Here is a 115,343-nt window from a genome sequence, read left to right on the forward strand (position 1 = left end):
TTCTACCTGAGCTATGGCAACACGGATCACCATGTGGAGACCGTCACCGTATCGGTCGGTGCATCGTCGCCCATCAACAATACCTCGTCGATCTCGGCGACCGCCGCGATGCACGACGCGTCCGGCAACGGTGCGGCGAATCCGACCGCGACCGGCTCGCTGATCGCGACGTCGGTCAATGATCCCGGTTTCGTGGTCGTCCCGTATCAGTCGCAAGTCGGTACGGGCCAGACGTCGATCCCGATGGGCGCCACGATTACCAATGCGGTCAGCTTTCTGACCGGGTTCCAGGCGCAATACCCGGACTCCGACGACCACCATGTACGCACCATCGGCGCCGGCCCGAACCAGACCCGGGTCGACCCGAGCAACCATTCGCATGCACAGACCAGCGGCGTCTGGGCCTGGATGTCCGACGGGTCGGGCAATCAGCAGGACGACGACAACAGCTACGCGAGCATCGTCGTAGTCGGTCTCGTCGGTTGACGGGCGGGGGCGCCCGCCCCCGTTTGCCCGCACGCGCCACGCCCGGCGCACTCATCTCGCTGATCTCTGTCAAGGAGAGCGCCATGCCTGCGGATGCCACCAATTCGCAGATCCCGGCCATTCGTACGTTCCAGTTCGATTCGACCAACGTCGGGGATCTGAGCAGCAGCGTCAACCTGTTTCGCGGCGACATCAACTTCACGCAGACGCTGCTGTCGATGCCGGGACGTACCGCCGGCGACAATCTCGATCTCACGCTGTCGCTGCTCTATCAGAGCAACGTGCACGAGCGCGCGATCACGTGGAACCGCGATGCGCCGACCAGCGCGCTCGGCCTCGGATGGAGCATGCCGGCGCCGACCATCGTGCTGAACGACGCGGGCTCGCTGATGCCGGCCACCCGCAGCTATTGCTACGTGAGCCAGAGCATCTCGACCGATCTCGCGCGCGAGCCGACGACGCCGTTCGTTTTCTCGATGCCGGGCGCGCTCGCCGATTCGCTTGCGAACGGCGGCACGGTGCCGGCCGCGGTCGTCGCCGCGTTCGGCGCGAACGGGCTCGTGCTGTCGCCGGCCGCACGCGTGTCGTCGACGGGGACGTCCGCGTGGCAGCTCGCCGACGACGCCAATCAGCAACTGTACGACCTGGCACTCGACGGCGCGACGCTCAACGCGTTCGACGGCGGCGAATCCTATCAGCTCGTCAACTACGAATTCTGGAAGATCCTCTACTACGCGCGCTACGAGCGCTGGGTGATCGTCAAGGACAACGGGCTCCGGCTGTCGTTCGGCGGCCTGAGCGCCAACGTGGGCCGCTATGCGACATCGGTGGGCAACAGTATCGAATGGGGCGTGCGATGGGCGTCGAGCAATGGCCCGTCTAGCGCACCGGTCGCGCTGTGGCAGGGCAGCAGCGGATCGACCGACGGCCAGTACCAGTACGCGCGCGCATGGCATCTGAGCGCCGTGTCGAACCCGTGGGGCGACGGCATCGCGTATCGCTACAACGACTGGCCGCGCACGAGCGCGGGCCTGCTGCCGAACGTCGAGCAGCCCGTCGGCGCGGGCGGGCTGCCTTACACCAAGGCCTGTTACCTGACCGGCATGACCGATGTGTTCGGCCGCGAGGTCGTGCTGCAGTACGGCAACAAGGTGTGGGCCAACACGACGCCGCAGAGCCCGCGCGAATACGCGGATCCGCACAAGGCCGTGCCCGACACGCAGCCGAATGCGTATCAGGATCGCTACGAAACGTTGTATCTGCAACGCATTGCGGTAGCGGATGCCAGCGGCACGCCGCTGTTCAGCTTCGCGTTCGAGTATCGGCCGTCGAGCCCGGCGGGTGGCGCCGGCAGTCCGGTCGCGAACGTCACGTCGCACACCGGCGAGCTGTTCGGCGACACCTGCAAACGCTTCCTGACCGGCGTCGCGCTCAGCAACGCGGCCGGCGAAAGCCTGCCCGGCCTCGCGTTCGACTATTACTTCGATGCGACGGCAGCGGGCGCGAGCCCGGGCGCGCTCAAATCGATCACGTACAGCGAAGGCGCGACGGCGACCTACGTGTACACGAAGCAGGCGCTCGACATCTGCGACCGCTCGCTTTCTGTGTCGCCGCCGTCGGGCACGTCGTTCGCGGGTGCGACGCCACGCGTGTTCTTCGGCAAAGGCTACGCGGTCGTGACCTGGTACGGGACGGCCAGCGGTGCGCTGTCGGTCGAGGTGTACAGCTGGCTCGGAAGCTGGCGGAAGTGGCAACCGACGCCCGACAGCGTACTGTTCAGGAATGCCAACGGCCTCGATCTGTCGTCGCTCGAGGTGGTCGCCTGCGAGGATTTCTTTGCGCTGTCGTTCTCGCCGGGCTCGGCGACCAACAGCACGACCGTCTATATCTTCCAGGCAGACAACGCCCGCCCGGCCCAATGGGTTCCGGCCACGATCAACGGCGTCGTGACCGGCTACAACACGCCGAGCCTCACGTATGCGAGCCCGAGCGGCAGCGTGTCGCTCACGGGCGGCGACACGTTCCTGATCGCGGCCACGACCGACGTCGTGCACGAAACCACGAGCTACGACCGCGTCACATGGCGATGGCCCGATGCCGCATGGACGGTCGAGCACTTCACGATGCAGGCGCTGGCCCTGGCGGTCGCGCGCAACGAGTATTACCTGCTGCTCGACATGCAGGGCAACGTGTCGCTGTTCGCGCTCGACGCCTGCCTGAACTGGAACGCCGCGTCCAGAGCGCAGATCGGGAATTTTTCGGCGTCCAGCCCGTCGAGCGTGACGCTCGGCCCGTCCGATTCGTTCGTCGCGGTCAGCAACCTGCTCAGTACCAGCGACACGCAGATCTCCTATACGGTGACGATCGTCCAGTGGGACGCGCTGTACCGGCCCGTCCTGCCGCTGACAACCCACACGTTCGACGACCGGGTCGACAGCGAGGATCCGGGCGTCCAGCGCATCGCCGGCTCGATCGGCAACGAACTCGTCGCGGTGGCCGGGCATGTGCTGCGCTTCAACGGCAAGACCTGGCTCGAGAACAACACACTGCAGGCGGAGAGCGCGCCGACCGGCCTCGAGCAGCGCTACGCCTATGGCCCGGACTATGCGCTGCGCATCCTCGCGTATCCGAACGGCGGCGGCGACACCACCGCGCAGGTGCTGTCGTTCGATCCGAATACCGACTGCGGCGCGTGGACACGCAAGCCGGCCACCCCCGCGCAGACGCTGCCGATCGACTTCAGCGAAACGTCCAATTGGCCGTCTGGGGGCGGCACCGACTGGTTGACGCTCGGCCAGTATCTGTACTTCCGCGGCCACGCGTGCGAATGGGACGGCGTCGTCGGCCATACGCCGTGCGCGGATCTCCAGGCGCGCGTCAATGAGGCGCTCGGCGGCGACGGCAATTACGTGCTGAATGCCGAAGCCGTGATCGACGAAGCGCCGCAGTTCCTCGCGTATTTCGTCAGCGACAGCACGTCGCCCGAGAGCGACCAGGCCGCGGCGACGCTGCTGCGCAACGGGCGGGTGTCGATTTCCGCGCAGGCCTTCGCGCAAGAGCGCATCTACACGGCCGACGAAGGCGACGTCGGCCCCGGCACGTATCCCGGCGGCGCCGGAATGTTCGTCGCGTATCCGGGCGCGGACGGCAATTTCGACAACGCGACCCGGATCATCCTGCACAGCTACGCGGGCGATGCGGTCGAAGGCCGTCTCCACCACTACGCGGTGACGGGGCTGTCGATCGACAACGGGTTCGGACAGACCAGCGCGACCTGTTTCGCGCCGGAGCCGGCAACCGCCGCGTGCGATCCGACCGGCCAGGTGTTCAAGTACTACACGTCGATCGTCTATCCGGGCACCGGCGATCCGTCCCGGCCGCTGTTCGGGCGCACCGTGAACCGCTACCTGAACGGGCTGAACGTGCGCGACGGCAGCGACTTCTACGACATGCTCGACGGGCAGTTGCATCAGGTCGACACCTACGACACGACCGGCGCGCTGCTGGCGTCCACGACGACGCAGTGGAAGGTGTACGTCGCGCGCGCGGCGTCGCCGACCGATCCGCGCGCGGGCACGCTGCACCTGAAGGGCGGCTTCCTGTGCCGGACGACCCAGACCACGATCGAAGACGGCGTGACGAGCAGCCGGACCGCGCGCTACGTGAGCGACGGCTTCGACGCGCCGTTCTCCGGCAACGTGGTCGGTACCGACACCACGACGTACGGCGGCACCGGGCAGCTCGAGACGTTCAAAAACACGACCCTCTACGCGTACCAGATGAACGACCCGGCGCCGGCCGCCGCGTTGCTCGCGCAGCACCGCTTCGGCGATATCGCGCAGAGCGTCACGTACTGGCGCCGCGACGGCGGCGAAGCCGTCGTTTCGCAGGCGTCGGCGAGCACGTACGCGCTGTTTCCGTGCGTGTACGACGGCGTCGTCGTGCCGGCCCAGGCGGGGAAATTCATCCGTAGCGCCGACGGACGGGTGCCGTTTCCGTTCACCGGACGCGACGCGGGCGCCGCGCCGCAGGGCTGGCTGCCATCGACCGCCACGCTCGCCTGCACGCCGTACGGTCAGCCGACCGAAACCCGCGATGCGATGGGCGTCGCGCAGTCGACGCTGTACGGCACCGATTCGGCGTTCGCCGTCGCGCTGTTCACGAACGCATCGGTCGAGCGCGGCGAGTGCGCGTATTACGGCTTCGAATCGTACGAGACGGGAAGCGGGTGGACCGTCAACGGCTGCCGACCGGTGGTCGGCGACGCACACACGGGCACGACGAGCCTCGCGCTCGCACCGAACGGCGAAGGCACGGTGTCGGTGCAGCTTTCGCCGGCCAATGTCGATGCCACCTATCTGCTCGGCTTCTGGTACAAGACGCCGGCCGGTTTCATGCCGGTGGCCGGCGCGGGCTTCACGGCGACGCTCAGCGTCGACGGCATCGCGGGTACGCCGCGCGTCGCGCCGTTCGCGGATTCAGGCGGCAAGTGGGTCTATTGCACGCTGGGCATTCCGGTAACGGCCGGGCAAAGCGGCGTCACGCTCGCGGTGGCGGCGGCCAACGCGAGCAGCGACGTCGTGCTGCTCGACAACGTGTTCGTCACGCCGCTCGTCAGCAAGATGACGGTGCGCGTCTACGATCCGTCGTACCGGTTGCTGACGGCGACGCTCGACACGGCCGGCACGACGCTCCAGCGCCGCTACAACGCGTTCCAGCGGCTGACCGCGACGATCGGCACCGACCAGCAGGTGAAGACGATGTCGATCGCGTTCCTGTCGCGCGAAGGCAATGCCGGCGGCCGGTTCGATGCCGCCGCGCCGAACGCCGATCTGTCGGTGAGCCCCGATCTCGGCGGCACGCTCGAGACGTTCCTGACCGGCGACGAGTGGCGGCAGCGCTGGGCGGCCAGCAACGTCGCGACGAACTGGCGCTGCTCGGGCGGCGCGCTGCAGCACACGGCGGCGGCGAACGACACGCTGACGTGGCAGGGCGGCAACTTCGGCGGTGCGTCGACCACCGCGTTCTATGTCGAGATCGCGGCACAGGGCGCGCTCGCCGGTGCGCTCGGCGTGACGTTCGGCGCCGGCTATTCGATCAGCTACGATCCCGCCGCCGGATTCTCGTTTGCCGCGCCGGACGGCAGCACCGTGCAGGCCCCGCTCGGCGCGCCGCCGAACCTGCCGGTGCAATGGCTGCTGGTGCTCGGCAACGGCCGCGTGGCGTTCTTCGGCGACGGGCAGTTGCTGTTCAGCACGTCGGTGAACGCCGGCGACCCGGCCGCGATCCGCCTGTCGACCGGCCCGAATACGCTGGCGCTGACCAACGTTGCGATGCTCGCCGGCGTGCGGCTGGCGGTGGCGTTCCGCGACGGCGCGGGGCGCAAGCGGCAGACTCAGCAATGGGTCGGCAGCGACGCGGTGGTGTCGGCCACGATCGCCGACGCACTCGGCCGAACGATCGCGATCACGCGCAGCGCGCCGGCCAGCTTCGGCGGCGGCGCGACGCGGCCGCTGTTCGGTTATCGCGCGAGCTTCGTCGATGTCGGCGCGTTCCTCGCGGCGACGCAGGATACGTGGGCGATGACCGGCGACGTCGCGGACTACTACGCCGGGCAGAACGACGGCGTCGCGAGCCGTTCGAACGACGAAGGCTATCCGTACTTCGGCTATCGGTTCGAGGCGTCGCCGCGCACCCGGCGCATCGAGCAGGGCGTACCGGGCAAGGCGTACGCGGTGCACGATCTGGCGAGCACGACGCGCGCGCAACGCCAGACGACGCAAATCGCGTTCGGCGCGAATACGGCCGGCGCGTTCGATCTGCCCGCGAACTATGTCACGCAGACGGTGACGGGACCGGTCAAGAACCAGGTGCTGCGTCTGCGCGACACGCATGGCCGCGAAGTCGGCTCGAGCATGAGCGACAGTACGGGCGTCGTGTCCGGGCAGAGTCTCGCGAGCGTCGATTTCTCGGCAACGGGCAGCACGACGTCGATCAGCGAGCCGAACAGTTTCACCGATTCGCCGCAGCAGGATTCCGCCGCGTACGTGTCGGCGCTGCAGCGCGACGGCGCGGGCCGGACGCTCGAGTCGACCGACACGGACAGCGCGGAGACCGCGTTCCTCTGCGATCGCAGCTCGCGCGTTCGCTTCGTGCAGCCGGCGCTCGATCCCGATACGCTCGGTTTCATCTACTTCAAATACGACGCGCTCGGACGCGTGACCGAACAGGGCACGGTCGCGCAGCCGTGGGACGCATCGGCGCTGAGCACGCATGCGAGCGACCCCGGATGGCCGGGCGGTGACGTGCCGTTTACCGTGGTCCGTCGCAACGACTACGACGGCAACGGCAACGACCCGACGCAGATCGGTCGGAAGACCGGCTCGGTTGCCTATAACCTCGCCCCGTCGAACATCGCCGGCGCCCGGCCGGTGCAGGTCAACGAATCGTTCACCTACGACGCGAACGGCCGCGTCACGGTGGCGACGCTCGCGGTGGACGGGCAGCCCGCGGCAAGCGGCGCGATCGGCTACGCGTACAACAATCTCGACCAGATCGTCGCGATCGCGTATCCGTCGTCGTCGCCGCTCGCGAACGTGTACTACCGGTACGATCAGGCGGCCCATGTGACGGGCATCGGCTCGTCGCATACGACGCCTACCGACATCGCGTCGTATGCGTACACCCCCGACGGCGATATCGAGCAGGAGATCCGCAACGGCGGCACGCTCGCCGCTACATACGGCTATGCGTCGCCGGGCTGGCCGGTGTCGCAGACGGTCGCCGTCGCCGGCCGGGGCAGCGCGCCGTTCGCGATCGGCTACGGCTATTACGCGAACGGGGCCCCGCAATCCCGCACGATCTCGCTGTCGTTCGACACGCCGGACACGCCGAGCACGTCGACCACCGCGTTCCGCTACGACGCCCAGGGCCGGCTGCTCGATGCGTCGGTCGACGATGGGTCGACGGGCAGCGAACAGGTCGGCCAGTACGACGCCAACGGCAATATCTGGTCGCTGACGCAGGATGGCGGGCAGGCATACGCGTTCGACCACACGGCGGGCACGAACCGGCTCGACACGCTGACGATCGACGGCGGCGCGAGCACGTCGTTCACCTACGACGCACGCGGCAACCTGACCGGCACCGGCGCGATGACGCTCGCTTACGACACGGCGACCAACATGGTGCTGGGCGTCGCATCGGCGAACGGCGGCATGACGCAGCAGTTCGCGTACAACGGCGTCGATCAGCGCGTGATGCGATGGCGCGGCGGCGCGACGCTGGCCGACGTCTATTTCAACGGCCTCGGCAGGCGCCCGTTGCTGGCGTTGCTCGGCGGCGCGTGGTCGGCGTTCGTCTACGGACCGACGGGGCTCGTCGCCGCGATCAGCGATCAGCGCTATTTCCCGCTGAAGGATGCGGCGCAGAGCGTCTGGGCCGTCGTCGACAGTCAAAACCAGCTGGTTGCCCGATTCGCGTATCGCGCGTTCGGGTCGCTCGTATCGAGCGACGGTCCGAACCAGGATGCGGTGCCGTTCCGTTTCATGGGGCGCGAATACGACGACGCAAGCGGGCTTTACAACTTCAGTGCGCGCCTGTATTCACCGGGGCTGCGGCGCTTCCTGTCGGCCGATCCGGCGCGACAGACCGCGAGCCCTTACGTGTTCGTCGGTAACAACCCGCTCGTGTTTGCCGATCCGTCCGGCAACAAGATCACCGTCGGCGAGCAGGTCGGCATCGGCATCGGGATGGCGGCCGTGATGATCGGCGGGTTCGTCCTGAGCCTCTTCACGTTCGGCGCGGCGGAAGTGCCGGTGGCGGTGGCGGAGGAGGGTTTGGCCGACGGCCTGGCGGCCGGCGATGCGCTCGCCGACGGCGCAGCGTCCTCGGCGTCCGCCGGCAGTTCGACGGCCTCCGCGTCGACGCCGTCGTGCTTCAACATCACGTTGTCGACGACGTCGAAGCTCGCCGCCTCCAGTGCGAACTTCCTGACCCAGGTCACCACGAACACGTTGTTCGGCGTCGGGTTTTCGGGCTTCGAATACGACTGCCGGCCCGGCAGCGAATTCACCCGCAAGGGCTTTGCGCAGGCGCTCGAGAGCGGCGCGGTGAGCGGTGCGATATTCGGCGCGATGTCGTTCGGATACGCGACGTTGGCCGCGGACGCGATCAAGGCGATCCCGAGCCTGGCGGCGCGAACCGGAATCCGGATGCTGGTGAACGTCTCGGAGGGCATCGCGGCCAACGACGTGACGCAGATGGCGACCAACGCGATCGAGCACAAGCCGTGGAGCCTCGGACTCGCGGAAGCGACGTGGACGGGCGCCGTGGGCGGCCTGCCGTTCGGGATCGGCGACGTGCTGCTGAACGACGGCAAGACGATGTGGGACCAGGCAAGGAGCAAGTTCTCCGATCGCGTCGGCAGTGCGCGCGTCGGTGAGCCCGCTCCGTCGGGATTGCCCGGCACGCAGGCACAGGAAGAAAAGACCCCGCTCATCCGGGCCCGCTCGGACTCGAGTGACGGCACGCATCTGCTGTCGTCGCCTTCGCTCAACTCGTCGTACGGCACGATGGATACGCAGTAGCAGCGGTTCGTCGCGGCCGGCGGTCTCGATCGGGGCGAGGCCGCCGCTCGGCAGCGAGCGTGTAGCCCGGGGTCGGCATGCCGGCCCCGGCTACCGCCTGACGGTCAACGCAACGATTCCTCGACCGGAAACTCGGCCGAACCGGGCACGCCCGTCAGACCGTCGCGTATCGCATACGCGGTCACTTCGGCCACGTTGTGCAGCGACAGTTTCGCCATCAGGTTCTGCCGATGCTTGCGCACCGTCAGCACGCTCAGATTCAGCCGGGTCGCGATGTCCTTGCTCGAGTGCCCGTGGGCGATCAGCACCAGGATTTCCTTCTCCCGCGCGGTGATCGGCTGCGCGTCGGTGTCGCACGTGCTCTCGACGACATGCGCGAGCGCGTCGCTGACATACCGAATGCCGGACAGCACCAGCGAGATCGCATGCAGCAACTCGTCGCCATCTTCGTGTTTGAGCAGGTAGCCGTCGACGCCGATGCCCATCGCGGCGCGGACCATCGCGGGGTTCTGGTTGCCGGTGATCACCAGGATCCGGGTTGGCGGCGACTGCGCCTTGATGCGTTTCGCGAGGTCGATGCCGGGGCAGCCGGGCAGGTCGAGATCGAGCAGCAGCAGGTCGGCCTGCGTGTCGCGCACCAGTTGCTCGACCATCCGGCCGTCGCCGGTGTCGCCGACGACGGCCCAGTTGGCCCGTGTCCTGAGCAACAGCTTCAGCCCGTCGCGAATGATGGCGTGGTCTTCGGCAAGCACGATTTTTTTCATTTTTCTTTCGCCTTCTCCCGGGTCACCTGGAAGCTCGTTCCTTTGCGACAATACGCTGCAATCCCCGTTGCGACACGTCACGCGGTGGACCAGATCGACTTCACGCCAGTCTAACGCCGGATTCGCCACGCGATTTTGAAATGGCAAAAAAGATAGCGCAAGAACATCGTGCCCACGTGCAGCTGGAACTGGTCAATACGCTGTATCGCCAGTCGCCGCCGATCCTGTTCGGCAACGTCGCCGTGGTCAGCCTCACGAGCTTCCTGCTCCGGGACGAGGTGCCGCGACACACGCTGCTCGGATGGGCCGCGGCGATCTGCGTGCTGACCGCGATCCGCACCGCGGTGGTCTGGCGGGACCGGCGCTCGGGCCCGCATCCGGTCGACACGGTGATGCGCCGCGCCCGCACCTACATGCTGTTCGCCGGCGTGTCCGGCTGCCTGTGGGGCGCCATGGGCGTGCTGTTCTTCTCGCCGCACAACACCATCGTGACGGCGCTGATCTGCATCGTGCTGGCCGGGATGACGGGCGGGTCGGTGGCGTCGCTGTCGTCGTGGTGGCCGACCTACGTGGCCTACGCATTGCCGACCGTGCTGCCGTTCGCGATCCGCTCGTTCATGTATGGCAGCGCGCTGTTTTCGGTGCTGGGATTCCTGTCGCTGTTCCTGCTCGCGGTCAATCTCGCGTTCAGCCGCACGCTCCAGCGCACCGTGCGCGACGCGGTATCGCTGCGCTTCGAGAACGTCGAGCTGATCCGGCAACTGACCGAGGAGAAGGAGCGCGCCGAGCTCGCGAACCGAAGCAAGTCGCAATTCCTCGCCGCCGCGAGCCACGACCTGCGTCAGCCGACGCATGCGTTGGGCCTCTACATCGCGACGCTGCGCGCGATGGCGCGGGCGCCGAGCGTCGACGGCGCGGCACTCGGCGATATCGCCGAACGGCTGCGCACCGCGTTGAAAGGGATGTCGCAGCTGCTCAACGTGTTGCTCGACATTTCCCGGCTGGATGCGGGCGTGATCGATGCGCGGCCGCGCCGTTTCCCGCTGCAGCAGGAACTCGATGCGCTGGACAACCAGTTTCGCCAGGCCGCGTCGGCCAAGGGGCTGACGCTCACGATCCGGCCGACGCCGGTCTGGCTGGAAACCGACGCGGTGCTGCTGCACACGATCCTGTCGAACGTGCTGTCGAACGCGGTTCGCTATACGCCGGCCGGCGGCATCCTCATCGCGTGCCGGCCGCGCGGCGCCGAGGTCGACATCCAGGTATTCGATACCGGCATCGGCATCGAGGCCGACCAGCTGTCGAACATCTTTCGCGAGTTTTACCAGATCGGCAATGCGGCGCGCGACCGCGAGCAGGGGCTCGGCCTCGGGCTGGCCATCGTGCAGCGCACGGCCGTGCTGATCGGCGCCAGCGTCCGGGTGCGCTCGACCGCCGGGCGCGGCTCGCGGTTCTCCGTGCAACTGCCGGCGATGCCGCGGGCCCGGCCGCACGACGCCGGCTCCGGTCGGCCGGGCGAGGCGGCGGAGTCCGGCCTGGACCGCCCGCGCAAAACCATTCTGGTCGTCGACGACGATCGCGACGTGCTGGCCGGCATGCAGACCTTGCTGCGTGCCTGGGGCCACGTCGTCGTGGCCGCGCAGTCGATGGAGCGCGCGATCGAGCTGGCGACGTCCCATCGCGCCGAGCTGGACATGATCGTGACCGATTTCCGGCTGGCGGGGCACGTGACGGGCGCGGATGTCGTGCGCGCGGTGCTGCGGGCGACCGGGCGCGAGATACCGGCGATCATCGTGACCGGCGACACGTCGCCCGCCGGCATTCATGCCGCGTCATCGAGCGGCTTCAGCGTGCTGCACAAGCCGCTCGACCCGCAGGAAATGCAACTACTGATCGACGCGATGGCCTGACGCGATCGGCCCCGCGGGCCTCGCCGCCGCGAATACTGCATATGCGGTATTTACCCGTGCGAATCGGGTGCAGTACCTTGGGAGCTGCAGGTAATCGTCACAAAAAAGCGAATCGTCACGAGAACAATCGCGCGGGGTGTCGAAGAAAGCCTGGAGAAACGGGGAGACCAACCCGTCGTTCGAGCCGGCCGGCAACCGGCCGGACCGGACGCGGCCGAGCCAGCCGGGCGCAGTACCTTCTGAAAGCAACGCGACAGGGTGCCGTGCCCGGCCCCTGACGCGTGTCCACCTTGCGCAAGAGCCGACCGGCAGGTCGCGGTCGAATCCTGGAACGGCAATGGCCGGCGTTATCGCCCGCCGGCCTGGAGCGCAACGGTCATGCACAATCTGCCCAATATCATGGTGGCCGCGTTCCCGGCCTTCGCGGTGCTGATCGCGGTCGAACTCGTGCTGGCGGCGGTGCTCGGCCGGTCGCTGTACCGCACCCGCGACACGCTGGCGAACCTCGCGCTCGCGACCGGCGCATTCGTCGTCAGCGTGCTGACCGGCGGGCTGGTGCTGGCGGTGCTGAGCTGGGTGTACGCGCACCGGATCTTCACGATCCCGACGAACGTCTGGTGGGCGTGGGTGCTGTGCTTCTTCGCGGACGACTTCAGCTATTACTGGTTCCACCGCCTGAGCCACGAGGTGCGCTGGTTCTGGGCGTCGCATTCGGTCCACCACTCGTCGGAGCGCTACAACCTGTCGGTGTCGCTGCGCCAGACGTGGACGGGCACGATCACCGGATCGTTCCTGTTCTGGGCGTGGATGCCGTGGGTCGGGTTCCATCCGAAGATGATCCTGTTCATGCAGTCGGTGAGCCTGATCTACCAGTTCTGGATCCACACGGAAGCGATCGGCAAGATGCCGCGCTGGTTCGAAGCGCTGCTGAACACGCCGTCGCAGCATCGCGTCCATCACGGCAGCGATTTCGACTACCTCGATACCAACTACGCCGGCACCACGATGATCTGGGACCGGCTGTTCCGGTCGTACACGCCCGAGCGCTTCACGCCGCACTACGGGCTGACGTCGAGCATCGGCACCGACAACCCGTTCAGGATCGCGTTTTACGAGTGGGGCAACATCGCGCGCGATCTCGCGAAGGCCGGCAGCCTGCCGGTCGCGATCAACTACCTCATCCGGCCGCCGGGCTGGAGCCCGGACGGCAGTTCCCTGACGACGCGCGACGCGCGCCGTGCCGCAGAGCAGGTTTCCTGAGAAGGCAATATGGCCCATCCCCACGATCTACCCGACCCGCGCCGCGGCGCCGCACCGGCGAGCGCCGGCCGCCGGCACTTTCTCGAATACGCCGGCGCGGGATTGCTGTCCGCGATGCTGCCCGGCTGCGGCGGAGCCGACACCATTCAGCAGTCGACCTACGGCGCGACCATCGCGGCCGGGCAGCAGGCGATTCAGGCCGCGCTCGCCGCGGATCGCCAGAACCTCGCCAGCATTTCCGTCGCGTTGCTCAAGGACGGCCAGGTGGTGTGGGCGCAGGCGTTCGGCAATGCCGTGATCAGCCCGGCAGCGCTGGCCACGCCGACGACGCGCTACAACATCGGCTCCGTCACCAAGGTCATCGCGGCGCTGGCCGGCGTCATCCTGCAGGATCGCGGGCTGATCGACCTCGATACGCCGATCGTGCGCTACCTGCCGTCGTTCTCGATGCTGTCGCCGCAGTACACGCAGATCACGTCGCGCCATCTGCTGTCGCATGCGTCGGGGCTGCCCGGCCAGAACGTCAACAACATGTTCTCGTATGCGCCGATTCCCGGCTATGCGGCCGACGCGCAGACGGTGCTCGCCAACGAACACCTGAATCATGTGCCCGGCCAGTTCGCGGTGTACTGCAACGACGGCTTCACGCTGTTCGAGCGGGTGGTCGCGGCCGTCACCGGGCTGAGCTTCACCGATTTCGTCCAGCGCAACATCCTCGCGCCGCTGAACATGACGAATTCGGGCTTTCTGACCAGCGTGCCGGTCGGCGGCCAGTTCGCGCTGGCGTACTCGAACGGCACCCAGTACGGCCAGGAATTCGCGAATCCGTACGCAACCGGCGGCCTGTCGACCACCCCGGTCGACATGATGAACCTCGCGCAGATGTTCATCGGCGGCGGCGTGTTCCGCGGCCAGCGCATCGCGTCGACGGCGGGGATCGCCGACATGCTGACGGACCAGACCAACCGCTGGCTGATCCAGTCGACCCGGCTCGGCTATTCCTATGCGTATGGCCTCGGCTGGGACGACGTCGACGATCCGATCCTGCGCGCGGCCGGCTCCGCCGGTGCGTACAAGAGCGGCGGCACGCAGTTCTTTTCCAGTCATTTCTACGTGCTGCCCGCCGCGCAAATGGCGCTGATGATCACCGGCAGCATGGGCTACGACGCGGGCACCATCGCGCCCGCGATCCTGCTGCGCGCGCTGCAGGAAGACGGCAGTATCGCCGGCGCGCCCGCGCGGGTGAATACCGCCGCGCCGCCCGCCGCGCAGGCGCCGGATGTGTCGGCGGCCGGCGGCATCTACGGCAACGAATCGGCGCCGATGCAGGTCGTCGCGAACGCCAACGGCAGCCTCGCGCTGACGAAATGGAACGGCACGGCATGGACGGCCGTCGGCCCCGGCAGCACGCCGTACGTGTACCGCAGCGACGGCTGGTGGTGGAGCGACGGCGATACCGCGTCGTACCGGTTCGATATCCTGCCCGGCACCGACGCCGCGGGCAATGCGGTGAGCAACCGGTATCTGACCAAGCGGGTCGTCGACCCGTCGGGCTACGTGTTCCGCGTCACACCGTTGGCGCAGCAGTTGCCGGCGTTGCCGGCGCTCACGCCCGCATGGCAGGCACGCGTGAATACGTCGTGGAACGTGATCAACGAATCGGCGCAGTCGGTGTTCGCCGGCGGCCTGCTGCGCGTGTCGCTCGGCACCCTTGGCGCGTTGCCTGGCTACGTCGTGTTCGCCTACAGCACCGACGGCGGCGCGCATACCAGCTACCAGCTGTTGAAACCGCTCGCCGACGATCGCTGCGGGATGACCGTCCAGATACCCGTCATGCCCGGCCGCGACCTGTTCGAGATCAGCCTGTCGAACGTGAACGACGTCGAGACGATGGCGGCGTCCGGATGGCAGTGCCAGCGCGCATGAGTGCCCGCATGAAAGGCACGATGAGCGACGACGGCCGGCCCGCGAGCGTGCCGCGCCGCCGGTTCCTCGGCTACGGCGGCGCCGGGATGCTGGCCGCCGCGCTGGGCGGGTGCGGCGACGGCCCGAGCGCGCCGCCTTACAGCCGCACCATCGCACTCGGCCGCCAGTTGATTCAGGCGCAGCTCGACGCCAACGCGGCCGTCGCGAGCCTCTCCGTGGCGCTGCTCAAGGGCGACCGGATCGTCTGGCAACAGGCGTTCGGACATGCGGCGATGAGCCCGCCGGTCGACGCGACCGGGCAGACCCGCTACAACATCGGGTCGTGCAGCAAGGTGGTGGCCGCGCTGGCGGCGCTGATCCTGCAGGATCGCGGGCAGATTAATCTCGATACCGCGATCGTCCGCTATCTGCCGACCTTCACGATGTTGTCGCCCGCGTACGTCGACATCACGACCCGCCATCTGCTGTCGCATGCATCTGGATTTCCCGGAACGAACGGACGCAACGCGTTCATGCTGGGTGCGCCGGCGGCGGGCTACGCCGCCGATACCGAAGCCGCGCTCGCGAACCAGCACCTGAAGCACCGGCCGGGCGAGCTGGCCGTGTATTGCAACGACGGCTTCACGATGATCGAGCAGATCGTAGCGGCCGTGACCGGGATGAACTACGCGGATTTCGTCCAGCAGACCATCCTGGCGCCGCTCGGGATGACCGATTCGGGGTTTCTGACGAGCGTGCCGACGGCCGGCGCGTTTGCATTGCCGTATCGGGACGGCCGGCAGTATCCGCAGGAATTCGTGAGCCCGTTTGCGTCGGGCGGCCTCAGCACCACGCCGGCCGACATGATGAAGCTCGCGCAACTGTTCGTGGCGGGCGGCACGTATCGCGGGCAGCGCATCGTATCGGCGGCCGGTATCACCGACATGGGCTCGAACCAGACGTCCACGCTGCAGATCAATCCGTCGCCCGAATGGCAGTGGGGGCTCGGCTGGGACAACGTCCGCGCGCCCAATTTCGATGCGGCCGGCGTAACGGCATGGACCAAGGGCGGCGCCACGGATTTCTTCCAGTCCGAATTCACCGTGCTGCCCGACGCGCAGATCGCGTTGATGATCACCGGCCACCAGGGCTACGAGGCGGCGCTGCTGGTGGAGGGCATTCTGTTCCAGGCGTTGCAGGACGATGGCGCGCTCGGTGCCGCGCGGCCCGCCCAGGTCGGCGTTGCCGTGCCGGCGCCCGCCGCGGCGCCCGACGTCTCCGCCGCCGCCGGCATTTACGCGAACCTCGGCAAGCCGTTGCAGGTCCAGGTCGCGGCCGACGGCCTCACGATCGACACGTGGACCGGCACTGCGTGGTCGCCGCTGACCGCAACCCCATGCCGGTATCGCAGCGACGGCTGGTGGTGGAGCGACGGCAGCGCGACCAGTTACCGCTTTACCGTCGTCGCCGACCCCGACGACCCGGGCATTCAATACCGCTACCTGATGAGCCGGAGCGCGCCGGGACTCGGTTATGCGTATGTCACGAACCCGATCGGCCAGCAATTGTCGACCGGCGTGCCGCCGCTGTCGGCGGCGTGGCAGGCGCGCATGAATACGACGTGGATCCCGACCAATGAGTCGGACGATTCGGCGCCGGCGATCTTGTCGAGCCCGTTGCGCACGACGTTGAGCGCGCCCGACTGGGCGCCCGGCTACATCCTGGTGTGCTTCAACGACTACGACATCGGCACGCTGCAATACCAGTTGCTGACGCCGCTCGCGGACGATCGCGGCGGGATGTCGGTGAAGGTTCCGGTGATCTGGGGACGCGATCTCGTGGAGATCGCGTTCACGTCGAACGGCGCGGCGGAGCAGATGACGGCAGGGAGCATGGTCTATCGCAATGGTGCGTCGGGGTAGTGTGCGGATCGACTGAAGTTCGAGCAGGCCCGGCAAAGCGGAGTCGAGGCTCGCGGCGGACATCCGCTTGATACCCGCGTCTCCGAAGGGATCAACGACACGTCAAAGTCATCGAGCGCGGAGGTTGCGGGTGCCGCGACGAGGCGTACTTTTTCCTGGAAATCGTGCCGCGCTCCCCGGTCATGGATGGTGAATCGAAAATCATCCTTCAAAATGCGGTACCTTTCGTGGAGCTTGCGCGGTCGATTCCGCCTCCGATATATTGCGTCACGCCAAGCAGTCAAATCGATTCGCCGTCATCTATGTCTACCAGCACGAACCTCCACGAATTCACGCTTCCCGTGCCAGTGCTGCTGGTCGAGGACGACCCGCTGGTTTGCCGGCGGCTCGAAAGCCTGCTGTTGCAACTGGGCTACGAGCCCGATGCCTTGCTGTTCGCCGCATCGCTTGCCGAGGCGCGCGCACGCGTTGCCGAACGGTCGATCGCCCTGGCGCTGGTCGATCTCGGTCTTCCCGACGGAAACGGCATCGAGCTGATCGCCGAGATGCACGCTGCCGATCCGGCGCTTGCGATCCTCGTCATTTCCGCGTGGAGTACGGAGGACATGATCATCGCGGCGCTGCGTGCCGGCGCGACCGGCTACCTGCTCAAGGAGCGCGACGACCTGGAAGTCTCGCTGTCCATCCGCAGCGTGCTGCGCGGCGGCGCGCCCATTGATCCGTTCGTTGCGCGGCGCATCATCGCGGAGCTGCGCCCGCAACCGTCCGCACGGATCGACGACGAGCCGGCGGAAGCGCTCAGTCCGCGCGAGAGCCAGATTCTTCGCCTGGTCGCCGAGGGCCTCGCCAATCGCGAAATCGCCGAACAACTGCACTTGTCACGCCACACCGTCGAATGTCACATCAAGCACATCTATCGGAAGCTTGCCGTGTCGTCGCGGACGCGCGCGATCCATACGGCGCGCTCGCGAGGCTTGCTCGATTGACACGGTGGCTCGCCCTTTGGCTGCTCGTGCTGGCGAGTGCCGCATGGGCGCAATCGCCCGCGACGCCGTCATGCGACGCGCGGATCGTTTCGGTCCGGGCCGCCAAAGGCGCGAGCGACGGTAGCCGCCCGACGGACGCCCGCTGGACGCCCGTTGCGTTGCCGGACGACTGGACGCGGCGCTGGCCGGACTATAGCGGCTCGGTCTGGTACCGGGTGGACTGGACACAAACGTGTCGCGGCGGGCATCCCGAATCGCTGGCGCTGGCGTTGCGGTCGATGGTGATGGCGGGTGAGGTGTTCGTCAACGAGCACCGCATCTGGCGGGATGCGCATCTGGTCGAGCCGTTGTCGCGCAGCTGGAACATGCCGCGCTACTGGCGGATTCCCGACGCCCTGGTGCACGACGGCGCCAATGTGATCTGGGTGCGCGTGGTCGGCGTGGCCGCACAGTCGCCCGGGCTCGGACCGGTCAGTCTGGGCGATCCTGCGGCCATGCAGGCGCGGTACGACGATTGGCAATGGCACATGCGCACGCTGTTCATGGCGAACCTGATCGCGTCGGCCATGATGAGCGGATTGTTCTTCTTTGCGTGGCTCGCGCATCGCCGGCAGGACGATTACGGCTGGTATGCGCTGACCAATCTGATGTGGGCGCTGTTCGCGTCGAACGTGCTGGCCACCACACCCTGGCCGTTTCCCGACACGCTGATGGCCGCGCGCGCCAACATCATGTTTCAGGTGCTGCATTGCGCGTGCTTTTGCATCTTTACGCTGCGGTTCTGCGGGCAGCGGTGGCGCAGGGCGGAACGCGCGCTGTGGACGGGCGCGGCCACGTTGCTGATCATGCTGGCGGCGACGCCCGATGACCATTTGCGGACCGCCCTGTTCGTGGGTTTCCTGGTCCCCGCGGTCGTGTTCACCCTCAACTGCCTGCGCTTTCAGTGGCATGCATTGCGTTCGCGGCGCTCCGATTACTGGCTGCTGGCCGCCTGCCTGCTGATCTTTCTGGTCGCCGGCCTGCACGATCTGCTGATCCTGTGCAACGTGATTGGCGGGTACCCGATTTCGCCCGTCACGGGCGCGATCGCGATGCTCGGCATGTCGGCCGTCCTCGGCTTGCGCATGGCGCGCGACAAGCAGCGCATCGAGCGTTTCAACCGTGAGCTGGAGGAGAGCGTCGAGCAGGCGCGTAGCGAACTCACCACGACACTCACGCGCGAGCATGCGCTGGCTGTCACGAACGCGCGGCTTCACGAGCGCCTGGAAATCGCGCACGACCTGCACGACGGCCTCGGCGGCTCGCTGGTGCGCATGATGGCCATGGTCGAACAGGCGCGCGTACCGCTCAGAAACGAACAGGTGCTTTCGTTGCTGAAGGTGATACGCAACGATTTGCGTCAGACCATCGATAGCGGTACCAGCGTCGGCATCGAGGTGCCCGCCACGCCGATGGAGTGGGTGGTGCCGCTGCGGCATCGCTTCATGCAGCTGTTCGATGAACTGGAGATCGCCGCGCACTGGGATATCCCGCGCGCCTGGGACGCGAGGCCCGGCGCGACCCAGTGCCTGGCGTTGACGCGCTTCATGGAAGAGGCATTCGCCAACGTCATCAAGCACAGCCGCGCGCGGATCGTGCGGGTCCGGATGTTCTATCCCGAAGCCGACTGCCTCGTCTTGCAGATCGAAGACAACGGTGTGGGCTTCGATGTGGCAGCCGTTCGCGTGGCGGCCATCAGCGTGGGCATGCGCAGCATGCACGCGCGAATCGCCCGCGTGGGCGGGCAGCTGGAGGTTTCGTCCACGCCCGGCCATACCGTGCTGGCCGCGAAACTGATGTTGCGCGTCGAACCGGCCGGCGCGTGAGGCCCGCAGGCGGCATGCCGGTTGCGGCCGCCAATCGCGATTGCTGCGCTGCAAAGCGCCAAAAATCACTGGTTTCAGGGATACCCGTCAACGCTGGTCTGTATTTTAATCAGACCAACAAATAGCGTGCCACTTCATTCGAAATTCAAAACGGCGCGCACATCGAATACGGGGAACCCAGCATGAACCATCGAGACGTTCGATTTCTTCGGCCTGACCGGCACGTCCGCATTCCGCGGACGTAGCGGCATCGAACCACTTCCATCGCGCAACGCATGCCGATGCGACCGGCGTCGCTTCGGTGATGCGGCACGCCCGCAAGGTCGGGCACGTCAAAAGGAGACTCGATATGGGCTGCAACAAGCGGCAGGCAATCGGCATCGCCATCTTCGCCATCTGCGCCATCGCGATGACGGGCAGGGCGGCGGCGCAGTCGCATCTGGCCAGCGATGATCTGGAGCGCATCCGCCAGTTGCACCGGAGCACGATTGGCGGTCAGGCCGGCACGGCGCTGGCACCGTCCCGGCCTGGCCCTGCACAAGCCGGCGACTTCAGCGCGCAATTCAACAAGGGGCTGGCCGAAGGGGCGCGGCAGCAACAGCGGCAGCGCGAAACATCGGCGTCCGAATGGCAGCAGACACGGGACACGATGGACGGCAAACACGCGCCGCCGGGGCCGTTCGCGGGCAAGCCGGATCAGGTCCGCGGTGCTGTCCATCTCGACGAACACGGTCCGACCTTCTGCAGGAAACATCCGTCGTCCGGTCAATACGAGTGTGCGGCGACATCCACGCGATAACCGGATGGCGAGGCTATCGGGATGCCTGCCATCCATCCTCCACTCCGAATTTTCCTGATTCGGCTAAAACAATGTCATCTTTAAACCAGCTTTGCGGATATGCAGCCGCCATGCTTTCTGCCACGGCACTCGTGGCCTGCGGTGGCGGCAATGACGATGCCTCGACACGGCCTGCGGGTGATCCGCTGGCGCAGTACCAGTGGCACCTCGAGAATACGGGGCAGTCGACCTTTTCCGCCCGGGGCGGCGTGCCTGGCATCGATCTCGATGTCGCGTCCGTTTTCGATCAGGGCGAGACAGGCGACGGCGTGCGCGTGCTCGTGCTGGACGATGGCCTGGATATCCGGCACCCGGATCTCGTGGATCGCATCGCGCCCGACATGCTGTACAACTTCGATCCGGCCGCCCCCGTCACCCATGATCCGACGCCGACCAACGACGACTCGCACGGCAGCGCGGTAGCCGGCATCATCGGCGCGACGGCGAACAACGGCGTGGGCGGGCGCGGTGTTGCGCCCGGCGTCCGGCTGGGTGGTGCGCGCTTGATCTGTTCCGAGTCGGGCAGCGCCAAGTGCGACACGCCGGTCAACATGCTCAACGCTTTCGGCGGCGCGCCGTTCTCGCAAAGCGCGGACATCATCAACGGATCGTTCGGCGACATGGGCGCTGCGGTGCGCGACTTCGATCCCGACACGAGCCTGGACGGAGTTGTCATGCAACACCTCGAAGCGCTCAGAAGCGGCAAGGGGCTGGTGTTCGTCAAGGCTGCCGGGAACCAGTTCGACAACCTGCTCCGGGAAAGCTGTGCGAGCGCGGCGCGGGCGGGCGTCGCGTGCGGCAATGCCGCGCTCGACCCGATGAACACGATGCCGCAGGCCCTCGTGGTCGGCGCCGTCAACGCCGACGGCGTCAAGTCGAGCTATTCGTCGTCGGGTTCTGCGCTGCTGGTCGCGGGACTGGGCGGGGAGTCCGGTTCCGTCACGGGGCCGGCCATCATGACGACCGACTTGTCCGGCTGCAATCGCGGGAGCGTCAAGACCGGGGAGTCTGCGTGGAATCCCTTTGACGATCCGGTCACGGAAATCGCCCGTTCGCTGAACCCCGATTGCAACTACATGGCAAGCATGAACGGGACGTCGTCGGCGGCCCCCACGGTATCCGGCGTGATCGCGCTGATGTTGCACGCGAACCCGCGGCTGACGTGGCGGGACGTGCGAACGATCCTCGCCACGACCTCGCGCCGGATCGACGCCGCCCGCGTGGCGAAGACCGTGACGCTTCCGGACGGCCAGCCGTATGTCCCGGAGCCGGCCTGGACACGCAACGGGGCGGGACGCTGGTTCGACAACTGGTACGGCTTCGGCCTGGTCGATGCGGCCGCGGCAGTGTCGGCGGCAAGAAGCTATTCGGCGTACCTCACCGGGGCGATGAAGCGAGCGATTGTGGTGGAGGCGTCGGCCTCATGCATGGCGCAGCCGGACCCGGATACGTGCGGCGACAGCATCGCAGCCGGCACGGCAAGCGGTCTTGCGGTGCCGATCCGGGTAAGCGCGCAGGGTATCGGCTCGATCGAGGCGCTGCAACTGACCGTCCGGCTGGCGAGGGTCAGCATGCGCGACATGGCCGTCGAACTGACCTCGCCAGCCGGTACGCGCAGCGTTCTGTTCAATGCATTCAACGGTGTCCGCCCGGGCGTGTCGGACGTGGAAAGCCTCACGTTGAGTTCGAATGCATTCAATGGCGAGTCGGCACAGGGTGTGTGGACACTCAAATTCATTGATGTCGCTCAACGAGATAATCCGGAATCCGGATCATTCCAGGCGGCCAAGATCAACGTGATGGGGCACTGATATGCCGAGGATCAGCAACATGATGGCACGCCGGATCGTCTGCGCCACCGCGAGCGCATTCGCGATGACGGCGACGGCCGGCGCGGCCGAGCCGCTGGTGCCGGGCAGTACCGCACCGGCGGAACTGGTTCAAAAGCTCAGGCATATGCAATCGGTCTCGATCGGCGTGGTTTCCGTTCGTCCCGTTGCGGACGGCACTCATCCTGCGGCGTCAGCCGGCAATTCGGGGGCGTCGGCCAGCATGAGGGCTCAGTCGATGCCAACGGGCAGCGAAACGACCACGGTCGTACGGTCGAGCGACAACCTGGTGGGCATTAGCACGAATGATCTCGTCGTGATCCATCCGGATACAAGCGCCGTCAGCCAGTCGTTGCGCGGCCAGCCGGTATCCGTGCGCGCGTGGCCCGACATGGGCATCGTCGTCGTGCATGCCGGCAGCTTCGATCAGCTGGCACCGTTGAAAGCGATGTTAAGCACGAAGTTCCCGACGGCGAGATTCGATTTGCCTGTCAAGTATTTCGAAACCCTGCCGCAGTAAAGCTTTGCCGGGGAGGGGGATTCCATTCGCACGGGATTCTCTTCCCCACCGATGGCCGGCGTAATGATCAATCGTCGCCGATCCGTCAATCACGATCGTCAATCAATATCCAGATGATTCGTGGCATCTGCCGCCGCTGACGGGAGAGATTGTCCGCTTTTCCGAGATCAGCGAATGTCAGTGCGTGACGATTTTTATCCAGGTCCGGGGTGGTGACCGGGTGACAATCGTTCGGAGATTTATAATAAACAGGAAGCCTCATGAAAAATAAATTATTGAAAATCTCGTTGCCCTTGGCAACGATGCTGTCCATCGCCGGATGCGGCGGTGGCGACGGTGGCTCCGAAGCATCCGCGCCGGCCGATCCTTTGGCGGCCTACAAGAGCCAGGTCGTTCAATGGGGAAGTTGCGATCAGTATTTGGGTCGTGACAAGAATGAATATCAGATTTACTCGAAACTCGGAAATCGATTGCAATGCGCCAATATCAAGGCGCCGCTGGACTATCAGAAACCGGACCGGGCGCAAATCTCCGTTGCCATGATGCGCGTGCTTGCCGAGAAATCCCCTGAAACGAAGCCGAATTTGTTCCTCAATCCGGGCGGCCCCGGCGGGGAAGGGCTCAGCCTCTCGGTTGATTTGGCCTTTCTTCTGTCCGACGGAGCCGAAAGTACGGCTTTGGGGCAGAAGTACAAGGAGATCGGCGATGCGTACAATTTCGTCGGCTTTTCTCCGCGGGGCGTCGGGGCGAGCACGAATCTGATCTGCGCGGGCAATGAACCGGACTATCCCATGGATGTTTCGAAATGGGGCACGAGTCCGGAGAATGTTCAGTTGATCAAGAACTATGCGCTTTATACGGCGGATAATTGTCAAAAAAGCCCTGTCTCGGATTATATCAATACCGATGCGACAGCGCGCGATATGGATCTGATGCGTCATTTGCTTGGTGATGAAAAATTTCATTACTACGGCATATCATATGGCACGTGGCTTGGATTCTGGTATGCGGGGCTTTTCCCTGAGAAGGTCGGCCCGATGGTGCTGGATAGCAGCATGAATTTCAGCAAATCGATTCATGATGCATCCATTGCCTCCCAGGAAGGGCAGATCCATTCTTTCAATGAATTTATCGCGCCTTATGCTGCCAAACATGACGATGTGTTTGGATTGGGAAAGACAGCGAAGGAAGTCAGCGACAACCTGAATTCCCTGGGGAGTGAAGCGACCAAGGCCCTGCTTGTTCTTGCAACCGCCTACCAATTCGACTTCGGCGCGAAGAGCAGGGATATCCATAAGTCGCTTGTCGCCATCAAGCTTGCCGTGGAAACAAACAAGCTGATCGAGCAGAAAAAGTCACTGGATGAAATTGAAAAAATACTGAATAGCAGGTCATATATTGGCAATCAAGAGCTTGAAGGCGATTTCAAGATCATGACCGGCGGGATAACAGGTATCATCGAGCGCCGACGGGATCCGACTTATTACACGAACGGAACGTCATTTTCCTTGAGCAATTCCAGGTCTGTATTCAATACCGTCGTTTGCAACGACGAGCCGCTTCCGAACAAGGATCCTGCCTACTGGGTGCAGACGGCGTTCACGCTGGCTGAACGCCTGCCGACCAACGAGACCCGTGACCTTGCCGGCCAGCCTTGTCTCTACTGGAAGCGTCAGGTGGACATCAGCAAACCCGGCATGGATCGTCTGAAGGCGGCGCGGCTGCTGATGGTGCAAAGTGAGTTCGACGTGCCGACGCCTTTGAAAGGCGCGAGGGAAACCCTTGCCCAGTTGCCGGCGACCAGCATGGTCCAGGTCAACGGTGAAGGTAGCCATGGCCTGATGGTGTACGGGACCGAGTGCGTGGACCTGACCGTGATGGATTACCTGCTGGGCAAGGCACCGGCAAAGCAACTGACCGAGTGCCCGGGCAAGTTGCTGCCGCTGGACAAGCCGAGTTCGCAGGTGGCGACCTTGCGCGCCGGCAGCAGCGCGCAGACCGCGTCGAATTTCAAGGATCCCGAGCTGGCTCAACAGTTGATTGATCGTTTACGCAACGCCGGTCGCTAGGAGGGGCTTGGCCGGGATTCGTAAAAAATCCACCACATCCCGGCCTAAGCTGCTGATTTAAAGTAGAAATTGATCTTGCGTTGCTCGTGCCGCACGTTTTCGGCGATCACACCTTCGCCGCCGAACATCGGCCACTGCGCGAAATCATTGAACTGCTCGCCCTTATTCGCTGCGTATGGATCGTGCGGCGCAGTTCCGGATCGTTCAGGTACTTGAGCAGGAACAGTGTCCGGATCACGCGCCCGAGCTCGCGAAACGCGAAATAGCGTTTGTTCTTTGTGCTCTCCGAGCCGAGGCGGCGCAGGATCGTCGACGGCGTCATCCTGCCCGCCTTGATCGATACAGTCATGCGCATCATGTCGGCGTAGTGCCACTCGATCAGATCCCAGTCGATTGTTTGCCGGCACAGGCTGTGCCTCTATTGTGAACAAGCGTTAGCGATAGGCCCTCATACTGAGGTGCAAAAATGGTCCGTAACATTCGTCATAAAAAATACACCCCCCAATCTCAGACTCCAATCTGGCACTTGCCTTGATGGCTGAAAACACAATCTTCCTTATCGGATCGACAAAACGATTTAGAGAAAATTGGCGTGCAAATAAAGTACCTCAATTAAGTTGAGTTCGCACGCCATCGCTTCTTCGGGGTGGATAAGCGGATATATCGTCAGCTGGACTTGCTGATTTTGCGTTTGCATAAACGCGATTCCATGGTGTTGTTTTGTCAAGTTAAAATCATCGCGATTGTTTAATTCAATGGCTTGATGTTTGTTGCCAATCTAAAATTAATTATTATGGACACCAAAAAACTTAAATTTATTATTTTTTCGATAAGCCTCCTAACCTTCTCCACTCGTGTGTTTTCTGATGAGGATCGTTTGATCCTGGGTGAGCAAAATATTCCGGCAACATCCCGGGGTGAAGTGTCAGATGGCAATGCCATGAGTTTTCGAGAAAATATTCACCGCCCTTCAGTCATAAGCACTCAATGTGTATTTGAGTTTAACCCTCCGATCAATCAAATTGATTTATTATTAAATTTAAAGAGATATTTGAGTGAAAATTATTTTTTGGAAGATAGATTTTATTCTGCTGCATGCATAAAAGACATGCTGGGTGCTACAGGCAGTGAAATATCCTCTGGCTTGGGTAGTGAATCAGAACCGGCTTGGGTTATTGGTGGGGAGTTCGGGGTACAAAAGGGGGCGCATGGGAGAACGGCATTCGGGGAGAAATTTTCCGCGACATTTAGATCGCGCCACGGAAATCAACCACGCCAAGGTGGAGTCGATTTGATTTTTTCGAAGCATTCGAGTGTTACGTATGAGGATGTTATTCGAATATTCGGAAATTCATGGGAGTTGGATAAAGCACCTCCGCCTGACGGCCCACTGCTCCCGGCGTTGGCAAAGCACGGGAATGAACATTTCACACAGGAAATGGTTGCACATGGTGTCGTGTATCACGCGGAGATCATTTTCAATAGAACTGGCTACTTGTTTAATATTTCAATGCAGGCAATTGATGGAAAATGACAATCACAAAAATTCAACTCAATCCATCTTCCTTATCGACATTGCAGAAGGCTTTTTGAGTATCGTCGCCAGCGTATTCGGCATTAGTTTCAGGTGCGGCGCGATCTCCCTATCTCGCGGGGCGCTTAAACGCATTTGTGGCAAATGGTGATAACTTTCCCATGGGAGAGGCTGGTTCCGGGACAAGAGCCATAAGCCAAACGGTTATTCTTGTGGACCAACATGGCTACCCGGTTCAGGCACGAGCGTGGGAGAAGTCGAGTGGGGCGCAACGGCTGGCGATGTTCCAGACGGAACCGTGGATGCAATCCATGTGCCGGGTCCTGGGCGACACCGGATTTCCCGAGAATGGCAAGCATTCGGTCCGCGAGGCACGGCAATACTCAACTGTTGGATTGCGGTGCGTTGGTCGATGGCGACGAAAGAGGCGAACCTGCCGGTGTCGTGTTGACTGAATACGCCGCGCATTCGACTTCCATCGTCAGTTGCCATCGGTTCCGCCTACCACTCACTACTTGCCGCGCTGCTCGCAGAGATCCACTCAGGCCGGCCATGTGGCTACCGCTCATTTCGGCGCTCACCGGTTCATGCTGCGAAAGAGCGCGAATGACCTGGGTCAACCGCGTCCGCGATGTCGGCAATCAAGCCGAACCTTGTTCACCAGGCACTTAATCAACCCTTAAGCTGCGTGTCGCGACAATTGGCGGGTCAGCGTTCCGGTACGCCGGGATGACGTTTTGACGACAACCCAATACGGAGAGCATGTTGTTTCGCTCATCACCGATCCCGCCGCCACGCATCGCACGTGCGATTGCCGCGTGCGCAACCTCGTCTGTTTTCGTGCTCGCCGGATGCACGACCTATCACCCGCAGCCGTTGACTTCGCATGCGACGCTGACTGGCCCCGACGCACTCGCCCGGCTGCATGTCGATCCCGCAGCCATGCCGCTGCCGGAACTGGCCGCGCACCGCTTCGATCCGTCCGACGGTTTCGACACCGAGGACGTCGCGATGCTCGCGGTCGCGAACAATCCCGACCTGAAGCTCGCACGCGACGATCTCGGGATCGCGCAGGCCCAGGCATTTTCCGCCGGCCTGCTGCCCGATCCGCAACTGTCCGTGTCGAGCGACTTTCCTGGCGCGGCCGGGCTCGAACGCGCGTTCAACTACGGGCTGAGCATGGACGTCATGGCGATCGTCACGCGCAACGCGAACAAGCGCTCCGCGGACGCGACCGTCCGCAAGACGGACCTCGGGCTGCTATGGCAGGAATGGCAGGTCGTCGCGCAAGCGAAGCAGCTCTACACGAAGGCACGTTATGAAGACGCGATGTTGCCGCTGCTCGAGCAAGCGCGCGATCTCGACGAGACGCGCTACCGGCGGCTCGCGCATGCGCGGCAGGCTGGCAACGTGACGGACGACATCGTGAGCGTAGCGTCGACAACGTACAGTGACGCGCGCAAGCAGTACGACGACATGGTCCGTGCGCGAGAGCAGACGCATCACGACCTGAACGCGCTGCTGGGTCTCGCGCCGAACGTCGACCTGAGGCTCGCCGGCACCGACCAGACGGTGCCGCTGACCGACGCAACACTGGACGCGGCGGTGGCCGCGCTGCCGAAGCGGCGTCCCGACCTGATCGCGCTGCAGGCCGGCTACGACGCGCAGGAACAGAAGTATCGCGCGGCAATCCTGAACCAGTTTCCGAGCCTGAATGTCGGCTTCAATCGAGCGCGCGACACGTCGGGCATCTATACGACCGGCTTCCAGATCGCGCTGAGCCTGCCGATCTTCAACCGCAATCGCGGCAACGTCGCGATCGAGCAGGCGACCCGCCAGCGGCTCGGCGACGAATATCAGGCCCGGTTGAACACCGCCTATGCGGACATCGCGCATCTGCGCGCGGATTCCCGTCTCGCGGCGGAACAGCTCGCGCAAGACGAGGCCGCGCTGCCGGCACTCGAGCAGGCGGCTGAGCATGCGCGGCACGCGTACGACGCACACGACGTCGCGCTCGGGCAGTACACCGACGCGCAACTTGCCGCGCTGACGAAGCGGATCGACGCGGCGACCCAGCGCGATGCGCTGGCCGAGCAGCGCATCGGTCTGCAGGCGTTGCTCGGTAGCGCCGTGCCCGATGCCTTTTCTTCCACTTCCACCGATTCCACCCAGCGTTGATCCCATGCCAGCAGTCCTGAATCGCCTCACCCGCCGCCACGTCGCAGTCGTGGCGGCCGCGCTTGCATTGCTTGCACCGTGCGCCGGTCCCGCGCGCGCTGACGAGCCCGTGACCGCGGCGGTCGAAACCGCGCGCGTGCAGCGTGCGCCGATCTCGCAGCAGGTGCGTGCATACGGCATCGTCGCCGCGTCGTCGGCGAGCGTCACGTCGGTGAACCTGCCGTACACCGCGCGCATTCGCAAGGTGCTTGTGCTGCCCGGTCAGACGGTCGCGCGTGGCGCCCCGATCGTCGTCGTGCAGGCTGATCCCGCCGCAGTGCTCGCCGCATCGCAGGCGGCGAGCGAGCTGACGCTCGCGCGCGGCGAGCTCGCACGCACTCGGTCGCTCTATAACGACGGCCTCGCGACGCAGTCGCAGCTCGCCGCCGCGCAGAAGTCGCTCGACGACGCGCAACAGGGGCAGGCCGCGCAGCGCCAGATGGGGGTGCACGGCGGCGACGTGACGATAGCGGCGCCGTTCGCGGGCGTGGTGTCGCAGCTTGCGGCGCTCCCCGGCGACCAGATACAGGCCGGTGCGACGATCGCGCAACTTGCCGCCAGCACCGGTGCGTCGAGCCATCAGGCCAATGTGACGCTCGGCGTCGATCCGTCGGCCGCCGCGTCGATCCGCGCGGGTGACGCGGTCGTGCTGCACGGCCTGTCGACCGCGCTGGCCCATGCGAACCCGGCCGGGCAGGTCGTCGTCGCGGGGGCGTCGATCGACCCGCAAAGCCAGCTCGTGAACGTCGGCGCGAGCGTGCCGCTCGGCGGCACGGCGTTCATCCCCGGCACGCGCGTGAGCGCCGATATCGCGACGCAGACCGGTACCTGGTGGGTGGTGCCGCGCTCCGCGGTGCTGCGCGATGCGAAGGGCGCGTATGTATTCCAGGTCACGCCGAAGCACGCGGCGCAGCGCGTCGACGTTACCGTGCGCGTCGAAAGCGGCGATCGCTACGGCGTCGACGGGCCGCTGAACACGGCGGAACCGCTCGTCGTGACCGGCAACTACGAATTGCAGGACGGGATGACCGTGCGTCTTGCCGGAGGCGCGCACCCATGAACTTCGGACAATGGATGCAGCGCCACCGGCGCTCGCTGCTGTTCGTCGTCGCGCTGCTCGCGGTCGCCGGCGCGCTGACGGCCTTTCGGTTGCCGATCTCGCTGTTTCCGAACGTGTCGTTCCCGCGCGCGGTCGTGTCGCTCGATGCGGGCGACCGGCCGGCCGAGCAGATGGCGACGCTGGTGACGATGCCGGTCGAGGAAGCGCTGCGGCGCGTGCCGGGCGTGCGCGACGTCGAATCGAAAACCAGCCGCGGCTCGGCCGAAATCTCGCTGAACTTCGACTGGGGCACCGACATGGCGCAAGCGACGCTGCAGGCGCAGTCGGCCATCGCCGAGATTCTGCCGTCACTGCCGTCCGGCACGTCGATGCAGGTGAAGCGGATGGATCCGACCGTATTCCCCGTGCTTGCCTACAGCCTGACGTCGTCGCGGCAGTCGCTGTCGCAGCTGCGCGATCTCGCGCAGTTCCAGCTGCGGCCGTTGCTGTCGTCGGTCGACGGCGTGGCGCGCGTCGAGGTGACGGGCGGCGCGCAGGACGAGCTGCAGGTTGCGATCGACCCGGCACGGCTTGCCGCGTACAAACTGTCGGTCGAGGACGTGTCGAAGGCGATCGGCGCGGGTAACGTGCTGATGGCGACCGGGCGCATCGAGGATCACTACAAGCTGTACCTGGTGGTCGCCGATACGACCATCACGTCGCTCGATGCGCTGCGCAATGCGGTCGTGTCGTCCGCGGGCGGCAATCAGGTACGCGTCGGCGATGTCGCGACGGTGTCGCGCGGCACGGTCCCGCAGTGGATCCGCGTGACGGCCGACGGGCAGGATGCGGTGCTCGTCAACGTATTCCAGCAACCCGGCGCGAACAGCGTCGCGATGGCCGCGGCGATCCGCGCGAAACTCGCCGATTTCCAGAAACAGATGCCGTCGGGCGTGCATCTCGCGAACTGGTACGACCAGAGCCAGCTCGTGATCGCGTCGGCATCGAGCGTGCGCGACGCGATCCTGATCGGCGTCGTGCTGGCCGCGCTCACGCTGTTCGTGTTCCTGCGCAACTGGAAGATCACCGCGATCGCGGTCGCGCTGGTGCCGGTCGTGATGAGCGCGACGATTCTGCTGCTCGACGTGTTCGGCATGGGCTTCAACATCATGACGCTCGGCGGGATGGCGGCGGCGGTCGGGCTCGTGATCGACGACGCGATCGTGATGATCGAGCACATCGCGCGGCGCATGCGCGAGGCCGGTGCGCATGCGTTCCACGGCCGCGTGATGAGCGCGGCGCTCGAGTTCACCCGACCGCTCGCCGGATCGTCGGCCGCGACGCTGATCATTTTCGTGCCGCTTGCGTTCCTGTCCGGTGTGACGGGGGCGTTCTTCAAGGCGCTATCGATCACGATGGCGAGCGCGCTGTTCATCTCGTTCGTCGTGAGCTGGCTCGCGATTCCGATTCTGTGCGATCACTGGCTGACGCCGGCCGATGCCGAAGAGCACCGCGAGTCGCGCTTCGCGCGCTGGCTGAACACGCGTTACGCCATGCTCGTCGAGCGGGTCAGCCGCAAGCCGGCGCTTGCGCTTGCGGGCGTGGTGCCGCTGCTGATCGTCGCCGCGATTGCGTTCACGCGCGTTGGCAGCGGGTTCATGCCGTCGATGGACGAAGGCGGCTTCGTGCTCGATTACCACACGGCACCTGGCACGTCGATCACCGAAACGGACAGGTTGATGCGCGAGGTCGAAACGATCATCCGGGAGAATCCGAACGTCGCGACCTATTCGCGCCGGACCGGTGCGGGTCTCGGGGGCGACCTCAACGAGCCGAACAAGGGCGACTTCTTCGTGCGACTGAAATCCGGCTCGCGCGAGCCGATCGACACCGTGATGGAGGAGATCCGTTCGAAGATCGAGACGAACGTGCCCGGCGTGAACGTCGAACTCGCCCAACTGATGGAAGACCTGATCGGCGACCTGACCGCGGTGCCGCAACCGGTGCAGATCAAGATCTATTCGGACGATCCGGCCGTGCTCGAGGCGACCGCGCACCGGGTGGCCGCGCGTATCGGGAAGATTCAGGGCATCGTCGACGTCGACGACGGCATCAACCCGGCGGGCGACGCGCTCGACCTGCACATTCGGCCGGACGCGGCCGCCGCGGAAGGCATGGATCCTCAGTCGATCGCGCAGCAGGTGTCGGACCTGCTCGAAGGGAGCGTCGCGACGCAATACCAGCAGGGACCCAAGACGGTCGGCGTACGCGTGCGGGTGGCGGGCGCGGCCGGAATGAACGGCACCGGGCTAGGCGAGTTGCAGATTCGCGCACCGGACGGCCATCTGTTCCCGCTCGATCGCGTGACCGACCGCATCACGGTCAGCGGTCAGCCGGAAATCAGCCGGGACAACCTGAAGCGGATGGTGGCCGTGACCGCGCGGATCGATGGCCGCGACCTTGGTTCGACGATCGGCGACGTGCAGCGCGCGCTCGGCGACGCGAAGCTGCTGCCGCCGGGCGTCTATTACGAACTCGGCGGCCTGTATCAGCAGCAGCAAATCGCGTTTCGTGGGCTCGTCGCGGTGTTCGGCGCGGCTGTCGCGCTGGTTTTCGGGCTGCTGCTGTTCCTCTACGAGCGGTTCCGTGTCGCACTGGCGGTGATGGCGATGCCGCTGTGCGCGACCGGCGCGGTGTTCATCGGACTGTGGGTGACAGGTATCGAGCTGAACATTTCCGCGATGATGGGGATGACGATGATCGTCGGCATCGTGACCGAGGTCGCGATCTTCTACGTGTCCGAATTCCAGGGGCTCGTGCGCGACGAAGGGATGCCGCTCGACGCGGCACTGCTCGCGGCGGGGCGCAACCGTCTGCGACCGATTGCGATGACGACGATCGCGGCGATTCTCGCGCTGCTGCCGCTCGCGTTCGCGCTCGGGCAGGGTTCTGCCATGCAGCAGCCACTCGCGGTCGCGATCATCTCGGGGCTGATCGTGCAGTTGCCGCTGGTGTTGCTGGTACTGCCGGCATTGTTGGGTACGTTGCTCGGCGTCAAGCGATCCGACAGCGCATCTGGCGTTTGAACGGAGTGCAGAGCGGTGGCTGCGGCCACCGGAGGAATGCGATCGCCCGATCGTGCACTGGCGCGGCGGGCCTGATTGCGCGGGGCGACCTCGGTTAGGCGACGAACAGGACATGTCACTGGCCAGGCTGAAAAAGGAAGAAGCGCGGCATTGACCGGGACGGGGAGTCACTGATGTTGACAGTTTTGTAATCAGTGTCAATAATGAGAATTATTATCATTTTGGGCGTGATGCTCGCTCATCCCGTAACGATGTGACAAGCCTGCCCCGCGATTCCGCCCACTCCCCGTTGATCGCCGCATTCGTCAAGCACTACGAGGAGCTCGTCAATCACGTCCGGCATCGCTTCGGCGATCGCGCATTCGCATGCGATGTCGTCCAGGATGTCGGCGTGCAGCTTCTTCAACGGCCTCCCGGCGAACCGATCCATACGCCACTCGCCTTTTTGCGTCATTTGTCGATACATCGAGCGATCGACCGCTGGAGAGGGGACGAAGTGCATGCGAGCCATACGGAGTCGGCCGGCATCGTCGTCCCCGACATGCGGTCGGACGAGATAGACGGCGAACAGGCGCTGAGTTACCAGCAGACCATAGCTGAGCTCGAACGGATCATCAATACGTTGCCCGAGCGTTGTCGCGAGGTATTCATCCTCCATAAACTGCACGATTTGTCGCAGGAAGAAGTGGCGGCTCAATTGCGGATATCGCGTAATATGGTCGCCAAACATATGGCCCGCGCGATGACGGCCCTCACCCCGATCCTGCAGAACACCCTGTCTACCAAGACGGCAAATGCCGATGCTGCCTGAGCCTTCCCGTAGCCACGATTCGACATCCCCTCAAGACGGCTCGCTCGACACCTTCAAGGATGCGCTGCGTGCGCGTTATCCGCTTGACGCCGTCGTGCGCCGAGCGGCGCGCCGGCGAACCATTCGGCGCGTCGCCGGTAGCGCGATGCTGACCGTGGTGTCGGCCGTTTCAATCTGGTGTGTCGATCCGGCTTACCGTGTCGATACGATGGAGACCGCCGTCGGCGAGCACCGCGACTGGACGCTTGCCGACGGCAGTCGGCTTGTATTGAATACCGGATCGTCGGCGCGCGTCGAGTGGCATGTTCGGTCGCGGCGTCTGTCGATCGAGCGTGGCGAGTTATCGATCGACGTCGCGCACTCTCCGTATCGGCCGCTCGTCACCTATGCGGGCAATGCGACGATCCACGACATCGGCACGACGTTCGCCGTGCGGCGAGATGCCGACGACGTGCGGATCGGCGTCGAGTCCGGCTCGGTCGCCGTCACCGTCGGAACGCACGTTCCGGTGACGCTTCAGCCCAACCAGTCCGTGGTTGTCGATGCGGGCCGAATTAGCGCGCTGCAGCGGTTTGATCCAGCCGAGGCGCTCGGCTGGCGCGACGGCCGGTTGGTTTTTGACGGCACCCCGTTGAGTGTTGCGATCGCCGAAATTCGCCGTTATCGGACGGCGCCCGTCAATCTTGACCCCCGTGCCGCAAACCTGCGGCTTTCCGGCCAATTCAATACCGACAACGTCGATGCGTTGCTCGACATGCTGCCGGGCGTGCTGCCGCTCAAGGTGAAACGGGCCGCGAACGGCACGGTAACCGTCGCACACCGTTAGCCATTCAAGAAAATATTTTCGTTCGGACGTCAACAAAGTAACCAGCCCGTCCGGCAACCCTCGTGAGCATCGTCGATTCATAACGATTTAAACGAGGAGCGGTGGTATGGGGGTTATTGGGCGCCAAGCCGGAGTGGGGCGCATGGTATGCGTCGCGGTCGCGAGCAGTTGTCTGTCGGCAACTGCGTGGGGACAGGGCGGTGAAGTGTCGTCGTTCGACCTTCCCGCGCAGCGTCTGGACCGCGCGCTGAATGCATTTGCACGTCAATCCAATGCGCAGTTGCTGTTTTCGACATCCAGCGCCGAGCAGCGAACGAGTCCGGCCGTCAAGGGCAAGATGACGGCATCCGCGGCACTGGATCGGTTATTGGCGGGTTCGGGGCTGCAAGCCCGTGCAACCGGCGCGAACACGTTCACGGTAGAGAAGGCGGCGCCGGCTGCGGCGACGCAATCCGGTTCCGGTGCCGATCGTGCCGCACAGCCGGTCGAACTCAAGGCCATCGAAATATCGGGCGACCGGACCCATAGCGACCTCGTGCGACCGACCCGCCAAATCACCGTGATCGGTCGCAACGCGTTGCGCGACCTCGAAGCCGGATCGAACAATCTGGCGACGGTGCTGAGCAAAGCCGTACCCGGGATGGCGGACTCGAGCCATACGATCACCGACTACGGCCAGACGCTTCGCGGCCGGAACATCCTCGTGCTGGTCGACGGCGTGCCGCTGAATACGAATCGCGATTCGGCGCGCAACCTCGCAAACGTCGACCCGAACAACATCGAGAAAATCGAAGTGCTGCGCGGCAGCAGCGCCGTCTACGGCGCCGGCGCAACGGGCGGCATCGTGTCGATCACGACCCGTCAGCCTGGAGGGGAACCGCGTGCCGAGACGACGTTCTCGATGACCTCGCCGCTTTCGCATCTGGGCAGCGGCGGCCTTGGCGGCACCGTTCAGCAGTTCTTCGCGGGCAGCCATGGTCCCGTCGAGTACGAATTCAATGTCGATGCGCAACATATCGGCAGCGCGTACGACGCGCGCGGCCATCGTATTGCGCCGGAGCCGAGCCAGGGTGATCTGTTCGACTCGAACGTCTACAACGTCGAAGGCAAGCTCGGCTTCCGGATCGACGCGAATCAGCGCATCGTGTTCTCGGCGAGCCACTATGACGCGAAGCAGGACACCCGCTACGGGAGCGATCCGTCGGTCGCGAAGCTGCCCGCGGGCACGGCCGTTGCACGCGCGAAGGACGGGCTTCAGCTCGACGACCAGAACCGCATCCGCAATACGCAGCTCAACCTGCAGTACAGCAACCAGGACGTGCTCGGCAGCGAGGTTGCGGCCCAGCTCTACTATCGGGACTACTACACGCGTTTCGCACCGTTTGATGCGCGCGCGGTCGCGACGCGCGGCAACAACATCGACCAGGTCATGCAGGATTCGAAGGTGTTCGGCAGCCGCCTGACGATCACGACGCCGCTCGATCAGGCCGGCCGCACGAAGCTCCAGTGGGGTGCGGACTTCAACCAGGAACGCAGCGACATGCCGGACGACATTTTCTCGCCGTCCGCGTACGACGCCAGCGGTGGCCTCGTCTATCGCAAGACGGGCACGCTGACGTACCTGCCGCCCCTTACGACGACCAGCGTCGGCGGCTTCGCGCAACTGCAGCACAAGTTCAGCGACAAATGGTCGGCGGAAGCGGGCGTGCGCTACGAGCATGCGAGCGCACGCTTCGACGCCTTCGTGCCGCTTTCGCAGTTGCGTCTGGCGAACAAGTACACGGTGCCGGGCGGGTCGACCGGTTACGGCGCATGGCTGTTCAATGCGGGCGTTGCCTATGCGCCGGTGCCGAGCCAGGAAATCTACGCCGCGTTCAGCCAGGGGTTCCAGTTGCCGGACGTCGGTCTGCAACTGCGTAACGCCACCGCCGGCTTCGACATCCATTCGTCCAACCTCGAACCCGTCAAGACGAACAACTACGAGATCGGCTGGCGCGGCAGCCTCGGCAATCATGCCGACGGCACGCTCGCGCTGTTCTATACGACGTCCGAGCTTGGCGACGTGCAGAGCTTCAACAACGGGCTGATCCTCACGCGCACGGCCGAGCGCATCGCGGGCCTCGAGGCGACCGTCGACTACGCGTCCGACGACGACAAGTGGGGTGCCGGCGGCACGATCACCTACATGCAGGGACGCGAGCGGCCGCAAAACAGCGCGAATTTCCAGGACATGACCGGTTATCGCATTCCGCCGCTCAAGCTGACCGGCTATCTGGAATATCGTCCGAACTCGCGCTGGAGCAATCGGCTGCAGGCGACGTTTTATGCGGCACGCGATTACCGGCTCAACGACAAGATCAGCTTCGGGCGCATGGATGCGGGCAGCTACACGACCGTCGACCTGATCTCGCGCTATCAGGTCACGAAGAAGGACCGCGTGACCGTCGGCGTCGAAAACCTGCTGAACCGGTATTACATGCCGCTCTACAGCCAGCTCATGCGCAACAGCAACAACACGAGCCGCCTGCCTGCCGCGGGCGCCGTGCTGACGGCCAGCTACACCCACCGCTGGTAAGCGGGTACGGCTCGCCCGGCGTACGCCGCACGTGGCTTTCCGGTTGCTCGCGCGCCGCGTTCGGCGCGCGAGAAGCGGCGGTCCGTGTACGGGTCACGGCAGCGGCGCCCCGGGTGACGCGGGCCCGCCTGCCGTGTCGAGCGTCCGGACATCCGCAACCTGCCGGACATCCGGCAAGCCGGCGAGCAGTTGCTCGATCACGGCGCATATCAGCGCTACACGCGTTCGTCGGCAGTGCCGAGCCGACATGCTCGAACGAGCCTGCCCGTCGCCGGAGGACATGAATGCGCCATGCGTTCATGCACGACCGTGGAGGTTGTGCCGAAAACGTAAAGAGAATCGAAATCATTCGTACTGCGAGGCGATATGAGTCGTCACGCCGCCTGTATTTCCGGACTTCGGTCGTGACGTGCCCCGAGGCCGCCTGATGCGCGCGGAAGTCGTTTGCGGATGAACCGGTCGCGGACTATTGTAGGTTCTGGACGTGTCGTCCACATGCACGGGCCGAACGGGAGAGCTGCGATGAAAGGCGACAAGAAGGTCATCGAATATCTGAATGCTCAACTGAAGAATGAGCTGACGGCGATCAACCAGTATTTCCTGCATGCCCGTATGTATCGTCATTGGCAGCTCGACAAACTCGGCAAGCACGAGTACGAGGAGTCGATCGGCGAGATGAAGCATGCGGACGCACTCATCGAGCGCATCTTCATGCTCGACGGGTTGCCGAATCTTCAGGATCTGCACAAGCTTCTCATCGGCGAGCACACGGAAGAGATTCTCGAATGCGACCTGAAGCTCGAGCGTGTGGCACAGGCAACCTGCAAGGAGGGGATCGCGTACTGCGAATCGGTGCAGGATTACGTGTCGCGAGAAATTCTCGAGAACATTCTCGACGATACCGAAGAGCACATCGACTGGCTGGAAACGCAGCTGGAACTGGTCCAGAAAGTCGGTATCCAGAACTACCTGCAGTCCGGGATGACCTCGCTGGACTCGTGAATCCATGGATCACGATCGCAGGAAGCGAGGCCGCTGCGTGGCTCCGCAACACCCGCCGTCCGGCTGAGCCGCCGATAAACGCGTCAGACGATCACCGTCCGACCACGACGCAATACTGCATCGCGATTGACGGCGGACCTGTGCGCGCATCGACAGCAATCCAATAACTGAACCGACGCGCGCTCGACTGAGTCGCCCGAACATCGAATCTCAAAGCCCGCCAGCGAGTCACGACTCATGGATGCAGGGAAAACGATGGCTCGCCTTCCCACCGCGGAGCGGGGCGATACTTGCCTTAACGAACGCTTAAGCATGCGCAGCACATGATGTGGCGGGGAATTCTTATATAAGACGATGAAAGCCATTTACACGGAACTGGCCCGGGTGAGGATCCGGCCAACGGTCAGCCGATTCAACGTATTGATGTTGTTTCGCACGCATCCCACGACGCATTTCACCGTCGAGCAGATCTACCGGATGTTGTCCGGCGGTCCGGAGCCATTCAGCCTTGCAAGCACCTACCGGACCTTGTCCACGTTTCTCGAGAGCGGGCTCATTACCAGTGCGTCGCTGGGTGATTCGCGCGTCGTGTACGAGCTGAACCACGGCAAGCCTCACCACCATCTCGTTTGCCGCCGATGCGCGGCAATTTGCGACCTCGTCGAAGACGAACTGGACCAGCAATTCGCACGCGTTGCGTCCGGGCATCGCTTCAAGTATCAAGCCGCGTCGCTGGTGATCACCGGGGTATGTTCCGACTGCCAGGCGAAGGGCGGCTGATTCGAACGATCGCCCGGAGCATCGCCCGATGTGACGTGCGCCGCACCGGGCCAAACGCGCGAACGCTCACCGAAATGTCCGACAAACCAATGAGCGCGGCGTCCATTACAAGATGCGGCCCTTAATTTCAAAATATTGCGCAAACCCATTGAATTGGTTTATAAACAGGAATGATTCTTATTTGCCTTCTCATCTCGTGCTTTTGAAGCCGAAAGGGTCGTTCCATGTCCGCCGCTCAATTCGCCTTGCATCAGGATGTGCAGGCGCTCTATCGCGACCACCACGGCTGGTTGCAGGGATGGTTGCGCAGGCGGCTGGGTAACGCTTTCGATGCAGCCGATCTTGCCCAGGACGCGTTTCTTCGCCTGCGCTGTCGGCCGAAGCCGGTGCACGCGCGCGTTTCAGGACGGGCCCGATCGACCACCAGTTTGTCGTGAGCGGCGACTACCTGCAGCAGACGACGTGGTTCGGGCAGACCGCATACGGTACCTATGCGACGAACATCTACATGCCGACCCGCCTCGCGGGGCCGGGCGCGCCGGTCTCCGTGTCGCCGGAGGCGAAGGACAGCGCGCAGATCCTGCGCAGCATCGGCGTGGCCGATACGCTGTCCGCGGCCGGCGGGCTCGTGCAGCTCACGCTCGGCGTGCGTCGCCAGCAGGTGAGCAGCCGCAACTTCGATACCTCCGGCGCGGAAACCTCGCACTACGACCAGGGCGCCACCACGCCATCCGTCGCGCTCGTCGTGCGTCCGCTCGACCAGTTGTCGTTCTACGCGAACTACATCGAAGCGCTGACGCCCGGCTCGGCACCGCCGCCCGACGCGGCGAACCCGAACCAGGTGTTCGCGCCGTTCAAGTCGAAGCAGTATGAAGTCGGCACCAAGCTCGATCTCGGCAAGTTCGGCGCGACGCTCGGGCTGTTCCAGATCGACGTGCCGAGCGGGATCGTCGACCCGGTCAGCAAGCTGTACAGCCTCAACGGGCTGCAGCGCAATCGCGGCCTCGAACTGTCCGGCTTCGGCGAAGTCACGCGCGGCGTGCGTCTGCTCGGCGGCGTCACGTGGCTCGATGCGCGGTTGCGCCGCACGCAGGGCGGCACGTACGACGGCAACCACGCGATCGGCGCCCCGTCGCTGCAGGCCACCCTCGGCGCGGAATGGGATACGCCGTTCGTGCCGGGCGTGACGCTGACGAGCCGGATGATCTACACGGGCGAGGCCTACGTGAGCCAGGACAACTCGCAGCATGTGCCGAGCTGGACGCGCTTCGACCTGGGCGGGCGCTACACGACGAAGGTGGCCGGCCGCGACGTGACGCTGCGCGCGAACGTGACGAACCTGTTCAATCGCAACTACTGGCAGGCGAACCCGACCGGGTATCTGTTCACGGGCGCGCCGCGCACGTTCTGGCTGTCGCTGTCGACCGACCTGTGATGGACGACGGCAAGCCGGGGGGGCGCGTGGGCGGCCCCGGCCTGCCGATGGTCTGCCATTCCCACGCTCTCCGTCACTGCATGCAACCTCGCGAACAGTTCTGGCTAGATGCCCGCCATATCGGTGTGCTCGCCGCACCGCTCATCCTCGCCCAGCTCGCATCTGAAAAACGACGCCATCGCTGCTATGCGGCACACGCGCCCACACACACGCGAACCGCGATCCATCGAGCTTCCGAAAAGTCATAACCGTCACACCAATATGCCGGCCATCTGGTGCCTGGCATATTTTTATTTCAAAATTGTGATGGCTTGTGCCTCGATATGCTCGCAGAATTTCGATATTGCGATGCAGCAAAAACGCTCGTAGACTGGGTTCGCAAGTCCAACCCGGTTCCCGACAGTCGCCCAATGACGGGAGAGCACGCCATGACGACTTCTTCACCAGCGCTGCGCCAAACGTGCCCCGCGCTCCACGTATTCCAACAAGACGACGGCTGGCACTGGGGCATCACCATTCCTCGCCCCACAGGATGCGGCTTCAAGCTGATCGCATTCAGCGAGCGCATCTTTTCTGCTGAAGACACTGCCCAATGCGACGGCGATCGAGCATTGGCCTCGATCGTGGCAAGTAGCGAGCGTTGAGCTTGGCGGATCGCGCACGTGCGCTCTGCTTGAGTTTTCAGAGCTAGATGCAATACTCCTATCACCCTTCGATGCAGACCACTTGTCGCGCACCATGACGGACTCCGCCACTTGCCTGACACGCCCGGTCGTCGGCGACGATCCAAGCCTTTTCTTTTCCGTCTATGGCCCCGGCTGGGGGTACGTTGCAATCAAACTCCCGGCTGACGTCGTTCGCGAAAAGCTCGGCGCAGAGGCTGCTGCATCCGCACAATTGCTCAGCGCATTTGAAAGCGATCGCGAGAAGATCGCTGTCGCGGTCAACCGGCATACGTTGCCGAAAGACGACCGGCGCGTCCAACCCGCCAAATCAGACTTTTAACCCGGAACTGGCGCGTCGGCCAGCATGCCGGCAGCAGACAGGAGGCGTTACATGAATATCCGGATCTTGGCTCCCTGCGCCCTGGCGCTTGTTGCCATCGCCACTCAGGCTGCCGACATCACGGGCGCAGGCAGCACGTTCGCCGCGCCGATTTACACCAAATGGGCAGATGCGTATCGGAAAGCGGGCGGGGGCAAGGTGAACTATCAAGGTATCGGCTCGTCAGGCGGCCTGAAGCAGATCAACGCGAAGACGGTCGATTTTGCCGGTTCGGACGCTCCGCTGAAGGACGACGAACTCGCGAAGGAAGGCCTGTTCCAGTTCCCGACGGTGGTCGGCGGCGTGGTGCCGGTCGTCAATGTGCCGGGCGTGAAGGCCGGTGAACTGACGCTGTCGGGCCCGGTGCTCGGCGACATCTACCTCGGCAAGATCAAGAAGTGGAACGACCCCGCGATCGCCGCACTGAACCCGAAGGCGAAGCTGCCGGATACGGACATCGCGGTCGTTCGCCGCGCTGACGGTTCGGGCACGAGCTTCATCTGGACGAACTACCTGTCGAAGGTCAACGGCGAGTGGAAGTCGAAGATCGGCGAAGGCACGACGGTCAACTGGCCGACGGGCACGGGCGGGAAGGGCAACGACGGCGTCGCAGCCTTCGTGCAGCGCCTGCCGGGCGCGATCGGCTACGTCGAATGGGCGTACGCGAAGAAGAACAACATGACGTACACGGCGCTGAAGAACACGGCCGGCGTCGTCGTCGAGCCGAAGACCGAAACGTTCAAGGCCGCTGCCGCAGGTGCGAACTGGTCGAAGTCGTTCTACCAGATCCTGACGGACGAGCCGGGCAAGGACGCATGGCCGGTCGTCGGCGCGACGTTCGTGCTGCTGCATGCGAAGCAGGACAAGCCGGAACAAGGTGCGGAAACGCTGAAGTTCTTCGACTGGGCATTCCGCAACGGCAACCAGGCCGCGACGGATCTGGACTACATCTCGCTTCCAGATTCAGTCGTGTCCGAAATCCATAAGCAGTGGAAAGCAAAAATCAAGGACGCCTCCGGCAAGGCGATTGCAAACTGAGCGCCCTGAATGGACGTAAATCGGATCGCATTCGCCCCGTGACGATGCAGAACGCCCCTTCGGCTTGCGCCACGAAGGAGGAAGTTCATCACCGAGCCGATGAGTTCTTGAGAGGCTAACGCAAATGCCTTGCCAAGCTTGCATGAAAATGTGGACGATCCCGGATCAGATCGGACATGACGAACTGGTCGAGTTGCACAAGCCCACAAAATTGCGTCCCCTGGGGCGGCCAGCAATAGTCGTGCGACAGTATCGCTGCCGTCTGTGCGGTACGAACTGGCTGTTGGAGTGCGATCCACTGCGACCCGACACCATCGACTGGCTCTGTCTCAGTAAGGCCGCGAACATTCTCGCCCCTGCCTCGACGTCGCACGTAGGTACAGGTGCGGTTGCATCCGGGTCGTCCGGAGAAGCGGCCGTCGGGAACATAGCATTACCGCCGACGCCAGTTCACCGCGACGGAGGCAATGCCATTTTTTTGCGAGCTACAGCACATAAGGCTTGATGTTCGCCAGCGCACGAAAAACATACTCTTCCTTCTCTCCGACTGGCGCAACGTAGTGCGGCGTGCTCCGCACGGCGTCCTCACCTTCCACGCGTTTTGTTCGACCGAAGCAACCCAGGCGATTCCCCAGGATTGAAATGGTCCGAAGAAATTACGCGATCAGTGCGCAAGTACGCCAATTTTTGGCAGAAACGGTTGCCCTGGTCTCAGGCGACGGTCGTCACTATTCCCGATGTTCGTGTTCGTGCTCATGCCACGGATCACGTTCACGCGGATGACGATGCATCCACGCGTCGTGCTCCCAGTAGCGATGGCCGTCCCAGTAGCGGTCGCCGTGCATGCCGATCGTGATCGACACCCTCGGTGCCGGGGCGGCATATGGTTCTTCGTACCTCGGTTGCTGTGCGTAGCCTTGCGCGAAGGCCGCGCCGACCGCGACGAGTGCGCCGCCCGCCACGAGTGTCGCCAGAACCGGACGTATTGCAATTGTCATGGGCTTCATCGAACTGTCCTCCGTCAAATATCCGAGAACGCGCACGATTCGTTCCCATACGGAGCGGTAAATGCTGCGCTCGCCATTCCAACCCCGCCGTCCGCATCTCTTCGCAGCCAGTGCCGATCCGGTGTCGGCACGCACGATGTCGTCGTCGTCCAGGTAAAGCGTGACGCGGAAAGGGAGGAACTGCAGCGCACGCGGGCACGGTACACGACGCCGTTGCCATTTCCGTTCCGATCCGACAAAGCAACACTTACATCGTATGGAAATGAAATGGGGCAATCGGGAAAAGTCTGACCTGCGGGAGTCGATTTGCGATCGAGGGAGTGAAAATCGCCCATTCCCGCAGTGTCGATATCGACCGCTACTCCGTGGAAAATGCGTGATGGGCGGACGCGCGCATGGCGTCACGATGCAACCGACGCGCGTACGTAATTTGCTGTCTCCTGGTCATGTCGATTCAATGGAGATGTCCGCCGAACAACCCGAGCAGCCCGATGACGATCAGGTAGATCGCAACGATGTAATTCAGCAGGCGAGGTACCACGAGGATGAGAATGCCGGCGATCAGCGAAACCAGCGGGCCGGCGCTAGTGAGCGTGTGCATGCTTCCTCCGCAAGATTGACAACGAGTGGGCACAACCCGTTCCGAAGACTCGGATCTGGCGAGCGTCAAGCCTTCGGCGTCAACACGCTGCCCACAAGCGCGAACGCTTCAACCCGCGCAATCGCCATGCCTGCGCCGACGTTTCATCGCGATCTGGCTCAGCGTGCCGGACCGGCATTCGCAGGCCGAGCATCGGTCGATTTCAAGGAGCATTGTCATGAACAAAGATCAGGTGAAAGGCCGTCTCACGGAAGTAAAGGGCAAACTGAAGGAGGTGGTTGGCAAGGTCATGGGAAATCGAACAAGCAGATTGACGGGCAAGGCCGAACAGATCGTCGGCAAGACACAAGCGTCATTCGGCGACGCGAAGGCGCGACTCAAGAAACGGCAATAGCGCCTGGCGTGGAAGAAGCGGACTGGCTTCGCTGTCCGGCCGCAGCGGCCGGACAGCTTACGCGGCATGAAAGCGGACGTTTCAATCTGGCCACGACAAATCGACAGTCCGATCTCAATCACTACGTAATCCTGATTATCATGGGAGCGTGATCGTTATATAGAACGAGTCCATCGCTTGATCGCTGCCGACGCCAGTGCGGGAGGGGTTCGAAGCGTTCGCCTTCGACTTAACAGATGAGGGGGCGCACGTCCCCGCGGTGGCCTGGATGCAACGTGTAGGGAAAGACGTCGCACACGTCTCGGCACCCACTCGGGACGTGTGTATCCGACAGCGTGCGCTGGATATTCGGACCGGGCTCCGGAACAGGCGCAACGCACCCGTCCGCGGCCGCTCCGACCACCTTTTACGCGTCGTTCAGCCAGGGCATTTCCACGGGGGACACGACCAGTTGCCGAAATTCGCGCTTCAGATCGAAGATGAATCCGACGAGGATCATGGAGTCGGCGTAAGGAATCGGAAAGACGTGCGGATTTTCCGGAGTACGCAGGGGCCGCTCGGGGGTGTCCGCTGTTGCCGCGGCGTTCTCGCGAACGCTTTCCAGTTCGTCGGCCATGGCCTGGCCACTGAGTTTCAGCACACGGCTACGCAGCTCGCTCAAGGGCTCGATGCGCGCAGCGTCTTCGTGGTATTCGGGCACTTCGTAAACGAACCAGGACATTTTCGTCTCCTATGAGAAGGGGCGCTATTCTAACGCTGCGCGAGGATTCTCCGAAAATGGAGCATGTTGTGCGATAGGCGCGGTCGCTGTGGCGCCTGGAACAGCAAAAGGGCGGTGAGGCAGAGTGCGGGAACGCGCGGACGTTGACGGATGCCGAGCGCGCTGCACTCGACACGTGGCTGCTTGTTCATGATCAACTGCGTGCTGCGGCGGCAGTCCCTCTCCGCCTTGAGGCGCTGGGCCGCTGGGCCGGCGTGGTGCTGACCGCTGAGGTGCCCGAGACGGAGCGATGTGATGACGGTGAATTCGCATCGCGCCGCGTCATCGCAGCGACATTTTTCTCACGTAAATCTATCGCACTTCGCCTGTCGGCGGGGCACCGTTTTCTCAAGGAAGACCGACCATGGCGGCAAAACGCCTTCGCATCAACATGATTACCCGTCGCCAGTCGACGTTCGATGGCCGGCATCTCGACACCGAGGCAGCACGCCGTTTGGACGCGCACGCGCAGGACGCGACGCCTGCTCATCTGAAAGGTACGCAGGGCGCCGAGGCTGAATGGCTGCCGCGCGTGAAGATCAGCGAGCGATAACCCGGTTGTGCCGCGCGAACCGCTGCGCGACAGCGGCGATCTCACCGTCCGGCGGCGCTCCCGATTCCGATCCAGGTGAAACGCGCCCGCCGGATGGCGGGCGCCGAATCATGAACGGCGCAGCACGCATATCGCGCCCCGTCGTCAGACCCGTTCCGGACTGGACGGCTCGGTGTTCTGCGTCGCCCGGCGTGTCGGCCCACCCAAGGTGCCTCGATGCGCCCGTGAGGCCATGGGACCTCGGCTGCCGTCGTCATCGCCTGCCTGAGCTGGCGAATGCGTCAAGTCACCGGCGGCGCGTGCCCATGATCGCCCAGACCCCGAACGTCGTCGTATTCCCGTGAAATATCCTTGTTCGTATAGTCCCCGAGCTTCGACGCGGCGACCACGCTCAACACCGCACACACCAGCACGTACGCCGCGATTGCATACCCCGAGTGGTAGTAGGCAAACAGCGCCGTTGCGATCAGCGGTGCCGGACCACCCGCAATGACCGAAGCGAGCTGATAACCCATCGACGCGCCGCTATACCGCAATCGCCCTGTGAACGACTCGGCAATCAATGCGGCCTGCGGCCCATACATCATCGAATGCGGAACCAGCGACAACACGATAGCCGCGAAGATCCATACCGGATTCCGGCTATCGACCATCGCGAAGTAGACGAATCCGAACACGCCGACGGCAGCCGCACCGATCACGTACATCCGCCGCCGCCCGATCAGGTCCGACACGTGCCCGAACAGCGGAATGGTGAAGAACTCGACCACGGATGCGACCAGCACCGCCGCCAGCAGCAGTTCGCGCGTGACGCCCAGCGCCGTGATCCCGTAAGTGAACACGAACGCCGTATAGATATAGAACGGCGCCTGTTCGGCCATCCGCGCGAACGCCGACAGCACGATATCCTTCGGCTGCTTGCGCAGCACTTCGAGCATCGGCGTCTTCTCGATCCGACGCTCGGCCAGCAGCTTCGCGAAGATCGGCGTCTCGAGAATGCTCAGGCGGATATAGAGCCCGATCGCAACCAGTACGATGCTGAGGAAAAACGGCACGCGCCAGCCCCACGTGACGAAAGCGCTGCCGGAAATCCAGCTCATGGCCAGCACGGCAAGGTTGGCGAGGAACAATCCCGCCGGCACGCCGAACTGCGGCCACGACGCGACGAAACCGCGATGCGAATTGGTGCGCGCCCATTCCATCGACATCAGGACCGAGCCGCCCCATTCGCCGCCGACGCCGACGCCCTGGATGAAGCGCAGTATCGTGAGGATCACGGCGCCCCAGATGCCGATCGTGGCGTAGGTCGGAACGAAGGCCACGGCGAACGTGGCGAGCCCCATCAGCAACAGGGTCACGATCAGCGTGGCCTTGCGTCCGATGCGGTCGCCGTAATGGCCGAAGATCGCCGCGCCGACCGGCCGTGCGACAAAGCCGACGGCATAGATCAGGAACGCCTGCAGCGTACCGACGAGCGGGTGGGATTGCGGGAAATACAGCTTTGCGAAGACCAGGCCGGTGACCGTGCTGTAGAGGAAGAAGTCATACCATTCGATTGTGGTGCCAATCGTGCTGGCGATGACGGCGCGGCGTAACTGGCGCCGGGCTTCCTCGTCGGAGAGGGGCGTGGCCGCGGATTGCATGGCAGCCATTTTGATATCTCCCGGGAAAGGGCGATAGAGAAATAAACCATACGCCCCGGAACAGGTTCCGGCAAGCGCGAGCGGCGAATGGCTGCCACTGCGTCCTGGCCTTTCATTCAGCCATCCCGATATATCATTATATGATATAAAATTGCCATTTTCCGGGGCGGCAATGAGGCTGGCGCGCTGGAAGCGTTATCTTGGCATCGCAGGACTGGGGAGTCCGACGATGCAGGATTTCATTCGCGGGTGCCAACGGTGGCCGGCCGATTCGGATAAGGGTTGCCGTGCCGGGAGCGACCCGCCTTCCAACGGGGCGGCGTACGCCGAGCGAAAGCCTCATGGTGCATCGATGGCGCTCGACGAGCCAGTACAGCGGAAACTCGTTCGTCCCTGTCGAGCGGTCCCGGTCGAAAGATCTTGTCTGCCGACATTTTTTCGGTATAATAAATTCCAGTTCGATATATCGAACGATGTGTCAGAAGTTGTGCATCCAGAGTCGGACTATCCGACGCCAACCTGCCCTCCCGGGCAAGGTGGACGCCTTTGAGGCGATGCGGCCGATTCACGGCAACGAAGCGGGAGCAGCATAGCTAGCACCGGTTCGATAAGCACTTATCCGGAGCGACTATGTGCCAAGCGATCTTTCCTCCCTCCCCAGTGCTCGGCAAAGACTGGTCGCACTTCCTTCCAGGTTTCACGTTAACGCATACGGTTCACCTCATATCGAGATTGGATCTGGCTATCGTTTCGACGGTATCTGCCGTGCTCGAGGGTGAAGCAGTCTCAGTGGACCGTTGGACCATCACCCGGTGCAGCGGCGTTCTCGAGCAAAAAATCGTGCTCAGCGAAATGACAGAAGGGCAGGCGGCTCGACTGCGAGAGCAACTTGCCGCGCTTGATGGCGTGCTACGCTCAAGAATGGAACATCATTTCGTTCGAGGCAGTTCAGCAGCATCCGAAAAGGCATCGGAGCATGGATGTCACGCTCGGCAATTACCTTGTCGCCGTATCTCCTGAAAGAGGGCGGACGCAAGAACGGACAAACCGGCAAGTCGCGACTGCAGTAGGGCGCCGAGCCACGTTCCCGTTTGCTCGATCGATTATTTTGACCCGATCCGCGGTTCTTTCGCACGGATCGGTTTGGCGACGGCCCAGTCAATATAAATTTTGAGCTTGTCGGCCGCGTCTTCACGGAATCAGCATGATTTTTCCGCAAACCTTCGATTTCGCGAGCTCGAACGACGCGAGCGCATCGGACAACGGCAATCGATGCGAGATGAGCCGAGCGAGGCGTGCCTCATTGGCGATCGCGAATTCGACCACGGCCCGCCAAGTCCGGCGCGACGCGCGATAGGTGCCGCGTATCTGGTGACGCATCCGGACGAAGTGCGCACCGTCGAAGGTGACGCGGTTCGCATGAATCCCGCACATCACCAGCACGCCGGATGCACGCAGAACCGCGAGCCCACTGTCAATGGCCGACTGCACGCCGGCTGCATCGATCACGATATCGAACGCATCGGCGCCGACCAGTACGGCGGCGGCGCCCGGCGACTGGTGCTTGAGGTCGACGGTTCGCTCGATGCCGAGCGCGCGCATGCCGACAAGCCGCTGTTCGTCGTCGTAGCCGGCGACGACGACCTGCGCGCCACGCTGCTCCGCGAGCAGCGCAATAGCCTGGCCGATGCTGCCGGGACCGAGCACGAGCACCTTGTCGCCGGTGCGCAGGTCGCCGGTTTCCACGGCGCTCAGCGCGATCGACAGCGGTTCGCACAGCGCCCCGACCGACAGGTCGAAACCGTCCGGCAACGGCAGGCAGTTGCGGGCGGGCACTTTGACGAATTGCGTGAATGCCCCGTCGCGCAGCATGCCGATGCCTCGCCGGTCCCGACAGTCATCGAGACGACCGGCCACGCAATGCTCGCAGACGTTGCACTCGACCGACGGAATGACGACCACGCGCTGTCCGATCGCAAGCGGGCCGGCATCCCGTCCGTGTGCGACCACGATGCCGGCGAACTCATGACCGATCGTCACGGGCATCGCGGATGTCAAGAAGTCATAGCCCCCCGACCAGTCGTAGATGTGCAGGTCGCTGCCGCACACACCGGCGGCGGCCACCTCGACGATCACGTCATCGGCTGCGTCGACCGTCGGCGACGGCACGTCGCGCCATTCGAGGCCGAACGCAGGCGTGGTCTTTTGCAATGCTTTCACTCGGGATCCTTGGTTCTATTGCAGGGAAAGGGTCGGGGCGAGCAGGCGGTCCGGGCGGATTTCACACGGTATAGCATAGATCGTAGATACCCGAAGACATGATCCGGTCGGCGCCGTACGCGCCGGCCAGCTGCGCCTCCACGCCGGCCAGCCGCGCCAGCAGCGACGATTCGTTCGCTGCCTCGAGCAGCAGCACGTAGCCGGGCGGCGCGCCCATCTGCCACGCGTCGAACATCGGCGCCGCGTTGTCGATGCGTTCGCCGAAATGTACGGCGGTAATGCCTTCGAGCGAACGGCATGCGAGGCCGATCGCACGGCCGCGCGAAACGTCGTCGTCCGGTGCGTCGCCGGCCGCGATGCGCACGCATGCGAGCGCGCCGCCGACGCCGTGGCCCGAGCTGTAGTGGGTCTGGCATATGGCCCGGACGACGTTGCGAAACGACGGCCGCATGGCGCGGGACCAGGCGGTCGGATGGTTGACGAGCGACAGGTAGTCGCGCGATTCGAAGACGGCCGCCTCGGTCACGTCGTACAGCGTGAAATAGTGCGTCGCACCGGAACTCGCACGATAACGGCGCCCGGAGAGGAAGCCCGGCACGCCGACGCGTTGCGGCACGTGTTCGACGGTGTGCCAGAGGTCGTACTCCGCTTCTTGCACGCCTTCGATGTCGTTCCAGAGGGCGAGAAACGCCGAGCCTGTCAAGGTCATGAGTCAGGATTTCCGTTGATCCGCGATGTTGAAGGACAGGTCGCCGCTCGGGCCCGCATCGCGCTGGCGCATGGCGCTCATGCACAGCGCCGCGATGAGCATCGGTACGCAGGTCGCGGCGAACAGCGTGGCATACGGCAGGCGCGCGGCGAGCAGGTAACCGCCGAGCGCCGAGCCCAGCATCGAGCCGACGCGGCCGATGCCGGTCGCCCATGCGACACCGGTCGCACGCACGGCCGTCGGGTAGAACTCGGCAGCGAGGCCGTTGATGCCGACTTGCGACCCGCTGATGCAGAAGCCGGCGAGAAACACGATCGGCGCGAGGAGCGCAGGGGTGGCGTAGACGCGCCCAACCGTGAAGATCAGCACGCACGCCGCCGTGTAGGCGAGTGCGAGCACCCGGTGTGGCGGGAAGCGATCCATCGCCTGGCCGAGGAGCAAGCCGCCGCAGGTGCCGCCGACCGACCACAGCGCGGTCGTGAGCGACGCGGCGCGCATCGAGCCGCCGGCAGCGGTGAGAATCGTCGGCAGCCAGTTCGCCATCAGGAACAGGACCATCAGGCCCATGAAGAACGTGGTCCACAGCAACAGGGTGCCGCGGGCACACGCGGGTGACAGCAACTGGCGTACCGACGCGCGCGTGACTTCCCGCTCGGCGGCGACGAACACCACGTCGTCGCCGGGTGCGGCATCGACGCGGCTGCCGGCAATGCGGCGGGCCAGCGCACGCAGCGCCGGCTGCGCATCGGGGCGCCGCAGTGCGAGAAAGCGCATCGACTCGGGGAGCCCGAACCACAGCGCCGGCAACAGCGCGATCGGCACCACGCCGCCGACCACCAGCATCGCGTGCCAGCCGAAACGCGTGATGACCTGCGACGCGATCACGCCGCCCAGCGCGGAGCCGAGCGAGTTGCCGCACAGCATGATGGTGATGATCGACAGCCGGCGGCGCTCGGGGGCATATTCGGCGGTCAGCGTCGCGGCGGTCGGCGTTGCACCGCCGATGCCCATTCCGCAAACGAAGCGCAGCACGGACAGCCCGAACACGTTGCCGATCAGGAGCGTCGCGAGCGTCGAGACGCCGAAGAATGCGACCGACGCGATCAGTACCGGGCGCCGGCCCCAGCGGTCGGCCAGCGGCCCGAAAATCAGCGAGCCGACCATCATTCCGACGAGCCCCGAAACAAACACGGGAGACAGCTCGGCGATCGATAGGCCCCACTCGCGGCGAACCGACGGTGCGATATAGGCGGCGAGCCCAATGTCGATGCCGTCGATCGCGACGATCAGCAGGCACAATACGACGACGCGGATTTGCAGCGCCGACAGCGGATGAGCATCGATGAAGCGCTGGACGTCCCGGCTGGCCGGGTACGGCACTGCGGATGCACTGGCGGGAGTGTTCATCTGGTTCTCCGGATAAGCGGTGCGCGAAGGATCAGAACAGGTGCCGCATGCCGATGCGCAGCGCCAGCTGGTTGCTGTTGCTCGACGGCGCGAGCCCAAGCAGGTCGGGGACCGCATGCTGTCCGGTCGAATCGGTGCCGCTCGCATGCGCCCACACGCCGATCGCATACAGGTACGTGCTTTTCGACAGGAAGTATGCGGCGCCCACGTCGACCGCCTGGTAGGTCGCATGTGGCGCCGCGCCGTACTGGTAGCCGACGCCGGCCATCGTCGCCGGGGTAAACCGGAACTGGTAGTTGACCTGGTAGCTGTTGAACGCCGCGTTCGGTTGCACGGCCGGGTTCGCCAGGGTCCGAACGATGTCCTGGAACCGCACGTTGGTATAGAGCACCGTGACTTCCGAGCGGCCGAACGTGTAGCCGGCGCCTGCGCCGGCGACCTGCTGGGTGCCCGCTGTCGTATAGGCGGAGTAGATCGGGTTCGTGACGGGGAGTGCATACGCCGCGCCGGCGATGGGCCCGGTGTTTGCCCAGAACACCGACGTCGCCGGTGTCGACATGTTCATGTAGGCGGCCGCCACGGTCAGGCCACCGCGCACGTAGGCAGCGCCAAAGCCGTAGACGCGGTTCGCGGCGAAATGACCGGCGACACCGCCCAGGCTATACATCGTGCTGAAGCGAAAGCCGCGATAGTCGTTGCTGTTGAACTTGATCACGTTGCTGATCTTGTTGTAGTTCCACGAAGCATCGAGATCGCCCAGCGTCGCGCCGAGTCCGCCCGCGAACAACGTGTCGGAGCCGAGCGGGCCGAGGTAGTCGTTGGTCAGCGTGTACTGCCTGCCGAGCAGCACGGTGCCCCAGCCGCCGCTCAGGCCCACATAGGCCTGCCTGCCGAACAGCGTGTTGGACGGCTGCTCGCTGCCGTCCTCGATGCTGAAGCCGGACTCGAGCACGAACACGGTCCTGATCCCGCCGCCAAGATCCTCGATACCCTGCAGTCCGAACTTGTCGCCGGCGCGTCCGCCGCTGGACGCCTGATACGCCGACGCGCCTTTCTGGTTGTTGGTATAGGTCAGGGCTGCGTCCACGGCGCCGTAGAGCGTCACGCTGCTCTGCGCATGGGCGAGCGTGCATGCCATGACCGGCATGCATGCCAGGAATCGTTTCACGGTTGTCTCCTTGTTCCGCCGTCGAGCGGTTGTTGTCGTACGCATCGTCGAATGCGTCAGCCGGATTGTCGCGAGCATTGCGTGGCCCACCAAGTGGCAAACCGGAAAATGTCGCTGGCCGGAAAGTGCGAAATGCCGGCCGCCGCTACGCGCGCCGGTATTTCATGACCCACACCCACGGTATTGCGACGAGATTGATCGTCAGCAGCAGCCGGAAGTCGGTCAGGTACGCAGCGAATGCGGCGTCGGCCCACGCGTGGGTGGCGAGATTTGCTTCGGTGAAGCGGGTGAGCAGCGACTGCATCAACGCGACGCCGGCGCTGCTGCCGACGTTGCGCGCCAGCGCGAAGATCGCGGCGCCGTCCGCGCGCAATCCGGCATCCAGTGTCGCGAACGTCGCTGCGTTCAGCGGCGCGAAGATGAGCCCGAGCCCGACGCCGAGCATCATGCCGGACACGATGATCGACACGGGCGAGACAGGACGCCCCAGCAGGCAGAGCTCGAGCAGCGCAAGCGAAGCGACGAGGAAGCCGCTCGCCATCAGGCGCCGCGGATCGATGCGCTTGATGACCGCACCCGCGGCGAGCATCGCGGCGAGCGTGCCGACGCCGGTCGGCGCCATCAGCAGGCCGGTCGCGACGATCGAGTATTGCTCGACGTGCACGAGCAACTGCGGCAGCAGCGCGCGTGTGGCAAACAGTACGACGCCGACGATCGCGGTGAAGCAGAGGCCCGTCACGTAGTTGCGGTCGGCCAGGAGGCGCCGCTCGAAGAAGCCGCCGGCCGGCGTGCGCATCACGTGCCGCACGAACAGGGCGAACGCGACGACGGCGATCGCGGTGGCCGCGACGATGCGGGGCGCCCGGAACCATCCGGCTTGCTGGCCGGTATCCAGCACCGTCTGCAGAAATCCGACCGCCGCCGACAACGTGACGAAGCCGACAACATCGAACGGCCGTGCCCGGGCCAGGGAGGTCCGACCGATCCAGAGCGCGACGCCGGTGAACGCAAGCATCCCGACCGGCACGTTCACGTAGAACACCCAGCGCCACCCCTGCCACTGGCCGACGAGCCCGCCGACCACCGGCCCGAGAATCGGCCCGAGCATCACGCCGGCCCCCCAGTGCGACAGTGCGCGCGCGTGGTTTTCCTGCGGATTGATGTCGAGGATCAGCGCTTGCGACAGCGGGATCAATGCGGCGCCGAATGCGCCTTGCGCAATGCGAGCCCATACGAGCAGCGTGAGCGTCGTCGCGGCGCCGCACCCGATCGACGCGAGCGTGAAGCCGGCGATCGACAGCAGATAGAGCGTCTTGCGTCCCAGCCGCGCGGCGAGCCAGCCGACGAGCGGCGTGGCGATCGCCGTGGCGACGACGTAGGACGTCAGCACCATCACGACCGCGTCCTGGGAGACACCCAGGCTGCGCTGGATCTGCGGCAGCGCGACGTTGGCGATCGTGCTGTCGAGCCCGGTCAGGATCGTCGCCAGCATGATCGAGCCGGTTGCGACGTGTTTCGAGACGCCTTCGAGCGGCCGTGCGGCGGCAATCCCCGCGTCGGCCATCTAGTCCGCCGCCGGCAGTACGCCGCGCAGCAGCGCGACGATCGTCTCGATCACGCTGGCGTCCGTCGCGCCACCGGTCGAGACGATGACATCCGCCGCGGACCGGTAAGCCGGCCCGCGCTCGTCGTACAGACGGACGAACGAGGCATCGGGATCGGCGGCATCGACGAACGCCGGCAGACGCCCGGAAAACCAGCGCCGGCGGATCGTCTCGCGTGGCGTATCGAGCAGTACGAGCGGGCCCAGCTGACGCAGCCGGGCGACGTTGGCGATGGACAGTGCGGTCGCGCCCGTCGTCGCGAGCACGGCCGGGCGCGCATGCTCGTCGTCACTGACGGCGCACAGTGCGTCCAGCGCGGCGCCTTCCAGATGCGCGAAATACGCGGCGCCGTGCGTCGCGAAGATCTCGTGCGCCGCGAGTCGCTCGCCGGTCGCGGCCGCGTGCCGCTGCTCGAGCACGCGGTCGAGATCCTCGCACCGGCCTTGCAGGCGCGCGGCGAGCAGCGGCCCGTAAGTGCTCTTGCCGCACGACTTGAAACCGATCAGGACCACGGTCGAAGCGCTCATACGTACTGCTCTCCGTGCGCGACGACGTACGTGCATTCGATCGTCAGCTCGCGTACCGACGCGGCCCGCGACAGCGACAGCAGATACCGCACGGTCCGATAGACGTCGTCCGCCGGAATCTTGTCGTCATCGGACAGCCACGTCTGGCGGGCGCTCTGCTCCGTGTGCACGTAGCTCGGACACAGTGTCGTGACCTTGACGCCGTCGCGTGCGAGTTCCTGGTACAGCGCGTCGCCGTATGCGCGCAGCGCGGCCTTGCTCGCCGCGTAGCCGCCGTTGCCGGCCTTCGGCAACAGCGCGGAGCGCGACGCGACATTGACGATATGGCCGCTGCGCGAACGCCGCATGAACGGCGCGACGGCGCGAATCACGTTGAGCGCGCCGAGCAGGTTGGTGTCGAGCAGCACGCGCGCGTCGGCGTCGCTCAATGCGGCGGTACCGCGCCGGACGATGCCGGCGCCGTTGAACAGCACGTCGATCCGGCCGGTGCGCGCATGCACGGCCCGGACCGCGTCGGCGACCGCGGTTTCGTCGCCGACGTCGAGCGCATGCGCGATCGGCGGGGCGGCGCCGGCCGCCGCGATATCGGCGGCGACGGTTTCGAGCGCCACCGGGGTGCGCGCGACGAGCGCCACCGTGTAGCCGTCAGCGGCCAGGCCGCGCGCCACCGCGCGGCCGATGCCGCGGCTCGCACCGGTCACGAGCGCGACGGGGCGATCCGCATCGGATTGCTGGGTCATGGGCGATCCTCGTCAGGTCGGAGCGAATCCGCAGGCCGCTTACGCGGCGCGCAACATGCCGCGCATCCGGATGATTTCGCGGAACAGCTCGGGGTGAGGTTCGAACACCTCGCGACCATGCAGCCAGTAGTTGTTGTTCAGGAACATCATCGAACCGACCGGAATCGTCAGGTACTCGACCGCCGGGTCCGATTCGATCGACTCGACGAACTCGCGCAGGTACGCAGCGTCTTCCAGCGTCGTCGGATGGATGAACTGGTCGGCGAAACGCACGCACAGCTCGTCGTGCCAGTCGAAGAAGATCGGCCGGTCCAGCGGCTGGCTGCGCACGTTGTTGCCCCATTGTTGCTGGCGCGGATCGCTGGACGGCGGCAGCGCGATCAGGAACGGCTTGCGGCCCTGCGGCGCGTTAGCGAAGCGTCGCAGGTCGCGCCAGTCGTCCAGGTGCAGCAGCCGGTTCCGGCCGCCCTTGACGTGACGCTCGACGGTCTTCCCGAACACGAGCCAGTCGGTGGTCGGGCTCGGCGACGCCGCGCCGTCGGTATGCAGCCCGAAGGTGCGGTACGGCTGGAACAGGTTGCTGCTCTGCGGCGTCACGTCCTTGCTCTGCACCGGCAGGCGTGCATAAAACTTGCCCGACAGCACGTCGTTGTCGGGCGTGCCGATCGCATGCGCGAGCGCGGTCGTGAAGCGGATCAGGTCTTCGTCGTTCGTGGTGGCCTCGGCGATATCCAACACGAAGCCGCCGCTGCGGCGCGCGACGATCAGCGCACGCAGCGTGTCGATCAGCGACGTCCCCCAGATCCGCTGGACGGATTCGGTCAGCGTAAAGCGGCTGTACGGCACGTATTCGAGCGAACGCGTCGTGATGTGCGCGGTGTCGTCGAGAAACAGCCGGACGTCATCGCTCTGCAGCGCGACCCGGGGCAGGCGTTGCGATTCCGGGTGGGGGACGACCCGGTGCGGCGCCACGCTGGCGCGTACGCGGTCGGACGTGATCGAAGCGGATTCGGTATGCGGATTCATCGGCAGGCCCTCTCGTTTGTGTCAGTTGTCGGTATCCGTCGCCCACGCACCTTGCCGGGTGAGCAGGTCGAAGTTCTGCGCGCGGTGGCGCAGCAGGTGATCGAGCAGCACGATGGCCACCATGGCCTCGGCGATCGGCGTCGCGCGAATGCCGACGCACGGATCGTGGCGCCCGTGCGTCGAGATCACGGCCGACTGGCCGTCGACGTCCACCGTGTTCGCCTCGAGGTGCAGGCTCGCGGTCGGCTTGAGCGCGATGCTCGCGAGGATGTCCTGTCCCGACGAGATGCCGCCGAGAATGCCGCCGGCGTTGTTGCTGCTGAACCCTTCCGGCGTGATTTCGTCGCGATTCTCGGTGCCGTGCTGTTCGATCGACGCGAATCCCGACCCGATCTCCACGCCCTTGACGGCGCTGATGCTCATCAGCGCATGCGCGAGATCGGCGTCCAGCCGGTCGAAGATCGGCTCGCCGAGGCCGGCGGGTACGCCCGATGCGATCACGTTGACGCGCGCGCCGATCGAGTCGCCGGCCTTCGTGAGCGCGGCCATGAAGGTCTCGATCTCGTCGATCCGATCCGGATCCGGGCAGAAATACACGTTGTTGTCCGCCTGATCGAGATCGACCGCGCGCATCCGGATCGGGCCGAGTTGCGCAAGGTAGCCGCGCACGCGAATACCGTGGCGATCGGCCAGATACTTCTTGGCGATCGCGCCGGCGGCGACGCGCACGACCGTCTCGCGCGCGGACGAGCGGCCGCCGCCGCGATGCTCGCGCAGCCCGTATTTCTTGTGGTAGGTGTAGTCGGCATGGCCGGGCCGGAACAGGTGGCGGATCGAGTCGTAATCCTTCGAGCGCTGGTTCATGTTCTCGATGCGCAGGCCGATCGGCGTGCCGGTGGTCACGCCGTCGAGCACGCCCGACATGATCCTGACCGCGTCGTCCTCCTGGCGCTGGCTGACGAAGCGGGAGCGGCCGGTCTTGCGCCGCTCGATGTCCGGCATCAGGTCCGCCTCGCTGATCCGCAATCCCGGCGGGCAGCCGTCGATGATGCAACCGATGCTGTCGCCGTGGCTTTCGCCGTAGGTTGTGACGGAAAAATTCTTGCCGATGGTATTGCCTGACACGATGTACTCCCGGAGATTTACAAGATGATGCTGACCATGCCATGCGGGGTCAGCGTTTCATGATCCAGCACGGCAGTGCGATGCCGAATGCGCAGGATGCCGTCGCGATCGACGAGCTGATGCCGGTAGTGACCGACGAAGGTGTGCATCCCGCCATGCCGGAAACGCCGGATCGTGAAGTTCGATTGCACGTCGAGCGTCGCGTCGTGCCGGCCGACGAGCATCACGTTGGTGATCTCGCGCCGGGTCCTCGATGCAGGATGCTCGGCCCATGCCCGGCCGCCGAGCAGCAGGTCGACCCGGTAAGCGAGCCGGCGCCGGTCGTCGTGGATCAACGTCAGGTCGCGGTCGGGCTGCGGAGCAGGGTGGTCGGTCGTCGGGACCAGATAGACGGCGTCTTCCGTAAACAGGTCGAGCCAGTCATGCAGTTGCCAGCGATCGAGCAGGTCGGCTTCGCGATAGAGGAACTGCCGCAGCCGAAGGTCGAGCGACAGTGCCGCGAGCATCGGCTCCGGATTCGCTGCATTCATCGCGTGCCTCCTGCCGCCGCGTCGCGCGGATTGGTCGCCGCGACGCGGCGGCGCCATTCGCGCCAGAAGATGCGGTTCTGGTATTCGTCGGTATGGAGCGGCACATCGCGCGCGATGCCGCGCGACAGGTCGTTCCAGCGGCTCTCGGGTGCGGCGTATGCGCGCTGGCACGACTCCAGGATCTCGACGTCGTCCGGCGTGCCGAAGCCGCCCGGGCCGACGAAGGTCAGCAGCGAATCGAGTCGCAGCTTGCGCGCCTCCGGCGCCTCGTCCTTCGGCGCCAGTGCCCAGAGATGAATCGCGATCCGGTCGACGGCCACGGGTTCGAACGTGCGCAGCGTGACGGCCATGTTGTCGTTGACGATCAGGTTCGGGAAGATGAACAGGCCGCGATTGGTTTCGCACATGTCGCGCGCCTTGCGCTCGCCGTACTTCTCGTAGAGCGACGCGCGCAACGCGTCGAGACGCGGGCGATGCGACTCGGGAAACGCAGGGGCCCACCATGCGATCGGCCGGCCGCCCGACGGCGGCGAGCTTTTCGCGACCGCGTGCCCGCCGCCGAGATGGACGACTTCGCCGGTGCGCCGAAACGCGTTCTCCTGCGTACCTTCGCCGCTCAGGAAATCGAGGTAGCGGCGGTGAGCGAACGGCAAGTGATAGAGATCGGTGCTGTTGTCCGCGAGCACCTTCCAGTTGATCTGCATGCTGTGCAGGTACGAGCCGTGCACGACCTCCCAGCCGCCATCGAGCTGGTCGCAGATCAGGTCGAGGTAATAGCGCGCGTCGCCGAGATAATCGGCGAGCGGCTCCACATCGGCCGAAAAGTTCAGGAAATAGAAGTCGCGGTATGAATCGACGCGGCCGGCCGGCATCAGGCCCAGTTCGTCGCGACGGAATGCGCCGGTATAGGCGTCCGCGCCCGGCAAGCCGACCAGTTCGCCCGTGTTCGCATAGGTCCAGCCGTGATAGGGACACTGGAAACGTGCCTGATTGCCGCGCGCGGCCGGGCAGACCTGGGTGCCGCGGTGCCGGCAGGCATTGAGATGCGCGTGAATGGCGCCGGCTTCGTCACGGACCACGATGATCGGTCGGCCGGCGATACTGCGCGTGACGAAGTCGTTCGCGTGCGGCAGCTCGGATGCATGACCGAGATACAGCCAGCAGGTCGAGAAGATCGTTTCGCGTTCACGGCGGAACACAGCCTCGTCGGTGAATGCGGCGCGATCAACGCGGAACAGGGCCTGTTCGGGGGCGTCGATCAGGTATTCATCGGGTACTCGCACGCATGCCTCGCTTTTTTGGCGTCATGGTTGCTCTTCCCGGACGGAGACGATACGCGACGTCCGGCCTGCCGAATTCAAAGACTCGGATGGCGCTGCTGGAAATGCTGCACGCGCGACACCAGATGGTCCGTCAGGCGCGCGAGCAGCAAGGACTTGTTGTGATGCGACGGGCGCTGGATCTTGATCCACAGATCCGGCAGTTCGTACAGGCCGAGAATCTCGACCAGCTCGCCCTTCTGAAGGCTCGCCTGTGCGCGATAGCGCGGCAGGATCGCGATGCCCAGGCCGCTGACGGCCGCGCAATGCATGGCCTCGATATCGTTGCTGTGGAACTGGCCGTTCACGCTGACGTCGATGTTGCCCGCCTGCGCGCTCTTGAACATCCAGACGCGCGCGGGCTCGACATACGAGTACAACAGGCAGCGATGGTTCTGCAGGTCGCTCGGATGCATCGGTTCGCCCATCCGTTCGAGATACGACGGCGCCGCGCACACGATCCTGCGGAACGGGCAGAGCGGCAGTTCGTCGACACCGTCGAACGACGTCGGCAAGCCGGTGATCACCATGTCGAGATTCTCGGTCAACGGATTGACTGGCCGGTTCGTCAGTTGAAGATCGATATTGATCTTCGGATGTTCGAGCAGGAATTCATTCAGCACCTCTCCGATGAAATGCACGGTGAACGAAATCGGCGCCTTGATCCTCAGGCTGCCGGACAATTCGCGTGTGCCGTGCGCCGTTACATTGACGATGCGTTCGTATGAACTCAGGAATTCGCGTGCCAGGGGAATCATCTCGCGGCCCGTCGCGGTCAGTTCGAGGCGCCGCGTGCTTCTCACGAACAGCAGTTCGCCGACTTCCTCTTCGACCGCAGCGATTCGTTTCGTAATGACCGATGCGGACACACTGAGACGACGTGCGGCACTCGAGAAACTGCCTGATTCGACTACAGCCAGAAACGCCCGAAAGTTTTCTACCGAGTTCATTTGGCCATCCTACACAGGGGATTTCGTCTTTATCGAGAAAAGTGACTTTCCGGAAAAGCGTAAATATATTCGCTTCGGATGATTTTGACGCGCACCGTCGTGGCAATCACAGGCTTCCGGCGCACCAGACGTAGTTTCAGGAAATAAAACGGAATTCTTTCAATTGCATAACGATTTCGCCGACGCAGAAGCAGATTTCTTCCGCGTCCAATGCATCGGTATGCTAGGCTCACCCGTCGCGCGCTACGCCCTGAATAAATTAAATTGCAATCGGTTCGAACGATGAATCCGGCTTGCCTTGGCCAGGATGCCTGATCGAGCGCGTGAAATCCCGGGCAATGTAATGACCAGCTTTCGGCGGCTCGGACGGATTTTTAGAGCAGTATTTCGGGATGTGTTGAAGAGGTTGGCTAATGAACGTTACGCTCCGACAACTGAGGGCATTCGTTGCGGTCGCTCGTACCGGAAGCTTTACCCTTGCAGCCGGTAATCTTTCGGTGACGCAATCGGCGCTTAGCGGTCTCATCAAGGAACTGGAAGAAGTAATCGGCTTGAAAGTCGTCGATCGAAAGGCCCGCCGCGTCCGTCTTTCGGATGTCGGTGCCGATATTTATCCGCTGATCGAAAAGATACTGGGGGAACTCGACACCGTTACGGCCGATCTCCTGAACCGTAAAAATCTGAGAACGGGAACGGTTCGTGTCGCGGCGCCCCAGCTGCTGTCGTCCGCCGTGTTGCCTGCCGCCATTGCCGCATTCGGCAAACAATATCCGGGCATCCATGTCCAGGTCTCCGACTGCATGGTCGATAACGTGACTGCGCATGTCGTTGCGCGGGAGGTGGATTTCGGGATCGGTCCCGAGCGCGACACGCATTGCGACATCGATGCCGCCTTCCTGTTCGAGCGACCGTTCATCGCGGTGCTCCCGCCCGGGCACGTCCTCGAGGAGCAGGCGAAACTGCGCTGGGAAGACCTCGCGGCATTGCCGTTCATTTCGCTGCGCGGGCAGTTCACCGAGAACCTGTCCGGCGACCTTCGGGCGACGCGCGATTTCAACCTGTCGCCGTCCAGCGAAGTGGCGTTCATGTCCACCGCGTTGTCGATGGTGAACGCGGGTCTTGGCGTGACCGTCTGCCTGTCGTACGCACGATCGCTGGTGTCGCTGTACGGACTGCAGGTGCGCCCGCTGGTCGATCCTGTCATTACCCGCGCGTTCTACATATTCACTCACAGCGGGAGATCGCTGTCGCCGGCCGCGCAGGCGTTCCACGATTTTCTGCTTCAGCACCTTCAGCAATCGACCGATACGTTCTGAACATCCCGCGCGCAACCGCCCCGATACCCGCCGGCGAGGCAACTTCAGCGGGCTGCGCGCCGGCTCCGCGTGCACTGGCGGGCAGCCAGCACACGGAGGACCCACCCGTCAGATGCCGGTTGCATTCGACTCCGCGAAGTGGCGTCCTTCGATTTCACGGATCGATTTCCAGTCGGCGACCAGCTGGTCGAACTGCGTATCGAACAGGGCCACGGTGCCGAGCGCGGTCTGAAGGTCCGTCGTGACGCTGAGCGCGTCGCCGGCCTTGACCCACCGCTTCACCCCGACGCAGGACGGCAGCCGTTCGATCGACGCCCACGGGAAGTCGGCGCTCATGACGCCGGCGCGCGGAGACACGAGCAGAACGTGGCCGCAAAAGCCGCTGAAGCGGGGGGGCTCGTCGAGCGTCTGCTCGAACAGCACCGGGTTCAAAAACGCCTCGACCGTTGCCGATACGTGATTCCGTCCGGTCACGGCGGTCGTGAGCCGCGGGTCCAGACTGCCGTGCAGACGCGAATTCAGCTCGACGATGACCGGCCCTTCGTCGGTGACGATCAACTCCATGTGCGATGGGCCGTAGTGCAGGCCGACGGCATCGAGCACCTTGAACGCGTACGCGATCAACGCGCGAAAGCGAGGCTCCGTGTGGTCGACCACGAGCATTTTTTCCAGTCGCGGCGAATGACCGCGCTCGCGCTCGACCTCCCACACGCTGATCACCTTGTGCCGGCCGCCGAAGGAGACCGCGTCGACGATGTATTCCTGCCCGTCGCTGTACGACTGGATCAGGATGTCCTCCTGTACTTCGCCGTAGTACGACGTGCTGGCCTGGATCCCACGGGCGGCTTCATCGACCTGTGCGAGCGTCCGGCAGATTTTCACGCCGCTGACGCCGGCGCCGCGCGTCGGCTTGACGACGACCGGCAGGCGGCCGAAGGTTCGCGCCCAGTCGACGATCTCTTGCGCCGAGCGCGCCTGAAACTGCCGTGGCGTATGTACGCCGGCCCGCTTCAGCGCTTCGATCTGCTCGAATTTGTCGCGTCGAGCACCGGCCAGCTCGACCGGGTTGCGCAGCGGAACGCCAAGCGCCTCGGCGAGCCAGGACGCCAGCTCGATCCCGCTGCCGCCGCCCGGCAGCACGACGCTGATGTCGAGATCGCGCAACTGGTCGGCGGTGTCGCGAACATCGCCGCGATGCACGATGTTGCGGATGTAGTCGCCCGGATTGATCTGCGCCTTCAGCCGCTCGGGAAGCGATTCGCTGCTGAGGACGTGGACGCACTTCACCCCGTACGAGCGGAACGCGGGCGCGAGGTGCACGCTGGTCGATGCGCCGTCGACGATGGCAACCGTGTCAATCAATGGCTTTTGCATGGGAGGCTCTCTCTGCTTCGGGTTGAAAGGAACTGCGCACGTACAGATAGGCGCGACGCCGGCGACTCGGCAGCCGCTGCGGGCCGTAGCTGATATGGAGGTCGCCGTTTTTCAGTTCGCCGGGTTGTGTGTAATCCCACGGCGCGGGATCGCTGTCGAGCAGGAAGTCGACGCGGGCGAATGCGCCCGGCGCGCACAGCTCGGGCACGACGACGCGCTTGCCTTCCAGCTTGTCGAGCAGCCGGGCGATCGTATCGAAGCCGTATGCATCTCGCACGATGTCGCAAATGAAGCTTCCCGCGATGCGCGGGTTGATCTCGACGATGTGCGGCCGACCGTCGCTGACGATGCAGTCGAGATGCACCGGTCCCCATGTCAGTCCGGCGCGCACGACCGTCTCCGTGCCGCAGTCGATCATGCGTCGCAGCGACGGTTCGTCGAGGTCGAGTTCGGACGTATAGCCGCGCTCCAGGAAACCCTCGCCATACCGCTTCAGCTTGCGCAGCGCGCCGACGTATCGACCGTCGAAATACTCGACGCAGTATTCGCTGCCCGCGAGGTACGCCTCGATGAGGACCGCGTCGTCGGCGTCGACGCGGGCTTCGGTCCCGGCCCGGCAGGACAGCGACGCCAGGTGGTCCAGCACGTCATGCCGGCTGTCGCAGCGCCTCACGCCGTATCCGGCCGTGCCGCCGACCGGCTTGATCACGACCGGGAAGCGCAGGTCGTCCAGCTGGCGACGGCATGCCGACAGGTCGGACAGCTTGACGACGATGCATTCGGCGCTCGGTATGCCGCAGTCGGCCAGCAACGCCTTTTGTTGCGCTTTCGACGCCGCCCGCACCACGCTCGGGGCATCGGGGCCTGGGAGCCCCAGCGCATCCGCGACGGTGGCAGCGACGGCCGCATACGCATCGTTGGCGGTCGTGACGCGCAGCGAGCGGTCCGGATCGGGGTGGTGCTCGCGAATCCAGGCGGTGACGACGTCGGCATCCCGCGCCATGCATGCGATGTCGACCTGCGCGGGAAACACGCCCTGCAACGCGTCGTCCGGGCCGCCGATCACCGTGACGTCCAGGCTCCGGTCGAGTGCCGCACGAACCAGGACGAGGCTGCTGCCCGTCTTGCGGGTACCGATTACGATCAAGCGCGACATGAAGCGTCCCTCTGGGCAACGGAAGTCAAAGACAGAGCGCGGCCAGCAGCGCGCTCACCAGACGCAAGCCGGCGGACAGGTCGAACGAGACGGCCGCGCCGGCGGCGATTTGCGTCGGCGCGCCCGCGAGCAGCGTCCCGACCAGCGCGACGCCGAGCGCGCTGCCGATCTGGCGCGATGCGCTGAAGATGGCCGACGCGGTGGCGGCGCGCGCCGGTTCGACGCTCGCGAGAATCGACGAGGTGAGCGCCGGCGTGCTCATGCCCGTGCCGAGGGCGAGGAGCAGCAGCGCGGGCAGGATGTGCAGGTAGGGCGTACCGTCGTCGATGCCGTGCAGCAACGCGAAGCTGACGGCCGACATGACGTTGCCGAGGATGATCGGCGTGCGCCGCGAGAAACGTTTGGCGAGATGGGCGCTGGTCAGGTTCGCCAGCATGATGGCGGTGAAGGGGAGCAGGGCCAGCCCCGTCTCGGTCGGTGTATAGCCTCTGGCGCGCTGGAAGTAGAGGCTCAGTACGAAGATCAGTGCATAAAACGTCAGGTTCGTGATGATCCCGAGGAGGACCGACACCGAGAGCACGCGATTCCGAAAGAGGCGCAGCGGAATCATCGGCGCGGTGACCCGCGTCTCGTTGACGATGAAGGCGGCGGTCGCCACCGCCGCAACCGCGAACCCGGACAACACGGCCGCCGACAGCCACCCGTGCACGCCGGCCTCGATCACGGCGTGCGTCAGGAAGACCAGTGCGACGATGGCCAGCAACTGACCGCCGACATCCAGCCGTTGCGCGGGCAGGCGAACCGTTTCCGCGACATGGCGGCGCGTGGTCAGCAGGCCGATTGCGCAAATGGGCAGATTGACGAAGAAGATCCATCGCCACCCCAGGCTGCTCGTCAGCATGCCGCCGACGACCGGGCCGATCGCACTCACGACGCCGCCGATGGCGGTCCACCAGCCGACGGCATGCGCGCGAGCCTCCGAATCGCCGGCGCAGGCATGGGAGAGGAGCGAGAGCGACGCGGGCAGGATCAGCGCGGCGCCGATTCCCTGTGCGGCACGCGCCAGCACGAGGGTCGCGATCGACGGCGCGGCCGCGCACGCGAGCGACGCAAGCGCGAACAGGACGAGCCCGGCGCTGAACACGCGACGGCTGCCAAACCGGTCCCCGATCGCGCCGGCGGGCAGCAGCAGCGCCGCGAAGGCGAGGGTGTAGGCATCCACGATCCACTGGAGCCCCTGGACACCGGTACCGAATCCCGCGCCGATGGTCGGCATCGCGACATTCACGATCGTCACGTCGAGCTGCACGACGACGAACCCGAAGCTCGTCGCAGCGAGCGTCGAGCCCATTGCGCTCGCGTTGCCGGTCGCGGGTTGCCGGGTAACCGTATTCATTTTCGAAGCCTTCCTTTACGCATTCGGTCGTGTTGGTGCAACTGCTGCGCGCCATGCGCGCGGCAAGGCGTCACGTCAAGGCTGGAAATCGGGCTGGGCGGCGGGCGCCGAATCCAGAAAGGCCGGGATCGTCATGCATGCGTCGAAAATCTCGGTCGAGATCGGGAAGCTGGAGAAGTCACATCCCATGCGCAGCGCATTGGTGATCTGCGGAACGAGACAGCATTCAGCCAGCGTCGGCTCGTCGCCGAAACAGAGTGCGCCGCGGCGATGCTTGCGCAGCAGGCTCTCGACCGTGACGAATCCCTCGTGCACCCAATGCCGGTACCACTGCGCTTTCTGCGCGTCGGTCGCGTCGAAGGTCCGGCCCAGGTATTTGAGTACCCGCATGTTGTTGACGGGATGGATATCGCACGCGATGGCATACGACAGTTCCAGGATTCTGGCCCGCGCGACCGGCTCCCGCGGCAGCAATCGCGGTTCCGGAGCGACCTGGTCGAGCCAGTCGATGATCGCGACCGACTGGTGCAGGGTGAAGTCGTCCTGCACCAGCAACGGGACGCCACCGGCAGGGTTCAGTGCCAGATACTCGGGCGCGCCGTTCTCGTTCGCCCGCAGATTGACGGGCACGTAGTGGTAATCGATCTTCTTCAGGCGCATCGCGATGCGTACGCGGTAGGAGGTCGAACTGTTGAAGTAGTTGTGCAGTTGCATGCTCGGCGATTAGGTGGTCAGACTGAGAACCGGGGATCCGACGGCGTCGCAGGCGGCGACGGGCTGCGGGCACGTGTCGAGTTGCATTGCCAGGGCCTTCGCGATGCGTTCGGCCTGGCGCGAGATCATGTCCAGCGAATCGACATAGAAATAGGTGCCGCTCGTCACGTGACCGAGCGCACGAATATTCGGGTCGATCGCTCCGCTGCGGGACACGAGCGCGCCGCTTTCGAAGTCGACCCTGATCCCGCCTCTTGCATCCCGGTCGGCGATTCCGGACTCGAGAAGCGACCAGATCAACGCCGAGTCTTCCGGTGTGTCGATGCTCGCTGCCGCTCCCGTCGCGTTGACGACCATGTCGTATCGCTGTGTTGCGCCATTGCTTCGCGTCATGTCGATCCGGCCGCACGGGGTCACGGCGAAGGCTGCCGGCCCGGACAGGATCCGAAGCTGGCCCGCTTGCAACATCGCCTGCAGGCGGGTGGCGTTCTGAAGCGGGATCGGTGTGCGAATCGACATCCAGCGCCGAGCGAAGCGAGCCAGGAAGAGATGCTGCGATGCTTCATCGAGCGCATGCCAGAGATCGTGCACGAGGCCGTTCAGCGCTCGGAATACCGGCGCCCATGGCCTGATTTCGCCCGCACTCCCGATTTGTGCGTCGAGATGCGCGTCGGCCGGACCGGATTCCGCGCCGAACAGGACTGTCCAGTCGACACCGACAGCGCGCAGCTCCCACCGGAACAGTCGAAACATCGTCCGCAAGCCGACCTTGACGGTTCCGCCGCCGGTCATCCGCGTCAGTGCTTGCCCGGTCAGGTGGCGAAGGGTATGGGGTGGATAGCTTTTTCCCTTGACGTACGGCAGCAGCCCGCGCCTGGAAAGCATGTCGATACGCCCGCGATATCCGGCGGCCTTCAGGCTGACTGCAACGTCGATCGCGGTCAGGCTCGCGCCGAGGATGCAGATCGACGCGGCGGACCGCAGCGTCTCGAGATGCTCGCTGACCGGGTAGGCAAAGTGAAGATAGCGAGCGTGGCCCGCGAGCCCGTAGTAATCCTTCGGGTTGGTATGGCCAGTCGCCAGAACGACGTGCGTGGCCGGCCAGCTTCCCGATTCGGTCCGCACGCACGGGACCGGATGGCGGTCGATCGCGGTGACCGTTTCGTGGATCACCCGCACCGCTATCCCGCGACCGGCCGCGATGCGCTGGATTTCGAGGAACGCGTCGTACAGGAATCGTCCGAACAGCCGCCGCGCCACATAGGTATCGGGAAAGCCGTCGCCCGTGGCGTCGCGAATCTCGCGCGAGTAACAGGCCTTCCACAACATCCAGCGGGAAAACAAGGTGGCATCGGTCGGGGAGATCGACATCGCGTCGGCAATGCGGTTCAGAACGAGCGCCCCGTCGTCCTCCTGATAGGCGAGGCCCGGCCCGACGGCAGGTTTCTTCTCGAACACCAGAATGTCGAGCGGGGCTGTCCGACGGTCGGCGTCAAGCGGCAGCATTTGATGCAGCAGGGAAACACACGCCGCGCCGCCGCCAACGATCGCCACGCTTGCGACCGCTGCGTTATTTGAAGTTGTCACGTCGTATTCCTGATTTTCAGATCACGAGGGAGGGGGCGACGCCACCGGCGCCGCGCGTGGAGGCGGCGCCGGTCGCCTGCGGACATCGGATCAGGTCGCCGCGCTCGCGTGCGGGCTGGGTTGCGTGTCGGTCCTGCCGAGGGAACTCGGATCGAACACGCGCGCCAGCGTTCGGTCGAAAACCCGGTAGTTCCAGAGATTCGGTGCGAGAAAGATACGTTGCACCCAGCGATTGGCACGCCCGTTTTCGTCGAATGTCGGCGCGAATCGGTCGCGGGAATGCAGCGCGAAGCGATTGTTGATGTACACCAGCCGGCCGGGGGTGATCTTCACGCCGACGGACACCGATTTGACGGCCTGATAGAAATGCTCCAGCGCCGTGCGGGCATTCTGGTTCACCGGAAGCACCATGTCGGGATAGAACGCGACCGTGACGCGAGGCGCGTTCGCGGGCCCGGATACAATCGAGCACAGTTCGGTGTTGTCCTGCGGGCCGGATGCGGTCCCGCGCCAGCGATAGGGCACGCGAATGATGAAATGCCGCTCCCTGAGGTAGCGGATGTCGCTGTCGTCGAGCAACGCCAGCGCCTTTCTTGCATCCGACAGATGCGTCTCCGGTTCCCCGTCTCCGGCTTGCCTGCGGATGCCGAGCAGGATCAGCGCGATCGGCGAAGTGTCGCCGTACGGCATATGCGCCTGTGCGGCGTTCTCGGTATGAAAGTCGAGTTCAACCAGCGATCCCAGCCCCGTGTAGTCGCGTGTCGTGTGCAGATGCGGCGTCAGGTTGTTGATGAGTTCGCGGCCCTCGTGATAGATCGAATAGGGCTCCGCGATCACCGCGCCGATGGCGGACAAGAGGTTTTCGCTCAGCACGCCCGCCTTGAAGGTCGCGCCTGTTTCATGAAACGACGGGCTTCCCGTGATGTCGCCGTCGATCGGCAGATTGTCCACGACGAGGTAGGGCGCGTGCGACCCGCTGGATTCCTTCAACGCCTCGAGAAGGCCGATCAGCCTGTCCGGGAAGCGCGAGTAGACGGCCTTTCTCAGCGTCGACAGATACTCGACGCCGCCGCCGGGATCGTACTCGATTCCTTCCAGTGCGGCGCGAATCGATGCGGCTTCTGAATCGTCAAGCTTTACAAATGCTTCGTCGTGGTCGTGAATCGTAGAAGCCATGCAGCCCTCCGGAATATTCTATATTTTAGGATTACAGAATGAATCGGAACCTTATCGAGGAGAAACCTGGCTTCATGTGAAGCAGGCAGTGGTGAAACGATTGTCCGTGCTGCGCGCGCCGGCGCCGGCTACCGGCAGCCGTTGCTCGCCGGGCGGGTTTGCGCGGGTCCGGGGCGGCTCGGCATCACGCCCGCGTCCCGGCGATGCGCGTGCCGTTGCTGCGCGCAACGGTCAGGATGACGAGTGCGCCAGCCAGCCCCATGATCGCGGTCGGCATCATGGCCAGGTTCGTGCTGCCGGTCTTCTCCAGGGTGATGCCGTACACGTTGATCATCAACCCGCCCGCCAGGGTCCCCACGGCGTTGATGCCCGCGAGACCGACGGCCGCGACGCGTGGGGTCAGCAACTCGAGCGACAGCGCCCAGAAGGGTGCCTTGAACGAATAGGCGCCGATCAGCACGCAGGACAGCAGCGCGAGAATGGTTGCGAGGTTGCCCACCCAACCGGCGAAGCCGAAACCGACGGCGATCAGGAGCAACGGTGCGCAGGTATGCCATCTCCGTTCGCCCGTGCGGTCGGAGCGCCATCCCCAGATCACCATCAGAACGGAGGCAATGCCGTACGGAATCGAGTTGAGCATGCCCGTTTCGATGTCCGTGAGGCCGTGCGACTTGATCAGTTGCGGTTGCCATACGCCGAGTACGCTGCCTGCCGCTAATGCCGCCGCGCACGCCAACGTCAGGCCCCAGATCTGTCGATTGCGCAGTAACTGCCACGCCGAGACTTCGGCGATCGGACGGGCAGTGTCGCGCTCGGCTTGCAGACGCGAGGCGAGCCATGCCTTCTCGGCGGATGTCAGCCAGGACGCGTGCTCGGGGCGATCCGTCAGCAGAAACAGGCAGACGATCCCGAAGACGAACACCGGAAGGCCCTCCGCGACGAACAGCCAGTGCCACCCGCGCAGGCCCTGCAGGCCGTCGAGCGACAGGAGCCATCCGGAAACCTGCGAACCGAAGAACCCGGACAACGGAATCGCGACCATGAATAGCGCGATGACACGAGCCCGGTACGCGGCGGGGAGCCAGAACGTGAGGTAGAGCAGCACACCGGGGAAGAAGCCCGCCTCAGCGGCGCCGAGCACGAATCGGGCAATGCCGTACGACACCGGCCCCTTGACCAGCGCCATAGCCGTCGCGATCAAACCCCAGCTGATCATGATGCGTGCCAGCCAGATGCGGGCGCCGAATTTCTGGAGAAGAATGTTGCTGGGGATTTCGAACACGAAATATGCGATGAAAAACAGGCTGCTGCCCCAGCCGAAGGCCGACCGGGACAGGCCAAGATCCTGGTTCATCTGCAGCGCGGCGAGGCCGACGTTATTGCGGTCGAGGATCGCAAACACGTAGCAGACCGTCAGGAACGGGACAATCCGCCAGATGAATTTTCGTGTGACGCGTTGCTCGATCGAGTGAGTGCCGTTCTTCATCTCCACCATGTTTTCCTTATCGTGCGTCATTGCTTTCCGGCCGCATGCATGACTCCGCATCGTGCAAGGATCAGGCTGACGGATGGCCGCCTGTCCGCGAAATCGGTGCGCCCGGCAGAAACCGGGTGCCCGTTCGGTTTGCGGTTCGGGTGCATCGAGGTCGAATTCTCGGCGAGCGTGGTTTATCGATCAAACGGTCTTTTCTGATAGTTCCATGGGATTTTCTTATGCGATCGAGCGTCGGTGATTCAGCCCGGATCGAATGCCGGCGGATACGACATTTCTAAAAAGCTACTACAAGAAAAAATTTGATCATCAGCATTATGTCAAATTACTGACGCTCCAGAATGCCATCTCCGATTGCCGACGAATGCCGGAAATGCTCGACGCAAGCAAACTTGACCACAACTGCGATGTAATCCTGCTCACTCCTTGACGCAAAAGCGGCCCGCGGCCGACAAGTGGTCAATCGTAGGTGACGATGGTTAGAGATGGGCCATCTTAGGTTGCATTCGCTGGATTCCTGGACCGGCCAGAGTTTCATAGACACTCACGAGTCGTTTAGCGCGTAGCGCCGCTCAAACTCAATCGGTGAAAGATCGCCGGCGGATGCCGGCGGCGGCCAGCCAGAGCGCCGCGCGTCGATTGCCGCATGCGAGTGAGCGAAGCGCATTCGCACGAGCGAGCACCTGCCGGTCGTGCCGATCGAGCCGGGCACGGCGTGGGAGGTCCGCGACGTCGACGAATGACCGCGCAGCGCGTCCGCGCTCGATACGGCCGGCGACATCCTCGCGCGTTCCGCGCGACAACGAAAAGGCGAGGCGCACGGACACCGATGTCGTCGGTCCTTCGTTCACGGAATCCCATGCGCTCACCGTGACTGCTAGCACCTCAAGGCCGAGGTTGGTGCGTCCAGCAGCAGTGGCGTGGGCCTGCAAAAAAATCGATCTGCTGTCTGGCGGATTGACGCCGAACGCAAGCACTCGGCGCCTGGCCCCAACAATTGAGTCCGATCTAAGCCTGCGATTGTTTGCGCGTATACCCTAGGTATCGTGGAGCGCAATGCTTTGATATGTTTATTTCAAAATGTTTCAGAATAAGAATTTTAGAGAGCCGAGGTGCAAAACGAATGCAGGGGAATTGTAATTTCTTCGCCGTAAGCACTTTGCGACAAATGAATACAACGGGTGCATCCGGGGGCAATATGCGTCATCCGAAATTCGAGCTTGGCCGTCGCCATGGCGAGCGAGTATTGCACCATATTATTCAAGGGACTATAGCTTTGGCGCTAGTGGGTGCCAGTGCTGTTGCAAGCGCCGGTTCCATTACCTATACGTACGATCCGCTTGGCCGGTTGACCAAAGCTGTTTTCAATAACGGCTCCAGTACCACTACGGTAATCTACAACTACGACGCAGCGGGCAACCGCACGTCGGTCTCCACCACATCCCCGTAGCGTCGTATAGCGTCATCGCGCATCGATCGCATCATATCAATATATTTCGCAATCCTAATGTCTAAGCCTGTTTTCTGGGGGACGCAATGTCCAGGTTGCCGCGTGTCGATTTCCAGAAGTTGGTCGGTGTGTTCCTTCTGAGCGGCATGACGGCTCTCGGATCTCTCACTTTCGCTAGCCCCATTCAATCAGCGTTGCCACCCGTCGCCAAAAAGGCGCCAGCGGATTGGATGTTGGGTGCACAGCCTGCTGCACCGAAGTCTTCGAAGCACTACGTTGGAAAGGAGCCGCCACGCACGGGTGTCGGGCAACCGGTAAGCTTCGTGAGCGGGAAGCCGGCGATCGCCTATTCGCCTGAGCGTCTTTCGGCACTCGCCAATGCGGTGGAATCTGGCAGGAACGCCGCCAACTTGTTCCCTATCTCGGGTGAGGACTGGGAAAAATCCCGCGCGCGAATCGTACTTCCGACCAGAATTAATCAAGGCTTGACGGTCGAAACGAAGACCATTTCTCCGTCATCACACGGTACCAACACGAATGCCCTGAGCGCCGGTGGAAACGCGAGTCCACCGGGTCCGGCGTCGATAGCTGAGCTGGCGCGCGCGCTGAATTACAACCCGGACGTCATCTTTCAGTATGTCCACAACAATGCTGAGGTCTATCCGATCTATGGCACCCAGAAAGGCTCGTTCGGCACTGTCCTGGACAACCAAGGGACGGTTTACGATCAAGCGATGCTGATGGTCGACCTTCTGCGGGCATCCGGTTACACCACGAGTTTTACGACAGGGGTGATCAAGTATACCGCGGCACAGTTCAACTCTCTTTACGGCGTTGATACGTCAAACGTATGTGGGGTTCTCAACCTGTTGGGCAAGGGCGGAATTCCCGTCTATGCGGCTACCGCGGTGAATCCAGGACAATGTCCGGGCAACACGTCGGCACTCGTCGACGTATCGGTTGGCCACGTCTGGGTGAAAACCGTCATCAACGGTACGACCTATTACTTCGATCCCAGCTTCAAGACTCACTCGTTCAAGACGGGTATCGATCTTGCCAGCGCGAGTACGACCGGCTACAACGCCGCAGCTTATCTAAGTTCCGCCGAGAGTGGTGCGACCGTCACCGCTAATTACGTGCAGAACATCAATCGGACGAACGTCCGCAATAACCTCACGACGTACGCGAGCAACCTCGCGGCGTATCTGCGCGCGAACATGCCGACGGCGACGGTCGCCGATGTGGTCGGCGGGAAATCGATCGATCTGATCTACGGAGCGATTCCGCACTATACGGCGCCCCCTCTGCAAAATACTGCGTACCCGCTGCAGGATATTACAGACGTTCCGACGTCCATGAAGGTGACGCTGAGGATCCAGTATCAAGGGATAGACCAAACATATACCTCAGATGCAATCTATGGACATCGTCTAACCATCACTTATAACGCGTCAAATCAGCCGATTCTCAGTTTAGATGGTACCGCTGTCGGCAGTCCCGGAACCGCGCCGGCTGTTGGCTCGAACACGACCCTCACGCTGACCGTCACCCATAATGCGATCGGAACAACGGCAGCAGACCAGACCGTCACGCAGACGATCGTCGCGAAACCGGGAAATATCTTTGTGATCTCCAATGCGTGGGGACCAACTGGTCGCGGTCTCGCGAACTTCTACCAAACCTCACTCGGCAATTTGCGGGCGTCCGGCGCCGCTGACACATCGGACGCAGTTGGTGGGACTACATTGGCCCTGCTTGCCGCTCAGTGGCTCGGGCAAACTTCTCAGGTGTATTACTTGAGCGAGCGCCTTTCGGGCACCTTCATCTTGCCTTTTCACGATGTTGGCGTGGCCGGATACACAGGCGCGTCATACGTTGATTTGCCGGGAGGAATGGTTGGACTCGCCAACGCTGCCGGAGACTCGTCTAAGGAGTCGCTCGCTTTGTATCAATCGGCGATGCATTCAAGCATCCTGGAATCGACCGTAGTTCAGCAGGTCAGCACTATCTCGGCCGCTTCAACAGTGAAGCTTATCGATCTGGCCGCAGCGGCGGGACAGCCGATTTACAATGCGACCTCCGCGAACTACGCGAGCGCGGTACAGCCGAATCTGGTGAATTGCAGTGCGTATTTCGGAACATTTAGTAACTACCTGGCTGCCGGGTACAACCTGGTATTACCGCAACACTGCGATATCACAGAGAATAGTTGGACCGGCGCGGGTTACTATTTTTTTGGCCCAAACATTCTGGGCGCGATGATCAAAGGAAACCTCGCCGGGGGATACATGACCCTGGGTCAGTATCTCTCCACGCTGTCCCCGTTGGCGCAAGTCGCGTCGCCGTTTCCGCCTGCGATGTACAACCTTCCGGTCACGGTCTTCAGTAATGGCACCTTTCAATTTGGGCCGTCCCTCCAAGGTGGGACGTCTCTCCAAGGCGAGCCATTTAAATACATCTCCGACCCCATTGGGTTAGCGGCCGGGAATTTTACGTACAGCCGCGATGACCTTTCGTCAGGTGTCGGTCGCTTTCCGCAGAGCCTCACCTTTAGCCGTATATACAGTTCGAGCGCCAAGAATCAGGACAGTGTGCTCGGCAAAGGCTGGGCTCACAATTTCATCGTGACCGCGAAAGTAAATTCCGACGGTTATCAGGGGATGGGGGAAGATTCTGCCCTCGATGCAGTAGCTGCGTTGGTCGAGATGAAGGCGTCGTCGGATTTGCTTGCGGACGCGTTACACCCGATTGAAAAATTGGTCATTGCGACTTTGGGGCAACGGTGGTTCGGCGATCAGCTGATCAACAATACCGTGATCGTCACACAAGGTCTGAATGGCGAGGTGTTCGTGAAGCTGCCGGACGGCAGTTACAACCCTCCCCCGGGGAATTCTTCGAAACTGATACTGAACGGGGATGGCACTTACACCTACGACAGTGTTCACCACAACACGATGCACTTCAATTCGTCGGGGAACATTGATACCTACAAAGACGCCAACGGCACGCAGGTCAACTACAGCTATACCGGGACCAACTTGTCCAGCGTCAGCAACGGCTTCTGGCGCACGCTGAATTTCAGCTATACGAATGGACGGATTAGCCAGGTCTCTGACGGCGCACGAACGGTCCAATATGGCTACGACGCAAATGGCAATCTGACAACCTTCACCGACACGTTGTCGAAGAGCACGACGTACGGCTATGGATTGCCGGGTCAGATGACGCAAATCTTTTACCCGAGCTTCCCGTCCACTGCGGGCGTCACCAATGTCTATGACAGCCTGGGCCGAGTCCAAACGCAGACGAATGCGCGAGGTAAGACATACAGCTACTATTTTGCCGGATCTCGAGCTCTTGAATCCGCACCGGGTGGTATCACGAGGCTCAGCTATCTTGATGTGCTCGGGAATGTGTTGCAGCAAGCGGATCCGCTGTTCAACGTCACGCAATTCGCTTACGACGGACAAGGGCGGCTGAATACCAAGACTTTGCCTCAGGGGAATGGCTTCTCATACACGTATGACGATGCATCGTGTGCGAGCTCGGAGAAACGCTGTACGCAGAACGTGAAGTCGATCACGCAGTTCGCACCGGCCGGATCCGGTCTCGCGCCGCTCACTCGAAGCTACACGTATGAGAGTGCATACAACAAAGTTGCAACGGAAACCGATGCGCGTGGCAACGCCACGACGTACACTTACGCCCCTTGGGGCGACATCGCGACCGTAACTTCGCCGGTTGATGCGAGCGGAGTAGCGCCGTGGACAGCCTACGACTATTACTCGTGGACACCCACGGGCTTTCCTACGATGTATCTGTTGTGGAAGACGACGGTCAAGACGAGCGCATCGAACACCACTGCGACGACGAGGACCTATGATTGGGCGCACCACGAAGTACCCGCGACCACGACAGTCGACGCCGGCACTGGAACGCTGAATCTCACGACCACCTATACCTACGACGATATCGGCAACCTGACCGTGGTCGACGGGCCGCGTACTGACGTGATCGACACGGTGACGACTAGCTATGATAGTGAACGACGCCCGACCGTGGTCACGGATGCGCTTGGGAAGCAAACTCAAACCACTTATGACGCCGACGGCCGGCCGATTGCTGTCGCCCGGCAGATCGGCACTCAGTGGCTGACAAACTGTTCACGTTACAGCGCGACAGGAAAGGTTATCCGGGCGTGGGGGCCGTCGTTGACAGCATCTGCGACAACCTGCCCAGCCGAGGCTGCGCCGGTGCCGATCACGGACACTGCATATGACGATCTCGATCGGCCATATCAGCAAACGCGGTATCTCGCGGCCGCAGACGGAGGGAACAGGGTTACGACGACGGTGTACAACGTCGACGACACTATCAACACCATCCAGAAGGCGACAGGCACGGCGCAACAACAGAACTATGTGCAATACACCTATACGCCGAACGGCAAGCTGAATTCGAGTGCTGACGCGAAGAACAACCTGACCGTATACGCGTATAACGGTTTTGATCGCCTAACGAACCGGTACTATCCACTGCCCAACACACCTGGCTCAGCGAACAGCAACGATTACGACGGCTACACCTACGACCCGAACGGCAACGTGGTGACGATTCGCAAACGTAGCGGGGACACGATCACCCAGACTTGGGACAATCTGAACCGCCTGACGGCACGCACGTATCCGAACAGTGCGAACAATGTTCAGTTCGGGTACGACCTGCGCGGGCTGCGCACCGCGTCGCAGTACGCGAACGGTAGTTACGCAATCTCCTATGGCTGGGACAATGCAGGCCGGTTGCTCAATACGTCGGCGGGTGGAAAGACGCTAAATTTCCAGTACGACGCGGCAGGCAATCGGACGCAGACGACGTGGCCGGATGGGTTCAATACGACCACTAGCTACGATGCGTTGAATCGGCCGAGTGTGATCAAGGAGAACGGAAGCACCGCACTCGCGACGTACACCTACGACGACCTGAGCCGGGCAACCACACTCGCGTTCGGAAACGGTACGTCGATTCAACGCGGGTATGACAATCAAGGCGGGCTCTCGACGCTGACGAATGCATTGACTGCGCCCGGCGATCAGGTGCAGTACACATACGCACGTAATCAGATCATGGATGTGACCAGCGTCACGCCGAGCAACCTCGCGTACCAGTGGAGCGGTGGCACGATTGGCAGCCAGAGCTACACCGCAGACGGCCTGAATCGTTACACGACTGCGGCAGGAGGTTCTGCTGGGTACGACAACAATGGAAATGTAGCGAGCTACGGAGGCTGGTCGTACGGCTATGATCTCGACAATCGCCTCGTATCCGGGAGCACTGGGTTGTTTTCGACGGTGAGTCTTGCGTATGACTCGGAAAGTCGTCTGCGCCAGACTGTTGAACCCAACGGTCTTGGCAGTCTCACGACGAACATGCTGTACGACGACACGAAGCTCGTTGCCGAATTCGATTCGTCTGGCAATATCCTCCGGCGTTATGTTCACGGTTCGGGCGCAGACAACCCACTCGTCTGGTATGAGGGCGTGGGGACAACGAGCAAGAACTGGCTGTACACCGATCAGTCGGGAAGCGTTGTCGCGACGGCCAATGCGGTGGGGGCCAAGACGGCAACCTTTACTTACGGCCCGTTCGGTGAGCCGAACGCAACGAGCGGTATGCGGTTTCGTTACACCGGACAGCAACTGATTGGTTCGCTCGGAGTGTACTACTATAAAGCAAGGTTCTATTCACCCGGGCTTGGGCGATTTTTTCAGACGGATCCGGTTGGCAATCGAGACGATCAAAACCTGTACGCGTATGTCGGGAACAATCCCATTAACCGAACCGACTCGGACGGATTGACCGGAACTGTTGTGGGATCGGACTCGCTACAAATTGCGGGTGACTATATTTGGGGGCATGGCGATAGGCATGTAAGCGATCCAGATGCTGCGCGCGCAGAGATTGGCGCCCATCTCCCCCCAATCGGAGATGTGGGTGGACCGTTTTGGGGGGTAACTCCGAACTATATTTATCGAGTATTTCCGTTGCCGTCTGGTGATGTAAATGTCGGAACATACTTCTATCGCCCGTCAGGGATACCGTATTAATATCTCGGTTTGTGTTGTAAAGAAATTTGGAGTGAATTGATGAATACGTCGTCGTTTCGGGATCTTAGCGATTTAGAAGTCGCCATTCTCAATCGAATGGCGAGCTGCGGCGTACCAAATGAAGAAACACTGATGGCGCAGATTTCAACCGCAAGGGCGCGCCAAATAGATGGTGAGGGATCGATTCAACTCATTACGAGTAGCGATCGAAAGTACAATGACACAACCGGGCCGTTAATAACGGCTGTACAAGCAGATATCGACACGGTGCAGAATTTCGGACCGTATATTAATTTTGTTTTGATATTGAAAGATGGGTTTATCGATGAATTGGAAATTTACAAAGATGACGGTGGACGGATAGTTTTCGACTTCAATCCAGATGATTTTTCCATGACGTGGGGTGGTCCGAGAAGTCTCTGAGGCTCGTATGGACGGTAATGGCCGACGGTGACGAGGCATATTTGGCTAATGGATGTGAGTCAACGCACCATTTAGGGCTTGGTGCGGTAGGCGAGCTTGCGCGCGATCAAATTTTGTACTTTTCCGTTAGCCTGCCACCCGCCATGGATAGCGGAAAATACATATTTGGCGAATGACAGGTTTCTATCGTCAGCAATGATTATTGCGAAGCAATTTATTGAGAAGATCACTCTTCTTCGCGAACGAATTCAATCGTTTGATAAGTTTACGTTTTCGCTTGACGTAGTGCGGTCGTTTGATTTTCTCGAGCCCCATCCAAAGATTACCTTTATCGTTGGCGAGAATGGATCCGGGAAGTCAACTTTACTCGAGGCAATCGCTGTCTCAATGGGATTTAATCCCGAGGGTGGTTCGAAGAATTTCCGGTTCGATACACGTCGCGTAAAGCCTGTTCCCCAGACAATGCGGCCTGTGAGGGATTCTTCGGCAGGCTGAAGACCGAAATGTTCTATCCAGGAGACTGGCGTTCGACGACCATCGCGGAGTTCGTTGAGATACTGAACGCCTACGTTCGCTGGTACAACCAGAAACGGATCAAGGGCTCCCTTGGCTACCTCAGCCCCATCGAGTACCGTGAAAGCCTGGGCCTAACAACGTAATTCAGTCCAAGAAAAAAGCCGCATCCCCGTTGGGTCAAGATTCGGTGGAAATCTACATCGATGGTCGCTTGCGCGAGTGCTTGCTCCACCTCGCGCAGATCCTCGCCGAGGCGGTCCAGTTCGCGCAGCCGCTGCTCGACGCCGAGTCGTTCATCCAGTGGCAGCGGTTGAACGCCGAGCCGGGCACGCCCCTTCTTGCCAAACAGATCGGTGGCGGGACACCGCTCGATCAGATGTGCAATCAGGACCGCGTGAATCTCGTTCTTCAGTCGTGTACGTTGCCGCACCAACTGCGAGCGACGCGCGATCTGCCGACGCAATGCCAGCGTGCGCTCGTCCGGCATCCATACTTCCGGCAGAAAACCGCTCGCATACAGCTGCGCCAGTACGGCCGCATCGATCTTGTCCGTCTTGACGCGCGCTTCGGCGATCAGCCGAACCTGCAGCGGATTGGCAATCGCTACACGCGTGACATGCGGGCGCAAGACGTTGACGATGGCAGTGGTATTGCCAGTCGCTTCGAGTACCACATGATCGGTGGAACGCAGCTTTACCGCAAAGCGCTCCAGTTCGTCGCGCCGCAACCCGGTGCGGCCGCCTGCATGCAGTGTGCCATCCTCCAGGTATGCGATCTCGGCCACGGAGCGCGACACATCTAACCCTACGATTCGCATAACCGTCTCCCGCTTCAGATCACTGTTGGGAGCCGGTGGGACAGCACGACAACTACGGATTCGCGCTCGCAGCGCAACCGGGCGGGTCGCAGGGGCGGCCAACTACTAACACGAGCTCGCGGCTCATCGTATAGGAACGGCCTGCCCACCCGAAGTGCTCCCCAGTGCCCCATGTCCCGGATGGTCACACCATACGCTCAAACCGATCGGCGCGGGAACGCGAGGCACCGGCTGTATCATGCCGGTTACGAACGCCATCGAGAACATCAACTCGCAACTGCGCAAGATCATCAAGACCCGAGGGCACTTCCCGGCCGATGATGCCGCGACGAAACTGATCTCGCTGGCGCTGCACAACATCACTGCCGATTGAGGACGCGCCGCTCACGACTGGAAGACAGCGATGAACCAATTCGCTATCCTCTACGAGGACCGGTTCGTTCGACCATCCGTGTGAATCTCAACCCCGCCTTGAACACGGAAATTCTGACACCCCCCTCGCTCTCGTGATCCATGCGGTTCTTCTAAATTCTTGACGTTTGTGACCTGAACCCTGGCTGCGTCGAATTCTTCATTGGACATGCCCGTTGGGGATGCTGCGCGGTCCCCGCGAGCCGAGTGATGCATACATCAGCACCGACAAAGCGCAGAACGTTGTTGCAACTTCGACCGCGGCCCTCGCGCTGGACACTTCCAAGACTCGACCGCCAATTGCAGATCCGAGACCAAATCCTAGCGACAAAAAGCCCCGTGGAAGGGCGGCATGGCCCAGTGACTTACGCAGTTTTAGAACACCGACTACGAGGTGCTCGCTCAACGGTTCTAAAGGAAAGGAGTTCTGAACGGGTTTGTCCAATCGCTGTTGGATTTGAACCGTACGAGGTGCTGTTGATGGGACGCTCGGCCTAAATCCATTGTGTCGCAACGCGAAAAACGCACAGCGCGTCGTCGGATCAAGGGGTTCGAGCGTCATCGGAGGTGTGAAGGGACGAATGTCCGGCCTTCGATTGATGAATTGTCAGGTCGTGATTCGGTGCGATCCGGAGGCCCTGATCTGCTCCTGTATTGAACCCTGTGCGTGCGTGACGACGCCATTCTGTTGATTTCCACCGAGTCTTAACCCACCGATTTCATCTAAATCTGACCCACCCTGAGACAGCGTAGTACATCTATTCCGGTGTGGATAACTCTTCGTTACCCGCTGGTTTTGCTGCTCTTTTTCTTGTTGTCTTTGCCTTGGCAGAACTGGTCCTGAAGCGCCACGATTCATTGCCCGTTTCGACGATGTGGCAGTGATGGGTGACGCGGTCCAGCAGCGCTGTCGTCATCTTTGCATCCCCGAACACGCTCGCCCACTCGCCGAAGCTGAGATTGGTCGTGATCGCGACGCTCGTGTGCTCGTAAAGCTTTGAGAGCAGATGGAACAGCAATGCACCGCCGGTCTGGCTGAACGGCAGATAGCCCAGCTCATCGAGAATCACCAGATCGACGTACATCAGCTTGTGGGCGATCTGGCCTTGTTTGCCGATGGACTTCTCCTGCTCCAGGGCGTTGGTCAGCTCGACGGTCGAGAAGTAGCGCACACGCTTGCCGTGGCGCTGTACGGCTTCGATTCCGATCGCTGAGGCGAGGTGCGTCTTGCCAGTGCCCGGACCACCGATGAACACGACGTTGTGCGCGCTTTCGAGGAACGACAGCTCGCTCAGTTCGCGCACCAGCGCTTCGTCGACGTGTGCCTGCGCGAAGTCGAAGCCCTTCAGGTCGCGGTGGGCCGGGAAGCGCGCAGCGGTCATTTGATAGGCGATCGAGCGCACCTGCCGTTCGGCGGTTTCAGCCATCAACAGCTGCTTCATGAAGCGCTCCGGCTCGAAGTCAGTGTGGCGCGACTGCGCGAGCAGCTCCGGCCACGTGCTCGCCATGCCGTGCAGTTTAAGACCCTTGAGCTGGGCCGCGATATCGTTAGACATGACGATCCTCCGGTGGGTTGGCGCGCAGCGTCTCGTAACGGCTCACGTCGGCCGCGGGCTCTTCCTTGAGCTGGAGTTTCGTCGTGGCGAGGCTGCCATTCGTGACGGGCGCCTTCAGCCGGCTCAGCACGTTCAGGACGTGCTCTGCGCTGGGGCGTCCTGAATCCAGCGCAGCCTGTACGGCGAGCAGCACCGCATCGAGCCCGTGTTCGCGCACCGCAGCGAGCACCTGCGTCATGACGCGATCGCCGCCCGGGTGTTTCAGCAGATGCCGCTGCAGCAGTTGCAGCGGCTGCGGCATCGTGATGAACGGTGCGCCGTTGCGCAGTGCGCCGGGTTTGCGCTCGACCAGCGTGACGTAGTGGCGCCAATCGTAGAAGGTCATGTGCCGCTCGAAGCTGCGTTCGTGGCGTGCGATCTCCTGGGCGTTGGCGACGACGCTGAGATATGCCGGATAGCAGCGCACGCTCACCAACTGGTTCGTGTACTCGGTGGGCACGCTGTAGCGGTTGCGTTGGAAGTGAATCAGGCTGGTCGACGAGACTCGCAGGGTCTGCTCGATGTAGCCGTCGAACGGCCGTGGATTGGGCATCAGCCGGGTACGCTCGTCCTGCAGCACATCCTCGACTGTCAGCTCAGGCCACTGCGGGTGCCGCATGTGCCACGCCTCACGACACTGACCAGCGACCCATTCGTTCAGGATCTCCAGCGTTTCCCAGCGCCGTAGCGCTGCTTCGTGCCAGATCTGACGTCGCCGGTCCTGAACGTTCTTCTCGACGATGCCTTTCTCCCAGCCTGCAGCCCGGTTGCAGAACTCCGGCTCGAACAGGTAGTGACTGCACATCGCTTCGAAGCGCGCGTTGACCGCACGCTCCTTGCCGCGGCCAACCTTGTCCACGGCGGTCTTCATGTTGTCGTAGATGCCGCGCCGCGGCACGCCGCCGAACGCGGCGAATGCGCGGGCGTGCGCATCGAACAGCATCTCGTGACTCTGTGTGGGATAGGCGACGAGCCAGAACGCGCGGCTGGAGTTAAGTTTGACGTGGGCGACCTCCAGGCGTCGCCGTAGCCCGCCAACAAACGCGTATTCGCAGCTCCAGTCAAACTGGAAGGCTTCGCCGGGTTCGAAGGCGAGCGGCACGAAGGCCTTCCTGCGAGGCGCCTCAGCCTGCTCCTCGTGCCAACGCCTCACGAACGCGCTTACGCGGCCGTAGCTGCCGGCGTAACCCTCGGCGCGGATCGCCTCGAACATGAACCGGGCGGTGCGCCGGTCACGCTTCGGGCGATGACTGTCGGCACGCAGCCAACCTGTCAGCTGTGCGGCCCAGTCGTCGATGACGCTCGGGCTGACGCGCTTCGGATACTTCGGCTCGACAGCATCAGTCTGCCGCAGCCAGCGGCGCACCGTGTTTCGGGACAGGCCCGTACGCCGCGCAATCTCGCGCAGTGGGACCTTCTCGCGGAAATACATCCGCCTGATCTTGGCCAATATGCCCACCGTGATCACCTTTGTATCCCCTGCTCAAAGATTGAGCAGGGCATTCAATCACGTGGGTCAAAATTCGATGAAAATTTTCAGCTCTAGTGGGTCAGTTCTGTGCGGACATCAACACGACGAGCTGGCGGCGCATCGCGGGTTGCTCAATCCCAATGTGATCGGAAACATCGAGTATGGTCTGTCGCTCGATGGCCCGTCGATTGCCGAGGCACAACGCACGCGCGGCGCGTTGTTCCACCAGATGATTGCCCTGCTCGACGAATACGAGGTCGTGATTTGTCCGGCCTCGATCGTTCCGCCATTTCCCGTCGAAGAGACTTACGTGGCCAGCGCTGCTGGCCGGCAGTTCAGTACGTATATCGACTGGCTGGCGATCACTTATGGATTGACGCTGCTGGGACTTCCGGTGATCTCGATTCCCTGCGGCATGACGAGCGATGGTTTGCCGGTGGGGATTCAGATTGCGGGCCGTCCGCGCGGCGAAGCGGCGTTGTTGTCGGTTGCGGCGGCGATCGAGGCGATCATCGGCAAATGGGCCACCCAAGAGCGCGAACTCGATTCGCTGATGCGTACCAACGCCTGATTCTAAGCGGAACGGCCACGCAATCGAGCCGGCCCGCGCAGATCCGTACTTTATCCGGGCACGTCCATTTAACGTCATGGTCTTTGCCGACTACAGATGCGCTGGCAACGAACGGGAAAGGAATCGCTCCGGATTGGAAGCGTTTCTCAAGACCATGGCGATGTGCGGTTATCAATCGGGAACGGGAGGAGGGGCGGGTCCGGATTCGGAGTAGCCGGGTCTGCCCCACATCCCGCCATGACAGCGCGTTCATTTAACGCACATGATTAGGTATACGAAATTGTGTTTAACGATTTTAGAAATTTGTCTTGATGTACCGGTCGACGGTGCGTTGGTAACGACTTGCGCACGTTATTTGAATCGTGACTCGTCGCACTACGTAAAAAATAGAACTAGCAACTGAGGTCTGCCTGGCGACGCGATACGCGACATCCGGGCAGATCAGGTGAAATCTTGGAGATCGAAATGAAAAGGACGTTTTTTGCAGTGGGTGTGTTGAGTGTATTCACGGGCGTTGCGCATGCGCAAAGCAGTGTGACGTTGTATGGCCTGATCGACGAAGGTCTGGACTATACGAACAATGTCGGCGGCAAGAAGCTCTATGCGCTGTCGAGCGGTGATGTGCAGGGTACCCGCTGGGGCCTGAAAGGCACGGAAGACCTGGGCGCTGGTTTGAAGGTGGTGTTCAAGCTGGAATCGGGTTTCGACGTCAACAGCGGCAAGCTGGGTCAAGAAGGCGCGGAGTTTGGACGTCAGGCTTATATCGGAATGTCCAGCGCGACGTTCGGCACGGTGACCGTTGGTCGCCAATATGACTCTGTCGTCGATTACCTGGCGCCGATGACGGCTAATGGCAACTGGGGCGGCGGGATGTTCACGCACCCCTACGATAACGACAACACCGACAACACCTTCCGACTCAATAACGCGGTCAAGTACACGAGCGTCGATTACAGCGGCTTCTCGTTTGGCGGTGCCTATGCGTTCAGCAACTCGACCAATTTCGGGATGAACCGTGCGATCAGCGTAGGCGCGCAGTACAGCAATGGTCCAGTCAGCCTTGCCGCCGCCTATATGAATGTCGATCGCCCCAATGCGGGCACGGCAGGCGCCGTAGCTATCGGTCCGAACGGCAACCCGGACGGTAGTTGGACCGCCATTCGTCAACGCGTCTTCGGAGCGGGCATTGCGTACACGATCGGATCCGCAACGGTGGGTTTCGCGTACACGCACACAAACCTGTCGCAGCCGACGGCGACCCAGTACGCGAACTTCGCGGCCAGCCCGACACTCGGAGCGGCAACATCGCTCAAATTCAACAATTACGAGGTGAACGCCAAGTACCAGTTCACGCCGGCGTTTTATGCCGCCGGCATGTACACCTACACGCAGGCGACGTTGGATGGCGCAACAGGTGGCAGCGCTAAGCCGAAATACCATCAGTTTGGTTTGATGGCCGATTACAACCTGTCGAAGCGAACCGATGTCTATGCTCAGGTTGCTTACGTCAAGGTTGCGAGCGATTCAGGTGTCACCGGAACCGGGCTTGAGTTTGCCGTGAATCCTGATGCTGCTGGCCCGTCGTCAAACAGCAAGCAATTCATGGCCCGCGTTGGCATCCGTCACAAGTTTTGAATTGCGGCCGCTCGCTTGATCCCTTTCCACTCACCGACAAAGCATGGGTACGCGGAGTTGGATTGTTGGCTGTAATTCAGAGCTTGGTTCAATCTCGCCGATGGTCGCAGCCACATATGCCGTGGCTATCAGAAATAGCAAGCGAGCAGTGAAAAACAGGTGCGACACATGTCGCACCGCCTAACGGAGAACATAGATGCGTATCCATAATCTCGGGATCCGGATTGGCCAGGGTCGGCCGGGACCACTGAACAGCATCACCGATGTATCCGGAGTTCGGGTTGGCCATGCGACGGTCGTTTGCGACTACGCGGGCCAGTCCGTGCGGACCGGTGTCACAGTTATCGAGCCGCGTCCCGGTAGCGCGCGGCTGTCGCCGTGCTATGCGGGCTGCCACGTGCTGAATGGTAACGGCGACGCTACTGGTCTCGAATGGGTACGCGAATCAGGCTTGCTGACGACCCCCATCGCATATACGAACACGCACAGTGTTGGCATCGTTCGCGACGCGCTGGTCAAGGCCGAACGCGCGTCGGTGGGCACAAGCCGCTACTGGTGCATGCCGGTCGTGCTGGAAACGTTCGATGGGGTGCTGAACGACATTTGGGGGCAGCATGTCACTGCTGCGCACGTACGCGAGGCCCTTGAAGACGCAAAGGGCGGGCCTGTTGCCGAGGGAGGGGTAGGCGGTGGTACCGGAATGATCTGCCACGAGTTCAAGGGCGGCATCGGTACCGCTTCACGTGTGCTGGATGCGGCCGACGGTGGCTGGACGGTGGGCGCGATCGTGCAGGCGAACTATGGTCGTCGCGATGCACTGCGCGTGGCAGGTTATCCAGTCGGGGAAGTGCTGCGCGATGTGCCGTCGCCGTTTGCGCAGTCTGGGCGGGGAGAGCCGGGTATGGGTTCGATCGTCGTCACACTTGCGACCGACGCGCCGCTGCTGCCGCATCAATGCACCCAGCTTGCAAGGCGTGCGGGGATTGGCCTCGCACGCGTCGGTGGCGGAACCGAGTATTCGAGTGGGGACATTTTTCTCGCGTTCTCGGTCGGCAACGATGGAATGCCTCCGGCCGATTACAGCAGCCGAAGTGCTCTTCTGACCGCGGTGCAAAGCGTGAATCAGGATTTCATGACGTCGCTGTTTGTTGCGGCCGCCGATGCGGTCGAGGAGGCGATTCTCAATGCCCTTGTTGCAGCGGTCGACACGGACGGGCAGGGCGTTAACGTCCAATCAATCGGTATTGACCGTCTGCTGGACGCATTGCGGAAGACGGGGTGGCGGCGGGACCCCGCGCGCGATCAATGAGCCAGTGTACGACGTCGCTTCCTGAAATCATCGCGGCGGCCGCAGGAAATCTGAATCTTTAGTGGGAGTTCGCATTGACCGATCTGTCTTCGACTCAACCCAGCCATGCGGAATGGCAAACGCTCGCGGCGCGTGTCGAGCCACGGACGCAGGCCTGGATTGACGGCGGCTTTGTCGACGCGCAATCGGGCTGCACGTTCCCGGCGATCAATCCGGCGACGGAGACGCTCATCGCCAACGTCGCGTCGTGCGATGTCGACGATGTCGACCGCGCGGTTCGCGCGGCGCGCGTCGCGTTCGAATCCGGCGCGTGGTCGCGTAGTTCGCCGGCGGAGCGCAAGCGCGTGCTGTGCCGGCTCGGGGAACTGATCGCCGAGCACGGGCACGAGTTCGCGCTGCTCGATTCGCTGAACATGGGCAAGCGCGTCGCCGACGCCTATGCGGTCGACGTGCCCGGCGCGGCCGGTCTGTTCGCATGGTACGGCGAGGCGGCCGACAAGTTGTACGGCGAAGTCGCGCCGACCGATCCCGGCAATCTCGCGATCGTCACGCGCGAGCCGCTCGGCGTTGTTGGCGCGGTCGTGCCGTGGAATTTTCCGCTCGACATGGTCGCGTGGAAGGTCGCACCCGCGCTCGCGGCCGGCAACAGCGTCGTACTGAAGCCGGCCGAGCAGTCGCCGCTGTCCGCACTGCGGCTCGCGGAGTTCGCGCAGCAAGCCGGCCTGCCGCGCGGCGTGCTGAACGTCGTGCCCGGTCTCGGCAAAACGGCCGGCCGCGCGCTGGGCCTGCATCCGGACGTCGACGTGATTGCGTTCACCGGTTCGACCGAAATCGGCAAGAAATTCCTCGAATACGCGGGCCAGTCGAACCTGAAGCAAGTCTGGCTCGAATGCGGCGGCAAGAGCCCGAACCTCGTGTTCGATGACGCCGACGATCTCGATCTCGCCGCGCGCAAGGCTTGCTTCGGGATCTTCTTCAATCAGGGCGAAGTGTGCTCCGCGAATTCGCGGCTGCTCGTGCAGCGCTCGATTCACGACGAATTCGTCGCGCGGCTCGTCGAGCAGGCACGCGCGTATCGCCCCGGCGATCCGCTTGATCCTGCGAGTGGGATGGGCGCGATCGTCGATCGCGCGCAGTTCGAGCGCGTCTGCGCAGCGATCGCGCGTGGCCGTGAACGCGCGAAGCTCGTCGCGGGCGGCTACTCATGTCGGGTGAATGGAAAGGGCTGGTTCGTCGAGCCGACGATCTTCACCGGCGTCGCGCCCGGCGACCCGCTCGCGACCGACGAAATCTTTGGGCCGGTGCTCGCGGTGATCCCGTTCGATACGGAAGACGAAGCGATCCGGATCGCGAACGATTCGATTTACGGGCTCGCGGCGTCGGTCTGGACCGGCAGCCTCGCGCGCGCGCATCGCGTGTCGTCGAAGCTGCGTGCAGGCACGGTGTCGGTGAATACAGTTGACGCGCTGAGCATGCAGACGCCGTTCGGCGGCTTCCGTCAGTCGGGTTTCGGCCGCGATCTGTCGCTGCACGCGCTCGACAAGTACACCGGACTCAAGACGACGTGGATCACATGGTAAGCCACGCGTTGAATTCCCCTCAACATCTGATTATTTCCCGCTAGGAGACGACTATGAACACCCGTGAGATCCCGCGTCGCGAAACGCGCGACTATCAGAAGAGCGACGCCGCCCACCATCTGCATGCGTTCGTCGACCAGAAGGCACTGAACGCCGAAGGGCCGCGCGTGATGGTGCGCGGCCAGGGCGTCCATCTGTGGGACAACGACGGCAAACGCTACATCGACGGCATGTCGGGCCTTTGGTGCACGAACGTCGGCTACGGGCGAAGCGAGCTTGTCGACGCCGCGACGCGCCAGATGCGCGAGCTGTCGTACTACAACATGTTCTTTCATACGACGCATCCAGCTGTTGTTGAATTGTCGGAGCGGCTGTTCGCGCTGCTCGGCGATCGCTACAGCCACGTCGTCTACACGAACTCCGGGTCGGAGTCGAACGAGGTGCTGATCCGCACCGTGCGCCGCTTCTGGGACGTGATGGGCAAGCCCGAGAAGAAGGTGATGATCGGGCGTGTGAACGGCTATCACGGCTCGACGGTCGGCAGCGCGTCGCTCGGCGGGATGTCGTTCATGCACGAGATGGGCGATTTGCCGATTCCGAACGTCACGCACGTCGACGAGCCCTACTGGTACGCGAACGGCGGCGACCTGACGCCCGAGGCGTTCGGCAAGCAGGCGGCGTTGTCGCTGGAGAAGAAGATTCTCGAACTCGGTGCGGACCGCGTCGCCGCGTTCGTCGCGGAGCCGTTCCAGGGCGCGGGCGGGATGATCTTCCCGCCGGACGGATACTGGCAGGAGATCGAGCGGATTTGCAGGCAGTACGACGTACTGCTGTGCGCGGACGAAGTGATCGGCGGCTTCGGCCGTACCGGCGAATGGTTCGCGCACCGGTACTTCGGTTTCGAGCCGGATCTGATCTGCATCGCGAAGGGCCTAACGTCGGGCTACGTGCCGATGGGCGGCCTGGTGATGAGCCGTCGGATCGGGGAGGCGCTGGTCGAGCGCGGCGGCGTATATGCGCACGGGCTCACGTATTCGGGCCATCCGGTCGCCGCGGCGGTGGCGCTCGCGAACCTCGACGTGCTCGAACGGGAGCAGCTCGTCACGCGCACGAAGACCGACACCGGTCCGTATCTGCAGAAGGCGCTGCGTGACGCGTTCGCGGATCATCCGCTCGTCGGCGAGATTCAGGGCGTCGGCGCGGTCGGCGCGATCCAGTTCGCGAAGGACAAGGCGACGCGCGAGCGCTTCGCGAACGAGGGCGATCTGACCTGGCACAGCCGGACGGTCGGTTTCGAGCTCGGCGCGATCGTGCGCTCGACGAGCGGCCGGCTGATCGTCGCACCGCCGCTCGTCATCGATCACGCGCAGATCGACGAGCTGATCGGCAAGATGCGCGATGCGGTCGATGCGACCGCGCGCACCGTGCTGCGTTAGTCGGCGGGGCGAACCCAAGGCTGGCGTATGCAGTTCCAGCCTTGTCGTTTCATTGGAGTGACGTTGGTAGGTGCATCGGTGGGTTGCGTGTTCATGTGACCGCGAAAAGTTGCTTTGGCCGTCCGAACTTACCAGCGGCCCCAATGTGCAAGCGCGAAGCTCGCCTTTAGGCCAGTTGCCGTTGCATCGACCGGTCGAATCCGCAGCCAGATACGGACGTTCGAATTCTGCCTACGGGAATTCACGAACGTCCGATCCAGCGTGAACATTAGACGTTGGCGTGCTGACTGGCAGCAACCTTACGCGATCCCCGGCCGGCTGGTCCAATGCTCTTGAGGCGTGCCGGTCCACGTCGAGCCGAGCGGCTGCATCGAAAGCCAAGTCTCAACGAGCTTGCCTGATTCGGTGCGATAGGACCGCGACTACGCGCCTCGCCGGTCTGCGGGTCATTCCACTTGAATGCGAACCGAAACCATGCGCGGTCGCCCTCGAAAGAATGATCGTAGACGACGCGAATGCCGGGCCGGTCCGCTTGAACCTTCGCAATTTCCTCCGCGTAGGCTTCCCGCGTTACGGTTCGGTCGCCAGCTTCATCGTGCCTGATGTAACACACTCAGGAACGAGATCAAAACGGGCTTCGTGCCATATGCTTTCCCAGCGGTCGAACAGATCTCGCAGTGTAGTGTTTTCAGACATCAGCTCGCTCCCGATCTATATAAGCGTCGGCGAAATACGACGAATTGTCGGCGATGTACGACTGAGTTCCGTGCGCTCTCCAGCGCCACTTGTCCCCCGAAAATTCAGCGTTGACCCTTGCCACGCTTGGCTTGGCGCGCGTCTGCCGATTCATTCAGGTGTCGACGATAGACGAAACGCGGCTCAAAACGTCGGCGATATTCGCCACGAAGGATTGGCTCGGGAGTTGCGTGGCTCTGGTTCCACCAATCGCACTACGCGATCGCGCCGAGCTCCAACCCTCAACCGCTGGAGCGCCGCTTCGGTGGACCGACCAGAGTGGGAAGCCGGCCCTTGTGCTGCGTACGTGGCGCCTTCGAGGGACGGGTTACGAAGTTGAAGCCTACTCCACTCAAGGTTGTGATCTTTTGATGCGACCAGATCTTGTGGAGACGCTGCACGGGGTAACCTTGATTTCCGTGGAGTTCTCCGGTTAGAGCGCTCTAGACTGCATGCGGGTTTGCGACCCGCCCCCATTAAATATTTGTTTAAAATCAAATGGTTGTTGTCTGGGCGCCATGCCGGCGGGTTCGAGGCATACCGTCAAACCGACCGTGAATAGGAAATGAAAGCCCGGAAAAGGGCGCGCGAGTCGCCCGCAAGGTGATGCACCGTCATCGCAGCGCATGTCGGGTCAGTTGCCGACGCGAACCAGGCGAACTTCGTAGCAGCAGTCGCGTGGCGCGTCGGCGGCACCGTCTCGGTGACGAACCAGGTGCAATTCGAAGATCAGCCTTTGCGATATGAGCGCGGCCACTACCTTCTTGCCATGACACGTTCACGCAGGTTCAGCAATCGATGCTATATCAGGATCGACGGCCGATCTGGAATGAGTGTCGGACTGACCTTCGCCGCGACCATCCCCGCGTTGTAACGTGGTAAAGCGATTTCTGCCTCCTGCGCATGGTGGAGTATTCGCAACAGACTCGTCATCAAATTGTAGGTATACCCCGTTCTGGCAATGTCCGGGCGATCTGCGCAAGGCGTCGCAGGGGAGTGAATACGAGCTAGCGATTACGCCGCTGTCTTGAGCGAAGGCACGGGCGCGGCGCCCGCCGCGTCATGCCCGGCAATCGCAAGCGCGAGCACCGGATTCAGGCTGTCCACCATCGCACTGGGAATCAGGATCGTCGCGCCGCGTTCCTTCGTCGTTTCGTAGATGATGTTCATCGCCCGCAACTGAAGCGCACCCGGATGATTTTCGTAGACCTGCGACGCTTCGACGAACTTGGCGGCGATTTCGGCCTCCGCCGAGCCGAGGATCACCCGTGCCTGCTTTTCGCGCTCGGCTTGCGCCTGGCGCGACATCGAATCCTGCAGCGCGACCGGGATCGCGACATCGCGGGTCTCGACCGAGCGGACGGTCACGCCCCATTCCACGGTCTTTCGGCCAATCTCGTCGCGCAAATGCATGTCGGCCGCCTTGCGATCCGACAACAATGCAGCCAGCATCGATGCCCCGATCATTTCCCGCAGGGAGGTTTGTGCAACGCGGTCAATGGCTTGCCGGTAGTCGGTGATGGCGAGCGCGGCTTTCTGCGCGTCATGGACGTGCCAGAAAATCACGGCGTCGACGTTGACAGGAACGGTGTCTTTGGTCAGCGCTTGTTCGGCGTTGAAGGCGGTGGTTTGAATACGTTCGTCGATGATCGCGACAACGTTGTCCAGGATTGGAATGATCATAAAGAAACCGGCACCCTTGACGCTTTGCAACTTGCCAATCCGAAGGATCACGAACTTTTCCCAGACGTTGGCGACCCGCACGGACAACGCGATCAGTACCGCGACGATAAAAAGGGAGACCGCGAGATACAGGTAGCCCCACGCGCCGGCGGCGAATGCCGCGAGGACGAACGCAGCCGATAAAACGAGTGTGATGGGATTCATGGTGAGGCTCCGTTTGGGTGACAACGACCTGTCGGATGAGCGATGAAGCGCGCCGCATTCAGGTCGTCTTGGGCATTCTGGCAACAGGGACAGAGGCCCTTGATGTGAGTGTGCGCGCCATTGCAGTGCCGATCGGTACGGTGCCGTACCTCGATCGAGCGCGTTGTGCCTGACTGACCGGGTGGCGAGGCATCGGGCGATCCGGGGTGTGAACGGCGGGCAGGTCACCACGAAACGTGCCCCGCAGACTGTTCTTCAGCGTACCGACTCGTCGGGCCGCCGCGACGCATGATGACGTTCGTCGTCATTTTCTGTCGGGAGCGGTTCATGAAATATCCGGTCTATATCACGCATCACGGGAATCCCCGCTATCGCGGCGCGCTTCCGGATTTTCCGGAAATCGATGTGGAGGGTGACTCGTATGGCGAGTTGCAGGCGGCTGCGGCGCGACAGGTCATGGCCTGCTATGACCGCTCCGCGCGTCTCGTGCCGCCGCCGACCACGGACATGGCGATGTTGCAGGCGTCGGATGTCGACCTGGGTAACGGAATCTGGCGGTTCTTCGATATCGACCTGACCGGCGTGACCTCGAGTTCCGTGCGGATCGCGCTGTGCCTGCCGAAGCGCATCGTGCGCGACATCGACATGACGGCGAGCGCGCTGCGCATGACTCGCGATGCGTTCGTGTCGATGGCGTGCGCGAACGCCGCCGATCGATCCGCGCAGCATCGCGACGTGCGTTTCGAACCCGTCGCGAAATCGCTGTCGGAAGCGGGTTGATGGTGCGACACACCGGGTATGACGCCGGACGGGTGGTGCGGTCATTGGGGAGAAGGTGCCTTGAAGATTCACGTTGCGCGTGTTTCGCGACGCCGGACATCGCCATGGAGCAATGCACGGCCGATTCGCGAGGAGTTCTTCGGCGATGAACGGCTTGCACAGCATGCGGGCAGTCTGGCGCGTGCGCAGAAGGTACTTCCCGGGGCGCCCTCTGGCCCGTCTCTGGCGACGCGGCTGAAGGACAACGCGGATCATCTGCTGAAGGCGTACCGGAACACGGTGGCCGCAGATGCGCGCGGCGAGGAAATCACGCCGGCAGCGGAGTGGCTGCTCGACAACTACTATCTCGTCGCGGAGCAGGTGCGGCAGATCCGCGACGATCTTTCTCCGCGCTATTACCGGCAACTTCCCAAGCTCGGCAACGGGCCGTTTGCCGGTTATCCGCGCGTATTCGAGATCAACTGGTCGTTCGTCGCCCATACGGACAGCCGTTTCGATCCCGATATGCTATGCCGCTTCATGCTCGCCTATCAGGCCGTGGAACCGCTGACGATCGGCGAACTGTGGGCAGTGGCGATCACGCTGCGGATCGTCTTGATCGAAAACCTGCGGCGGCTCGCGGATCAGATCATCGACGACCGGCGCGCGCGACTCGACGCCGATGCGCTCGCGGATCGCCTGCTCGGCGAACGCGGGCAGGCGCGGGTGGAAACGGAGCCGCTCGTCGCCCGTTATGAGCAGGCCGTATTGCACGATGCGTTCGCGGTGCAATTGATTCAGCGGCTGCATGATCCCGATCCGGCCGTCGCGCCGGCGCTGGTGTGGCTGCATCGGCACCTGGCGGCGCGCGGCGCGACGCCGGACCAGATCGTCGCCTCCGTCAACCATCAGCAGGGCGCCGCCAGCCTGACCGTGCGCAACGTGATCACCAGCATGCGGCTGATTTCGGAGGTGGACTGGACCGATCTGTTCGAGCGCATCAGCCTGGTCGATCAGGTGCTGCGCAGCCATCCGGGCTTCGCGGAGATAGATTTCCCCACACGCAACCTGTATCGCGACGCGGTGGAAGCGCTTGCCCGCGGCGCGCCCGTCAGCGAACTCGAGATTGCCCGCCGCGTCGTCGCCGATGCAGCGGCGCAAGGGGCGAGCCGCGTGCCGGCCGCCGGCGCGGTGCCGGCCCGCGAGACGGACCCCGGTTACTACCTGCTGGCGGACGGCCGCACCGCGTTCGAGGCGGAGATCGGCTATCGGCCGCCCGTTGCGTTGTGGTTGCGGCGCCTGACGCGCCACGCCGGTCTCGGCGGCTATCTCGGCCGTATCGGGCTGATTGCGGCACTGCTGCTCACGGCCATGCTGGCGTGGCTCACTCGCATCGAGCCGCCCGGTCACTGGTTGATCTGGCTCGGCGTCGCCGGCCTGCTACCCGCGCTGGATACCGCGATCGCGCTCGTCAATCGCAGCGTGATGCGCGATGTCGGCGCGAAGATCCTGCCCGGCCTCGCCTTGCTCGACGGCATTCCGCCGGGCCTGCGCACGATGGTCGCCGTGCCGGTGCTGCTGACGACGGAAGCGGCGCTCGGCGAGCAGATCGAGCAACTGGAAATTCATCACCTGGCGAGCCCTGACGGCGCGCTTTACTTCGCCTTGCTCTCCGACTGGGTGGACGCGCCCACCCCGCACGCAGACAGCGACGACGGGCTGCTGGCATCCGCGGTGGCGGGTATCGAACGGTTGAATCGCCTTTATCCGGCGGCGCCGGGCGAGGGCGAGCGCTTTCTGCTGCTGCACCGCAAGCGCGTGTGGAACGACGGCGAACGGTGCTGGATGGGCTGGGAGCGCAAGCGCGGCAAGCTGCACGAGCTGAACCGGTTGCTGCGCGGGGCGTCGGACACGACATTCATCTCGCTGGCAGGCAGGCCGCCGCGCGTGCCGCCTGACGTGCGCTACGTGATCACGCTCGATGCCGATACGCGGTTGCTGCGCGATACCGTGCGCCGCCTGATCGGCAAGATGGCGCACCCGCTCAACCGGCCGGTATTCGATTCGGCGAGCCGGCGCATCGTCGAAGGCTACGGCGTGCTTCAGCCGCGCGTCACGTCGTCCCTCGCAAGCGGTGACGAGGGGTCGCTGTTCCAGCGCGTGTCGTCGAGCGCGCACGGCATCGATCCCTACGTGTCGGCCGTATCGGATGTCTACCAGGACCTGTTCGACGAAGGCTCCTATGCGGGCAAGGGCATCTACGACGTCGACGCGTTCGAGGCGGTGCTCGCCGGCCGCGTGCCGGAGAACACGGTGCTCAGTCACGATCTGTTCGAAGGCATTTTCGCGCGGGCCGGGCTGGCGTCGGATGTCGAGGTCGTCGAAGCGTCGCCGTCCCGCTACGACGTCGCGGCGGGACGCCTGCACCGGTGGGCGCGCGGGGACTGGCAGCTCCTGCCTTGGTTGATTTCCGGCCATGAACGGCTGACGGCGGTCGGCCGCTGGAAGATGCTGGACAACCTGCGCCGCACGCTCACGGCGCCCGCCGTGTTGATCGCGCTACTGGCTGGATGGATGCAGCCGCTTCCCGTATCGCTCGGCTGGAGCGCCTTCGTGCTGGTGACGATCGCGCTGCCGTTCCTGTTGCCCGTCTTGAGCGGACTGGTGCCGCGCTGGCGGCGCACGCATGTCAGGATGACGACGCGCAGCGTGCTCCATGCGTGGTCGATGGAGCTACGCTTCGCGTTGACGCGGTTCGGCCTGTCGATCGTCATGCTGCCGCAGCAGGCGTGGTCGATGGGCGACGCGATCGCGCGCACGCTGTTTCGCTTGTGGATCAGCCGTCGCCACCTGCTCGAATGGACGACAGCGGCCGCAGCGGGCGCGAGCGACCGTCGGACCCTCGCGTCCACCTATCTGCAAATGCGCGGCGGCGTGACGCTCGCGCTGCTTGCCGCGGCTGCCAGCCTGACGGCGGGCTGGCGCTTCGATCGTCATACGGGCTGGCTGGCCGTGCCGTTCGCACTCGTCTGGCTTGCCGCGCCGGCGGTCGCGTATTGGCTGAGCCGTGCACCACGGCCGGCAGGCGAACTGGCGGTGACCCCGCACGATGCGCGTCAACTGCGGCGCGACGCGCGCCGGACCTGGCGTTATTTCGAGACGTTCGTGACGGCGGACGAGCAGATGCTGCCGATGGACAATTTCCAGGAGGACCCGAAGCCCGTTTGCGCGCACCGGACTTCGCCCACCAATATCGGGCTGTACCTGTTGTCCGTCGTCAGCGCCCGCGAGTTCGGCTGGCTCGGCACGCCGGACGCGGTGTCGCGGCTGGAGGCGACGCTCGCGACGATGCGGCTGATGTCGCGCTATCGTGGCCATTTCTACAACTGGTACGACACGCGCGACCTGCGGCCTCTCGAGCCGCGGTATGTATCGTCGGTCGACAGCGGCAATCTTGCCGGGCACCTGATCGCGCTCGGCAACGGTTGCCGGGCGTGGGCGAATCAGCCCGCTGGCGTGGGACGGCAGGCCGCGCACGAAGGGATCGGCGATACGCTGGCGCTGTTGCGCAAGGCCGTGTGCCGAAATGGCGACGCCCGGACGGCCTTGCACGGCGAATTCGAGCGGGCCGCGACCGAACTGGAGGACACGCTCGCCGCGACGGATGGCCGCGCCGCGACGGAATGGAACGCGATCACGATCCTCGCTGCGACAGTCGCCGACGTCGCGCGCGCGCTGATGGACGAGGTCGGCCGGGTGCGGGGCGGCGACGTCGACGACGTGCTGTTCTGGGCGCAGGCGCTGGAGCACGGGGTGCAAGGGCATTGTCGTGACGCGACGCGCACGCCGGACGAAGCGGACGTGCTGAACAAGCGTCTTCAGGTGCTGGCCGATTCCGCGTTGCAGATGGCCTATGCGATGGAGTTCGGCTTTCTGCTCGACCCGGTGCGGAACCTGCTTTCGATCGGCTATGCCGTGGCCGACGGCCAGCGCGATCCGGGCAACTACGACCTGCTGGCGTCGGAGGCTCGCCTGGCGAGCTTCGTCGCGATCGCGAAAGGGGATGTCCCGGCGCGCCACTGGTTCCGGCTCGGCCGCCTGGCGACGCCGATCGGACACGGCGCCGCGCTGGTCTCGTGGTCGGGATCGATGTTCGAATACCTGATGCCGTCGCTCGTGATGCGCGCGCCGGACAGCAGCCTGCTCGCGCGGACCAACCACCTGGTGGTGCGTCGGCAGATCGCCTACGGCGACGGGCTGCGGCTGCCGTGGGGCATGTCCGAGTCGGCGTACAACACGCGCGACATCGAGCTGACCTATCAGTATTCGAGCTTCGGCGTGCCGGAGCTGGGGCTCAAGCGCGATCTCGACCAGAATCTGGTGGTCGCGCCCTATGCGACCGCGCTGGCGGCGATGGTCGCGCCGCATGCCGCCGCGTGCAACTTCGAACGGCTGCGCACGGCCGGCGCGTGCGGGCGCTTCGGCTTCTACGAAGCGCTCGACTATACGCCCGCGCGCGTGCCGGAAGGCGTGCCGGTTGCCATCGTGCAGGCGTTCATGGCGCATCACCAGGGCATGTCGATCGTGGCGATCGCCAATGCGTTGCTGGGCGGGCGTATTCGCACCTTCTTCCATGCGGAACCGGCCGTTCGAGCCACCGAGCTGCTGTTGCAGGAGCGGGTGCCGGGCCGGGTCGCGGCAGGGCGGCCGCGGGTCGACACGCGCCCCGCCGGCAGGATGCATGGGATCGATGCCGGCGTCGCGCGGTGCCTGCTGTCCGCGAACGATCCCGCCCCCGTCACGCATCTTCTGTCCAACGGCCGCTATGCCGTGATGCTCACGGCCGCGGGGTCCGGCTACAGCCGTCGCGACGATCTGGCCGTTACGCGCTGGCGGGAGGACGCGACGCGCGACGATTGGGGCAGCTATCTGTATCTGCGAGACGCCGAGAACGGCGACGTGTGGTCGGCCACGTGGCAGCCCACTGGTGTGGTGCCGGACAGCTACGACGTGACGTTCACCGAGGATCGCGCCGAGTTCGTGCGTCGCGACGGCACCTTGACGACGTCGCTCGAGGTGGTGGTATCCGCCGAGGACGACGCAGAGGTGCGTCGGGTGTCGGTAGCCAACACGGGCACCCGGCCGCGCGTGATCGAATTCACGTCGTACGCGGAAATCGTGCTCGCGCCGGCCACCGCCGATCACGCGCATCCTGCATTCTCGAAGCTGTTCATCGAAACCGAGTACATGCCGGCATCCGGCGCCATCCTGGCGACGCGCCGCAAGCGCGCGCCGAACGAGGCGGAGGTTTGGGCCGCTCATCTGGCGGTGACTGCCGGCGAAACCGTCGGCGCGGAAGAATTCGATACCGATCGATTGCGTGTCATCGGACGCGGACGCAGCGTTCGCTTGCCGCTTGCGCTGACCGAACGGCGTGCGCTGAGTGCTTCCGAAGGCGCGGTGCTGGACGCGGCGTTCACGTTGCGGCGGCAACTGCGCATCGAGCCGGGCGCGAAGGCGAGCATCGTCTACTGGACCATCGTCGCGGATTCGCGCGCGCAGTTGCTCGATCTGGTCGACAAGCATCGCGACGGCGAATCGTTCGCGCGTGCGGCGATGCTCGCGTGGACCCAGGCGCAGGTGCAGCTGCGGCACAGCGCGGTGAGCCTCGACGAGGCCGCGTTGTTCCAGCAACTGGCCGGATACATGCTCTACAGCGATGCGTCGATGCGGCCGGGCTCCGCGGCGCTGCTGCGCCATGCGGCGGCGATATCGGCGGCGGGCGGCGTGGGCGCGTCGCCGTTATGGACGCATGGCGTATCGGGGGATCTGCCGATATTGCTGGTCCGGATCGACGACATCGAGCACATCGCCATGGTGCGGCAGTTGATTCGCGCGCACGAGTACTGGCGGATGAAGCGGCTCGAGGTCGATCTGGTCATCATCAACGAGCGCGCGGCGTCGTATGTGCAGGATTTGCAGGCGGCGCTCGAGGGGCTGGTGCGGCCCCGGCAGCCGCCCGGCGAAGCCGGACGCGGCAGTATTTTCGTGCTGCGCGAGGACCTGATGGCGGTGGCGGCGCGCGCGCTGTTTCCGGCCGTTGCGCGGGCCGTGCTTGCCGCGCGCAATGGCCGGCTGGTGGATCAATTGCGGCGCCTCGGGGCTTCGCCGCTGCCCGCGCGCCCGGATGCCGCGAGCCCGCCATTGCTGCCGCCTGCGATTCTGCCACCGAAGGGCGCACAGGCCGGCGCCGGTCTCGAATACTTCAACGGCATCGGCGGTTTCGCGCGCGGCGGCCGCGAATACGTCGTGGTCCTGCAGCCCGGTCAATGCACGCCGATGCCGTGGGTCAACGTCGTCGCGAATCCATCGTGCGGCTTCCTGACATCGGCGGAGGGGGGCGGCTATACCTGGGTGACGAACAGCCGCGAGCATCCGCTGACGCCGTGGTCGAATGACCCGGTCACCGATCCGCCGAGCGAAGTGTTCTACATCCGCGACGACGAGACGGGCGTGCGCTGGGGGCCGCAGGCGGGTTCGATTGGCGACGACGCGCCGAGCGCGAGCGCTTTCGTGGCGAGTCATGGCCAGGGCTACAGCCGGTTTGCGCATTCCGCCGCTGACGTCGCCGTCGAGTTGCTGCAGTTCGTGCCGCTGGCCGATCCTGTCAAGATTTCCCGCCTGACGTTGCGCAACCTGTCGAGTCGGCGCCGCCGGCTGTCCGTCGCCACCTATGCGGAGTGGGCGCTGGGGGCGTCGCGCAGCGCCTCAGCGCCACACACCGCGAGCGAGATCGATCCGCCGACCGGCGCGCTGTTTGCCCGCAACGACTGGAGTCAGGTGTATCGCGGCAGAGTGGCGTTCGCCGATTTATGCGGCCTGCAAACCTCATGGAGCGCGGACCGGCGCGAGTTCATCGGCCGCAATGGCGTCCTGAGCGATCCCGCCGGTTTTCCGGGGAGGGCCGGCGCGTCGCCGTTGTCGGGCCGCGTCGGCGCCGGGCTCGACCCGTGTGCCGCATTGCAGACCACGGTCGATCTCGAACCCGGCGGCAGCGTCGAAATCGTCTTGCTGCTCGGCGAAGGCGCTGACGCGGCAACGGCGCGACAGTTGATCGCGCATTACCGTCGGGCGGATCTCGACGCGATATTCGCCGCCGTGACGGCGTTCTGGGACGAGACGCTCGGCGCCGTTCAGGTCGAAACGCCTGATCGCGCGATGGATCTGATGCTGAATCGCTGGCTGCTGTACCAGACGCTGTCGTGCCGGATCTGGGCGCGTGCGGGCTTCTATCAGGCGAGCGGCGCGTACGGTTTTCGCGACCAGCTGCAGGATGGCATGGCGCTCGCGGTCGCCCGCCCGGCCCTGACGCGCGAGCATCTGCTGCGGGCGGCGGCGCGCCAGTTTCCCGAGGGCGACATGCAGCACTGGTGGCTGCCCGAAAGCGGCAGCGGCGTGCGCACGCGGATCTCCGACGACCGCGTCTGGCTCGCCCATGCGGTTGCGCACTACGTCGACGTCAGCGGCGACCGCGCGATTCTCGATGCGTCGATCCCGTTCATCGACGGGCGACCGCTGGCCGCCGACGAGCACGACGCGTTCTTCATCCCGCGCATCTCGGAAACGAGCGCGTCGCTGTTCGAGCATTGCGTGCGCGGGCTGGAGTCGAGTCTCGCGCAGGTCGGCGAGCATGGTCTGCCGCTGTTCGGCACGGGCGACTGGAACGACGGCATGAACCGGGTCGGCGAGGCCGGGCGGGGCGAAAGCGTCTGGCTCGGGTGGTTCCTGCATGCGACGCTCACGGCGTTCGCCCCGCTCGCCACAGCGCGCGGCTCGGGCGAACTGGCGGCGGGCTGGCTGACGCGCGCCGGCGCGTTGCGCGATGCGCTCGCCGATGCGGGGTGGGATGGCGAGTGGTATCGGCGTGGCTACTTCGACGACGGTACGCCGCTCGGCTCGGCCGGCAACGCCGAATGTGCGATCGACGCGATCGCGCAGTCGTGGAGCGTGCTGTCGGGCGCGGCGGACCCGGCGCGCGCCGCGCAGGCAATGGACGCGCTGGAAGCGCGGTTGATCCGCCGCGACGATGGCTTGGCATTGCTGTTCGCGCCGCCGTTCGATCGATCGCCGGTCGATCCCGGCTATATCAAGAGCTATCCACCGGGCATCCGGGAAAACGGCGGCCAATACACGCATGCGGCCACGTGGTCGGTGCTTGCGTTTGCGCAAATGGGTGACGGAGATCGCGCCGCGAAGCTGTTCGCACTGCTCAATCCAGTCAATCGCAGCCGCACGCGCAGCGGCGCGAATCGTTATCGGGTGGAGCCGTACGTGGTCGCGGCCGACGTCTATTCGGTCGCGCCGCATGTCGGCCGCGGCGGATGGACCTGGTACACCGGCTCGGCGGGCTGGCTATATCGTGCGGGCGTCGAAGGCCTGCTCGGCCTGCGCAGGCATGGCGACATGCTGTCCATTCAACCGTGCATACCGCGATCCTGGCCGGGCTTCAGGGCAACGCTGCGCCACGGGGCGTCGCGCTACGACATCGTCGTCGAGAATCCGGACGACGTCAGCGGCGGCGTGTCCCGCCTCGTCGTGGATGGCGTGCGGCTCGCCGCCGGAGAAGCGATGGTGCGACTCGTGGACGACGGTCGGCGTCACAGCGTGGTCGTGACGCTGGGGGCGGCGCAAGCGGTGCTTCTGTGAGGCGACAGGTCGGCACCCGGGCCGGTACGTTAGCGGACGGACTGCGCGCGATTCACCGCCCATCATGAACCGACGTCCCGAATTTCATCGGGATGTCAGCGCATGGGCTTCCGTGCGTCGTGCCGGATCGGACGGCGCGGCGGCAACCCGAGGGGATGATCATGAGAAAGCTACATTCCATGGCAGTCGAGATGGCGATCGTCACGTTGACGATCGTCGTGCTGGCGGGTTGCGGCGGTATGTCTCGCCGCGGAACGGATACCGTGATCGGGGCGGGTGTCGGTGGCGTCGCCGGCGCAGTCCTGACGGGCGGCAGTGCGTTGGGCACGGTGGGCGGCGCGGCCGTCGGCGGCGTTGTCGGCAACCAGGTCGGGAAATAGGCCGGCCGACGGGTAGGGAATCGGCACGCGCACTCGCCGTCGCGGCGAAGCGCGCGCGGATACATGCGTGACCCGGAGTGCGACCGGTATGTCGGCATTTCTCCTGAACGGCGAGCTGAGGCTGTCCTGGTGGCAGCTTGCGGGGGTCGTGTTCGTGCTCACGCATGTCACCATCATCAGCGTGACCGTGTACCTGCACCGCTGTCAGGCGCATCGGGCGCTGGATCTGCGCCCGTGCGTCAGCCACTTCTTCCGGTTCTGGCTGTGGTTGACGACCGGCATGCTGACCCTGCAGTGGGTCGCGGTGCATCGCAAGCATCACGCGAGAAGCGAGACCCCGGAGGATCCGCATAGCCCGCGAACCCGTGGCCTCGCGACCGTGCTGCTTCGCGGCGCGGAACTGTACCGGGAGGAAGTGCGGAACGAGGAAACGCTGCGCCGGTATGGATCGGGTACGCCCGACGACTGGCTCGAGCGCCACGTCTATGCCCGCTATCCGAATCTCGGCGTCGGGCTGCTCGCCGTGATCGACGTCGGGTTGTTCGGGCTCCCCGGCGTGGCGGCGTGGGCGATCCAGATGATGTGGATTCCGTTCTGGGCCGGCGGCGTGATCAACGGTTGCGGCCACTTCGGCGGTTATCGGAATTTTGCGACGCCCGATGCGAGCACCAACATTTTCCCGCTGGGCATCCTGATCGGCGGGGAAGAACTGCATAACAATCACCACGCATACGTGACGTCCGCCAGGCTGTCGAACCGATGGTTCGAGTTCGACATCGGCTGGCTGTACATCCGCCTGCTGGCGGCGTTGAGACTAGCGACCGTTCGGCGACTCGCAACGAAGCCGCGCCTGCTCCCGAACAAGGCAGTGGTCGACGACGCAACGCTGCAAGCGGTCATCCGCAACCGGTATGCGGTGATGGCCGCCTATGCGCGCATGCTCGAACCCGCCTGCCGGCGCGAACTGCGCCGCATCAAGGACATGAGCCGCGACGACAAGCGCGCGTTCGCGCTCGCCATGAAACGCTGGTTGCGCCAGGCCTGGGGCCATCGGGGCAAGCCCGATCTGCGGGCGCTGACGAGCCCAAATGCCAATCGGCGAATGCGCGTGTACGTCGATATGTACGAGGCGTTGCTCGAGCTATGGACGTGGTCGCACGCATCGCACGAGCAATTGCTGGTTCAGTTGCAGGATTGGTGCCGTTGCGCGGAGCAGAGCGGCATCAAGGCGATTGCCGATTTCTCGGTGCGTCTGCGCCGGTATGCGTGATCCCGGCACGCCGGTGACCCGCCATGCGGGACCGGCCTGCCACAGTGTGCGGCGCAAGCGCCGCTCATCTCGCCCGATTGTCTGGACGCGAATAACGCCACTTGCTCGCATTGGAATTGATGCCGGCATCCTGGCGGATGCGCTTTTCGGCGCGTTCGACGTCGGCACGGGCCAGATCATCCCGCTGCTTTTGCCGGGTCGCGTCATCGCGCCGATCGATTGAGGTGCCTGAGTGATATTTCATGGATCGCTCCTGAGTGAGGTGTGCTCGCGTCGGGTCGGATGCGGCGGACGGATCAGATCGCCGCAGGGGCGATCTTGCCGTCCACGATGTCCTTGCCGAATTGCATCGCCAAGTCGAGTGCGAGCGCCGCCGTTTGCGGAGCGCCATGCTCGAAAATGGTCGAGTAACGCGGTGCCGTTGCGGAGGTCGCCGGAATCGTGTCGATGCGAACGATTGAAGCAAAACGCTTCGGGCCGGGGGCGTGGGGATCGCCGAACGGCGGGAAAAGCATTTGTGAATAGACGCGGAGTTCATGTCCGCGATATTCGAGTGTGGGGATGGTCATGATTTGCTCCTGACAGAGCAACGATTGGCGCCGAAGGATTCAAGGGCGCCGATGCCTTGACAACAAACCGGCAGGTATCTTCAGTGTGCGCGTTCGACAATTGTTTCGCAATAACAATATCGGATGCCGAAGCATATTTTCGATGCGGGTCAATCACCGGGTTTCGGTGCGGTTGCGGAAGAATCTGCTTCCAAATAGTCGATACCGTACAGACCGACGCGCGTCTTCCGGTTCACGATGAACTCAACACCGAGGAGGCCGCCATGTGCATCCCACTTTCACTCGAGGTCGTCGAGACACTCAAATCGCTTGATCGAATTCCGGATTCCCAGGCCGATATTCCACGCGCCATAGCCGATGAACTATTGGCTCACGGGCTTGCATACGAGTCGCGCACCGGCGGTTCGATCAACATGACGGCGGCAGGCCGTCTGTGGCTGAATCGGTGTGCGGACTAGCGCGCATGCGTCGACCAGGCGAGACCGGATTTTGTCCTGTACAGCGATTCATGGATCCATGAGGCAATGATGAAAACCCAATCTACACGATGGTTTACGCTGGACCAATACGCACCTGTTCGCGACGGATGGTATGAAGTGCGACTGGTGAGCGGCGACACGGCGTTTGCGAAGTTTGGCGATGGCGAATGGACGGAAAAACCGATGCTCACCTTTACGCGCTGGCGAGGCTTGCGCTCCGATCCGGACAAGTCGGGCGACGCAGTGGATGCGACCGCAGATGCGACCGCGGCGAAAGGTGTCCGGGACGCGTGGGACGCGTTCTTTCCCGGCGTGGGAAACGAGCAGCACAAGCCGCTTGCCGCTGCGCATGGCGACCACCACCCCCGACGCATTGCGGCATCGTGACGGTCAGTCGGGAAGCGGGTATCGCCGGATGTTGCCTGCACGCGCGGTCAACATCCAGTGAATCCGCATCACGTTGCCCGATCGCGCGGCGCTACGGAACCGTTCGCGCGAACCCCCTACGGCCGCTTCCTGAATTGCTCTTTCGCGTCACCGAATGACGCTTGTGTCTTTCCGACGACCTGCTCGACCGTGCCCTGCATTCTGGTCGATCGATTTCCCATGATCCTGCCGACCATTTCCTTCAGTCTGCCTTTCGCTTCCGCGATGCGGCCTCTCACCTGATCCCTGTTCATCACACTGCTCCTTGACATGGGTCGCCTGCTTGATCGGTACGAAACCTGGAACCATCGAAGCGTCGTATCGGGCGCTTTACGCGGAACAACCGGTGCGCCCGAAGACACACTGAGCGCAATCGCGATGGAAGTCGGTACGATGCCGTACGCGGATCGCCGCCGGTGCGCCAGCGTATGCATGCGGGCGGCGGTTGGATCGATCGCCGCGAAGCCAGGTTGAGAAGGTTGTCTGTTTTTGCAGGCTTGGTACGCTTTCGTACCGCATTCGCATTCGCCTGTGTGTAGCGTCAGGGGTATCCACGAACAACCTGGGGTGAATCATGCAGCGACGAACATTTCTATGGGGTACGCCGGGATCGATCCTGGCTATCGGCCTCGCGGTCTCGGGATGCACGACGACCGGTACATCCGACGCCAGTGGTCACCAGACCGACAAGCGCCACACCATCGATGCAGGCGTCGACTCGACCCTCGCACGCCTTTACACGACCGCCAAAGGCTCGCGTGAACTCGTCGGCAAGGCGCGCGGCGTGCTGGTATTCCCGTCGGTCATCGCGGCCGGCTTCTTCGTCGGCGGCCAGTACGGCGAAGGCTCGCTGCGCGTTGCCGGCAGCACGGTCGGTTACTACAGCACCACGACCGGCTCGATCGGCCTGCAGATCGGTGCGCAATCGAAAGCCATCATTTTCCTGTTCATGACCGAGGATGCGCTTGGTCGCTTCCGTAACAGCGAAGGCTGGTCGGTGGGCGGCGACGCGTCGGTGGCAGTACTGAAAGTCGGCGCGAACGGCAATGTCGACACCAGCACCGCGACCGCGCCGATCGAAGCATTCGTACTGACGAACAACGGATTGATGGCCGGCGTGACGCTGGAAGGCACGAAGGTCACCCGGCTCAAGTCGCTGTAACGAGCGGCGGACGCGGGGCGGCTTGGTCTCCATTGGTTGTTTTCATTCTTGCGGAGGGCGTATGCACATTCTCACGAGCGCGGGCCCACTGGTTTCGCTGATCGCCGGCATTCTGATTCTGGTGGTGCCCCGTCTGTTGAATTACATCGTGGCGATCTACCTCATCGTCATCGGGTTGCTCGGGCTGTTCGGAGGACATCTCCACTGAACCGAGCCTCTCGCGAAAAAGCAGGTGACGAACCTCGCGGGCGGCGCCCGCGATCATCGACTGTCGACGTGCCACTGAGCATTCGCGACGGGGCCCGGATTGCCCTGCGTGGCAGTTGCCGCCAATCCGGACCGGGGGTTCTTCCGGCAACGTGCGGCGCTCCAGGCTCTCGAGCCATTCGTGGAATCTGACGGATTGCCCCGGACATAGGCGCGGGCCGACCGCGCCATCTTCACGCTCCGGAGTGCAACGAGGGCACTCTGCCGCCCGTTGACGGGTGTGGGCCGGCGCATCGCACGACCCTGAGCGCGTGGTGGCTGAAGCGGGCTGAATACGCTATCGAGTCGATCGACATACCGTTCCCGGACGCCTGCTCGCGTCGGAACGCATTTGCTCCGCGGTGCGCGGTTGCTCGCGCGCGTTCGGGTTCGTCAGCCTCGGCTTTTCGGGGGCAATGGGCATTCCGTCATCGGTCGCGGTATCTTGCGCATATTTCCGATGCTGTTGCGGCGTGCCGCGGGCTTTCCGAGTCAGGTCGTTCATGAGCTTCTCCGGTGAATGCCGCTTCGCATGGATCCGGCCGCTCGAACCGGAGCACGGCGAGACCATCGGCAGTGTGTCGGCGCGTTGTGGCGCCGAGCGCGTATCGGCATCGGCAGCGCATGCGCGCGTGCCGACCCAGAATGGACGAGCGAACAGCGGAAGTCGGTACGATGCCGTGCAGTGGCGGCTGGCGTCGCTTCGGACCGGCACGCCGATGATTTGCGCCGATGTCCGCGATAATCCGCACGCGTCCGGTACGTTGCCGGACAGACTCCATGCGTGCGTCCGCCTACATTGATTTCGAAAGAGTCGATGCACGTCCCGAACCGGGTGCATCGAGCACGTGTTCTGCATGAAGGAGCAGGACGACTGACTTCCCGGCTACTCCGGCATTCGAGATACGGCACCGCCCATTTCGACGCGACAGGCGGCGAACGGCGCGTGCGCGCGTCGACATGGAAGCGCACGGGAGCGTATCGGCGGACACATCGGTTCGATTGCATTCGATGGCCATCGGGGCGAACGCACTGCGCCATGACCCGCCGGATGATTGATTGAGGAGAGACGACATGTCACTGGGACTTCTTCTACTGATCGTTGTCGTGCTGCTGATGGTCGGGGTGATCCCGACCTGGCGCTACAGCAACGGCTGGGGGTATGGTCCAAGCGGATTGCTGGGCTTGGTATTGGTCGTGTTACTCATCCTGATGCTGCTGGGCAGGCTGTGACGCGGGACATCATCGACGCTGCAGGTTCATGGGAAGACTGCCGCCCGACACCGCGAGTGTCAGGTGTGGCATCCCGCCGAACCGTTCGACCCGCGTACGCATCGCGCCACCGCGCCCGCGCTGGATCTCACGCATAGCGACGCATGAGCGGCGCGGCTGAAATGCCGTGCAGCACGATCGACATGGCGATGATGGCCAGTACCCATGGAACCAGCGGCAACAGTTGCGCACGCGGCCCTTGCTCGAGGGCCAGCATCAGGTAATACAGGGAACCCACGCCGCGAATGCCGAACCAGCTGATCAGCCGGCGCTGGTGGCGCGACGCCTGGGATCCTATCAGCGCGAGCCCGGTGGCCGCCGGCCGGATGACGAACAGCAGGGTCGCGACCACGGCCGCGCCGGCCCAGGTGAGCATGTCAACCCAATAGCGGGAGACGAGCGCACCGATCAGCAGGATCAGCACGGCTTCGGCGATGTGTTCGAGCTCGATCGTGAATCCCATGACCGACTCCGCGACGAAGGCATGGGCTTTGTCGGGATCGGTGGCGGTGGCCTCGACATCCTCGCTGTCCACGATGCCGACCGTCTCCCTCGACGTCTTCCGGCCGCTCGTTCGATGCTCGACACGCCGCATCGCGACGCCCGCGGCGAACACGGCCAGGAACCCGTAGCCATGAATGGCGAGCGTCACGCCGTACGACAGCATGATCAGGCCCAGCGCGAAGAACCCTTCGAGGCCGAGCGCCTGTCCGTGGCGGCTGCGCAGGAATGCGACGAGCCGGGCGGTGGCGAAGCCGAGCAGCCAGCCGGCGCCCACGCCGGAGGTGATACCCCATGCAATGCTGCCGAGCATGCTCCAGTGAAGCTCCGACATCGTGCCAGACCCGCACGCAAGCAGGCCGATCACCGCGCAAGGGTAGGCGGTGCCGTCGTTGATCCCGCCTTCGCCGGACAACGAAAAACGCACCAGTTCGACGTCACCCGCGTCGCGCACGCCGACGTCATGAGCGAGCACGGGATCCGTCGGCGCGATCATCGCGCCCAGCAGTACCGCGACGCCGAGACTCAAATGCAGCACCAGCATGCCGAGCGCGGCGATCGACGCGACGGTGAAGATCATCGCGACGACGCCAAGCCGCAGCGGCAGCATCCAGCGGCGATCGGCGGGCGGGACACGCAGCCTCAGGCCGATCGCGAACAGCGAGATCAGCAAGCCGATTTCGGCCGCGATGCGCAAGTGCGTGACGTCGTCCGGCAATGTCAGCGACAGGAAGCCGAGGCCGGCCGGTCCGATCAGAAAGCCGATCCCGAGATACACCATGGCCGCGCTCAGCGGCAGACGCTTGAGCGACGACCCGATGAGTCCCATGAAAATCAGCAGGGCTCCGAAGATGAGGCATCCGATGGTTTCGGTCAATTTGAATGTCCTGCGTGGGTAACGTCGCGCTCGCCGCGCGTCGAGCGTCGAACGCAGGTCGCCATGCGGTGTCGTTCAGGCGGCACGCGCGGGACGGCACACACCGGACTGGGCGTCGATGCCTTGCATTCGTCGCACAATATCGCTCCGGTCGTACCACGTTCGCAGCGAGTCGATTCGGCGTCTGTCCGATGGCGGACAAAGAACCGGGCGCAACCGTCGCAACCATCGCGATCGAAATGACGCGTGGCCGCGGCTGACGCAGCCGGGAAAGTGCACACGAAGCGGCATGCACCCATGTACGGTAGCGGGCAGAGCGGTGCAGTGCTTCGTCATAGACTGTTCGCCGATCCTCGTGACAACTGGAGCATGGCCATGGCGCATACAGCAATCGAGGGAGATCTGCGTTCACTTGAACGACTCGTTGCACGCGTCACGCTCGGTGAGCCTGCGCCATGGGCTCTCTGGCGCATTCGGCTGGAATCGATCCTGGAACACGGCTGCGTGACACCCTCGGAGCGCATGCATCTCGTCAGCATCATCGCCCTTCTCCTCATGCTCGAGCGTCGAGCGGGCAAGCTGGCCGCGCATTGAGCACGGCCGCCGCGTCGCGCGTTCGAGGGGGGCGCGGCGGTAGTCATGGTTCGCGCTCGAACGAGAATGGCGGCTGGGGCCCATACAGGAGGCATGTTGAATCCCGCTACATCCGACCCGCCGGGCGCGCCAGCCGCGATGCCCGTCAGTCCGCTGGCAGGCCGGCTCGCGCCTTACGCGCTGTGGATCGACGTTCCCCGCCTCGTGACCGCATACTACACTGATATGCCGGACCCGGCAGTCCCGGCGCAACGCGTGACGTTCGGTACGTCGGGACACCGGGGTTCCGCGTTGACCCGCAGCTTCAACGAGTGGCATGTCCTCGCGATCACGCAGGCGATCTGCCGGTATCGACGTTCGCACGGCATCCACGGTCCGGTGTTTGTCGGCATCGATACGCATGCGCTTTCCGAACCGGCGCAGGCGAGCGTGCTTGAAGTGCTGGCTGCCAATGGCGTCGAGGTCATGCTGGCGCCACCGGGTGAATACACGCCCACGCCGGCCGTTTCGCGCGCGATCCTGACGTACAACCGGGGACGCAATGCCGGGTTCGCCGACGGCATCGTCGTGACGCCGTCGCACAATCCGCCGGACAACGGCGGCATCAAGTACAACCAGGCGACCGGCGGCCCGGCCGGGGAAGCCGTCACCCGATGGATCGAAGCGGCCGCGAACGATCTGCTCGAGGCGCGGCTCGCGGGGGTGAGCCGCGCCTCGTTGTCGACGGCATCGAATGCCGCCACGACGCACCGGTACGACTTCCTCGCGGCGTATGTCGACGACCTGGCCAGCGTCATCGACATGGACATCCTGCGCGGCGCGCCGATCCGGCTCGGCGTCGATCCGCTCGGCGGCGCCGGCGTGCACTACTGGGGTGCGATTGCCGAGCGTTACCAACTGAATCTCGCGATCGTCAGCGAGGAAGTCGATCCGACTTTTCGCTTCATGAGCGTCGACTGGGACGGGCGTATCCGCATGGATCCGTCGTCGCCGTATGCGATGCAGAGCCTGATCGCGCGGAAAGACCAATTCGATGTCGCGTTTGCGTGCGATACCGACCACGACCGGCACGGGATCGTCACACGCAGCGACGGTTTGCTGCCGCCCAATCACTATCTCGCGGTGCTTGTCGACTATCTGCTCGCGCATCGGCCGAAATGGCCCGCTCGCGCGGCGGTCGGCAAGTCGGTCGTCTGCAGCGAGATGATCGATCGTGTCGCCAGCGCACGCGATCGCGCAATCTACGAAGTGCCCGTCGGCTTCAAGTGGTTCGTCGGCGGATTGCTCGGCGGCACGCTGGGGTTCGCCGGCGAGGAGAGTGCGGGGGCCACCTGCCTGCAGCTCGACGGGCAACCCTGGACGACCGACAAGGACGGCATCGTTCCCGCGTTGCTGTCGGCCGAAATCACGATCCGAACCGGCCGCGATCCGGCGGAGCATTACCGCGACCTGGCGCACCGCTTCGGCGCGCCCGCCGAACGGAGGGTACAGGCCGCAGCCACACCTGAGCAGCGCGCGCTGCTGGCGCGGCTAACGCCGCATCAGTTCACGCACACCGAACTGGCGGGAGAGGCGATCGTCCGGATACTCGATCGGGCGCCGGGCAATCGGGCCGCGATCGGGGGCATCAAGGTGATGACGGAGCACGGCTGGTTTGTTGCGCGGCCGTCGGGCACCGAAGATCTCTACCGGATCTATGCGGAAAGCTTCAACGGAGAGGATCACGTGGCGCGCATCGTGTCCGATGCGCAGTCGATGGTCGACGCGGTGCTCGAAACCGGCACGTGCGATGCCGGTGGCGGCTCGAACGCCTGATACGCGCATGGGCCGCCCAACGGTCACGCGAGCAGTTTCAGTGCGCGGTCGCAGACGTTCTCGACCGTGAAGCCGAAATCGCGCATCAGCTCGGCGCCCGGCGCCGACGCGCCGAAACCCGCAATGCCGAGTACGTCGCCACGATCGCCGACATAGCGGTGCCAGCCTTGCGACACGCCCGCTTCGATCGCCAGCCGCGCACCGACCGACTTCGGCAGCACGGCGTCCTGATACGACTGGGGCTGAGCGTCGAACAATCTCCAGCAGGGCAGCGACACCACCCGAACCGCCACGCCGCGCGCGAGCAACTCGGCGTGCGCTGCCAGCGCGAGCCCGACTTCCGAGCCTGTCGCGATCAGGATCAGCGCGGGGCGACCGTCGGGGGCATCGGCGAGCACGTAGCCGCCGCGCCGCAAGCCCTCTGCCGGCGCGAACCGGAGGCGATCGATGGTCGGCACGTCCTGGCGGGTCAGGATCAGCGCGGTCGGCCGTTCTCGCGCTTCGAGCGCCACGCGCCACGCGACGGCCGTTTCGTTGGCATCGGCCGGTCGAATCACCAGCAGGCCTGGGACCGCGCGCAGGCCGGCAAGCTGTTCCATCGGCTGATGCGTCGCACCATCCTCGCCGACGGCGAGGCTGTCGTGCGTGAACACGTAGATCACCTGCAGACGCATCAATGCGGCGAGCCGGATCGGTGGACGCATGTAGTCCGAAAAGATCAGGAAGGTCGCACCGAACGGCAGGATGCCGCCGTGGGCCGCCAGGCCGTTCAGGATCGCGCCCATTGCATGCTCGCGCACGCCGAAATGCAGATTGCGGCCGCTGCGGCTCCAGCCGCCGCCGTCGGAACCTTGCCGGTCGAGCGCGTTCATGTCGGCGGCCTCGAAATCGCCGTGCCCGGTCAGCGCGGTGAAGGTGGAGGGATTCAGATCGGCGGAGCCGCCGATGAGCGACGGGACGCGGGGGGCGAGGGCGTTCAGCACCTTGCCGGATGCGACCCGCGTCGCCATGCCTTTCGGATCGGCCGGAAAGACCGGGATATCGCGGTCCCAACTGTCGGGCAGCGCGCCGCGCACCGAGCTCAGCAGCATCTCCGCCAGCTCGGGAAACACGCGCGCATAGGCTGCGAACAAGGTGTTCCAGTGCGCTTCCCGTATTTGCCCCTCCGCCAGCGCCCGGCGAAAATGCGCGAGCGCCGGTGCGGGGATATGAAACGCGGGATCGGGCGGCCAGCCGAGGTTGTGCTTGGTCAGGCGCACCTCGGCATTGCCGAGCGGCGATCCGTGAGCCTGGTAGGTGTCTTGCCGGTTGGGCGAGCCGTAGCCGAGATGTGTGCGCACGAGGATCAACGACGGACGCCGCTGCTCGGCACGTGCGGCGAGCAGCGCTGCGTCGATGGCGGCAAGGTCGTTGCCGTCGTCGACCGTTTCCGTATGCCAGCCGTAGGCGTCGAACCGTTGCGCGCGATCTTCGGTGAAGGTGATCGCGGTGCCGGCGGATAGCGTGACGCGATTGTCGTCGTACAGGCAGATCAGCTTGCCGAGCCGGAGATGGCCGGCAAGCGATGCGGCCTCCGCCGCGACGCCTTCCATCAGGTCGCCGTCGCTGACGAGTGCATAGGTGTGGTGATCCACGATCTCGAAACCGGGGCGGTTGTAGCACGCGGCGAGCCGCGTTTCCGCCATCGCCATGCCGACGGCGTTGGCGAGGCCCTGGCCGAGCGGGCCGGTGGTCGTCTCGACGCCCGGCGTGAGGCCACGCTCCGGATGGCCGGGCGTGAGGCTGCCCGATTGCCGGAAGCGGACGATCTGATCGAGCGGCAGGTCGTAACCGGTGAGGTGAAGCAGGCTGTACAGCAGCATCGAACCATGTCCGGCCGACAGGATGAAGCGATCGCGATCGAGCCACGCCGGATTGGCGGGGTGATGCTTGAGATGGCGCATCCATAGCGCATAGGCCATCGGTGCGGCGCCGAGCGGCAAGCCTGGATGTCCGCTCGCTGCTTTCTGCACGGCATCGATTGACAGGAAGCGCAGCGTATTGATGCAGAGCGCATCGAGTGCCGAACCTTCGGTTGTCGGGAAATCGGTTGAGGTCATGCAGCTGCTCCCTGGCGTCCTGTCACGCGATATCCCGCATGGAAGGGTAGTTGCGTTGGCTACCCGTTGCGCGGGTCAGCGTTATCGGTCTCCGTGCCAATAGCCGTGCTTGCCGTAGAACTCGTGCAACTCGATCTCGTAGCTGCGATGAACGAGCTGCGAGTCGTCGTATGGCGGGCTCTGGCGGATCGCGGCGCGCGTGAGCGTGGTCGATACCGTTTCCGTGGGCCAGTCCACCTGGTCGAGCCAGTGAGTCGCGATCAGCACTTCCTTGCCGGTCGACCACCAGCTCGACGTGTCGATTGCCAGATAGCGGATCACCCAGGCTTCATCGTCGTAAATGAAGTCGGACACGTGACCGATATGTCCGTCCTTGGCTTCGAGCCGATATCCGTCGACCTCGCCGGTGCTGCGCAGATGCGTATCCGCCGCTGCGCCGGCCGGCGCGGTGTGCGGGAGAAGCGGATCGCCCGCGTCGGCGTCCTGCGACGGCCCGGCGGGATCGAAAGCAGGGTATGCGCCCATTCCCCAAAGGTTCGGGCCGCCCCAGTAGGTCGGGTAGTTGTAGTAACGCAGGTACTCGATCTCGTGCTGGCGCGATACCGGCTTGTGCGTGTCCACATTCGGACTGTCCCTCACCTGCTGTTGCGTGAGGCTGACGTATAGCGTGCGGGTCTCGGGATCGGCATGCGTGACGGAATATGGCGAGACCAGCACTTGCCTGTCGTGCAGCCAGTCGCCCGTCTCGACGACGAGGTAACGGATGCACCAGTTGCCATCGTCGAAGTAGGCTTGGTGGACGTGGCCGATATCGCCGTCCTTCGCTCGAACCGTGTCTCCGTGCAACCTTCGAATGCTTCGCAACATGATGTCCTCGCCAGAGCGATGCCCGGCACGTCGGTGATCCGGCTGGCCTGGCCGCCGTGCGGTGGTATCCAGCCGTTCGTCCGCCGATGCGGAGCAATTCCTGCCGATCGCATCCCCTCGGATGGCCGGCATGGTTGAAACGCTACACGCGCTGAATGGCCGATGCGGTACGAAACCGTACAAAGCATGCAGCCGCTCGAGCACGGGGGTGATCCATCCGGCGGCGGCCCGTCCTTCCCGATATGTCGCGGAACATTCTCTCGGTCTTCGTCGTCAGGATCGCGAAGCAGTTAGGATCAACACGTCGACGGGCTGCCGGGCGACCGAGGCTGCCGGATTCGGTTCGTGTCTCAGCGCAGCCGCAGCGGCATGAACAGCGAGATGCCCGGTGCCGGTACCGGCGCGTAAACCATCGGAGGCGCGCCATACGCATACTCCTCGTCGCCGTCATAACCGTCGTGGCCACCGTTCCGGTAATGGCCGTAGTGACGACCATCCTGATGTGTCATGCGCGCGTGATTGCCCTGGTCCAAACCGTGATTCATTCTCTCCGCATGC

The 115,343-nt window shown here is 63.7% G+C and carries 81 protein-coding genes, 7 pseudogenes and 1 riboswitch (2 of these 89 only partly in view); of the genes and pseudogenes, 50 read left to right on the top strand and 38 right to left on the bottom strand.

Annotated features, from left to right (window positions below; all coding sequences use genetic code 11):
* Together BX604_RS24860 and BX604_RS24865 are read left to right on the top strand one after the other, a co-directional pair.
* Window positions 1-486, top strand: the final stretch of a protein-coding gene (locus BX604_RS24860) for a hypothetical protein (RefSeq protein WP_143748102.1). The gene continues 486 nt to the left of window position 1, outside the view; the window shows 486 of its 972 coding nt (coding positions 487-972); its start codon lies beyond the left edge, outside the window; it ends in the stop codon at window positions 484-486.
* An 83-nt stretch (window positions 487-569) separates the two neighbouring features.
* Window positions 570-9,074: an RHS repeat domain-containing protein gene (locus tag BX604_RS24865; RefSeq protein ID WP_098553495.1), complete on the top strand. Its 8,505-nt coding sequence runs from the start codon at window positions 570-572 to the stop codon at window positions 9,072-9,074.
* Between the two features lie 104 nt (window positions 9,075-9,178).
* Here BX604_RS24865 and BX604_RS24870 read toward each other — a convergent pair whose 3' ends face one another.
* The gene (locus BX604_RS24870; RefSeq protein ID WP_098553496.1) at window positions 9,179-9,838 is read right to left on the bottom strand and encodes a response regulator; all 660 of its coding nucleotides are present in this window, start codon (window positions 9,836-9,838) and stop codon (window positions 9,179-9,181) included.
* A 140-nt stretch (window positions 9,839-9,978) separates the two neighbouring features.
* Here BX604_RS24870 and BX604_RS24875 point away from each other — a divergent pair, with 140 nt between their 5' ends.
* The 10 genes from BX604_RS24875 (at window position 9,979) to BX604_RS24915 (ending at window position 24,942) form a co-directional block, all read left to right on the top strand.
* Window positions 9,979-11,748, top strand: coding sequence for a hybrid sensor histidine kinase/response regulator (locus BX604_RS24875; protein ID WP_098553497.1), 1,770 nt, complete (start codon window positions 9,979-9,981; stop codon window positions 11,746-11,748).
* A gap of 378 nt (window positions 11,749-12,126) precedes the next feature.
* Window positions 12,127-13,008 (top strand): sterol desaturase family protein, encoded by an 882-nt coding sequence (locus BX604_RS24880; protein ID WP_098553498.1) that lies wholly within the window; start codon window positions 12,127-12,129, stop codon window positions 13,006-13,008.
* Between the two features lie 9 nt (window positions 13,009-13,017).
* Complete coding sequence (locus tag BX604_RS24885; protein ID WP_098553499.1) at window positions 13,018-14,934, top strand: serine hydrolase domain-containing protein; 1,917 nt, start codon at window positions 13,018-13,020, stop codon at window positions 14,932-14,934.
* Between the two features lie 8 nt (window positions 14,935-14,942).
* Complete coding sequence (locus tag BX604_RS24890; protein WP_098554030.1) at window positions 14,943-16,835, top strand: serine hydrolase domain-containing protein; 1,893 nt, start codon at window positions 14,943-14,945, stop codon at window positions 16,833-16,835.
* A gap of 302 nt (window positions 16,836-17,137) precedes the next feature.
* Window positions 17,138-17,821 (top strand): response regulator transcription factor, encoded by a 684-nt coding sequence (locus BX604_RS24895; RefSeq protein WP_098553500.1) that lies wholly within the window; start codon window positions 17,138-17,140, stop codon window positions 17,819-17,821.
* Entirely contained in the window at window positions 17,818-19,686 is a 1,869-nt protein-coding gene (locus BX604_RS24900; protein ID WP_306668238.1) for a sensor histidine kinase, read from the top strand. Before BX604_RS24895 ends, BX604_RS24900 begins: the two co-directional genes overlap by 4 nt.
* Before the next feature lie 349 nt (window positions 19,687-20,035).
* On the top strand, window positions 20,036-20,485 hold the full coding sequence (locus BX604_RS39100) for a hypothetical protein (protein ID WP_179894873.1): 450 nt from the start codon (window positions 20,036-20,038) through the stop codon (window positions 20,483-20,485).
* A gap of 110 nt (window positions 20,486-20,595) precedes the next feature.
* Window positions 20,596-22,335 (top strand): S8 family serine peptidase, encoded by a 1,740-nt coding sequence (locus BX604_RS24905; protein ID WP_179894874.1) that lies wholly within the window; start codon window positions 20,596-20,598, stop codon window positions 22,333-22,335.
* Between the two features lie 19 nt (window positions 22,336-22,354).
* Window positions 22,355-22,873, top strand: a complete 519-nt coding sequence (locus tag BX604_RS24910) for a hypothetical protein (RefSeq protein ID WP_257146412.1) — start codon at window positions 22,355-22,357, stop codon at window positions 22,871-22,873.
* 260 nt (window positions 22,874-23,133) lie between these two features.
* Complete coding sequence (locus tag BX604_RS24915; protein ID WP_257146413.1) at window positions 23,134-24,942, top strand: alpha/beta hydrolase; 1,809 nt, start codon at window positions 23,134-23,136, stop codon at window positions 24,940-24,942.
* Between the two features lie 62 nt (window positions 24,943-25,004).
* Here BX604_RS24915 and BX604_RS24920 read toward each other — a convergent pair.
* Window positions 25,005-25,342 (bottom strand): annotated as a pseudogene (locus BX604_RS24920) (Tn3 family transposase); the annotation flags it as partial.
* 363 nt (window positions 25,343-25,705) lie between these two features.
* Here BX604_RS24920 and BX604_RS38565 point away from each other — a divergent pair.
* From BX604_RS38565 to pstS, 14 genes and pseudogenes are all read left to right on the top strand, one after another.
* Window positions 25,706-26,476, top strand: coding sequence for a hypothetical protein (locus tag BX604_RS38565; RefSeq protein ID WP_143748103.1), 771 nt, complete (start codon window positions 25,706-25,708; stop codon window positions 26,474-26,476).
* Window positions 26,477-27,241: 765 nt separating this feature from the next.
* Window positions 27,242-28,654 (top strand): TolC family protein, encoded by a 1,413-nt coding sequence (locus tag BX604_RS24925; RefSeq protein ID WP_257146414.1) that lies wholly within the window; start codon window positions 27,242-27,244, stop codon window positions 28,652-28,654.
* Between the two features lie 4 nt (window positions 28,655-28,658).
* Window positions 28,659-29,753 carry an efflux RND transporter periplasmic adaptor subunit gene (locus BX604_RS24930; RefSeq protein WP_098553505.1) on the top strand — a complete coding sequence of 365 codons (1,095 nt, stop codon included), beginning with the start codon at window positions 28,659-28,661 and terminating at the stop codon, window positions 29,751-29,753.
* The gene (locus tag BX604_RS24935; RefSeq protein ID WP_098553506.1) at window positions 29,750-32,818 is read left to right on the top strand and encodes an efflux RND transporter permease subunit; all 3,069 of its coding nucleotides are present in this window, start codon (window positions 29,750-29,752) and stop codon (window positions 32,816-32,818) included. Before BX604_RS24930 ends, BX604_RS24935 begins: the two co-directional genes overlap by 4 nt.
* A gap of 289 nt (window positions 32,819-33,107) precedes the next feature.
* Window positions 33,108-33,629, top strand: a complete 522-nt coding sequence (locus BX604_RS24940; RefSeq protein ID WP_257146415.1) for an RNA polymerase sigma factor — start codon at window positions 33,108-33,110, stop codon at window positions 33,627-33,629.
* Complete coding sequence (locus BX604_RS24945; RefSeq protein ID WP_098553507.1) at window positions 33,613-34,455, top strand: FecR family protein; 843 nt, start codon at window positions 33,613-33,615, stop codon at window positions 34,453-34,455. Before BX604_RS24940 ends, BX604_RS24945 begins: the two co-directional genes overlap by 17 nt.
* A gap of 142 nt (window positions 34,456-34,597) precedes the next feature.
* Complete coding sequence (locus BX604_RS24950; protein WP_257146416.1) at window positions 34,598-37,030, top strand: TonB-dependent siderophore receptor; 2,433 nt, start codon at window positions 34,598-34,600, stop codon at window positions 37,028-37,030.
* 522 nt (window positions 37,031-37,552) lie between these two features.
* Window positions 37,553-38,032 (top strand): bacterioferritin, encoded by a 480-nt coding sequence (bfr, locus tag BX604_RS24955; protein ID WP_098553509.1) that lies wholly within the window; start codon window positions 37,553-37,555, stop codon window positions 38,030-38,032.
* Between the two features lie 354 nt (window positions 38,033-38,386).
* Window positions 38,387-38,812, top strand: a complete 426-nt coding sequence (locus tag BX604_RS24960; protein ID WP_098553510.1) for a Fur family transcriptional regulator — start codon at window positions 38,387-38,389, stop codon at window positions 38,810-38,812.
* A gap of 224 nt (window positions 38,813-39,036) precedes the next feature.
* Window positions 39,037-39,198 (top strand): annotated as a pseudogene (locus tag BX604_RS24965) (sigma factor); the annotation flags it as partial.
* Between the two features lie 47 nt (window positions 39,199-39,245).
* Window positions 39,246-40,247 (top strand): TonB-dependent receptor, encoded by a 1,002-nt coding sequence (locus tag BX604_RS24970; protein WP_257146417.1) that lies wholly within the window; start codon window positions 39,246-39,248, stop codon window positions 40,245-40,247.
* 428 nt (window positions 40,248-40,675) lie between these two features.
* The gene (locus BX604_RS24975) at window positions 40,676-40,891 is read left to right on the top strand and encodes a hypothetical protein (RefSeq protein WP_098554033.1); all 216 of its coding nucleotides are present in this window, start codon (window positions 40,676-40,678) and stop codon (window positions 40,889-40,891) included.
* Between the two features lie 82 nt (window positions 40,892-40,973).
* The gene (locus BX604_RS24980) at window positions 40,974-41,252 is read left to right on the top strand and encodes a hypothetical protein (protein ID WP_143748105.1); all 279 of its coding nucleotides are present in this window, start codon (window positions 40,974-40,976) and stop codon (window positions 41,250-41,252) included.
* 51 nt (window positions 41,253-41,303) lie between these two features.
* Entirely contained in the window at window positions 41,304-42,329 is a 1,026-nt protein-coding gene (gene pstS / locus BX604_RS24985; protein ID WP_098553512.1) for a phosphate ABC transporter substrate-binding protein PstS, read from the top strand.
* A gap of 485 nt (window positions 42,330-42,814) precedes the next feature.
* Here the strand turns inward: pstS and BX604_RS39735 are convergent.
* The 3 genes and pseudogenes from BX604_RS39735 to BX604_RS25000 all read right to left on the bottom strand — a co-directional run.
* Window positions 42,815-42,928: pseudogene (locus BX604_RS39735) on the bottom strand (AraC family transcriptional regulator); the annotation flags it as partial.
* A gap of 129 nt (window positions 42,929-43,057) precedes the next feature.
* A complete protein-coding gene (locus BX604_RS24995) occupies window positions 43,058-43,336 on the bottom strand; it encodes a hypothetical protein (RefSeq protein WP_098553513.1) in 279 nt (92 codons plus the stop codon).
* Between the two features lie 454 nt (window positions 43,337-43,790).
* A complete protein-coding gene (locus BX604_RS25000; protein WP_098552481.1) occupies window positions 43,791-43,937 on the bottom strand; it encodes a DUF3096 domain-containing protein in 147 nt (48 codons plus the stop codon).
* Window positions 43,938-44,154: 217 nt separating this feature from the next.
* Here BX604_RS25000 and BX604_RS25005 point away from each other — a divergent pair, with 217 nt between their 5' ends.
* Window positions 44,155-44,331, top strand: a complete 177-nt coding sequence (locus BX604_RS25005; RefSeq protein WP_098553514.1) for a CsbD family protein — start codon at window positions 44,155-44,157, stop codon at window positions 44,329-44,331.
* A 406-nt stretch (window positions 44,332-44,737) separates the two neighbouring features.
* Here the strand turns inward: BX604_RS25005 and BX604_RS25010 are convergent, their stop codons facing one another.
* Window positions 44,738-45,052: a helicase gene (locus BX604_RS25010; protein WP_098553515.1), complete on the bottom strand. Its 315-nt coding sequence runs from the start codon at window positions 45,050-45,052 to the stop codon at window positions 44,738-44,740.
* Window positions 45,053-45,455: 403 nt separating this feature from the next.
* On the opposite strand from BX604_RS25010, the gene BX604_RS25015 reads away from it, so the two are divergent.
* Window positions 45,456-45,644, top strand: a complete 189-nt coding sequence (locus BX604_RS25015) for a hypothetical protein (RefSeq protein ID WP_098553516.1) — start codon at window positions 45,456-45,458, stop codon at window positions 45,642-45,644.
* Window positions 45,645-45,925: 281 nt separating this feature from the next.
* Here the strand turns inward: BX604_RS25015 and BX604_RS25020 are convergent, their stop codons facing one another.
* From BX604_RS25020 to BX604_RS25085, 13 genes are all read right to left on the bottom strand, one after another.
* The gene (locus BX604_RS25020; RefSeq protein ID WP_098553517.1) at window positions 45,926-47,296 is read right to left on the bottom strand and encodes an MFS transporter; all 1,371 of its coding nucleotides are present in this window, start codon (window positions 47,294-47,296) and stop codon (window positions 45,926-45,928) included.
* A gap of 475 nt (window positions 47,297-47,771) precedes the next feature.
* Window positions 47,772-47,875: riboswitch (SAM-I-IV-variant riboswitch) on the top strand.
* Between the two features lie 603 nt (window positions 47,876-48,478).
* The gene (locus tag BX604_RS25030; RefSeq protein ID WP_098553518.1) at window positions 48,479-49,507 is read right to left on the bottom strand and encodes a zinc-dependent alcohol dehydrogenase; all 1,029 of its coding nucleotides are present in this window, start codon (window positions 49,505-49,507) and stop codon (window positions 48,479-48,481) included.
* A 61-nt stretch (window positions 49,508-49,568) separates the two neighbouring features.
* Window positions 49,569-50,216, bottom strand: a complete 648-nt coding sequence (locus BX604_RS39105; protein ID WP_098553519.1) for a hypothetical protein — start codon at window positions 50,214-50,216, stop codon at window positions 49,569-49,571.
* Window positions 50,217-50,219: 3 nt separating this feature from the next.
* The gene (locus BX604_RS25040; protein ID WP_098553520.1) at window positions 50,220-51,623 is read right to left on the bottom strand and encodes an MFS transporter; all 1,404 of its coding nucleotides are present in this window, start codon (window positions 51,621-51,623) and stop codon (window positions 50,220-50,222) included.
* A gap of 31 nt (window positions 51,624-51,654) precedes the next feature.
* On the bottom strand, window positions 51,655-52,791 hold the full coding sequence (locus BX604_RS25045) for a porin (protein WP_179894875.1): 1,137 nt from the start codon (window positions 52,789-52,791) through the stop codon (window positions 51,655-51,657).
* Window positions 52,792-52,936: 145 nt separating this feature from the next.
* On the bottom strand, window positions 52,937-54,355 hold the full coding sequence (locus BX604_RS25050) for a DHA2 family efflux MFS transporter permease subunit (protein WP_098553522.1): 1,419 nt from the start codon (window positions 54,353-54,355) through the stop codon (window positions 52,937-52,939).
* On the bottom strand, window positions 54,356-54,922 hold the full coding sequence (locus tag BX604_RS25055; protein WP_175798677.1) for a shikimate kinase: 567 nt from the start codon (window positions 54,920-54,922) through the stop codon (window positions 54,356-54,358).
* Window positions 54,919-55,662: an SDR family oxidoreductase gene (locus BX604_RS25060; RefSeq protein WP_098553524.1), complete on the bottom strand. Its 744-nt coding sequence runs from the start codon at window positions 55,660-55,662 to the stop codon at window positions 54,919-54,921. Before BX604_RS25060 ends, BX604_RS25055 begins: the two co-directional genes overlap by 4 nt.
* 39 nt (window positions 55,663-55,701) lie before the next feature.
* Window positions 55,702-56,688 carry a carbon starvation induced protein CsiD gene (locus tag BX604_RS25065; protein WP_098553525.1) on the bottom strand — a complete coding sequence of 329 codons (987 nt, stop codon included), beginning with the start codon at window positions 56,686-56,688 and terminating at the stop codon, window positions 55,702-55,704.
* A 21-nt stretch (window positions 56,689-56,709) separates the two neighbouring features.
* A complete protein-coding gene (gene aroC, locus BX604_RS25070; RefSeq protein ID WP_098553526.1) occupies window positions 56,710-57,813 on the bottom strand; it encodes a chorismate synthase in 1,104 nt (367 codons plus the stop codon).
* A gap of 17 nt (window positions 57,814-57,830) precedes the next feature.
* A complete protein-coding gene (locus tag BX604_RS25075; protein ID WP_179894876.1) occupies window positions 57,831-58,343 on the bottom strand; it encodes an aromatic-ring-hydroxylating dioxygenase subunit beta in 513 nt (170 codons plus the stop codon).
* Window positions 58,340-59,626, bottom strand: coding sequence for an aromatic ring-hydroxylating oxygenase subunit alpha (locus BX604_RS25080; protein WP_098553528.1), 1,287 nt, complete (start codon window positions 59,624-59,626; stop codon window positions 58,340-58,342). The genes BX604_RS25075 and BX604_RS25080 overlap by 4 nt, the downstream gene beginning before the upstream one ends.
* A 74-nt stretch (window positions 59,627-59,700) precedes the next feature.
* Entirely contained in the window at window positions 59,701-60,612 is a 912-nt protein-coding gene (locus BX604_RS25085; RefSeq protein WP_098553529.1) for a LysR family transcriptional regulator, read from the bottom strand.
* Window positions 60,613-61,025: 413 nt separating this feature from the next.
* On the opposite strand from BX604_RS25085, the gene BX604_RS25090 reads away from it, so the two are divergent.
* The gene (locus tag BX604_RS25090; RefSeq protein ID WP_098553530.1) at window positions 61,026-61,928 is read left to right on the top strand and encodes a LysR family transcriptional regulator; all 903 of its coding nucleotides are present in this window, start codon (window positions 61,026-61,028) and stop codon (window positions 61,926-61,928) included.
* 108 nt (window positions 61,929-62,036) lie between these two features.
* Here BX604_RS25090 and BX604_RS25095 read toward each other — a convergent pair whose 3' ends face one another.
* The 8 genes and pseudogenes from BX604_RS25095 to BX604_RS25130 all read right to left on the bottom strand — a co-directional run.
* On the bottom strand, window positions 62,037-63,302 hold the full coding sequence (locus tag BX604_RS25095; RefSeq protein ID WP_098553531.1) for an ATP-grasp domain-containing protein: 1,266 nt from the start codon (window positions 63,300-63,302) through the stop codon (window positions 62,037-62,039).
* Window positions 63,283-64,458, bottom strand: a complete 1,176-nt coding sequence (locus tag BX604_RS25100; protein ID WP_098553532.1) for an ATP-grasp domain-containing protein — start codon at window positions 64,456-64,458, stop codon at window positions 63,283-63,285. The genes BX604_RS25095 and BX604_RS25100 overlap by 20 nt, the downstream gene beginning before the upstream one ends.
* A gap of 25 nt (window positions 64,459-64,483) precedes the next feature.
* A complete protein-coding gene (locus tag BX604_RS25105; RefSeq protein ID WP_098553533.1) occupies window positions 64,484-65,854 on the bottom strand; it encodes an MFS transporter in 1,371 nt (456 codons plus the stop codon).
* Window positions 65,855-65,929: 75 nt separating this feature from the next.
* Window positions 65,930-66,568, bottom strand: a complete 639-nt coding sequence (gene maiA, locus BX604_RS25110) for a maleylacetoacetate isomerase (RefSeq protein ID WP_098553534.1) — start codon at window positions 66,566-66,568, stop codon at window positions 65,930-65,932.
* A gap of 9 nt (window positions 66,569-66,577) precedes the next feature.
* Complete coding sequence (locus tag BX604_RS25115; RefSeq protein ID WP_143748107.1) at window positions 66,578-68,155, bottom strand: FAD/NAD(P)-binding protein; 1,578 nt, start codon at window positions 68,153-68,155, stop codon at window positions 66,578-66,580.
* A gap of 90 nt (window positions 68,156-68,245) precedes the next feature.
* A complete protein-coding gene (locus tag BX604_RS25120; RefSeq protein WP_098553536.1) occupies window positions 68,246-69,331 on the bottom strand; it encodes a TauD/TfdA family dioxygenase in 1,086 nt (361 codons plus the stop codon).
* 184 nt (window positions 69,332-69,515) lie between these two features.
* Window positions 69,516-70,847, bottom strand: a complete 1,332-nt coding sequence (locus tag BX604_RS25125; protein ID WP_257146418.1) for an MFS transporter — start codon at window positions 70,845-70,847, stop codon at window positions 69,516-69,518.
* Between the two features lie 569 nt (window positions 70,848-71,416).
* Window positions 71,417-71,757 (bottom strand): annotated as a pseudogene (locus tag BX604_RS25130) (helix-hairpin-helix domain-containing protein); the annotation flags it as partial.
* 602 nt (window positions 71,758-72,359) lie between these two features.
* Between BX604_RS25130 and BX604_RS25140 the strand changes: the two are divergent.
* From BX604_RS25140 to BX604_RS25150, 4 genes and pseudogenes are all read left to right on the top strand, one after another.
* Window positions 72,360-78,377, top strand: coding sequence for an RHS repeat-associated core domain-containing protein (locus BX604_RS25140; protein WP_098553537.1), 6,018 nt, complete (start codon window positions 72,360-72,362; stop codon window positions 78,375-78,377).
* A gap of 39 nt (window positions 78,378-78,416) precedes the next feature.
* Window positions 78,417-78,800, top strand: coding sequence for a hypothetical protein (locus tag BX604_RS38580; protein WP_143748108.1), 384 nt, complete (start codon window positions 78,417-78,419; stop codon window positions 78,798-78,800).
* A 195-nt stretch (window positions 78,801-78,995) separates the two neighbouring features.
* The gene (locus tag BX604_RS25145) at window positions 78,996-79,295 is read left to right on the top strand and encodes an AAA family ATPase (RefSeq protein WP_306668239.1); all 300 of its coding nucleotides are present in this window, start codon (window positions 78,996-78,998) and stop codon (window positions 79,293-79,295) included.
* Window positions 79,226-79,459, top strand: a pseudogene (locus BX604_RS25150) (IS3 family transposase); the annotation flags it as partial. The gene BX604_RS25145 and the pseudogene BX604_RS25150, both read left to right, overlap by 70 nt.
* Before the next feature lie 23 nt (window positions 79,460-79,482).
* Here BX604_RS25150 and BX604_RS25155 read toward each other — a convergent pair.
* Window positions 79,483-80,133: pseudogene (locus BX604_RS25155) on the bottom strand (IS110 family transposase); the annotation flags it as partial.
* A 235-nt stretch (window positions 80,134-80,368) separates the two neighbouring features.
* Here BX604_RS25155 and BX604_RS39740 point away from each other — a divergent pair.
* Window positions 80,369-80,590, top strand: a pseudogene (locus tag BX604_RS39740) (transposase); the annotation flags it as partial.
* A gap of 712 nt (window positions 80,591-81,302) precedes the next feature.
* Here BX604_RS39740 and istB read toward each other — a convergent pair.
* Complete coding sequence (istB, locus tag BX604_RS25170) at window positions 81,303-82,100, bottom strand: IS21-like element helper ATPase IstB (RefSeq protein ID WP_060091270.1); 798 nt, start codon at window positions 82,098-82,100, stop codon at window positions 81,303-81,305.
* Window positions 82,093-83,571, bottom strand: coding sequence for an IS21 family transposase (gene istA, locus BX604_RS25175; RefSeq protein ID WP_217443306.1), 1,479 nt, complete (start codon window positions 83,569-83,571; stop codon window positions 82,093-82,095). Before istA ends, istB begins: the two co-directional genes overlap by 8 nt.
* A 94-nt stretch (window positions 83,572-83,665) precedes the next feature.
* Between istA and BX604_RS25180 the strand changes: the two genes are divergently transcribed.
* From BX604_RS25180 to BX604_RS25200, 5 genes are all read left to right on the top strand, one after another.
* Window positions 83,666-84,181 carry an amidase family protein gene (locus tag BX604_RS25180; RefSeq protein WP_257146421.1) on the top strand — a complete coding sequence of 172 codons (516 nt, stop codon included), beginning with the start codon at window positions 83,666-83,668 and terminating at the stop codon, window positions 84,179-84,181.
* A 465-nt stretch (window positions 84,182-84,646) separates the two neighbouring features.
* Window positions 84,647-85,816: a porin gene (locus tag BX604_RS25185; RefSeq protein ID WP_098553538.1), complete on the top strand. Its 1,170-nt coding sequence runs from the start codon at window positions 84,647-84,649 to the stop codon at window positions 85,814-85,816.
* A gap of 196 nt (window positions 85,817-86,012) precedes the next feature.
* Window positions 86,013-87,125 carry a P1 family peptidase gene (locus BX604_RS25190; RefSeq protein WP_098553539.1) on the top strand — a complete coding sequence of 371 codons (1,113 nt, stop codon included), beginning with the start codon at window positions 86,013-86,015 and terminating at the stop codon, window positions 87,123-87,125.
* A 74-nt stretch (window positions 87,126-87,199) separates the two neighbouring features.
* Window positions 87,200-88,705, top strand: a complete 1,506-nt coding sequence (locus BX604_RS25195) for an aldehyde dehydrogenase (protein ID WP_373562435.1) — start codon at window positions 87,200-87,202, stop codon at window positions 88,703-88,705.
* Between the two features lie 53 nt (window positions 88,706-88,758).
* Window positions 88,759-90,141, top strand: coding sequence for an aspartate aminotransferase family protein (locus BX604_RS25200; protein ID WP_098553540.1), 1,383 nt, complete (start codon window positions 88,759-88,761; stop codon window positions 90,139-90,141).
* A 1,749-nt stretch (window positions 90,142-91,890) separates the two neighbouring features.
* Here the strand turns inward: BX604_RS25200 and BX604_RS25210 are convergent.
* Window positions 91,891-92,763, bottom strand: coding sequence for a slipin family protein (locus tag BX604_RS25210; protein WP_098553541.1), 873 nt, complete (start codon window positions 92,761-92,763; stop codon window positions 91,891-91,893).
* Window positions 92,764-93,090: 327 nt separating this feature from the next.
* Here BX604_RS25210 and BX604_RS25215 point away from each other — a divergent pair, with 327 nt between their 5' ends.
* The 4 genes from BX604_RS25215 (at window position 93,091) to BX604_RS25230 (ending at window position 103,878) form a co-directional block, all read left to right on the top strand.
* A complete protein-coding gene (locus tag BX604_RS25215; RefSeq protein WP_098554039.1) occupies window positions 93,091-93,543 on the top strand; it encodes a type II toxin-antitoxin system HicB family antitoxin in 453 nt (150 codons plus the stop codon).
* Between the two features lie 60 nt (window positions 93,544-93,603).
* Complete coding sequence (locus tag BX604_RS25220; RefSeq protein ID WP_098553542.1) at window positions 93,604-102,228, top strand: GH36-type glycosyl hydrolase domain-containing protein; 8,625 nt, start codon at window positions 93,604-93,606, stop codon at window positions 102,226-102,228.
* Between the two features lie 179 nt (window positions 102,229-102,407).
* Window positions 102,408-102,608 carry a glycine zipper 2TM domain-containing protein gene (locus BX604_RS25225; protein ID WP_226248737.1) on the top strand — a complete coding sequence of 67 codons (201 nt, stop codon included), beginning with the start codon at window positions 102,408-102,410 and terminating at the stop codon, window positions 102,606-102,608.
* A gap of 88 nt (window positions 102,609-102,696) precedes the next feature.
* Window positions 102,697-103,878: a DesA family fatty acid desaturase gene (locus BX604_RS25230; RefSeq protein ID WP_098553543.1), complete on the top strand. Its 1,182-nt coding sequence runs from the start codon at window positions 102,697-102,699 to the stop codon at window positions 103,876-103,878.
* A gap of 64 nt (window positions 103,879-103,942) precedes the next feature.
* Here the strand turns inward: BX604_RS25230 and BX604_RS25235 are convergent, their stop codons facing one another.
* The gene (locus BX604_RS25235) at window positions 103,943-104,122 is read right to left on the bottom strand and encodes a hypothetical protein (protein WP_098553544.1); all 180 of its coding nucleotides are present in this window, start codon (window positions 104,120-104,122) and stop codon (window positions 103,943-103,945) included.
* A 52-nt stretch (window positions 104,123-104,174) separates the two neighbouring features.
* Entirely contained in the window at window positions 104,175-104,447 is a 273-nt protein-coding gene (locus BX604_RS25240) for a hypothetical protein (RefSeq protein WP_098553545.1), read from the bottom strand.
* A gap of 527 nt (window positions 104,448-104,974) precedes the next feature.
* Between BX604_RS25240 and BX604_RS25250 the strand changes: the two genes are divergently transcribed.
* The gene (locus tag BX604_RS25250) at window positions 104,975-105,313 is read left to right on the top strand and encodes a hypothetical protein (protein WP_098554040.1); all 339 of its coding nucleotides are present in this window, start codon (window positions 104,975-104,977) and stop codon (window positions 105,311-105,313) included.
* 116 nt (window positions 105,314-105,429) lie between these two features.
* Here BX604_RS25250 and BX604_RS25255 read toward each other — a convergent pair whose 3' ends face one another.
* Window positions 105,430-105,606 carry a CsbD family protein gene (locus BX604_RS25255; protein WP_012328536.1) on the bottom strand — a complete coding sequence of 59 codons (177 nt, stop codon included), beginning with the start codon at window positions 105,604-105,606 and terminating at the stop codon, window positions 105,430-105,432.
* A gap of 320 nt (window positions 105,607-105,926) precedes the next feature.
* Between BX604_RS25255 and BX604_RS25260 the strand changes: the two genes are divergently transcribed.
* The 4 genes from BX604_RS25260 to BX604_RS25275 all read left to right on the top strand — a co-directional run bounded on the left by BX604_RS25260 (window position 105,927) and on the right by BX604_RS25275 (window position 107,993).
* On the top strand, window positions 105,927-106,514 hold the full coding sequence (locus BX604_RS25260; protein WP_089448655.1) for a BPSL1445 family SYLF domain-containing lipoprotein: 588 nt from the start codon (window positions 105,927-105,929) through the stop codon (window positions 106,512-106,514).
* A 61-nt stretch (window positions 106,515-106,575) separates the two neighbouring features.
* Window positions 106,576-106,722, top strand: a complete 147-nt coding sequence (locus BX604_RS25265; RefSeq protein WP_006413561.1) for a DUF3096 domain-containing protein — start codon at window positions 106,576-106,578, stop codon at window positions 106,720-106,722.
* Window positions 106,723-107,263: 541 nt separating this feature from the next.
* Complete coding sequence (locus BX604_RS39370; RefSeq protein ID WP_218926882.1) at window positions 107,264-107,563, top strand: hypothetical protein; 300 nt, start codon at window positions 107,264-107,266, stop codon at window positions 107,561-107,563.
* 271 nt (window positions 107,564-107,834) lie between these two features.
* Window positions 107,835-107,993, top strand: a complete 159-nt coding sequence (locus BX604_RS25275) for a DUF3309 family protein (protein WP_089448652.1) — start codon at window positions 107,835-107,837, stop codon at window positions 107,991-107,993.
* A gap of 127 nt (window positions 107,994-108,120) precedes the next feature.
* On the opposite strand, the gene BX604_RS25280 is transcribed toward BX604_RS25275, so the two are convergent.
* The gene (locus BX604_RS25280) at window positions 108,121-109,410 is read right to left on the bottom strand and encodes a cation:proton antiporter (protein WP_098553547.1); all 1,290 of its coding nucleotides are present in this window, start codon (window positions 109,408-109,410) and stop codon (window positions 108,121-108,123) included.
* 375 nt (window positions 109,411-109,785) lie between these two features.
* On the opposite strand from BX604_RS25280, the gene BX604_RS25285 reads away from it, so the two are divergent.
* Together BX604_RS25285 and pgm are read left to right on the top strand one after the other, a co-directional pair.
* Window positions 109,786-110,004: a hypothetical protein gene (locus BX604_RS25285; RefSeq protein ID WP_089484737.1), complete on the top strand. Its 219-nt coding sequence runs from the start codon at window positions 109,786-109,788 to the stop codon at window positions 110,002-110,004.
* A 138-nt stretch (window positions 110,005-110,142) separates the two neighbouring features.
* Window positions 110,143-111,819, top strand: a complete 1,677-nt coding sequence (gene pgm, locus BX604_RS25290) for a phosphoglucomutase (alpha-D-glucose-1,6-bisphosphate-dependent) (RefSeq protein ID WP_098553548.1) — start codon at window positions 110,143-110,145, stop codon at window positions 111,817-111,819.
* A gap of 23 nt (window positions 111,820-111,842) precedes the next feature.
* On the opposite strand, the gene tkt is transcribed toward pgm, so the two are convergent.
* From tkt to BX604_RS25305, 3 genes are all read right to left on the bottom strand, one after another.
* Window positions 111,843-113,918 (bottom strand): transketolase, encoded by a 2,076-nt coding sequence (gene tkt / locus BX604_RS25295; RefSeq protein WP_098553549.1) that lies wholly within the window; start codon window positions 113,916-113,918, stop codon window positions 111,843-111,845.
* Window positions 113,919-113,999: 81 nt separating this feature from the next.
* Entirely contained in the window at window positions 114,000-114,785 is a 786-nt protein-coding gene (locus tag BX604_RS25300; protein WP_012328528.1) for a PRC-barrel domain-containing protein, read from the bottom strand.
* A gap of 350 nt (window positions 114,786-115,135) precedes the next feature.
* Window positions 115,136-115,343 carry the 3' portion of a hypothetical protein gene (locus tag BX604_RS25305; protein ID WP_098554042.1) on the bottom strand. The gene runs 110 nt beyond the window's last position, so only the last 208 of its 318 coding nucleotides appear in the window; its start codon lies off the right edge, out of view; the stop codon is at window positions 115,136-115,138.

It is taken from the genome of Burkholderia sp. JKS000303, assembly GCF_002563755.1.
In the GTDB taxonomy this organism is placed as follows: Bacteria; Pseudomonadota; Gammaproteobacteria; order Burkholderiales; family Burkholderiaceae; genus Burkholderia; species Burkholderia anthina_B.

What these genes read in the sequence shown, in the direction of transcription:
- BX604_RS24935 (WP_098553506.1), top strand. Translation starts at nt 29,750, where the DNA reads ATGAACTTCGGACAATGGATGCAGCGCCACCGGCGCTCGCTGCTGTTC.
- istA (WP_217443306.1), bottom strand. Translation starts at nt 83,571, where the DNA reads ATGTATTTCCGCGAGAAGGTCCCACTGCGCGAGATTGCGCGGCGTACG.
- BX604_RS25050 (WP_098553522.1), bottom strand. Translation starts at nt 54,355, where the DNA reads ATGGCCGACGCGGGGATTGCCGCCGCACGGCCGCTCGAAGGCGTCTCG.
- bfr (WP_098553509.1), top strand. Translation starts at nt 37,553, where the DNA reads ATGAAAGGCGACAAGAAGGTCATCGAATATCTGAATGCTCAACTGAAG.
- BX604_RS25190 (WP_098553539.1), top strand. Translation starts at nt 86,013, where the DNA reads ATGCGTATCCATAATCTCGGGATCCGGATTGGCCAGGGTCGGCCGGGA.
- BX604_RS24905 (WP_179894874.1), top strand. Translation starts at nt 20,596, where the DNA reads ATGCTTTCTGCCACGGCACTCGTGGCCTGCGGTGGCGGCAATGACGAT.
- BX604_RS25040 (WP_098553520.1), bottom strand. Translation starts at nt 51,623, where the DNA reads ATGAACACTCCCGCCAGTGCATCCGCAGTGCCGTACCCGGCCAGCCGG.
- BX604_RS25075 (WP_179894876.1), bottom strand. Translation starts at nt 58,343, where the DNA reads ATGAATGCAGCGAATCCGGAGCCGATGCTCGCGGCACTGTCGCTCGAC.
- BX604_RS38580 (WP_143748108.1), top strand. Translation starts at nt 78,417, where the DNA reads ATGAATACGTCGTCGTTTCGGGATCTTAGCGATTTAGAAGTCGCCATT.
- BX604_RS24950 (WP_257146416.1), top strand. Translation starts at nt 34,598, where the DNA reads ATGGTATGCGTCGCGGTCGCGAGCAGTTGTCTGTCGGCAACTGCGTGG.
- BX604_RS25265 (WP_006413561.1), top strand. Translation starts at nt 106,576, where the DNA reads ATGCACATTCTCACGAGCGCGGGCCCACTGGTTTCGCTGATCGCCGGC.
- BX604_RS25240 (WP_098553545.1), bottom strand. Translation starts at nt 104,447, where the DNA reads ATGACCATCCCCACACTCGAATATCGCGGACATGAACTCCGCGTCTAT.
- BX604_RS25100 (WP_098553532.1), bottom strand. Translation starts at nt 64,458, where the DNA reads ATGTCGCGCTTGATCGTAATCGGTACCCGCAAGACGGGCAGCAGCCTC.
- BX604_RS24975 (WP_098554033.1), top strand. Translation starts at nt 40,676, where the DNA reads ATGACGACTTCTTCACCAGCGCTGCGCCAAACGTGCCCCGCGCTCCAC.
- BX604_RS25055 (WP_175798677.1), bottom strand. Translation starts at nt 54,922, where the DNA reads ATGAGCGCTTCGACCGTGGTCCTGATCGGTTTCAAGTCGTGCGGCAAG.
- BX604_RS25235 (WP_098553544.1), bottom strand. Translation starts at nt 104,122, where the DNA reads ATGAAATATCACTCAGGCACCTCAATCGATCGGCGCGATGACGCGACC.
- BX604_RS25285 (WP_089484737.1), top strand. Translation starts at nt 109,786, where the DNA reads ATGGCGCATACAGCAATCGAGGGAGATCTGCGTTCACTTGAACGACTC.
- BX604_RS25300 (WP_012328528.1), bottom strand. Translation starts at nt 114,785, where the DNA reads ATGTTGCGAAGCATTCGAAGGTTGCACGGAGACACGGTTCGAGCGAAG.
- BX604_RS25200 (WP_098553540.1), top strand. Translation starts at nt 88,759, where the DNA reads ATGAACACCCGTGAGATCCCGCGTCGCGAAACGCGCGACTATCAGAAG.
- BX604_RS25275 (WP_089448652.1), top strand. Translation starts at nt 107,835, where the DNA reads ATGTCACTGGGACTTCTTCTACTGATCGTTGTCGTGCTGCTGATGGTC.
- maiA (WP_098553534.1), bottom strand. Translation starts at nt 66,568, where the DNA reads ATGCAACTGCACAACTACTTCAACAGTTCGACCTCCTACCGCGTACGC.
- BX604_RS25015 (WP_098553516.1), top strand. Translation starts at nt 45,456, where the DNA reads ATGGCGGCAAAACGCCTTCGCATCAACATGATTACCCGTCGCCAGTCG.
- BX604_RS38565 (WP_143748103.1), top strand. Translation starts at nt 25,706, where the DNA reads ATGTTTGTTGCCAATCTAAAATTAATTATTATGGACACCAAAAAACTT.
- BX604_RS24870 (WP_098553496.1), bottom strand. Translation starts at nt 9,838, where the DNA reads ATGAAAAAAATCGTGCTTGCCGAAGACCACGCCATCATTCGCGACGGG.
- BX604_RS24910 (WP_257146412.1), top strand. Translation starts at nt 22,355, where the DNA reads ATGATGGCACGCCGGATCGTCTGCGCCACCGCGAGCGCATTCGCGATG.
- BX604_RS25210 (WP_098553541.1), bottom strand. Translation starts at nt 92,763, where the DNA reads ATGAATCCCATCACACTCGTTTTATCGGCTGCGTTCGTCCTCGCGGCA.
- BX604_RS25005 (WP_098553514.1), top strand. Translation starts at nt 44,155, where the DNA reads ATGAACAAAGATCAGGTGAAAGGCCGTCTCACGGAAGTAAAGGGCAAA.
- BX604_RS25260 (WP_089448655.1), top strand. Translation starts at nt 105,927, where the DNA reads ATGCAGCGACGAACATTTCTATGGGGTACGCCGGGATCGATCCTGGCT.
- BX604_RS25120 (WP_098553536.1), bottom strand. Translation starts at nt 69,331, where the DNA reads ATGGCTTCTACGATTCACGACCACGACGAAGCATTTGTAAAGCTTGAC.
- BX604_RS25255 (WP_012328536.1), bottom strand. Translation starts at nt 105,606, where the DNA reads ATGAACAGGGATCAGGTGAGAGGCCGCATCGCGGAAGCGAAAGGCAGA.
- BX604_RS24895 (WP_098553500.1), top strand. Translation starts at nt 17,138, where the DNA reads ATGTCTACCAGCACGAACCTCCACGAATTCACGCTTCCCGTGCCAGTG.
- BX604_RS25180 (WP_257146421.1), top strand. Translation starts at nt 83,666, where the DNA reads ATGAAAATTTTCAGCTCTAGTGGGTCAGTTCTGTGCGGACATCAACAC.
- BX604_RS25105 (WP_098553533.1), bottom strand. Translation starts at nt 65,854, where the DNA reads ATGAATACGGTTACCCGGCAACCCGCGACCGGCAACGCGAGCGCAATG.
- BX604_RS25230 (WP_098553543.1), top strand. Translation starts at nt 102,697, where the DNA reads ATGTCGGCATTTCTCCTGAACGGCGAGCTGAGGCTGTCCTGGTGGCAG.
- istB (WP_060091270.1), bottom strand. Translation starts at nt 82,100, where the DNA reads ATGTCTAACGATATCGCGGCCCAGCTCAAGGGTCTTAAACTGCACGGC.
- BX604_RS25060 (WP_098553524.1), bottom strand. Translation starts at nt 55,662, where the DNA reads ATGACCCAGCAATCCGATGCGGATCGCCCCGTCGCGCTCGTGACCGGT.
- BX604_RS24890 (WP_098554030.1), top strand. Translation starts at nt 14,943, where the DNA reads ATGAAAGGCACGATGAGCGACGACGGCCGGCCCGCGAGCGTGCCGCGC.
- BX604_RS25140 (WP_098553537.1), top strand. Translation starts at nt 72,360, where the DNA reads ATGTCCAGGTTGCCGCGTGTCGATTTCCAGAAGTTGGTCGGTGTGTTC.
- BX604_RS25020 (WP_098553517.1), bottom strand. Translation starts at nt 47,296, where the DNA reads ATGGCTGCCATGCAATCCGCGGCCACGCCCCTCTCCGACGAGGAAGCC.
- BX604_RS24915 (WP_257146413.1), top strand. Translation starts at nt 23,134, where the DNA reads ATGAAAAATAAATTATTGAAAATCTCGTTGCCCTTGGCAACGATGCTG.
- BX604_RS25000 (WP_098552481.1), bottom strand. Translation starts at nt 43,937, where the DNA reads ATGCACACGCTCACTAGCGCCGGCCCGCTGGTTTCGCTGATCGCCGGC.
- BX604_RS25010 (WP_098553515.1), bottom strand. Translation starts at nt 45,052, where the DNA reads ATGTCCTGGTTCGTTTACGAAGTGCCCGAATACCACGAAGACGCTGCG.
- BX604_RS25215 (WP_098554039.1), top strand. Translation starts at nt 93,091, where the DNA reads ATGAAATATCCGGTCTATATCACGCATCACGGGAATCCCCGCTATCGC.
- tkt (WP_098553549.1), bottom strand. Translation starts at nt 113,918, where the DNA reads ATGACCTCAACCGATTTCCCGACAACCGAAGGTTCGGCACTCGATGCG.
- pstS (WP_098553512.1), top strand. Translation starts at nt 41,304, where the DNA reads ATGAATATCCGGATCTTGGCTCCCTGCGCCCTGGCGCTTGTTGCCATC.
- pgm (WP_098553548.1), top strand. Translation starts at nt 110,143, where the DNA reads ATGCCCGTCAGTCCGCTGGCAGGCCGGCTCGCGCCTTACGCGCTGTGG.
- BX604_RS24880 (WP_098553498.1), top strand. Translation starts at nt 12,127, where the DNA reads ATGCACAATCTGCCCAATATCATGGTGGCCGCGTTCCCGGCCTTCGCG.
- BX604_RS24995 (WP_098553513.1), bottom strand. Translation starts at nt 43,336, where the DNA reads ATGAAGCCCATGACAATTGCAATACGTCCGGTTCTGGCGACACTCGTG.
- BX604_RS24865 (WP_098553495.1), top strand. Translation starts at nt 570, where the DNA reads ATGCCTGCGGATGCCACCAATTCGCAGATCCCGGCCATTCGTACGTTC.
- BX604_RS39370 (WP_218926882.1), top strand. Translation starts at nt 107,264, where the DNA reads ATGAGCTTCTCCGGTGAATGCCGCTTCGCATGGATCCGGCCGCTCGAA.
- BX604_RS25085 (WP_098553529.1), bottom strand. Translation starts at nt 60,612, where the DNA reads ATGAACTCGGTAGAAAACTTTCGGGCGTTTCTGGCTGTAGTCGAATCA.
- BX604_RS25125 (WP_257146418.1), bottom strand. Translation starts at nt 70,847, where the DNA reads ATGACGCACGATAAGGAAAACATGGTGGAGATGAAGAACGGCACTCAC.
- BX604_RS25065 (WP_098553525.1), bottom strand. Translation starts at nt 56,688, where the DNA reads ATGAATCCGCATACCGAATCCGCTTCGATCACGTCCGACCGCGTACGC.
- BX604_RS25250 (WP_098554040.1), top strand. Translation starts at nt 104,975, where the DNA reads ATGAAAACCCAATCTACACGATGGTTTACGCTGGACCAATACGCACCT.
- BX604_RS25095 (WP_098553531.1), bottom strand. Translation starts at nt 63,302, where the DNA reads ATGCAAAAGCCATTGATTGACACGGTTGCCATCGTCGACGGCGCATCG.
- BX604_RS25225 (WP_226248737.1), top strand. Translation starts at nt 102,408, where the DNA reads ATGGCAGTCGAGATGGCGATCGTCACGTTGACGATCGTCGTGCTGGCG.
- BX604_RS25145 (WP_306668239.1), top strand. Translation starts at nt 78,996, where the DNA reads ATGATTATTGCGAAGCAATTTATTGAGAAGATCACTCTTCTTCGCGAA.
- BX604_RS25185 (WP_098553538.1), top strand. Translation starts at nt 84,647, where the DNA reads ATGAAAAGGACGTTTTTTGCAGTGGGTGTGTTGAGTGTATTCACGGGC.
- BX604_RS39100 (WP_179894873.1), top strand. Translation starts at nt 20,036, where the DNA reads ATGGGCTGCAACAAGCGGCAGGCAATCGGCATCGCCATCTTCGCCATC.
- BX604_RS24960 (WP_098553510.1), top strand. Translation starts at nt 38,387, where the DNA reads ATGAAAGCCATTTACACGGAACTGGCCCGGGTGAGGATCCGGCCAACG.
- BX604_RS25090 (WP_098553530.1), top strand. Translation starts at nt 61,026, where the DNA reads ATGAACGTTACGCTCCGACAACTGAGGGCATTCGTTGCGGTCGCTCGT.
- BX604_RS24930 (WP_098553505.1), top strand. Translation starts at nt 28,659, where the DNA reads ATGCCAGCAGTCCTGAATCGCCTCACCCGCCGCCACGTCGCAGTCGTG.
- BX604_RS24885 (WP_098553499.1), top strand. Translation starts at nt 13,018, where the DNA reads ATGGCCCATCCCCACGATCTACCCGACCCGCGCCGCGGCGCCGCACCG.
- BX604_RS24945 (WP_098553507.1), top strand. Translation starts at nt 33,613, where the DNA reads ATGCCGATGCTGCCTGAGCCTTCCCGTAGCCACGATTCGACATCCCCT.
- BX604_RS24875 (WP_098553497.1), top strand. Translation starts at nt 9,979, where the DNA reads ATGGCAAAAAAGATAGCGCAAGAACATCGTGCCCACGTGCAGCTGGAA.
- BX604_RS39105 (WP_098553519.1), bottom strand. Translation starts at nt 50,216, where the DNA reads ATGACCTTGACAGGCTCGGCGTTTCTCGCCCTCTGGAACGACATCGAA.